Here is a 109501-nt window from a genome sequence, read left to right as displayed (position 1 = left end):
GAGGGTCTTGGCCCGGTTGATGCTGACGGCGCCGCTCGAGGACTGCATCCACGGCCGCGCGGTCACGTTGACGGCGAGCTTCTTCGAGCTGTTGTTGGAGACCGTGAGCGTCCCGACCGCGCCCGCCGCCGCCGGCTTCTCGATCACCATGGGGTTGACCCCGAGGCCGCCCGTCACGGCCTTCGCGGCGCTCGCCGGCGAGTCGTCCGCTCGGGCGATCACCGCCCCGCTCGCGACCGCCGTGGCCACCACGACGCCGGCGATCGCCCGCCGTCCGACCGAAGACATCTGATTAGACCCCCTGTTCACAGCACCACACCTAGCACGCTCCAACCCTCCGGCGACGCGAACGGAGCGGCAGAGGCTCGTACGCTGTTGCAAAGATGAGCCGGCGTGAGATCCGATCGTGGCTGATGGACATGGACGGCGTGCTCGTGCACGAGGAGCACCCGATCGCAGGCGCGGACCGCTTCATCACGCGCCTGCGCGAGACCGGCACGCCGTTCCTGGTGCTGACCAACAATTCGATCTATACGCGGCGCGACCTGTCCGCGCGCCTGCTGGCGAGCGGGCTCGACGTGCCGGAGGAGTCGATCTGGACGTCGGCGCTGGCGACGGCGCGGTTCCTCTCCGACCAGCGCCCGAACGGCTCGGCGTTCGTGATCGGCGAGGCCGGCCTGACGACCGCGCTGCACGAGGCCGGCTACACGCTCACAGAGCGCGCGCCGGACTACGTCGTGCTCGGCGAGACGCGGACGTACTCGTTCGAGCGCATCACGCTCGCGATCCGGCTGGTCGTCAACGGCGCGCGCTTCATCGCGACCAACCCGGACGCGACCGGCCCGAGCCCTGACGGCCCGCTTCCGGCCACGGGGTCGGTCGCACGGCTGATCTCGCACGCGACGGGAGTCCAACCGTACTTCGTCGGCAAGCCGAACCCGCTGATGATGCGGTCGGCGCTCAACGCGATCGACGCGCACTCCGAGACGACCGCGATGGTCGGCGACCGGATGGACACCGACGTCGTGTCGGGGCTCGAGGCCGGCCTGGAGACGATCCTCGTCCTCACGGGCCTGACGCAGCAGGCGGAGGCGGAGCGCTTTCCCTACCGCGCCTCGAGGATCGTCGAATCCGTGGCCGAGCTCGCCGACGAGCTGGGTGCATAGCGCTCACGCCGCGACCGGCGTCCCGGAGGCCGCCGTGGCCTGATCGTCGGGCTTGACGAACGCGAGCAGCGCGAGATAGGCGAGCGCGCCGGCGCCGCTGAGCAGCGTGGCGACGGCGAAGCCGACGCGGAACAGGACCGGGTCCACGCCGAAGTAGGCGCCGAGGCCTCCGGCGACGCCGCCGAGCTTGCAGTCGGTGGAGGAGCGCGTCAGGGTGCGGGTTTCGGTGTTCATGCCGCCCACTGTCGCGCGCCGCGGCAGCACGCGCCATTGGGGATGACCCTGGGCGAACCCTCGGGGTGGGGCTTCCCCTACGGCGCTCGGGCTCACGCCATCGCCGCAATGGGCATGGCGGTGCGCGCACACGCACTGCCGCCGCCAGATCCGCGTATTCTCGTGCTGAACGTCACGAGGAGGTTGGAAGGTCGTGAGGGTCCGAGACGCGATGACCGAGAACGTGCTCACGTTCGAGCCAGGGCGCACGCTGCGCGACGCGGCGCGCTTCATGACCGATCACACGGTCGGCGCCGTCGTGATCATCGACCCGGAGCAGCCCGGCCCGGGCATCGTGACCGAGCGCGACCTCGTGCGCTCACTCGGCAACGGCCAGGACCCCGACACCGAGCTCGTGGGCGATCACCTGACCGCCAACGCGGCGTTCGCCGACGCCGACTGGGACCTGCAGGAGGCGGCCGACGCGATGGCGCGCGGCGGCTTCAGGCACCTCGTCGTGGTCGTCGACGGCGCGCTGCAGGGCATCATCTCGATGCGCGACATCATGCGCGTCTGGCGTCCAGGCCCTTAGACGGGCGGCTATCGTCGCGGGAGTGCGCGTCGCGTTGCACACCCGCGTGAAGGCGGGAGCGGAGGAGGCCTACGACGCCGCGCACCGCGAGGTCCCCGCGGAGTTGACGGAGGCGATCCGCGCCGCCGGAGCCACGGAGTGGACGATCTGGCGCAGCGGCCGCGACCTCTTCCACGTCATCGAATGCGAGGAGTACGGCCGCCTGCTGTTCGAGCTCGCCGAGCTCCCGGTGAACGTGGCGTGGCAGGCGCGCATGGCCGAGCTGCTCGAGGTGGTCCACGACTACGGCGCCGCCGACGCGGCGCTCCCAGTCGTATGGCGACTGTGATCGACCTCGCATTCGCGGGCATCGCCGGGCAGGCCGAGCTCCTACGCCGCGGCGAGGTGTCCGCGCGCGAGCTCGCGCAGCTCTCGCTCGAGCGCATCGAGCGGCTCGACGGCGAGCTGAACGCGTTCGCCGCCGTCTATCCCGAGCGCGCGCTGCGCGAGGCCGACCGCGCCGACGCCCGCCGCCGTGCGGGCGAGGACGGGCCGCTGCTCGGCGTCCCGCTCGCGGTCAAGGACGAGATCGACCTGGCGGGCGAGGTGACCAGCCGCGGCACCGGGGCGTTCACCGCGAAGGCGGCCGCGGACGCCGAGATCGTGCGCCGGCTGGGCGCCGCGGGCATGGTCGTGGTCGGCAAGACGACGATGCCCGAGCTCGGGCTGTGGCCGTTCACGGAGTCGATCACCTGGGGCGTCACGCGCAACCCGTGGGACCTCGAGCGCACGCCGGGCGGCTCGAGCGGCGGCTCGGCGGCCGCCGTCGCCGCCGGGATCGTCCCCGTCGCGCTCGGCGCCGACGGGGCGGGCTCGATCCGGATCCCCGCCGCGTGCTGCGGCCTGTTCGGGCTCAAGCCCCAGACCGGCCGCGTCACGCGCAACCCCCATACCGACGGCGCGCACTGGGTCTGCTTCGGCCCGCTCACACGCTCGGTGCTCGACAGCGCGCTGGTCCTCGACGCCGCGACCGGCACGCCGGCCTTCTCCGCCGCCGCCGGGCGCGCGCCGGGCAGGCTGCGGATCGCCCGCTCGGACGCCTTCCCGCCCGGCACCTGCGGCACCCTCACCGCCGAGACCCGCGCCGCGCTCGACGACACCGAGGCGCTGCTGCGCGGCCTCGGGCACGAGGTCGTCCACCGCGCCGTCGACATGGGGCTGCGCGACATCCCCGTGATCGTCGGCCTGATGCTGCGCGGGATCCACGACCTCGTCGCCGAGACCGAGCGCCCCCAGCGGCTCGAGCGCCGGACCCGTGCGCTCGGGTGCCCGGGCGCGCTGATCTCAGACACCCTGCTCGAGCGCATGCAGGCCGCCGAGCAGCGGATCGCCGAGCGCGTGAACCGGATCTTCGACGACCACGACGTAGTGCTGACGCCGATGATGTCGCGCCCCGCGGTCCGCGCGGGGGTGATGGAGGGTCGCGGCGCGATCGCGACCTACAACTGGGAGACCGGCTGGGTCCCGTTCAACGTGCTGTGGAACTCGACCGGCCAGCCGGCCGCGTCCGTCCCGGCGGGCTTCACGGCCGACGGCCTGCCGCTCGCGGTCCAGCTCGTCGGCCGTGCGGACGACGAGGCGACGCTGCTCTCCCTCTCCGGCCAGATCGAGGCGGAGCGCCCGTGGGCGCACCGCCGGCCGCCGCTATAGCCGCGTGGCCTCGATCGCGCGGACGTCGCCGTCCTCGTCGACCAGCACGTTGACGTCGGCGTAGGCCTCGAGCGCGTCCTGGAGCGCGTCGGCCTGGCGCCCGCCGAGCTCGAGCAGGAGCGCGCCGCCGGGCCGCAGGAAGCGCGGCGCCTCGGCGATCGCGCGCCGGAGGATCGCCGTGCCGTCGTCGCCGCCGTCATAGGAGAGCGCCGTCTCGAACGTGAAGGTGTCGCGCTGCAGCAGCGGCAGGTCGGGCGTCGGGACGTACGGGACGACGCCGGTGATCACGTCGACCGGCTCGCTGAAGGGCTCGAAGAGGTCGCCGGCGTAGGCGTCCACCCCATTGCTGCGGGCGCAGGCGACCGATCGCTCGTCCAGGTCTGAGGCCACCACCCGCGCGCCGGCGCGCATGAGCGTCACCGCGACCGCTCCGCTGCCGGTGCAGACGTCGATCGCCGTCCCGCCGGCCGGGAGCCGCTCGACCGCGCGCCTGGCGAGCACCTCGGTCTGCCAGCGCGGGACATAGACGCCCGGGTCGACCTTGATCCAGAGCCCGCAGAACGGCGCGGTGCCTGTGATCCACGCCAGCGGCTCGCCCGTGAGGCGCCGCTCGAGCATCGCGTCCAGCCGCGCTTCGTCGCCGCCCGCGGCGGCAAGCAGCTCCTCCGCCTCCTCCTCCGCGGCGACGAATCCGTTGCGCATCAGCACCTCTGTCAGATCCATCCGGGTGATTGGAGCACGCGGACGTTCTGAGAGATGGAGGGGAAGTCTCATGAGGCGGCGCTCATAAGCTGGTGGGATTCCGGCGCTTCGGGCCGATGACTCGGCCAGATGCCGGATCCCACCGTCAGCGTCCTGGTTCCCGTGCACGACGGGGAGGCGTTCCTCGGCGAGGCGCTCGAGAGCGCGCTCGCCCAGGAGCACGCGCCGCTCGAGCTGATCGTCGTCGACGACGGCTCGGCCGACGCGAGCGCCGAGATCGCGGCCGCCTACGGCGCGCGCGTCATCCGCCAGGGGAACGCCGGCACCGCGGCGGCGGTCAATGCGGCGCGCGCGGCGGCGCGGGGCGAGCTGCTGGCGCTGCTGGACGCCGACGACCGCTGGCCGGCCGGCAAGCTCTCGCGCCAGATCGAGGCGCTGGGCGACGCCGGCCTGATCTACGGCGACATGACGGTGATCGACGGCGACGGGACCGTGCTGTGCGACTCGTGGCTCGAGCTCGTGTGGGAGGGCGAGCCGCCGTCCGGGCGCTCGTGCTTCGGCGCGCTGCTGACGGCCAATGCGGCGACGGCGTCCTCGATCGTGCTGCGCGCGGATCTCTCGCGCCGGCTCGGTCCGATCCCGCCGCACCTGCGCTGCGCCGACTGGTGGCTGGCGCTGTCGGCCGCCCGCGCCGGCGAGATCGCGTACCTGCCGGAGCCGCGCACCGGCTACCGCTCCCACGAGGGCAACATCGGGCTCGGCACCGAAGGTCCCGCGCTCGGGCGTGCGCACGTGCGGCGGGCGGCGACGCAGCGCTGCTTCCTCGGGGAGGTGCGAGCCGGGGAGGCGACGCCGCGCGAGCTGGCGCTCGCCTGGAATGCATTCGAGCGCAACGTCAGCGAGGCGCTGGCGCATCTCGGCAGCCCGTTCGAGAGCATCGTCCCGCTCGGGCCGGCCGAGCGCGAGCGCGCGTGGGCGGAGCTCGGCGCCCAGCACGAGGACCCGGCCGAGGCGCTCGCCGCGGCGGTCCGCGCGCTGGCCGCCAACCCGTGGGAGCCCGCGGCGCACGCGGCGCTGGAGGCGGCCTGGGAGCTGGTCGCATGAGCGTCCCGCACGTGACCGCGCTGATCACCGCCTACGACTGCGAGCGCTTCATCGGCGAGGCGGTCGACAGCGCGCTGGCGCAGGACTACGAGGGCCGCCTGGACGTGGTCGTGATCGACGACGGCTCGACCGACGGGACCGCGCGCGAGCTCGCGTCCCGCGACGTGCGCGTCATCCGCCAGGAGAACCGCGGCTACGTCGCGGCGACCCACCGCGCGATCGCCGAGGGCGAAGGCGAGCTGTTCGCGCTGCTCGACGCCGACGACGTCTGGCCGGCCGACAAGATCCGCCGCCAGGTCGCCGCGCTCGGGGACGCTGCGCTGCTGTACGGCGACATGACGGTGATCGACGCCGAGGGGAACGAGATCGACCCGTCGTGGCTCGGCGACGCGTCGCCGCCGAAGGATCTCGCGGGTTGGCTGTGCGGGAACGTCGCCACGTCCTCCTCGATCCTCATGCGCGCGGACATGGCGCGCCGCTGGTGCCCGATCCCTCGCGGACTCGCGTTCGCCGACTGGTACTTCGCGATCCGCGCGATGCGCGAGAGCCGCGTCGTCTACCTGCCCGAGCCGCGCACCTCCTACCGCTTCCACGGCGAGAACATGTCGCTCGGCAGCTCGGGCGAGCGGCACGCCCTGCAACTGCGCGAGGCGCTCAAGTTCCAGCGCTGGTGGCTGCGCCGGGCCGATCCCGAGCCCGGCCTGTGGGCGGCGTGGGAAGCGTTCGAGGCGTTCGCGACCAAGCTGCAGAGCGTCGCCGAGACACCATTCACGCAGCTCGTCCGCGTGACGGCCGAGGATCGAGACCTGGCCGAGGCGCTCGGCCGCCAGGCGCGGCAAGCGCTCGACGCGGGAAACGCGCACGAGGCGCTCGCCGCCGGCATCCGCGCCGCGGCCGCGGACCCCTGGTGCCGGGAGGCGCGAGAGACGGCTCGCCAGGCTGCGCTGGCTGTGGCTGGGTAGGGGGTTGAGCGGTTCGCGCGGTCGGCGCGCGTACTTCACGGCGCGCGGCAGGATCGGCGAACTGCGCTGGTAAGGGATGCGGGTCTCTCTGGCGCGCGCGATCACCGGCGTAGACTGGAACCGATGATGTTCGACCGGCGCTTCGACGGCTCGGATGCCGCGCGCCGGGAACCCGTCGCGCCGCGCAACGAGATCCGGCTCGGGCGCTCGACGCACCTCGCGTCCGGCACGCTCGCGTGCCCCGAGTGCGATGCGCCCGTCTTCCCCGGGGACGCGCCGCTGTCCCCCGCCGCTCCGCTCTCGTGCCCGTTCTGCGGAGGACGTGGCGCGGTGCGGGACTTCCTGTCGCTCGCCCCGCCCTCGCGCCCCGCGCGCGTCGTGGTGCGCGTGCGTCATCGATGAACCGGGAGGCGGTGATCGAGCAGCTGCGCGCGCTGCGGCCGCCGAACTGGGGTGGGACGAACTCGTTCCGCGACCTCTTCCTCGCCACGCGCGACGCCGGCACCGGCGCCGTGGAGCGTGCCGGGGGGCCGTACGAGACGGCCGAGGAGGCGGTCGCGCGGCTGCGCGGCGTCAACGCCGCCCGGATGCTGACGCTGCTCGAGCAGGCCTGGGTCGTGGAGGTCGACGTGCCGGCCGTCCGCCCTCGCCTGCGCGCCGTCAGCCGGCGCGATGCGGTGCGCCTCGGCCTGCGCGCCGTCTTGCCCAAGCCGAGCCTGTTCCTGGACTTCGCCGCCGAGACGAACGAGGGCGTGCCTGTCGCCGGCGACGAGCTGACGCTGGTCGCCGCGCTGTGCTGGCAGGAGAGGGACCTGCTCTCGATCAGCTGCTACGGCGGCCGGCGCGACACCCTGCTCTCGCCCGAGCGCCTGACCCCCGTCGGCCGGATCGCGTTCGGCGCCGCCGAGTCGTTCGACCGCGGCCCGATGACCGCGGACATGCTGGTCGGCGAGCGGCTCGTCGACACGCGCTTGAGCTCCACCGACCACTCGCCGCTCGCCCAGGCCCAGCGCGCCGAGGCGGACATGGCGGCGGTCGTGCTCCAGTACCTGCGCGCGCTCGCCGAGGACGAGGCCGTCGCGCTCACCCGCCACGAGGACGCGCCGGACGGCGACGGACCGCTGGGCGGACTCGGCGAGCCGCGCCGGCCGGCGATCCTCACGACCATCGCGGGCGCGCCGCGCGAGCGGGTCGCCGAGCCCGCCGGCATCGAAGAGCCGGCCCCAGACCCCTGGGCGCCGGGCCGCAGCGTCGGCTCGACGGTTCAGACGCGGACGGGCGTGATGTTCCGGATGATGATGCGCGCGTGGGAGTTCGACCCCGCGCTGCTCGCGGTGCGCGGCCCGGCGGACGATGCCGCCTGGGTGATCGTCGGCGAGCGCGTCGCCTACGGGGCGACCACCGACGACCAGGCGTTGGCCGACATCTGGGAGGCGCTCGCCGGCGCCCAGCGCCGCGATGTCAGCGCCACAGCGACGCCCGCCGCGTTCCGCGCCGCGGTCGCCGGGGGCGGCCTGGGGATGGGCGCGTTCGGCGCTGCGCTGCTGGCCGCGGTGTGCGAGCCGCTCGACGCGCGCGAGGCGATGCTGATCGCCCAGGACCCGCGAACCGAGTTCGCCTACGCCTGGCACTACACCAGTGCGGGCGCGTGGTACCTGCTCGCCGACCGCGGCCGCTGCGCCGCCGCGATGTGCTCGGTCCAGGAGCTCGGCCTGCTCGGTGAGATGACCGAGGCGGTCGATCGGGCCGAGTACGCGGGCTGATCGGCGGGTACCGCAACCTCGTGGAGGTCGACGACCAGGTCGTCGAATGGCGGCGCCACCTGCACCGCCACCCTGAGCCCAGCTTCGAGGAGCACGAGACCGCGCGCTTCGTCGCCGAGACGCTCGAAGGCCTTGGCGGGCTGAACGTCGAGCGCCCGACCGAGACGAGCGTGCTCGCGCGGCTCAGCACCGGCCGGCCCGGCCCGACGGTCGCGCTGCGCGCCGACATCGACGCGCTGCCGATCGCCGAGGAGAGCGGCGTCGAGTTCGCCTCCGAGCGGCCCGGCCTCATGCACGCCTGCGGGCACGACGGGCACACCGCGATGCTGCTCGGCGCGGCGCGGGAGCTGCTCGCGCAGGAGCTCCCCGGCGGCGAGATCCGCTTCCTGTTCCAGCACGCCGAAGAGCTTGCGCCGGGCGGCGCGCGCGACATGGTCGCGGCGGGCGTGATGGACGGCGTCGACCTCGTCTACGGCTGCCACCTGTGGACGCCGCTCGAGTACGGCAAGGTCGTCGCCCGGCCGGGACCGTTCATGGCCGCCGCGGACTTCTTCAAGCTCACCGTCACCGGCCGCGGCGGCCACGCCGGGCTGCCCCACACCGCCGACGACACGATCGCGGCGGCCGCCGCGATCGTCACCGGGCTCCAGCACATCGTCGCGAGACGGATCGACCCGCTGCAGCCCGCGGTCGTGACCGTCGGCAGCCTGCATGCGGGCGACGCGCCCAACGTGATCCCGGGCGAGGCCGTCCTCACCGGCACCACGCGCTCGTTCGACGCGGCCACGCGCGAGCAGCTCCCGCGCCTGATCGAGCAGGTCGCCACCTCGGTCGCCGCCGCTCACGGCACCAGCGCCGAGCTGGACTACCGCTTCGGCTACACGCCCGTCGTCAACGATCCCACCGCCACCGCGCTCGTCCAGGACGCGATCGGCGACCGGCTCGCCGACCTCAAGCCGATCATGGGCGGCGACGACTTCTCGGCCTTCCTCCAGCACGCCCCCGGCTGCTACGCGTTCATCGGCGCCGGCGGCGAGTTCCCGCACCACCACCCGCGCTTCCGGATCGACGAGCGGGCGCTCGCGCTCGGCACGCGGCTCCATGTCCAGGTCGCACTGCAAGCCCTCGGGGAGATGACATGAAGCTCACTACCTGCCGATCCACTACTTCGGGTCGATCGGCGAGATGTTCCACCGCGTCGAGGACGCCAAGCCCGGCTTCACGGCGCTCAAGGGCGACCAGCTGACGCCCGTCTGGTTCGCCTCGACGGTGCTGCTGACCGCGCTCGGCTTCTACATGTGGCCGCACACGTTCGGCTCGGCGCTGGCCGCCAAGGACGAGAACGTCTTCCGCCGCAACGCCGCGTTCATGCCGCTCTACCAGCTGCTGATCGCGTTCGTCTTCTTCGTCGGCTTCGCGGCGGTGCTGCAGGTGCCAAAGCTCGCCGACTCCGATCTCGCGCTGCTCTCGGTGGCCAAGGACGCGTTCCCGCAGTGGTTCGTCGTGGCACTCGTCGTCAATGTCGTCGTGACCTTGCTCGTGAGCGCGTTCACGCGCGGCGCGGCTGCCGCGCCGACCGGGCGCTTCCGCCGCGCTCCGGCGGCCGACCATGCCATTGTGGAGCGGTGATCGTCGGTGTCCTCGGACCCCTTGAAGTCGAGCAGGACGGCCGCCGCGTAACCGTCGGAGGCGGGCGGCTGCGCGCGCTGCTCGCACGCCTCGCCCTCGATGCCGGGCGCCCCGTGACCAGCGGCCGGCTGGTCGACGCGGTGTGGGAGCAGGATCTGCCGGCCGACCACGTGCACTCGCTGCAGTCGCTCGTCTCGCGCCTGCGCCGCACGCTCGGCGACGCCGACCTCGTCTCCCCCGCCCCGGGCGGCTACACGCTGCAGGCCGAGGTCGACGCCGACCGCTTCGAGCGGCTGGCCGGCGAGGGCGCCGCGGCGCTCGCCGCCGGCGATCCCGAGCACGCCGCGCGCTTGCTGCGCGAGGCGCTCGGGCTGTGGCGCGGGCCGGCCCTGGCCGACATGGCGGAATACCGCTTCGCGGCGGCCGCCGCCGCGCGCCTGGAGGACCTGCGGCTCACCGCGCTGGCCGGCCGCATCGACGCCGACCTCGCGCTCGGCCGCGGCGAGCGGCTCGTGCCCGAGCTGGAGGCGCTGAGCGCCGAGCATCCGCTGCACGAGCGGCTCGCGGCGCAGCTGATCTCCGCTCTCTACGCCGCCGGCCGCCAGGCCGACGCGCTGGCCGCCTACGAGCGCGTGCGCGCGCGGCTGGCCGACGAGCTGGGCGTGCCTCCCTCGCCCGAGCTGCAGGCCGCCCACCTCGCCGTCCTGCGCGGCGAGAGCGCCCCACGGGCCGCGGCGCGCACGAACCTCACCGCGCCGGTGACGAGCTTCGTCGGCCGCGAGCGCGAGATCGAGCAGATCGGCGCGCTGCTGGAGCGCAGCCGGCTCGTCACGCTGGTCGGGCCCGGCGGCGCCGGCAAGACGCGGCTGGCGCGCGAGGCGGTCGCCGGCTGGGTCGACCGGGTCGCCGACGGCGTCTGGATGGTGGAGCTCGCGCCGGTCACGGCCGAGGTCGAGGTCGTGCCCGCCGTGCTCGGCGCTCTCGGCCTGCGCGACGCCGCGATCGGCGACCGGCCGCTGGCCGCGCGCGACACCCTGGAGCGGCTGCTCGACGTGCTCGCCGACCGCGAGGCGATCCTCGTGCTCGACAACTGCGAGCACCTGATCGCCGCCGCCGCCGAGCTGGTCGACCGGCTGCTCGGCGAATGCCCCCGGCTACGGGTGTTGGCCACGAGCCGCGAGGCGCTCGCGATCGCCGGCGAGAGCCTCGCGCCGGTGCCGCCGCTGGGCCTGCCCGCGTCAGGCGCGAGCGCCGGGGAGGCGGTCGCGCATCCGGCGGTGCGGCTGTTCGAGGACCGCGCCGCCGCGGCGCTCCCGGGGTTCGCGGTCGATCAGGGCACCGTCGCCGCCGTCGTCGAGATCTGCCGCCGCCTCGACGGCCTGCCGCTCGCGCTCGAGCTCGCCGCCGCGCGCCTGCGCTCGCTCCCGCTCCCGGAGCTCGCCGCCCGGCTCGACGACCGCTTCCGGCTGCTCACCGGCGGGAGCCGCACCGCGCTCCCGCGCCACCGCACGCTGCGCGCCGTGGTCGACTGGAGCTGGGAGCTGCTGAGCGAGGACGAGCGCCGGCTCGCCCGCCGGCTCGCCGTCTTCCCGGCCGGCGCGACGGTCGAGAGCGCGACGGCCGTCGACGGCGCCGACGCGTTCGACGGCCTGGGCGCGCTCGTGGACCGCTCGCTGCTGCAGCTGGTCCCCGACACCGTGCCGGTCCGCTACCGGATGCTCGAGACCATCCGCGAGTACGGGCTGGAGCGGCTCGCGGAGGCGGGCGAGCTGGAGTCCGCGCGCGCGGCCCACGCGCGCTACTTCGCCGCCCTCGCCGAGACCGCCGAGCCGCACCTGCGCCGTCCCGGCCAGAAGGCCTGGTTCGCGCGCCTGCAGGCCGAGCGGGAGAACGTCCTCGCCGCGCTGCGCTTCATGGGCGACGGCGGCGACGCGCGCGGCGCGCTGCACCTGGCCGTCACCCTGCTCTGGTTCTGGCTGCTGTCGGGCAGCCAGACCGAGGCCGGCGCGTGGCTGGACTTCGCGCTCGCGGTCGAGGGCGAGCGCGACCCCGCCGATGACGTGATCGCCTCCAGCCTGCGGATGTTCGAGGGGATCATGGAGTCCGGGGACGCGGCCGAGCTGCGCCGCCGGGTGACCGAGATGGCCGACCGCGCCGACGGCATCGACGATCGCGAGCGCCCGCTGGTCGCGATCGCCAAGCCGGTGCTGGCGATGTTCTCCGGCGACGAGGAGCGCGGCCGCGCGAGCGAGGCGTCCGCCGCCGTGCACCCCGATCCGTGGGTCCGCGCCGCGCTGCACCTGCTGCGCGCCGGCCGGGCGGAGAACGAGGGCGACGTCGAGGCCATGGGCGCGGAGCTCGCCGCGGCGCGCGCGGGGTTCGCCGGCGTCGGCGACTCGTGGGGGCTCGCGATGGCGCTCTTCCTCGAGTCCGGGCGCCTGATGCTCGGTGGCGACCTCGAGCAGGCGCGGACGGCGCTCGCCGAGGCCCAGGACGCCCTCGAGGGGCTGGACCCCGGCACCGGCGCGGGCATGCTCGACGTGCGAATGGCCGACGCGCTGCTGCGGCTCGGCGACCTCGAGGGCGCTCGCGAGCGCGTGCGGCGCGCCCGCTCGCGGCGCGACCTCGGCAGCGACGACACCGCGTTCGTGCAGGCGGTCCAGGTCCGCGTGGCGTGGGTCGCGGGGGATTTGGAGGGCGCGCGGGCCGAGCTGGCCGACGCGCGCGAGCGGCTGGAGCGCCACGGTCCGCGGCTGCCCGAGCAGGGACACGGGCGCGCGCTGATCGACGCGCTGGCCGCGATGCTCGACGCCGAGGTGGGCGACCTGGAGGCCGCCGAGCGCGGGCTGGCGGCCGCCTATGCGGCCGCGGTCGCCACGCGGGACATGCCGATCGTCGCGGTCGCCGGCGTCGCCGCGGCGGCGGTCGCGCTGGCGTGCGGCCGGCCCGACGACGCCGCGGAGCTGTTGGGCGCCGCGGCGGCGGTGCGCGGCGCCGACGACTTCACCAGCCCTGAGGTGAGCCGGCTCTACGACGGCGCCCGGTCCGCCGCGTACGGGCGCGGCCGGGCCCTGTCGCGCGAGGAGGCGCTGGCGCGCCTGGAGGCCGCCGCGTCACGCCCGGCGCCGGTAGGCCCGTAGCGCGAGCGGGACGAGCACCACCAGCAGTCCGGCCATCCAGGCCAGCGTCCACAGCAGGTGGCTCTGGACCGGGCCGCCCAGCATCAGCCCGCGCAGCGTCCCGATCAGGTGCGTGAGCGGGTTGACGTCCGTGAAGGACCGCAGCCAGCCCGGCAGCGTGTCGACGGGGACGAACGTGCTGGTGCCGAACGTCAGCGGGAACATCACGAGCAGGACGATCCCCTGGACCGCGCCGGGCGTGCGGGCGAGCATGCCGACGAGCACCGACAGCCAGCTGAGGCAGAGCGCGAAGGCGATCGCGATCACGCAGGCGGCGAGCACCTCGGGCGCGTTGGTCGCGGCCCGGAAGCCGAGCACGTAGCCGAAGCCGAGCGTGACCGTGCACAGCAGCGCGTAGCGGACGACGTCGGCGAGCACGGCGCCGACGAGTGGCGCGGCGCGGGCGATCGGCAGGCTGCGGAAGCGGTCGAAGACGCCCTTCTCGATGTCCCCGTTGAGATTCACGCCGATCTGCGCGCCGCCGAACGCGATCGTCTGCGCGAGCACGCCGGGGAGCAGGTACTCCAGGTAGTCGTGCCGCGACCCGTGCGCGATCGCGCCGCCGAAGATGTAGGTGAACATCGCGAGGAAGATCATCGGCTGGAGCGTCACGTCGATCAGCGCCTCCGGGGTGCGCAGGACGCCGATCAGGTTGCGCTTGGCCAGCACGAGGCTGTGGCGCGCGAGCCGCAGCGGACCGCGGGCCGCGGTGGCGGTCTCCGCGAGCGGGCGGCGTTGCCCTTCAGTCGTCGCAAGCTCCTCCTCGCGGGCGACGATGCTCATGCCGCCTCCTGCAGGGCCGCGGTGCGGCCGGTCAGCGTGAAGAAGACCTCGTCGAGGCTGGGAAGGTGCAGCGAGAGCTCGGTGACGGCGATCCCCGCGGCGGCGATCCGCGCCACCGCCTCGCCGAGCACCTCGTCGCCGGGCACCGGCGCGCTCACGGCGCGGTTGTGGATCTCCGGTCGCGCACCCGCCAGCTCGCCCACGATCGCGGCGACGTCGTCGAGCCGGCTCGGATCGAGCGGCCGGATGGTCAGGGTCTGGCCGCCGACGACGTGCTTGAGACCGTCCGGCGTGTCGTGCGCGATCACCCGTCCGTGATCGATCACGGTGATCTCGTCGGCGAGCGCATCGGCCTCGTCGAGGTACTGCGTCGTCAGCAGGACGGTCGAGCCGTCGTGCACGAGGCTGCGCACGACGCCCCACATGTCCTCGCGCTTGGACGGGTCCAGGCCGGTCGTCGGCTCGTCGAGGAAGATCACCGACGGGCGGCCGACCAGGCCGGCCGCGAGGTCGAGCCGCCGGCGCATGCCGCCGGAGTAGGTCTTGGCGGGGCGGCTCGCCGCCTCGGCGAGGTCGAACCACTCGAGCAGCTCCTTCGCGCGGGCGCGCGCCTGGCGGCCGCCGAGGTCGAGCAGCTGTCCGATCATCACGAGGTTCTGCTCGCCGGTCAGCAGCTCGTCGACTGACGCGTACTGCCCCGTCAGCCCGATCGACTCGCGCACCCTCCCCGGCTCGCGCGCCACGTCATGGCCGTTGACGAGCGCGGTGCCCTCGTCGGCCTTGATCAGCGTGGCAAGGATGCGCACCGCGGTCGTCTTGCCGGCGCCATTGGGGCCGAGGACGCCGAGCACGCTGCCCTGGCGGGCGGCGAGATCGACCCCGTCGAGCGCCTGGGTGTCGCCGAAGCGCTTGCGCAGGCCCTCGGCTCGGATGGAGAAGCTCATGGCGCCAGCATCGGGATCGCCCCTCACAGCCCGCGCGCAGATCGCTCACACGTATGGTTCCGGCGTGTGAGGGACTTCTCGGTGCACGTGGGCGACGACGTCCTCGACGACCTGGCGCGCCGGCTGGCCGCGACGCGCTGGCCCGACGCCCCGCCCGGCGCCGGGTGGGAGCAGGGCGCCCCGGTCGACCACGTCCGCGGGCTCGTGGAGCGCTGGCGCGACGGCTTCGACTGGCGCGCGCAGGAGGCGGTCCTGAACTCGTTCGCCCAGTTCACCGCGCCGGTGAGCGGCATCGACCTGCACTTCATCGCCGAGGGCGAGGGCGTGCCGGTCCTGCTGCTGCACGGCTGGCCGAGCACGGTGTGGGAGTTCCACGAGCTGATCCCGGCGCTGCGATCGGACGCCCGTGTCGTCGTGCCGTCGCTGCCGGGCTACGGGTTCTCGTTCGCCCCGGGGCAGCGGCGCTTCGGCGTGGTCGACTGCGCCGAGGCGATCCACACGCTGATGACCGAGGTGCTCGGGCACGAGCGCTACCTCGTGGTCGGCGGCGACTGGGGCGCGAGCATCGCGGTCCGGCTCACGTACGCGCACCCCGAGGCCGTCGCCGGGCTGCACCTGTACATGATGCCGCTGCGGCGGCCGGAGACCTGGCCGGACTCGGAAGCCGAGTCGCGCGAGGCGCTGCGCCGCTGGTCGCGCGAGGAGGGCGCGTACATCCAGATCCAGGGCACGCGGCCCCAGACGCTCGCCTACGGACTGAGCGACTCGCCCGCCGGGCTGGCCGGCTGGCTGGCCGAGAAGTTCGAGGTCTGGACCGACGCCTCGCTCGATCCCGACGACGTGCTGACGATGATCACGATCTATTGGGTGACGGGCACGATCGGCGCCTCGTTCTGGCCGTACTACGCGCGGCTGTCCCAGCGCGAGTGGGTGCTGGACGACGTGGTCGCCGCGGGCGGCCGGATCGCCGCGCCGCTGACCTACCTCGACTTCCCGAAGGAGCTCGTCCACGTGCCCCGCGCCGTCGTGGAGCGCGTGTTCGACGTCGAGCGCTGGGAGGCGCCTCAGCGGGGCGGGCACTTCCCCGCGCTCGAGCAGACCGAGGTGCTGGCGGAGTCGGTGAGGCGGTTCGTCGGCTCGTCGCGGTGATCGCGCGCGGTCTCCGCGTCGCGGCTTCCCGCGGCCGGCGAACTGCGCGGGTAAGGGAGTGGGTCAACTTGCCTGCCCGGTTCGCGAGGCCGCGTGATCGATTCGGGCGGCCGTGGCGAGGGGTGCACGACGAAACTTCGAATAGTTCGAAGCTTCGTAGGCACCCCGGGTGCCATGTGCGCGGCGATGATCGATCGCGCGCGAAGCGACCGCGCCGGTGATCGAACGTGACCGTCAGGCCGCCGCGCGAGAAAGACCCGCATCCCGTACCCGCGCAGCTCGCCGATCCCGCCGGCCGGCCCGCGAGCCGCGGACCCTCCGCGCGCGCGCCTAGCCGATCGCGACGATCTTGAGCGTGCGAACGCCGCGAGGCGTGTCGAGCGTCCGCTCGTCCCCCACGCGGGCGCCGACGAGCGCCTTCCCGACCGGGGAGTCGATCGAGAGCTTGCCCTCGGCGGGCGCGGCCTCGGGGGCGGACACGAGCGTGTAGCTCTGCTTGCGACCCGAGCCGGTGTCCTCGACCTCGACCTTGCTGCCGAACCCGACGACGTCCGTCTGCGTCTCGACCTCGCGCACCTCGGCGGCGAGCAGCTGCTCGCGGATCCGGAGGATCTTCGTCTCGAGGTGCGCCTGGTCGTTCTTGGCGTCGTGGTACTCCGAGTTCTCCTTCAGGTCGCCCCATTCGCGGGCGGTCTTGATGCGCTCGGCGATCTCACGGCGCGCCACCGTCTCGAGCTGCTCGAGCTCGGCCTGCAGGGCGGCGAGCCCCTCTGCGGTCATGACAACTGGGTCGCTCAAGCCGAACACTCTAGTCCTCCGGCGCGAAGCAGCGACGCCATTCGCCGTGATCGCAGACGGTCATCAGGGCGTCGGCGACGCGGGCTCGGAGCATGAAGTCGCCGGTGTCGCACGTGAACGTCAGCGTCGACGCCGAGCGGGTCATGCCGATCGGCGGGCTGCCGCTGTCGGCCAGTATCCGCTCCAGCCGCTGCCACACGGTCGGGGGTTGCGGGGCGAGGATGGTGATGCGGTGCGTCGCGGGCTCCATGGACGCTCAGCCTACACGAACATACGTTCGCCTCAAGTGCCGAGGTCATGGTCCGAGCGGCCCGCCGCTCTGGTCCGCCACCTGCTGCCACCGAGCCGGGCCGCGCGTGCTCGTCGCGCGCCTTGACGAGGATCCAGCGCCGCGGCCCTGTCCGCGTGAGGACAGGCGGTGGAGCCTAGCCTCGGGGCCTCGTCGCCCGTTGGTGGATGCTTCCGCTCGCGGCGCTTGGGAATCGAGCGACGGTCGCGGTCACCATGCGGAATGACCGACAACATCCGAGAGGATCGCCGGGCGCTGTTCGGAAAGCTCCAGAGCCCGGAGACACAACCCGAGTTCTGGGATCGCGTCGCCGACGACGTCGACTGGACGGTCGAGGGGACCCACCCGCTCGCCGGGCGCTACCACAGCAAGCAGGACTTCCTCGAATCCACGTTCCAGCGGCTGTCCGGGGTGCTCGACGGCGGCGTGCGGCTGGAGGTGCAGCACCTGTACGTCGACGGCGACACGGCGATCGCGGAGCTGCTGTCGACCTCGACGACCAACGAGGGCGCGGCGTTCCGCAACCGCTACTGCTGGGTCTGCCGGTTCGAGCGCAATGCGATCGTCGAGGTCCGCGCGTACCTGGACTCGGAGATGGTCGCCTCCACGATCGAGCGCGACGCGCACGTCAGCGTGTGAGGTCGGGATGCACCTCGGCGCCGAGCGCGGTGCGCGCGAGGCGGTCGCCGAGCAGCGGCCCGAACTTCATCAGGTTGCCGCCCGTGAATGCGATCGCGCGGCCGTTGCGGGCGGCGCGCCAGCCGTCGCCGCCGGCGTCGAGCCAGGGCGCGTGGACGTTGACGCAGCGGACCTCCGCGACGGGCTCCGAGAGGCCCGGGAACAGCGCCGGCACCGTGCGCGCGTGGCGCTCGCGGACCGCGGCGGCGAACGCGTCCTCGTCCGCGATCTGAAGGTCGCCGTCGTGCAGGCCGAACGCCCACCGGCCCGTGCTCCCGAGCGGCACCCCGTAGCCCTCGGGCGAGATCAGGCAGGCGGCCGGGGCGGGCGCCTCGTACGTGAGCCGGACGTGGTGCGAGAAGCGCACGCCGAGCTCGATGCCCGCCGTCCCCGCGAGCGCGGGCGTCGCCGTCCCGGCGCAGATCAGCACCGCATCGCCGCGCAGCTCGGACCCGTCGGCGAGCGTCACCGTCCCGCCCGCGCCGGCTGAGACGACCTCCGCGCGCCGCACATCCACCCGCGCGGCGAGCGCCTGCAGCGCCCGCCGGATCCGCAGGCTGCCGGCGGCCGGATCGAGCAGTCCGCCCTCCCACGCCTGAGCGCAGAATGGGATCCGCTCCCCGATCTCGCGCGCGTCGAGCTCGAGGCGCTCCGCCCCCGCCTCGGCCATCGCCGCGGCGATCCCGTCCCGCGGGCTCGCGACCACGAGGCCCTCATCGCCCAGCAGCCGCCCGGCGCCCAGCTCCGCCTCCCAGCGGCGCCACCCGGCCGCGGCCTCCAGCGCGAGCGCGCACAGCCGCGCCTGCCCGTGCGCGACGCGGAAGATGCGGCCGAGCCCGAACGACTGCTCGCCGCCGGCGTCGCCGCGCTCGAGGACGATCACCTCCGCCCCGCGCCGCGTCAGCTCGTAGGCCGCCGCGAGGCCCGAGATGCCCGCGCCGACCACGATCACCGCCATCTCCCGCACGGTACCGTGGCGCCGTGACCGAGCTGCGCACCGAGCGCCTGCTGCTGCGCCCTTGGCGCGCCGCCGACCGGGAGCCCTTCGCGGCGCTGAACGCGGACGCCGAGGTGATGCGCCACTTCCCCGCGCCGCTCACACGCGAGCAGAGCGACGCGCTCGCCGACCGGATCGAGAGCGCCTTCGCCCAGGAAGGCTGGGGCCTGTGGGCGCTCGAGCTGCGCGACGGCGGCGAGTTCATCGGCTTCACCGGGCTCTCGCGCCCCGCGTTCGACGCCCACTTCACGCCGGCGATCGAGGTCGGCTGGCGCCTCGCGCGCGGCGTCTGGGGCCGCGGCTACGCGACCGAGGCGGCGCGCGCGGCCGCGGCCTTCGGGCTCGACACGCTGGCGGCCGGCGAGCTCGTCTCCTTCACCGCCACCGCCAACGCGCCCTCACGCGCGGTGATGGAGCGGCTCGGCATGACGCACGACCCCGCCGACGACTTCGACCATCCGAACGTGCCGGCGGGACACGCGCTCCGCCGGCACGTCCTCTACCGGCTCCGCGGCTGAGCCTGCGCGCTGATCGGCCTCGACGACGCCCGCACGCGGATGCCGGCGGCCCGGCCGCGGCGTCACGCGGACGGAGCGCTGACCCGCGTCAAGAGCATCACCCAGTTCGGCGTGTAGGTCGCGCCGTCGTCGAACGAGAACGACTGCTCCCAGCGCGCGGACGCTTCGGTGATCTCCGACCAGTCGAAGCGCATCAGGATCGGCACGCCGTCGAGCACGTCCTCGCACTCGAAGCGCGCGCGGTCCGGTGCGCTGAAGCGCCCCTCGACGGGCGGGTCCAGCCGCCCGGGCCGGCCGGTGGATGACCACCAGATGCGCCACAGGTCCGCCTCCGGGTCGTAGAGCCGCAGCGAGAACCCCTCGTAGCCGGCGGTGCGGAAGTGGTCGACGTTGCCGAAGCCGTCGAGCATCGCCCGCGCCTCCGAGGTCGCCTCGAACTCCTCCCACTCGGCGCAGCCGGGATCGAGGAGGTTGACGAGCCGGCGGTTGGCCACGTGCCAGGTGCCGGGCAGGAAGTTGAAGTCGGTGACGGGCATGGCGGCAAAGCTATCCGGGATTGCGGGCAGTTTCGGTCCTATTTGCCCGCGGGGACTACCGACCCGCCGGCGAGCCCCAGCCGCCGCGCCTGATCGATGTCCACGATCTCGCGCCCGAACGGCGTGAGCGAGACCGGGATCAGCTTGAAGTTCGCCAGCCCGAGCGGGATGCCGATGATGGTGATGCACATCGCGACGCCGGTGACCACGTGCCCGAGCGCCAGCCACCACCCGGCGAGGATGATCCAGATCACGTTGCCGATCAGCGAGCCGGCGCCCGCGCCCGGCCGCCGCACGAGCGTCCGCCCGAACGGCCACAGGCAGAACAGCGCGATCCGCGCCGACGCGATGCCGAATGGGATCGTGATGATCAGGATGAACATCACGAGCGCCACCACCGCATAGCCGAGGGCGAGCCAGAGGCCGCCGAAGACGAGCCAGATGAGGTTCAGCAGAAAGCGCACAAGTCGACGATACCCGCGCGCCCCTGCCACCCGACGACGATGCGGGTCAAAGCCCGACGCACAGCGGGATCCGGGCGCGCAGCGCGGTCCCCTCGCCCGCCGGCGATTCGATCGCGAGCGTGCCGCCGAGCACCGCCAGCCGCTCGCCCAGGCCGCGCAGGCCCGACCCCGCGGCCATCGAGGCGCCGCCGACGCCGTCATCGGCGACCGATATCACCAGCGCGCCGTCGGCCACCTCGACGAGCACCGACGCGCACGCGGCGTGCGCGTACTTGGCGACGTTCGTGAGGGCCTCGCAGACGAGGTAGTAGGCGGCGACCTCGACCGGCGCCGGCACCGCGCGGGCGACGTCGAAGACGAGCCGCACCGGCGCCGGGGCGCGCGTGCAGAGCGCGTGCAGCGCGGCTTCGAGCCCGTAGTCGGTCAGCACCGAGGGGTGCAGCCCGTGCGCGAGGTCGCGCAGCTCGGCGAGCGACGCGCGCAGCTCCGACTGCGCCGCCTCCAGCAGCTCGGCCTCGTCCGAGCCCGGCGCCAGCCGCAGCGCGAGCCGGCTCAGCTGGACCGAGAGCGAGACGAGCCGCTGCTGCGCGCCGTCGTGGAGGTCGCGCTCGAGCCGCCGGCGTTCCTCGCCGTGCAGGCGCGCCGCCTCCAGCGCGAGGGAGGTCGAAGAAGCCACGGCCCCAGGCTGCTCCGCGCGGGCCGGCGCTTCATCCCGGGATGACCCCGAATCGACCCCCTGAACGCCGCGCGCGAAGCGCGCGGAGGACCAGGGCAGGAACCGGGGAAGGTCCTCGAGGGTGATCGCCTGGGTCGGGCCGTAGAACGTCACACCCATAAGACCGCAGGCCCGGCCGAAACTCATCGGCCCGGGCGGAGAACCCGCTCAGACGGCGGTGACCGCGCGGGCGCGACCGGCGCCTTTGGCGGAATAGAGCGCCGAGTCGGCGCGCGCGAGCAGCTGCTCGGCCGTCTCCGCGCCGTCCCACACGGCGATCCCCGCCGACGCCGTCTGGCCGAGCGGCACGCTGAGCAGCAGCCGCTCGACGACCGTCCGCGCCGCCTCGTGATCGCTGTGCGGCAGCAGCACCGCGAACTCCTCGCCGCCGTAGCGCGCGAGCGTGTCGGTCGCGCGCAGCATCGGGCGCCACGCGGCGGCCGCCGCGGCGAGCAGGCGATCGCCGGCCTGATGGCCGTTGTCGTCGTTGAACGCCTTGAAGCGGTCGAGGTCGAGCATCGCCAGGCACAGGCTGCCGCCGTGGCGACGGGCGCGCGCGAGCTCGCGCTCGAGGTCCTCGTCCCACACGCGCCGGTTCGGCAGGCCGGTCAGCGGATCGGTCCGCGCCGTCGCCTCCAGGCTCCCGAGCAGCGCCGTGCGGTGGATCGTGACCGCCGCCTCGGCGGCCAGCAGCCGCAGCAGCTCCGCCTCGCGCGCGGACAGCGACTCGCGCGTCTCGGGCCAGCCGACGGCGAGCACGCCGTGGATGCGCCCGTCGCCGTGCACGGGGATCCACGCGCTCGAGCCGGCGCCGCTGATCTCGCGCCAGCGCGGCGTGATGCGCCGGTCGGCGTGGAGGTCGCCCGCGAACGCCGGCTCGCCCGTGCTGAAGACCGCCGCGGTGACCGTCGACGCGTCGAGCGGCAGGGTCATGCCGCGAACGGCGGCGCCGTCGGCCGCCGTCACCTCCAGCTCCTCGCCCGCCAGCTCCCACAGGATCACGCAGGACGCGCCCGTCACCTGGCGCACGGCTCGCACGAGCGTCGTGCGCGCGGCGTACATGTCGTTCTGGGCGGCGAGGTCGTGCGCGACGCCGGAGATCGCCGCCAGGTCCGCGGCCTGCTCGGCGGCGCGCCGCTCGGCCTCGCGGCGGTGCATGAACTGGCCGATGTGCGCGCCGATCGTCTCGAACGGCCGCAGCAACCCGGACTCCGGGTCGCGGTGCAGGCGCGAGAAGAGCTGGACGACGCCGACCGGCGCGCCGTCGGCGCGCAGCGGCAGCGCGACGCCCGAGCGCAGCTCGAGGGCGTCCGCCTCGCGCGCCCGCGTCAAGCCCCCGTCGGTCTGCAGGTCGGTGCACCACAGCGGCTCGCGCGACATCCATGCCTGGCCCGGCAGCCCGTCGCCGACCTCGAAGCTCTGCTCGCCGCCGGCGCGGCGGAACGCGCCGAGGTCGAGCCCGGGCCGGGTCCACTCGGCGGTCCGCCGCAGGCGCTCGTCGTCGCCCATCTGCCACAGCTCGGCGGTGTCCCATTCGAGGTCGCGGCACAGCACCTCGAGCAGCCGCGGCGCCGCCTCGTGCAGGCTGTGCGCGTCGCCCAGCAGCCGCACCACGGCCTGCTCGGCGGCGGCGTGCTGGCGCGTGCGCTGCTCGTCGGTGACGTCGCGCATGACGCCCACGAAGCCTGTTGGCAGGCCGTCCCAGCCGGAGATCGCCGACGCGCGCACCTCGGCCCAGCGGATCGCGCCCTCGCGCGTCACGAAGCGGTGCGAGAGCTGGACCGCGCCCTGCTCGCCGCGCAGCAGCGGCTGGAACGCGCCCAGATGGCAGGCCCGGTCGTCGGCGTGGACGTACTCGACCGCCGGGCGGCCGAGCGTCTCGGCGACGGCGTAGCCCGTGGCGGCGGTCCAGGCCGCGTTGAGGTACGTCCAGCGCCCGCGCTCGTCGGTCTCGAACACGCAGTCGGTCATGCTCTCGACGACGCGCCGGTGGCGCTCCTCGCTGACGCGCAGCAGCTCCTCGGTCTCGCGCCGCCCCGTCAGGTCGGTGGCGGTCACCACGGCGCCGAGCAGGCGCCCGTCCGGCGAGTGCACCGGGCCGCCGCTGCACAGCAGCGCGGCGCGCCCGCGCGGGCCGTCGACCAGGATCTCCACGCCGTCGATGCCCTCGCCGCGCAGTGCGCGCAGCAGCGGCGCCTCGTGCGGGCCCATCGGCGTCCCGTCGGGGTGCATGAGGCCGAACGCGCCGGCCCATTCGAGCGGGTGCATGTCGGTGTCGAAGCCGAGCCGGCCGTCGCCGAACCGCAGCAGCCGGCCGTCGGCGTCGCAGACGTAGACGGTGCCCGAGAGCCATTCGAGCAGCGAGGCGAGGAAGCCGCGCTGCTCGTCGAGCTCGCGCGTCGCGTCGAGCTTGGCCGTCACGTCGCGCACGATGCAGATCGCATGCGTGATGCCCTGCCCGGGCTCGTCGAAGGGCCCGAACAGCAGCGCGTAGTGCGCGTGGCCGCGCGTCCCATTCCACGCCACGTGCGTGGTCTCGCCGCGCAGCGCCGCGCGGACGGGCACGCTGAACTCCTCGGCGCGATCCGCCGGGAAGACGTCGGTGACGAGCTTGCCCACCAGCTCCTCGCGGCGCCGGCCATCGTGCTCGAGCGCGGAGCCCTCGACCAGCCGGAAGCGCAGATCGCGGTCGACCATCAGGATCGAGACGTCGGGCGCCCGCTCGACGATCGTCCGGTACAGCCGCTCGGACGCGCGCAGCCGGCGGAGCCGGCGCAGCAGCACCAGGACGCCGGTCGTCGCGAGCACGGCGACGACGGCGATCAGGGGCTCGAGCATCAGCCGACCGCCGGCGTGAGAGCGGCTCGGAGCGCGTCACAGGTGGCCGTGAAGGTCACTTCGAGGTCCTCGAGCTGCTCGGGGCGCGCGGCCGCGTCGCTCTCGAGCCGCGCCGCCCGCGCGGCGAGCGCGCCGGCGCCGATGTTCTGGCAGCTGCCCTTGAGCTTGTGCGCCGCGCGCCGGACGGCCTCGCCGTCGCCCCTTTCGGCGCTCGCGCGCAGCTCCCGCAGCAGCGGCGGGGTGCTGTCGACGAACAGCGCCATCAGCTGCTCGACGATCTCCGGATAGTCGTCGCGGAAGACGCGCACCCGCGCCTCGTCGACGAGCGCGTCCGACGCGTCCTGCGCCTGGGCGGGGGCCGCCTCGGCGCGTGACGCGCCGATCCAGCGCTCCAGCACGGCGTCGAGCTCCTCCGGGCGCAGCGGCTTGGAGAGGTAGTCGTCCATGCCGGCGGCCAGGCAGCGCTCGCGGTCGCCCTTCATGGCGTGCGCGGTCATCGCCACGACCGGCAGGTGCACGCCCGAGTCGCCCTCGCGGACGCGCAGCGCCGCGGTCGCCTCGTAGCCGTCCAGCTCCGGCATCTGGCAGTCCATGAACGCCAGCTCGTAGTCCTGGGCCGCGATCATCGCCAGACCCTCGCGCCCGTTCCGCGCGCACTCGACCGTGAAGCCGCGGTTGCTGAGCATCGCCTCGATCACGCGCTGGTTGACCGCGTTGTCCTCGACGACGAGGACGTGATGGGCACCCGGCTGCATCGCGGCCTCGGCCGGAGCGCCGGGCGCCGGCTTGACCGGGGCGAGCGTGCCCATCGCCTCCGCGACGGTCTCCAGCAGCCGCGCGCGCCGCACGGGCTTGGTCAGGTAGTGGTGCACCCCCGCTTCGCGCGCCGCGCCCCGGCGGTCGACGCTCGAGGTCAGCAGGATCAGCCGCGCCGCCCGCAGCGACGGCGCCATCGAGATCGCCCGCGCGAGCTCGATGCCGTCGATGCCCGGCATGTGCCCGTCGAGGATCACGACCTCGAACGGCTCGCCGGCGCGCGCCGCCTCGTGCATCGCCCGCAGCGCCTCGGCGCCGGACGCCGCGGTCTCGCAGCGGATGTCGCGGGCGCGCAGGTACGCCTCCACGATCGCCCGGTTGGTGGCGTTGTCGTCGACGACCAGCACGTGCAGCGCGGCCGGCAGCGAGTGGCGCGTGCGTCGCGCCGAGCGGCCGCCGGCCGGCGTGCCGAGCCGGGCGCTGAAGTGGAACGTGCTGCCGACGCCGGGCTCCGATACGCAGCCGATCTCGCCGTCCATCAGCTCGACGAGCTGGCGCGAGATCGTCAGCCCGAGGCCGGTGCCGCCGTAGCGGCGCGTGGTCGACGTGTCGGCCTGGGCGAAGGACTGGAACAGCCGCGGCAGCGCGGCGGCGGGGATGCCGATGCCGGTGTCGACCACCTCGAAGCGCACCACAGCGTCCTCGTCGGTGCTTCGTTGGACGCGCACGCGCACGGCGACCTCGCCGCGCTCGGTGAACTTGACGGCGTTGGAGACGAGGTTGGTGAGCACCTGGCGCAGCCGCCCGCGGTCGCCGCTGACCATCGCGGGGACGTCGTCGTCGATCCACGCCAGCAGCTCGAGGCCGTTGCCGTGCGCCTGCGGCGCGAGCATCTCGCAGACGTCCTCGACCGCCTCGCGCAGATCGAACTCATGGCGGTCGAGCTCCAGCTTGCCGGCCTCGATCTTGGAGAAGTCGAGGATGTCGTTGATGACCGTCAGCAGCGCCTCGCCGGAGCGCGCCGCGGTCTGCGCGTGATCGCGCTGCTCCGCCGTCAGCTCGCTCTCCAGCAGCAGCTCGGTCATGCCGATCACGCCATTGAGCGGCGTCCGGATCTCGTGGCTCATGTTGGCCAGGAACTCCGACTTCGAGCGCGAGGCGTCGACCGCGTCCGACAGCGCGCGCTTGCGGTCGCTGACGTCGGTGGCCATCGTCGCGGTCGCGTAGACGCTGCCGTCGACGGCCTTGAGCGGGAACTTGACCACGTGGAAGGTGTAGGCGCCCGTGTCGCGCTCGAACTCCTTGACGTCACCGCTGCGCAGCACCTCGACGTCGGTCACGCGATTGGCGTCGGCGACCGCCTCCGGGAACACCTCCGCGTCGGTGCGCCCGACGATCTGGTCCTGGGTCAGCCCCATCCGCCGCAGGCCCTCGGCGTTGACGAGCAGATAGCGCCCTTCTCGGTCCTTGACCGAGATCGAGGTGGTCGTATGGTCGAGGATCCCCTGCAGCCGGTCCGTCTGGACGCGCAGATCCTCCTCACGCGCGGCGAGCGCGCTCGCCATCGTGTTGAACGCGAAGCCGAGCTGGCGGATCTCGCCGAATCCGTCCTCGGGCACCCGCGCGTCGAGCCCGCCCGCGGCGAGGCGGCGGGCGGCGCCCGCGACGCGGCGGACCGGGTCGAGGATCATGCGGTTGAGCGCGAGCATCAGCCCCAGCAGCAGCAGGGCGGACACGAGCGAGCCGGCGGCGGCAAGGGTCAGGATGCGGTGGCGAAGATGCTGGCCGCGCCCGCGCCGCTCGTCCATGACGCTCGTCTGTGCGGCGTTGAACGCCGCGAACTGAGCCCGGATGGCGTCGAGGCGGCGCTTGCCGTCGCGGGTGACCTCCCGAAGGGCGGCGTCGCCGAGCCGGCCCGAGCGCAGGAGCGGCTCGGCGTAGTCGTTGACGTAGTCGGAAAGGCTGTCGCGCAGCGCCATGACGTGGCGGCGCTCCTCGGACGTGGACAGCAGGAGCAGCTGGTGGATGTGCGTGCTGAGGGAGGCGCGCGCGTCGTCGTAGGGCTGCAGGTAGGTCCGGTCGCGCGTGATCAGGTACCCGCGCAAGCCGGTCTCGAGGTCCACCGCCGAGCGCTCGAGCCGGCCCGACTCCTGCTGGATCTGGGTCGCGCGCCGGCTCGACTTCGATGTCGCGTCGAGCGAGCGCGTGGTCAGCAGCAGCGTCGCGAACATCCCCGCCACGACGAGCAGCACGGCGCTGAGCGCCAGCATCGTGGGCAGAGTCAAGCTTCGCGGTCGCGCGCGCACCACGCGAGTTGTAGTCCGAGGGAACATGGCTCGGTGCATGGAATCGGCCGAAACGTGCTCGGGTTGACATGATGCTCCTCATCGCCCGGTCAGCGATGCGACGTATCCACGCTGATGAAGATCCTGATTGTCGACGACGAGCCCGGCACGCGCCTCACGGTCGCGGTCGCCGTGGAGCGCCTCGGGCACGACGCGCTGCATGCCGCCGACGGCCGCAAAGGCTGGCAGCGCTTCGAGCAGGAGCGCCCCGAGGTCGTGATCACCGACTGGGCGACGCCGGGGGTCGACGGGACCGAGCTCGCTCGCCGGATCCGCTCCGGCGCCGAGGGCTCGTACACGTTCGTGATGATCCTCACCGGCAAGGCGGACGCAGGCGCGGCGCGCGACGCGATGCGGGCGGGCGCCGACGATGTGCTGGCCAAGCCGCTGGACCCGGCCGAGCTCGAGCGCAAGCTGATCGCCGCCGAGCGCGTCACGGCGATGCACCGGCGGATGCTCGAAGACGCGCGGCGCGACCCGGCGACCGGCGCGGGCAACCGCCTGCGGCTCGTCGAGGACCTCGCGGCGGTCTGCGCCCGCGTCGACCGCTACGGGCACGCCTACTGCCTGGCGCTGTTCGGCGTCGACGGCGACGCCGAGGCGCTGCGGGCCGCCGGGCGCGTGCTCGGTAAGGCGATCCGCTCCGGGGACGCCTTCTACCGCTCAGGCCCGCGCGAGCTCGCCGCGCTGCTGCCCGAGCAGGCGCTCGACACCGCCACGCTCGCCGCGGAGCGGCTGCGGCGGACCGCCGAGGACGCGATCCCGGGCGTCACGATCAGCGCCGGGCTTGTGATGACCGGCGCCGGCGAGAACACGGCCGAGGCGCTGCTGGCGGGCGCCGAGGCGGCGCTCGCGCGCGCCCGCGAGGAAGGAGGCGGCGCAACGGCGGGGCCCGCGGACGAGGGCGCCGGCCGGCTGCGCCTGCTGCTGGCCGACGACGACCCGGTGACCCGTCTGATGGTCGGCGCGATCGTCAAGCGCGAGAGCGGCTTCGAGCTGGTCGGCGAGGCCGAGGACGCGGGCAGCGCCGTCGAGCTCGCGATCCGGCGGCGGCCCGACGTCGTGCTGCTCGACGTCAACATGCCGGGCGGCGGCGGGCCGCGCGCGGCGGTGCAGATCCGCGAGGCGCTGCCGGACGTCCGGATCGTCGCGATCAGCGCCGACGACTCGCAGATGAACCAGTACGACATGATGCGCGCCGGCGCCGTCGGGTTCATCGCCAAGGGCGCCTCCGACGACGAGATCCTGCGCGTGATCAGGTCAAGCGCGCGGTGGTGAGTCGAGCGCCTCGTTGACGAGGCGGTCGGCGTCGGCGTTCTGGGCGCGCGGCACGGAGCGGATGCTCCACGAGCTGAACGCGCTCAGCGCCTGCAACGCCTGCGCGTGCAGCGGCTTCATGTCGGGGTGCTTGACCTTGTACTCGCCGTTGACCTGCTTGGCGACCAGCTCGGAGTCGTTGATCACCTCGACCTCCGTCGCCCCGAGCTCGCGCGCCCGGCGCAGCCCGAGCAGGAGCCCGCGGTACTCGGCGACGTTGTTGGTCGCGACGCCGAGGCGCTCGCTGACCTCGTCGTAGGAGCCGTCCTCCCCGCGGATCACCGCCGCGGCCGCGGCGGGACCGGGATTCCCGCGTGCGCCACCGTCCACGTGGACGGTGACCTTCACTCCACCGAGGAGAGCGGCGGGAAGTCGCCGGTGACGCGCATGCGGCGCCGGTCGCGCACCTCGCGCTGGCCGCCGCCGGTGGAGCCGGGCAGCCGGCGCTCCTTCTTGCGGCGGTCGACGATCACCGTCACGTTCGGGTCGTCGTCGTAGTAGTCCGCCAGCTTCTCGTAGAGCTCCGGCGCGAGGGGCTCTGGAACGACGCAATAGATCACGGGCGCGATCCTAACCAGTGCGGCCTGGGATTGAAGTCGGTCATGTGTTGAGTCCCAGATGCAGCGCGCCGCGCTCGTCCGCGGCGGCGTTGACCTCCTGCTCCTCGGGCGCGAGCTCGGCGAGCTCGTCGCCCTGGGCCTCGCGGCGCACGCCGCCGGCCTCGTCGGAGAGGTCGATCTCGAAGCGGTACCAGGACAGCTCCCACATCACGGTGATCGCGACCACGCTCGGACGGTCGGTGCGCGGGCGCACCGACACGGCGGGAGCGCCGAGCGAGCGGGCGACCCCGCCGACGGTGCGCGTGTGGTCGGACGCGTTGAAGACATCCAGCGCGCGCTGCATCTTCAGCTCCGCATTGGTCGGCACCGCGCGGATGTGGCGCGGCTCGCGCCGCGGCTCGGGACGGACGACGTGCTCCTCGGTGGAGAGGTCCGGCTCGAGCTCCTCGATGTCGCGCGACGCCCGCTCGCGCACGGGACGCTCCCGGCGGTTGCTGCGCAGGCGGTCGATGAACGAGCGCCCGCGCTCGCGGCGCGGCTGGTGCAGCGCGACGTCGTCGGCGCCCGACTCGCGGATCCACCCCTCGTGCTGGGCGCGCGCGGTGCAGAGATCGCACACCATGCGGCGCTCCCCGCCGGCCAGGAAGTGCTCGGCGTGCTCGCCCCGCAGCAGGGTCCTCCCGCACACGTCGCACGCGACGTCCAGCTGGTTGGTGTGGATGTCCCTGGTACGGGCCATGACGATCCGGCGAGGGTAGCAATGCACCCCCGCCGGATTCGCAGTGGGGCTTGCTACACCGCGACTTCCTCTTCCCTCGCTTTCTCGGCCACCTTCTGGGCCAGTTGCGCCGGGATCTCCTCGTAGCGCAGGAACTCGAGCGTGTACTCGCCCTGGCCGCCGGTGAGCGCGCGAAGGTCCGGCGCGTAGGAGAGCATCTCGCTCATCGGGACCTCGGCCTTGACCTCGGTCATACCGCCCACGGTGTCGGTCCCGATCGGACGCCCGCGGCGCGAAGAGAGATCGCCCATCACGTCGCCGACCGACTCGTCCGGCACCGACGCGGTGACGAGCATGATCGGCTCCAGCAGCACCGAGCCGGCCTCCTCGAGCGCCTGGCGCATGGCGAGCGAGCCGGCCAGCTTGAACGCCATCTCGGAGGAGTCGACGGTGTGGTAGGAGCCGTCGAAGACGGTCACCTTGACGCCCTTGACGGGATAGCCGGCGACCGAGCCCGCCTGCATCGCCTCGAGCACGCCCTTCTCGACCGCGGGGATGAAGCCCTGCGGGATCACGCCGCCCTTGATCGCGTTGACGAACTCGAAGTCGCCGTCGGCCAGCGGCTCGATCGAGATGTGGCAGTCGCCGAACTGGCCGCGGCCGCCGGTCTGCTTCTTGTGCCGGCCGTGCGCCTTGGCGGAGCCGCGGATCGTCTCCTGGTAGGGCACGCGCGGGGGCTTGAGCGCGACCTCGGCGCCGAAGCGCGACTTCATGCGGTCGACGATCACCTCGACGTGGATCTGCGACAGGCCGGCGACGATCTGCTCGCCGGTCTGGTCGTCGCGGTGCAGGTCGATCGTCGGGTCCTCCTCCTGCAGCCGCCGCAGAGCGGTGAACACCTTGTCCTCGTCGCCCTTGTTCTTGGGCTCGATCGCGAACGCCATGACCGGCGCGGGCAGCTTGACCGACGGCATGTGGATCGGCGTGTCGCGCGCGGCCAGCCAGTCGCCTGCGTGCGTCTCCTTGAGCTTGGCGACGGCGCCGATGTCACCCGGGCCGAAGGCGTCGACGTGCGTGACCTCCTTGCCGCGCGGGCTGAGCAGCTGGCCGACGCGCTCCTTGTTGTGCGCGCGCGTGTTGAGCACCTGCGTGTCGTGCGTCATGGTGCCCTGGTAGACGCGGAAGAGGTTGATGCGGCCCGCGAACGGGTCGGCGCGCGTCTTGAACACGTACGCGAACATCTCGCCGTCGGGATCGGGCTCGAGCACGTGGCCGTCGACGTCGACCGAGCCGCCGTGCTGGACCGGAGAGGGAAGGTCGTCGACGATCGCGTCCAGCAGCCGGTTCGCGCCGAGCCGGCTGGTCGCGACGCCGATCGCGACCGGGAAGATGTGCCCGTGGTCGGTGCCGTCCTCGAGCGCGGTGACGATCTCCTCGTGCGAGATGTCCTCGCCCTCCAGGTAGCGCTCCATCAGCGCCTCGGAGTTCTCCGCGACCTCGTCCATGAGCTTCTCGCGGTACTCCTGCGCCTGGTCGGCGAGGTCGTCCGGGATCGGGATCTCCTTGCAGGAGCCGTCGGTGTACTCATAGGCCTTCATGTCGACGAGGTCGATCAGCCCGCGCATCTCGTGCTCGGAGCCGATCGGGATCTCCGTCGCGACCACGTGCGGCCCGAACGCGGTCTTGAGCGACTCGAGCGTGCGGAAGAAGTCGGCCCGCTCGCGGTCGAGCATGTTCACGTACACCAGCCGGGCGACGCCGAGCTCGTCCGCGCGCTCCCACAGCCGGCGCGTCGAGACCTCGACGCCCATCACGCCGTTGATCACGAAGATCGCCGACTCGCACACGCGCAGCGCGCCGAGCGCGTCCGCGACGAAGCTGGGCTCTCCCGGCGTGTCGATCAGGTTGACCTTCACGTCGCGCCACTCGAACGAGGCGAGTGACGCGGAGATGGACATGCCGCGGGACTTCTCGTCCTCGTCGGCGTCAGAGACCGTCGTGCCGTCAGCCACCGAGCCGAGTCGAGTCGTCGCGTCTGCCTCGAACAGCAGAGCCTCGTGCAGCGACGTCTTCCCACTCCCTCGGTGGCCGACTAGGGCCACGTTGCGGATCCTGCTTGCGGCGTGGGGCATGCCTGGCGCTCCTCTCTCTCCGATGCCAGAGGAGCGAGGCTACCGTCAATCGCGCAGGTTGTCTCCCTGCAAGCGCGACTTGAGACGCAGAACGGCCTTGGTGTGCAACTGGGAGATGCGCGACTCGGTTACCCCGAGAACCTCGCCGATCTCGCGAAGCGTCAGGTTCTCGTAGTAGTACAGCGCGATCACGAGCTTCTCGCGCTCCGGGAGCGCGGCGATGGCGTCGGCCAGCCGGTCCTTGAGCTCGGACGCCGCGAGCATCTGCTGGGGGTCCGGTGCGTCGGGATCCTGCAGCGTGTCGAGCAGGCTGACCGAGTCGCCGGAGGAGTCCGAGACCGCCCACAGCTCATCGAGCGCGACCACCGTCGAGTTGGAGATCTTGACCAGGATGTCCTGGAACTCCTCCAGCGGCATGTCGAGCTCGCTCGCCATCTCCTCGTCGGTCGGCGTGCGGTGCAGCCGGTGCTCCAGCTTGGCGTGGATCTTCTCGATCTCGCGTGCCCGCGCACGGACCGACCGCGGCACCCAGTCCAGGGCCCGCAGCTCGTCGATGATCGCGCCTTTGATCCGCGTGATCGCGTACGTCTCGAACTTGATCTCGCGCTCGAGCTCGAAGCGCTCGATCGCGTTGATCAGCCCGATCAGCCCGTACGAGATGAGGTCGGCCTCCTCGACATGCGCGGGGAGACCGGACGACATTCGCCCGGCGACGTACTTGACCAGCGGTGAGTAGGCGACCACCAGTTGCTCGCGGGCCTTGTCGGAGCCGTCGGTCTTATACCGGCGCCAAAGGTCCTTGAGCTCGATCGCTTTTACGTTGGTCTCCAGGTCGGCCCCTCTCTATGCCCGCGGGTGGCTCCTCGCATAGGCCGCCCGCAGACGAGCGGACTCTACCCGAGTGTAGACCTGCGTAGTGGAGATCGATGCGTGACCCAATAGTTCCTGGATCGCTCTCAGGTCTGCGCCCCCTTCCAGCAGGTGCGTGGCGAAGGAGTGCCGGAGGGCGTGCGGATGCACGCCCGTCTGGGCGGCCGCGTGGCGCGCCCATACTCGCAGGCGGCGGCGGACGTCGGACGTGGAGAGCCGCCTGCCGTTCTTGCTGAGGAACAGGGCCGGCTCGTCGTCGGCGCTCTGGAGCGCGGGCCGCGCCCGCTCCAGATAGGCCGCGATGGCCTTCAGCGCGGGCTCGCCCGCCGGCACGAAGCGCGTCTTGGAGCCCTTGCCCTCGACGCGCAGCTGCTCGGCGTCGAAGTCGACGGCCGACACGTCGAGATCGACGATCTCCTCGGCCCTGAGGCCGCACGCGTAGGCCAGCTCGAAGAGTGCGCGGTCACGCTGCTCGAGCGGTGTGGCGACGGGGATGCGGTCGAGGATCGCCGCAACGTCCTGGGGCTTGAGGACCCTCGGGAGGTCATGCGGGCGCCGGGGCGCGGGCAGCAGGTCGGCGGGGTTGGCCTCGATCTCGCCGTGCTCGAGCAGCGTGCGAAAGAGGCTTCTGATCGAGGCGATCTTGCGCGCCATGGTGCGCGGCGCCGAGCCCTTCTGGGACAGGCGGGCGGCCCAGCGCCTGAGCGCCGGGTAATCGATCTGGGCGGGGCTGAGCCCGTTCGCCGTCGCCCACCCGGCGAGCTCGGCGGCGTCGGTGCCGTAGGCCCGGCGCGTGCGCTCGGCGGCGCCGCGGCGGCGCAGGTCGGCGTCGAACGTGCGCAGCGCGGCGCGCCACGGCTCCGAGACGGCCGCCGTACCCTGCGAAGGCGTGAGCGCGTTCTTCATCGATACCTCAACGGGTCAGGTCGCGACCCTGCGGCAGCTCGTGGCGGCCGGCGTGACGTCCTCGGATGCGCCGCCCCCGCGCCCGTGGCATCCGGTGCGCGGCGACCGCGACGCGAGCATGCTGTGGTACGCGGTGATGCGCAAGCAGATCAAGGGCGTGTACATCGGCACCCTCAGTGTTCGGCACCAGGACCATCACGCCTCCCTGCTGAAAGAGGGCTGGCAGGAGGTGCCCGTCGAGGAGATCGAGGCGTTCGGTCCGCGGGCGGATGATCCCGTGACGGGATGATCCGCTAACGTCCTGCGCGTGGATCTCCTGTTCGCGTTCAACCAGGCGAGCTTCGCGCTCGGCAACGAGATGGCCGCGCGGCTGGCCGAAGTCGGCATCTCGCCCCGGCAGTACTGCGTGCTCAGGACCGCGCGCGAGGAGGAGCTGACGCAGATCCGGCTCGCGGAGAAGTCGATGCTGGACAAGACGACGATGGTCGTCACGCTGGACGAGCTCGAGCGGGCCGGGCTGGCCGAGCGGCGGCCGTCGCCGGCGGACCGGCGCGCGCGGATCGTCGCGGTCACCGACAAGGGCGCCGCCGCGGTCGACGCGGGGAGACGGATCGTCGAAGAGCTCCAGGCGGAGCTGCTGGCGTCGGTGCCGCCGGAGCTGCGCCCGGCGTTCCTCGAGGGTCTGGAGGCGCTCGTCGGCGGGCCGCTGGCCTCGCCGTCGCACGTCGAGCGGGCGATGCGCCGCCCGCGTGAGCGAGCGCTCGTTCCGAACTAGATCGTCCCGAAATAGACGATCTGTTACGGTCCTACCGATGCACGAATCGGGAGGTACCGACATGACGTCTTCGCCCGCCAACCGCGCGGCCGCGCCCGACCCGCGCATGCGCGCGCTCGTCGTCCTGTGCGCCGGGATGCTGATGGTCATCCTCGACCAGACGATCGTCAACGTGGCGCTGCCGTCGATCCAGAGCGATCTCGGCTTCACCCAGTCGGGGCTGGCGTGGGTCGTCAACGCGTACCTGATCGCGTTCGGCGGGCTGCTGCTGCTCGCGGGCCGGCTGGGCGACCTGCTCGGCCGCAAGCGGCTGTTCATGGCCGGGATGGCCGTGTTCACGCTCGCGTCGCTCGCCTGCGGGCTGGCGGGGTCGCAGGGCATGCTGATCGCGGCGCGCTTCGTGCAGGGCGTCGGCGGCGCCCTCAGCTCCGCCGTGATCCTCGGGATGATCGTGACCATGTTCCCGCAGCCGGGCGAGCAGGCCAAGGCGATCGGGATCTACTCGTTCGTCGCCTCCGCCGGCGCCTCGATCGGGCTCCTCAGCGGCGGCGTGCTGACGCAGGCGTTGGACTGGCACTGGATCTTCTTCGTCAACGTGCCGATCGGCGTGGCGACGCTCGCCCTGGCCGTGCCGGTGGTGGCGGCCGATCGCGGCCTGGGGCTGCGCGAGGGGGCCGACGGCGCCGGTGCGGCGCTCGTGACGGGCGCGTTGATGCTCGGCGTGTACGCGATCGTCGGCGTCGCCGACCACGGCTGGGGCTCGGCGCAGACGCTCGGGCTGGGCGCGATCTCGCTCGCCCTGCTCGGCGCCTTCGTGTGGCGCGAGGCGACGGCGGCCACCCCGCTGCTCCCGCTGCGGATCTTCCGCTCGCGCAACGTGACGGGAGCCAACGCGGTCCAGACGCTGCTGGTCTCCGGCGCGCTGGGGATGTTCTTCCTGGCCGTGCTGTACCTGCAGCGGGTGCTCGGGTTCGACGCGCTGGAGACCGGCCTGGCGTTCCTTCCGGTCTCCGTGGTCATCGGGACGCTGTCACTGGGCTTCTCGGCGCGGCTGAACCTGCGCTTCGGCGCCAAGGCGGTGCTGGTGCCGGGCATGGCGCTGGTCGCGCTCGGGCTCGCCTGGCTCACGCAGGTGTCGGTCGACGGCGCCTACGTGGTCGACGTGCTCCCGGCGATGCTGCTGATGGGCGCCGGCGCCGGCATCTCGTTCCCGGCCCTGATGACGCTGGCGATGTCGGGCGCGACGGCGGAGGACTCGGGGCTCGCCTCCGGGCTGGTGAACACGACGCAACAGGTCGGCGGCGCGATCGGCATCTCGCTGCTCGTGACCTTCGCGACGTCGCGGACGGACTCGCTGCGGGCGGCCGGCGAGACCACGGCGAGCGCGCTGACCGGCGGCTACCGGCTCGCCTTCGCGATCTCCGCGGGACTGGCGCTGGCCGGCGCGCTGCTGGCGGCGACGGTGCTGCGGCGCGAGAGCGAGGCGCGGGCCGAGATCTCCGTGCCGGAGGCGGAGTTGCAGACGACGTAGACGGCGCGGGCAGGTGCCTAGGCGATGTAGACGGGTGCCCCCACGGGCACCTCGTCGTACAGCTCCTCGACGTCCGGGATGTGCATCCGGATGCATCCGTGGGAGGCGGCCGAGCCGATCGACGCGTCCTCCGACGTGCCGTGGATCCCCGCGCCGTCGTAGATGCCCATCCAGCGCGCCTTGATCGGGTTCGAGGGATCGTCGCCCGGGATGACCTTGCCGGCGAGATCGCCCGCCCAGTCCGACGTCGGCACGTGCCAGGCTGGATTGACCGCCTTGTTCTGGATGTTGTAGAGCCCCGCGGGCGTCTCCAGCCCCACCTGGCCGACCGCGATCCCGTACGTCTTGGCCCGCTTGAGGTGCTTGTAGAGCGTCAGCCTGAAGTGGCTGCGATCCACGATCAGGACCGCCGGGTACTTCTTCGCGAGCTCGGCGGTGGAGACCTTCGGCCGCACCACGGCCGTCTGGACGTCGACCTCCGTGTCGGCGCCCGGGCTGAGCAGCGTGCGCTGGAGGTCCTTCGCGAGCGTGTTGTACTTCACGCGGATGCCGGTCCGCGACGGCTTCGGATCCACGATGCCCTTCGAGAGGTCCACGTGGGCGTCGCGCGGCGCGCGGTCGATCGCCTTGCGTGCGCGCCGGACCAGCCGCTCAATTGCCGGCTGCGAGTAGCTGACGTCGGCGGCCAGCGTCGTGTCCAGCGACTCGTTGCGCAGGTTGCGCCAGCTGCGGGAGAGCAGGTTGCCCTGCTGCGAGCGCGCGAGCGCCTTCCCCACGGTGCCGCGGATGTCGATCCCGACTGCCGCCTGGCGAGGGGTCAGCGTGAACGTGCGCCCGTGGTAGGTCGCCTTCACCGGGCGATCCAGCGGCTCCAGCAGCGTCGCGCGCAGCTTGGCCTCCGCCTGCGCGCGCGTCATCCCGCCGATCGCCACGCCGTTGACGGTCACGCCCTCGGCGATGCGGTCGCGCTTGGACCGGTCATATGCGTAGGCGCCCCCGACGAGCCCCAGCGCGAGCAGCACCAGAACCGAGGTGAGGACGATCAGGCGCTTACGCATATGGCCGCTCAATGGTAGGAGAGTGAGAGGCGGACCGCCCAGTGTTGCAAGTCAGCTTTCGCGGTCGCGCCTCACGCTCGGCGACCAGCGCAGGAACTCCTCGACCTCGCGCTCATAGCGATATGGCGCGCCTGCGCTCTCGCGCAGTGGAGCAAGCCGCAGCGCCTCGGCGAACGCCTGCACCGTCTCGCGCGACGTCAGCCCGAAGCGGAAGCCCGCCGCCTTGAGCTTGCGGTTGTCCAGCCCGCGCCCGTAGCGGAGCTGGTGGCGGACCTCCTCGGGGAACCGCAGTCCCGTGAGTCCGAGCGCTGACGCGGCGGCCCCGGTCCCCCACGGCGGAAGCAGCGGGACGTAGGGCTTGCCGAGCAGGCTCGCGACCTCCGAGAGCACGAGCACGCCGTCCGGCGCGGCGTTGTGGATCCCCGGCAACTCGTGCGTGACCGCGTGCGCGAGGGCGCCGACGATGTCGTCCTCGTGGATGAACTGGTAGCGCGGATCGAAGCCGAGGATGCCCGGCACGGCGGGCAGCGAGAGCAGCGCGCCGTGCGAGGTCTCGAGGTCGGGGCCGAGCCCGTCGCAGAAGCGCAGCGTCGTGACGGCCACGCCCGGGTTGCGGCTCGCGAAGTCCTGGACGGCGTCGTCGGCCTCGACGATGTCGGACTCCAGCCTCGTCCGCGGCGGATGCGGACGGCGCATGTCCTCGGTGAAGAAGCTCGGATCGTCTCGCTCGCAGCCGTAGTAATGGGCCGACGACTTGAACACGACCTTCCGGACCGGCGAGTCCGGCCCGCCGCAGGCCGCGAGGATGTTCATCGTCCCGAGCACGTTCTGCTCGTGCGCCCCGCGCGCCGGGGCGGTGCCGGAGTCCACGATCAGCCGCGTGTCGACCACCGCGTCGATCTCCGCGGCACGCACGATCCGCCGCAGCAGCGCGTGCTGGCTGCCGACGCGGACGAACTCCGTGCGCTCGAGCGCGAGCGTCGGGTCCTCGGGCGAGACGCCGATGATCGCCTCGATCGCGGGGTCCTTCTCGAGCTCCTGCGCGAGCCGGCCGCCCCAGTAGCTGGAGAGGCCGGTGATGAGGACGCGCTTCACCCCAGCCACGGCGACCGCCGCCGCGCGAGCATCTCGTACAGCTCCTCCTGGATCCGGCCACGGACGTCCTCCGCGACCGTCTGCACCAGGCCCGTGTCCTCCCACGGCGCCTCGCCCCAGCGGTCGGTCGCGATCGGCTCGAGGAACCGGATGCGGAACTTCGCCGGCAGGTAGACGAGCGGCGCCAGCGGCGCGTAGATCAAGCCGGTCAGGCGCTTGAGCGGGAGGTGGGCGAAGATCGGCTGCGCCTCCTCGGCGCCGACGACCGCGATCGGGACGATCGGGGCCTTCGCCCGCATCGCCGCCTCCACGAACCCGCCGCGGCCGAAGCGCCGAAGGCGATAGCGGTCCTTGTAGAGCTTCTCGGTCCCCTTCGCGCCCTCCGGGAAGACGAGCACGAGCTGCTCCTCGTCGTAGAGCAGCCGGTGGACGTTGGCCGGGTGCGCCGGCACGCCGCCGATCTTGGGCACGAGCATGCTCAGCAGCGGATACCCCTTGAAGAAGTGCTCGACCGTCATATGCACCGGCCGTGGGCGGGGATGCTCCTCCTTGACCGCCTTGGCGATCATCGCCGCGTCGGGCGGCAGAGCGCCGGCATGGTTGGAGACGAGCAGCGCCCCGCCGGTGGACGGGACGTTCTCGATCCCCTCCACCTCGACGCGGAACCAGTAGTGGTAGAGGAACTCGTAGACCGTACGGTCCATGAGGCCCTCGATGCGCTCCGAGCGGCCCCAGTCGGTGACCTGGCGCTCCGGCTCGATCGCGGGCAGGTGCCTGCGGTGGTCGGCGGGGGCGGGAAGCTCCTTCAAGGTCAGCTACGGTAGCGGTGTGGCGGGGCTCAGAGAGCAGATCCTGGGCGTCACCGGCAACGCGATCGTCCGCGCGAAGCCGGATGCGACCTATGCGGACGGCGACGACGCGAGCTGGATGGATGTCGACTGGCCGTCGCTGACGCGGACGGTCGAGGTCGCCGGGCGGCCGGTGAGCGTGGTGGACACCAAGGGGGACGGCCCCCCACTTCTGCTGATCCACGGGCTCGGCGGCGTGTGGCAGAACTGGCTGCTCACGATCCCGGCGTTCATGGAGCGCTTCCGGGTGATCGCTCCCGATCTGCCGGGGTTCGGCGAGTCGCCCATGCCGGTGGGCCGGATCTCGATCCAGGGCTACGCGCGCCTGATCGACGAGCTGTGCACGGTGCTGGGCGTGGAGGCGCCGATCGTGGCCGGCAACTCGATGGGCGGCTTCATCGGCGCCGAGCTGGCGATCGCGTTCCCCACGCGGGTGCAGAAGCTCGTGCTCATCAGCGCCGCCGGCCTGTCGGTCGAGTACCTGGCCAAGGAGCCGCTGATGACGGTCGGGCGGCTGATGTCGGTGACGGCGACGCGCGCGGGCGCCCAGGCGGGGATCCTGATCCGGCGGCCGCGGATGCGGCGGCTGTTCCTGCAGCTGGTGGTCCGCTACCCCGAGAAGCTGTCGCTGCCGCTCGCGACGGAGCTCGTGCGCGGCGGCGCCTCGCCGGGCTTCGTCGGCGGCCTGGACGCCGTCCTGACCTACAAGATCCGCGAGCGGCTGTCGGAGATCGAGGTGCCGACGCTGATCGTCTGGGGCCGCAACGACATCCTGGTCCCGGTCAGCGATGCGGCGACGTTCCGGGAGCTGATCGGCTCCAACGCCCGCGCGGTGATCTTCGAGGACACGGGGCACCTCCCGATGCTCGAGCGGCCGTCGCGCTTCAACGCGCTGCTGGCGGACTTCATCGCCGGCGACGAGGTGCCCGAGGCCGGGGTTCCGGGCACCACCCCTGCGGCTGGAACGTGATCCCCACGCGGCGCGGGCTGCGGTCGTCGCCGCCCGCGCCGGCCCTCGACGCGCTGTCAGCCCGCCGTCGCGGGCTCGCGGGCCGGCTTCGGGCCGGTCACCGCGCCTTCGCTGGCGCTCGACACGAGCGCGGCGTACTTGCCCAGCACGCCCCGCGTCTCGATCGGGGGCGGCTCGTAGCCGGCCAGCCGGCTCTCGATCTCCTCGTCGGGCACGTCGAGGTCGATGCGGCGGTTGTCGACGTCGATCGTGATGCTGTCGCCCTCGCGGACCGCCGCGATCGGGCCGCCGTGGACCGCCTCGGGGGCGATGTGCCCCGCCATGAAGCCGCGCGTGGCGCCGGAGAAGCGGCCGTCGGTGAGCAGCGCGACCGAGTCGCCGAGCCCCTCCCCCACGATCGCCGCGGTGACGGCGAGCATCTCGCGCATGCCGGGGCCGCCGGCGGGGCCCTCGTTGCGGATCACGACGACGTCGCCGGGGTTGATCTGGCCGGAGGTGACGGCGGCCATCGCGGCCTCCTCGCCGTCGAACACGCGCGCGGGGCCGCGGTGGTGGCGGCGCTCGTGGCCGGAGAGCTTCACGACGCTGCCCCCGGGCGCGAGGTTGCCGCGCAGGATCGCGATCCCGCCGGTCTTCTTGATCGGGTTCTCGAGCGGGCGGATGACCTCCTGGCCGGGGGTCTCCTGCGCCTCCTGCGCGTGCTGGCCGATCGTCTTGCCGGTCACGGTCGGCGCGCCGGCGTGCAGGTGGCCGCCCTCGAGCAGCCGCTTGGCGAGCACGGCGGTGCCGCCGGCGGCGTGCAGGTCGGTCGCGACGAAGCGGCCGCCGGGCTTGAGGTCGCACAGGCTCGGGACGCTGTTGGCGACGCGGTCGAAGTCGTCGATGTCGAGCTCGACGCCGATCTCGCGCGCGACGGCCAGCAGGTGCAGCACGCCGTTGGTGCTGCCGCCGGACGCCGCGACCGCCATGATCGCGTTCTCGAGGCTGTCGCGCGTGATCAGGTCGCTCGGCTTCTGGCCGCGGCGGAGCACGTCCATCACGAGCTCGCCGGCGGCGAACGCGATCTCGGGCTTGGTCGCGTCCTGGGCAGGGACGAGGCTCGGGCCGATCGGGCTGATGCCCATCATCTCGAACGCCATCGCCATCGTGTTGGCGGTGAACTGGCCGCCGCAGGCGCCCGGGCCGGGGCTGGCCGCGGCCTCGATGTCGGCGAGCTCCTGGTCGGTGATCTTGCCCGCGGCGTTGGCGCCGACGGCCTCGAACACGTCCATCACCGTGATGTCCTTGCCCTTGTAGTGCCCGGGCGGGATCGAGCCGCCGTAGAGCATCACGCCGGGGACGTCCAGGCGCGCGAGCGCCATCACGGTGCCGGGGATCGTCTTGTCGCAGGCGCACAGGCAGATCACGGCGTCGAACAGGTGGCCGAGCGCGACCAGCTCGATGCTGTCGGCGACGACCTCGCGGCTGACGAGGCTCGTCTTCATGCCCTGCGTGCCCATCGTGATGCCGTCGGAGATCGCGACGGTGTTGAACTCCATCGGCGTCCCGCCGGCGGCCTTGATGCCATCCTTGACGTGCTTGGCGAGCGCGCGCAGGTGGAAGTTGCACGGCATCGTCTCGGTCCACGTGTTCGCTACGCCGATGATCGGCTTCGACAGCGCCTCGTCGTCGTAGCCGATGCCCTTGAGGTAGGCGCGTGCGGCGGCGCGGTCGCGCCCTTCGGTGAGGGCGCGGGAGCGATGCTTGAGGTCGAAGTGACCGTTCCCGGCGGCGGACATGCCGCCGATTCTATGCGGGCGCGCGCCCGGGCTCCGGGGGCGGGCTACGCCGCGCCGCTCTCGGCGCCGGACTGGCGGCGCGCGCGATCCAGCCGCTCGCGCTCCCAGCGGCCGAGGCGCCAGATGTCGCGGGAGACCTGGCGCGGGTCGATCTGGCGGCCGGGCAGGTGCATGTTGGCCGTGTTGATCAGGCGCCGCTCGTCGCCGTTGAGCGCCATCCACTTGGCGAGCACGTCGTCGGAGTCGGGGAGGCGCGCGGAACCGTACGGGCGGGTCTCGTCCGGGAACTCGACGCAGTACTCGTTCAGGAGGCGGCCAGTCTGCGGCAGGTACGCGACGATCGGCTTGTGCGGGTAGATCAGGTACGCATACGGGACGCCCTTGAGGTCGCGCCCGAGGCCTGAGGGCTTGCCGCCCGGCCCCTTGTTCTGGCCGCCCCAGACGCGGACGAAGCCCAGATCGCGGTACATCGCCCACTCCTCCTCGTTCACGCACGACTTCAGCAGCTCGCGTGCGCGCTGCTCGGCGCGGCGCTCGCGCCCGGGGTCGTAGGCGACGGAGTCGCCGTGGGCGCGGGCCTCGCGGCGGGCGCGGCGGCGCTCGGCGCGGCGCTCGAACCAGGGGATCGAGACCTCCCACAGGAGCGCGATGATCACGATCGCGGTGGCGCAGAGGGCGACGGTCACCGCGCGGCTCCTGCGTGCGGCGCACGGGCGTCTCGGTTCAGCGCTCCAGCGAGGGGGTGGGCGCGGTTCAGCGCCCGGGCGAGGGGGTGGGCGCGGTTCAGCGCCCGGGCGAGGGGGTGGGCGCGGTTCAGCGCCCGGGCGAGGGGGTGCGCACGGTTCGGCGCGCGGGCGAAGCGATCGGCGCGGTTCAGCGCGTGCGTCAACGGGCGCCGCCGGCCGCACGCGGGAAGAAGATGACGCGACCCGTCTCGCGTGGGATCTCCTCGAACGCGGTGACCATCTCCGCCTCCCGCCGGCCGGTCGTGGATGTGACCGGGACGGCGGCCCACATGCCCTGCGCGAGCTGCCGGCGGAACTCCTCCACCAGGCGCTCCTCGTCCTCCGCGACCTCGATGTCACCCTCGGCGATCAACTGCTCGCCGTATCCCGGACGCATGCGAAGGAACTTCATCTGCGCGATTATGTCACGCAGCGCTGGGCGGCCTCGACACTTAGCGCGCCAACTGGGCACTTGCAGGGGATTGCCGCGCGCGGGCCGTCAAGTCGAATACGTCCACTGGGCCGGCGCCCCGGCCGAGGCCGCGCAGGCCCGCGCGGACGGCCTCGCTGGCGATCGCGCGCGCGGCGCGAGCCGCCTCCAACGGCGTGTAGCCGAGCGCGAGGTGCGCGGCGAGCGCCGACGAGTGCGTACAGCCCGATCCGTGCGCCGCGCCGTCGGCGTGCCGCTCGCCGGGCAACGGCTCCAGGGCCTCGCCGTCGAAGAACACGTCGGTCGCCTCCGCGCGGTGGCCCCCAGTCACGACGACGTTCGCCGGGCCGAGGCGGTGAAGGGCGCGGGCGAGGTCCTCGGCGTCGGCTGCGAGGCGCCGGCCCGCCTCTTCCGCGCGCCCCTCCCCGACCGCGGCCAGCACGCGCGCCTCCGGCAGGTTCGGCGTGATCACCGCGGCGAGCGGGAGGAGGAGCTCGACCATCGCGCGGCGAGCGGCGTCGTCGAGCAGGACGGCGCCGGACTCGGCGACCATCACGGGGTCGATGACGACCGGGGCGCCGTCGAGCAGCTCGAGCGCTTCGCGGACTGCGGCCACGGTCTCGGCGGTCCCGAGCATGCCGATCTTGACCGCGTCGACCCCGATGTCCTCGGCGACCGTCCGGACCTGCTCGACGATGAACTCGCCGGGGACCGGGTGCACGCCGGTGACGCCGGTGGTGCTCTGCGCGGTCAGAGCGGTGATCGCCGTCATCCCGTGCACGCCGCAGCGCGCGAAGGCCTTCAGGTCGGCCTGGATCCCGGCGCCGCCGCCGGAGTCCGAGCCGGCGATCGAGAGCACGGCGGGAACGGGTCTGGGCATCACGATGAGGGTAGGCGCTGTCAGTGCTCCTCCGGGCCCGGCCCGAGGATCTCGTGCGGCTTCAGCGTCCTCCAGTGCCGCGGACGGAATCACGCCGCGCGCTCCCAGCGGCCGGCGAAGCCGCGCCGGACGAGGCCGAGGCGCTCGAGCTCGCCGAGCCCGACGAGCGCGGCGCGCGCTTCGGCGGGTGTCGTGGCGAGCTCGCTCAGCGTCCCGCGGCCGTCCTCGACGGCGGCCAGGACGGCGGTCAGGTCGGGGGCGAGGTCGGGCGGCGGCACCGGCTGGGGCGGGTCGAACGGCGCGCCCGTCGTCGCCGCGAGCAGCTCGAGCACCTCGCCGGCGTCGCAGACCAGCGGCGCTCCCGCCTGGATCAGCTGGTGGACGCCCGTCGAGAGGCGGCTGGTGACCACGCCGGGGACGGCCGCCACGCCGCGGCCCAGCTCGGCGGCGAAGTCCGCCGTCGTGAGCGAACCGGAGCGGTCGGTCGCCTGGACGACGACGGTGAGCTGGGCGAGCGCGGCGATGATCCGGTTGCGGGCCACGAAGCACCAGCGGTGGGCACGGGCGCCGGGCGGCAGCTCGGACACGACGGCGCCGCGCGACGCGACCGCCGCGTGCAGGCGCCAGCCGCTCGCGGGATACGGGACGTCGGCGCTGCCTGCGAGGACGCCGATCGCCGGGCCTGGGCCGCTCAGGGCGCCGGCGTGGGCGGCGGAGTCGATCCCCAGCGCGAGGCCGGAGACGACCGGCACGCCGGCGATCGAGAGGCCGCGGCCGAGGGCGCGCGCGACGTCCAGGCCGTAGGCCGACGCGCGCCGCGCCCCGACCACCGCGACGCGGTCAGAAGGGGCGAGCACGCCCGGATCGCCGAGCACGTGCAGGACGGCGGGCGGATCCGCGAGGTCGCGAAGCGGCTTCGGGTAGGTGTCGCGGCAGCCGCACACGGTGACCAGCCCGGCGGCGAGCGCGGCGGCCCGCGCGCTCGGCGGATCGAATCCGGCGTACGCGCGTCTGATCTCGGCGGCCGCGCCGATCTCGAGCAGCTCGTCGTCGGGCAGCGCGAGGACGCGGGCGGGCGCGCTGCGGCGCTTGAACTCGACCTGCAGCCGGCCGGCGATCGCGGCGATCAGCCACGCGCGGCGGAGGCAGTCGTCGCAGGCGGTCATGCGCGCGTTGCGAGGGTCATACCGCCTCCGCGAGCGGTGGGGCGTCGTCGAGGCGGAGTGAGGCGGCGATGTTGATGTGGTCGGCGCCGACCGTGTCGCGGGACTCGAGGTCGGCGACCGTGCGGGCGACGCGCAGGATGCGCGTGTGGCCGCGGGCGCTGAGGGTGTGGCGGTCGTAGAGCTCGGCGAGCAGGCGCATGGCGCTTGGCGCGACCTGGCCGACTTCGCGGATCTGGCGCGAGGTGAGCTGGGCGTTGCAGCTCTCCGGATGGCCGCGCAGGCGGCGTGTCTGGCGCTCACGGGCGGCGACGATCCGCTCCATGACCTCGGCCGAGCGGGGCGCGATCTGCTGACGCAGCGCCTCGGCGGGCGGGCGCTCGACGCGCATCAGGATGTCGATCCGGTCCAGCAGCGGGCCGGAGAGGCGGCGGCGGTGGCGGAACAGGTCCGCCGGGGTGCACTGGCAGCGCGTGCCGCCGAGACCACACGGGCACGGGTTGGACGCCGCCACGAGCATGAAGCGCGTCGGGAATGCCATCACCTGCTGGCCGCGCATGATCGTGACGTGGCCGTCCTCCAGCGGCTGGCGGAGCGCCTCGAGGCTCGGCCGGGCGAACTCCGACAGCTCGTCGAGTAGGTGCCTGACAACCCTGAGTTCGGCCTGGAGTGGACGACTACGGCATCACATGAGACTTGACGGCTACATCCGCGTTTCCCGCGTTGGCGGGCGAGAGGGCGACTCGTTCATTTCGCCGGACGTACAGCGTGAGCAGATCGCAAGCTGGGCCAAGCTGCGAGGCGTCGAGATCGCCGCTTGGCAGACCGACCTCGATCAGAGCGGTGGCAAGCTCAGCCGCCCTGGCCTTGACGCGATCATGAGTCGCGTTCGCTCAGGCGAGACGGGCGGCATCGTGGTGGCGAAGCTCGACCGTCTCTCACGGGCGGGCGTGGCCGACGCGCTCAACCTCGTCGAGGAGATCAGCGACCACGGCGGCCAGGTCGCAGCCGTCGATCTCGGGATTGACCCCACGACGCCATTTGGGGAGTTCGGGCTGACGATCATGCTCGCCCTCGCGCGGATGGAGCGTCGTCGAATCACGGAGAACTGGGCCTATGCACGCGCGCGCGCGAACAAGCGCGGCGTCTACCAGGCGCGAGCCCCGTTCGGATACGACAAGGGCGAGGATGGCCGTCTGGTGCCGAACGAGGACGCCGCCCACGTCCGCGAGATCTACGCCAGGCGCTCGCGCGGGACGACGTGGCAGGACATCGCGCGCTGGCTCAACGACGAGGGCGTAAAGCCGCCGGACAGCAAGCAGTGGGTTCGAGGCACTGTCAAGGATCTGGCCGCCAACAAGGCGTACCTCGGGATCGCTTACCACGGCGAGTACGTCAACGAATCCGCGCATGAGCCCCTGGTGACCAGGGCGCTGTTCGAGGCCGCCAAGGGCAAGGCGTTCAACCCGACGCAAGGCAAGCAGCCGAACCTCCTCTCCGGGATCATGCGCTGCGCGGGATGCTCGTACTGCCTCTCGCCTGGCATGACCGGGAGCCCCGGCAAGCGGACGCGGCAATACTGGTGCAAGAAGAAGCACGGGTCGGGAACGTGTCCGACTGGCGGATCCATCCGCGCCGAACCTCTTGAGTCATGGGTCGTCGAGCAGTTCTTCTCATACATCGACACTCCGGTCTTCGAGGGCGCCGAGCAACAGGGCGACTACGACGCGCTGAGCCAGCGACTCGAACAGGCGCAAGCCAGACTGGACGAACTGGCTCAGGACGTAGAGGCCCGCGAGGTCATGGGCCGGGAGACCTGGCTGAGCGCGATCCGATCTCACAAAGATGCGGTCGCTCTCGCCGAGCGAGCCTGCGACGACTGCCGCCGAAAGGCTGCGGGCGTGTCTGTCCCTGTTGCCGACCTCCGCGAGTACTGGTCGAAGCTCTCGACTGACGAACAGCGGACGATCCTCAGGCAGACCATCGACGCGATCATGGTCCGCAACGTCGGGCGCGGAAACGTCGTGCCCGTGGAGGAACGAGTGCGGATCCTCTGGCGGGGACAGGCGCCTGCCGATCTGCCTCGGCAGGGGCAGAAGGCATCAATCCGCGAGTTCGTTTTCGCGCCGGACTTCGCGCCAGACGACATCGGGGTGCCGCTCGCGTAGAACCGCGAGGAACGCGCGTGCGGCGGCTCGACTAGCCTCGTGTCGCCGGGCGTCGCGGATGAGTTCGTCTGTCTCGTTGCTGTTCATGACAGACGTAATCGAGCCCCGCACGACGATCTCAGGATGTTTGCTCGAAACGGTTAGACCGAACGCTTCTGCCCCAGGCTTGACGCAAGCCCGGGGGTCATCCGCGCGCTGAAACGGTCACCTACATGGGACCCGCTCGCGGCGACCGGGACTCCTATCGATCCTCCGGTTTGTCGCGACGGGGGAGATGGAGACGACCCGTGTCGAGTTGGGACGGGGCCAGACCGGCCACCATACGCGTCAGACGGCGCGTATAGGCGTCCGTAGCCGTCTCGGCGACGGCAGAACATCGGGAAGGGCTCGGCGGAGTTCGTGTCTCGCGCGGGTTGAGGGGTCGGGCCCGGTTCGAACGGCGACCTCGCGCTACAGCCCTTTCAGACCGGCCGCAAGCTTGCTCGCGCAGGACGGGTCGTTGCTGACGACCTTGACGCCGACATCGCCGGCCGGGTTGGTCGCCACGGTGTCGCCTGCCCCCGAATACAAGTTCACAGTGTTCTTGCCGATCAGGACGACCGCGACTTCGCACCCGTTCGGATCGGTGTAGCTGATCCCGTTGTCGGAGGTGAGTTGCAGTGCATCGATCACGTCCTGCTCCGAATGCGCCGGGGCGTTGCGGACCGTGCCGCTGGTGTCGCCGCCGGCGCTGCTGCTCTCTCCTCCTCCGCCGCAGCCAGCGAGCGCCAGTGCCAACAGGGCCGCCAACGCGGCCGCAGCTCGGTTCCTCCGTCCGTGAATCGTTCCCGCCTCCGTTCGTGTTCGGCGAACGTATGTTGCGCGTTGCGGGCCGGTCAAGACGACATCCGTCGACCCCTCGCGAGTAGACGCGCCTTCGCGGCCCACCTTCTGGGGTGCGCAGCTGGCGCCCGCGTGTGTTGCGAGCTCCGCCGGAAAGCCCACGAGCACAGGCGGTCTGCTCTGCACGGCGCGGTGAGGGGCCGGCCGCGCTCGGTGATCAGGTTGGATCGGTCCGCTGATTGTCCTCGTCGCGCGTGAGGACCCGGTCGTCGAAGCGATGGACCGCGAGGTCGAGCTCGGCTCCGAGCGCGTCAACCTCGTGGAACGGCATCGAGGTTGCGATCACCACCTGCTGCTCGCGCTGTCGGGAGGCTGCCACCCGGCGGAACAGTGCGCGCAGACTGTCAATCTCGATCTCGTGCTGACCTGGCTCGTCCATGACCAGCAGCCCCGGGTGATTCGTCGCGTGCTGCCTTGCGACCTCCAGCAGCCCCACGGTGTACGCCCATACAAGTCGGACAGTGTCGCTCGCCGATGAGTCGGAGTCGAGGTCGAAGCCTTCGCGCTCCGGTAGGTAGGTGTCAGGATCCACCTCGACGCCAGCGAACGACCCGTAACCGTATTGGTCCAGCTGCTCGCGGACCCTGAGCGCAAGTGCTGACAGCTTGTCCTCGTCGCCCTCGCTGCGGCGGCCGGCCTTGAGTCCCTCCAGCTCGCCGCGAATCTTCCGGAGCTCCTCAGCTATCTCGGCCAACGTCTGCTCCAGAGCGCTGAAACTCTCGTCGACCTCCTCGAGTGCCTCGAGCCGATCTGTGACGCGCACCTGGCGCGCGACGACCGCGCGCGACGGAGCCTGCGCCTGCTGTGTCAGCGCGCTCTTAAGCGTTCGCACGTCGCGACGAGCGTCCAACAGCGCCTGACGTACGGCGGTGGCTCGCTCGCGCGACGCGCGGAGCACCTCGCTGGCGTCCGCCCGTATCGCCTGCACCGTATGGCGCTCGGAGTCGATCAGCTCCAAGTTGGCTTCGAGCGTCAGCACCGGACCGCCGATGCCGGCTCCGTGCAGCGTGGCGGGCAGGGCCTGCTGGCAGGTTGGGCAGTGTGGCTCGGGGCTCGAGAGCGGCTGCAGCGCACCCATGCCTCGAAGGCGCAGGGCGTCGGAGTACCGCTGGCGATCGGTGGTGAGCGCCGCCAGCCGCTCCTCGAGTGCATCCTGGTCGGCCTCCTGATTGCGTAGATCCTGCGCCGCTTGGAGCGACAACGCCGAGAGCCGGGCGAGTCGATCTTCGGCGTCGCGCAAATCGGAAGTCGCTTGCCCGACCACGTCGGCCGCGCGCGGCACCTCCTCGTTCTCGAGCTGGGCGAGCTCCTGACGCAGCGTACGGAGCAGCTGGCCCAGCGGCACCCACTGCTCGTCATGGAGCAGTCGCACGGTTGGCGGAGAGGCAGGAGGCCATTCGACGGTCGCCGTGGGCGACACGTCCTGGAGCCGGCCGCCCAGTGTGTCGAGGCGGCCCACGAAAGCTCCGACCGCGCTGCGCCACCGGTTGGTGAGCGCGGCGTCTCGGGCGAGGAGCTCCTCGCGTCGGCGGGCGCGCTCGTAGGCGTCCAGTTGCAACAGGAACTCGACTGCACGGCGACCGGGGTCACGGATACGCAGGTAGCGTGGGATGGCGCCGAAGATGCTGGCCCAGCCCCGGGACTGCTCGACGAATAGCAGCGGCCAGAAGCTCTGCATGTAGAGGGGCACCGAGTCGCCGGTCCAGGTGGTGACCCGAGGCAGCTGCCACCCCAGGAATCGCGTGAGCTGCGTGTGCCATCCGGCCTCGTTTTGTGCCGCGCCAGGCACGCGCGTGTAGCGCTCGCGGACCGGCACGTCTGCCTGCGGGTCGGTGAGCTTGCCCGCCTCCCAGGTGCGAACCAGGTCCCGCTTGAAGCGCTCGTGCTTGAGGTAGCGCTGGGCGGTCAGCCGCTTGCCATCGGCGTTCTCGAGCTCGAGCATGACGTAGCTGCTGAGCACTGGAAGCTCGGTCCCGTCGGCGTCGGCGACCAGCTCGTAGGCGGCTGGCTTAAGAGGCATGGGGTCGCCGGGTCCGACCATGCCCTCAAGGCCAAGGGCGTAGATGACCGACATGAGGGCGGTGGTCTTGCCCCGGTTGTTGTGGGCCGAGACGACGTTGACTCCCTCTTCGAAGTCGATGCGCGTCGAGAAGCGTCCGCGCTCGGTCTCAACAACCAAGGCCGATGCGATCAGCTTGATCCTCATGCGGCTGTCGGCTCGCGCCGGAGAAGCCCCGAGACGGCGGCTTGCGTCAGAGGCGTGCCTATGATCGCAAGCCGCTGCTTCTCGTCCGATAGCAGCGAGGGGTCCTCGTCCAGATGGGCGACGAGCGCCCTGCCGGCGTCGTTGAGACGCCAGAGCTTGCGGTCAAAGGTGAGCAGCTCCAGTCCGCCGGCGAGCGCCACGGCGCGGTCCAACGCCGGCTCATACCTCACCGCCGGTTGCTCGGCGGCGAGCTCGCCTGCCAGGAACAGGCCAAGCTGCTCCGCGCCACGCGTACTACGCAGCGCCCAGTTCAGCACATGCAGCTGTTGCAGCGACGCGGCCTGGGCTCGGCAGGCTCGGACCAGCAGCAGCACGTACGGCACCCGCCAGACGGGGCGACCGTCGGCGGGCACGGGCCGAGGCCGCTGCTGGTAGGTGAAGGGCGCGCGGAGGAGCTCGTCGACTTCTTGGTTGCTTAGCGGTGGCATCTCAACTGGCGGACGTGGGGAAGTCCATCGGGCAACGTCGTAGCCAATCCGCGACGCCTCCGTGCGAGAGCCGATCCGCTTCATCGCCCTTTCGCAGCCCGGGCACCTCGCGCCGCAACCGGCTCTCGTAACGCTCGCGGACCGTGTTGACGTAGGTCGGCTGCACGCTCGCTCCCGTGAAGCTCTCGAGCTGCACCGCCCGCTCCTCGGCGTCGCGCTCGCGCAAGAACAGCTCGTATGTGGGGGCATGGTTAATCCTGAGGTGGTCCTCGAGGTTCGCCGCATCCACGGCCGCATGCTGCATGAATTCCCGGAGGCCCTGCCTGACCTGCTCAGAGCGGCTTGGCAGGAGCCGTTCGATCTTCTGCTCCAAATTGCGCAGAAGATCGGGCCGCTCCTCTGCCAGGCGCTCAAGCTCCTCGGGCTGCACGTCCGCCGGCGGCGCCTTGACTACTCCAACGCCCTCCTCCTCGAGCAGCCGCCGCTCGGCAGTGAAGTGGATCTCGGCTGTCTGGACATCGACACGAAAATCGCGGTCGAGGAACTCGAGATCGAGCAAGCGCATCTCCTGCTCCTTCTTGCGGCAGTGCTTGGTGACCGCCTTCGAGTCGTGGGTCGGCGTCAGGAGGATCCATCGGCTGACCACCACTCCGTTGAGATGCGCTGCAACCTCGGTCGGTCTGTCTTTCCACTTCCTGAGGTCCCGGTTGATCTTGCGGATCTGGGCCTCGGCGCGCTTCAGCGTCTCCTCGGCTTCGGGCGCGTAGCACTGGTAGGCGCAACGACTGCCGTCTGTTGAGTAGCCCTCCATGCCCAGATCGCCGGCGTCGGTATCGGGCATGCGCGCGTAGGAATTGACGTGTCGGCGGATCAACAACTGGAGGCAGTAGCTCTCCCACTCCTTGCCTCCCCATTGGTATGGCGCGCGTTGATCCATGTGCGGGAACGCTACGCGACCGATCGGCGACCCTCCAGCGACGGTGCCGGTTGCGACGCGATGTCGTCGCGGTTTCGCCCAAATGGCGACGAGAACTCGGATGCCCTGCGGCCTGGGCGAGCAACTCCGGAGAACTCAGCACGGCACGCGAGCGGGCTGCCCGGATGACTCTCCAGGCCCCGGTTCCGCTCGTCAGAGCACAGACTCAGCCCCGCGCATGAGCCGCACGCTCACGCCACCGTGTACGTCTTCATGACCTCGTCGCCGTAGTGGTTGGGGAACTCCGTCGACGGGCCGGCACGCCCACCCCGTTCGCCTGACCCGTGTTCGTCGGCGCGATTCGTCTTGGCGAGAGGTCGGCCGCCTGATCCGACGACCGGCCGCCCACCGCGGCGGAGTTAGCCGGTCGTCACCCGGTAGGGCCCCTTGGGCGACCTTCGCCCCCCGGTGGATCTCGCTACTGTCCGCGCGTGGCTGACTGGACCGTCTCGACCAACATGATCTCGTGGGTGCCGGCCCACCACGACCAGTTCGGGTGGCCGTGGGACGGTCAGGAGGCTGAGGTCATCCGGACCATGAAGCCGGGCGACCTGATCGTGCCCAAGTTCGCCCAAGCTCCAGTCTGGGGCGGAGCCTCGGGCCAGGAGGACTACATACGAGGCATTTGTGAAGTCTGGGGTGACGACTTCGACGTCTGGCGCGCCGAGTACGAGGAGAAGGTCGCCTGGGGTGACGGCGCGGTGCCGTTTGTCATGCGGGTCAAGGCCCATCTCGATGACGACGATCGCTTCCCAAGCATCGATCCCTGGGCCATGGTTGAAGTCGAGCTCGAGTGGCTCGAGCACCCGATCTCGACGTCGGAGTTCTTGAAACTGCGCGCCGTGCCCGTTGAGCTCGCAGGCCAGTTCAAGGCGATGGCGGCGCCCAACCGGCACATCCAGCCACTCCCCGACGGCGCCGGCGCGAAGGTGCTCGAGGCAGGTGGGGTCGCCGAACGCGGCGCGCAGTACCTGCGCCAGGAAACCCTGGTGCGCGCCGGCGCACCAGTGGACGCGGCGGCGCTGCTCGCCGAGGCGGGCCTTGATCCCGTAGTTGGAGACCGCGCGTTTTTGGTGACGGACAGCGGCATGCCGGGCCTGCACGTCTGCAAGTCAGCCGGCAATTTGACGCCCGACGGTGAAGCGATCGCAGTGGCGCCTGGCGATCTGCGTGGGCTGCTCGAGGAGGCACAGAGCAAGGCCACCAAGTCCGACTACTTCCGCCCCGCCCGGGCGCTGCATGGCGCGAAGGAGCTGCAGGAATTCATGGCGAGCGGCGACGCGGTGCGCGAGGTGGAGGAGTTCGCTCATTTTCACGATCGCTACGTGATCCTGCCTCGCAAGGTCACCGAGGCGCTCGAGATCCGCAAGCGGCCCGCGCCGTCGCCATCGCAGCCTCTTTCTGGCCCGGACGTAACCGAGCAGTGGCCGGAGGAGGATGGAGACGATCCCGAACAGATCGATCTCGAGAAGCTGCAGGGACTTACGGTCGAAGCGGTGCAGGCGCAGCTGCCTGATGGCATGGTGCTGCCCACCAGCGTTCTCGCCGAGGCCGTAACCGCGCTGCGCTCTGGCAAGCACCTCTTGCTATCCGGCCCGCCGGGCACCGGTAAGTCCACAGTGGCGAGTGCGCTCTGTCGCGCGGTGGTCGAGAGCCGCTATCGCGTTACCACGGCCACCGCCGACTGGACCACCTTCGACACGGTCGGCGGCTACCTCCCGCAAGAAGGAGGGGCGCTGCTCTTCGAGCCCGGCCTGGTGCTGCGCTCGTTCGAGAACGGCTCCTGGCTCGTGATCGACGAGCTGAACCGAGCCGACATCGACAAGGCGTTCGGCCCGCTGTTCACGCTGCTCGCCGGCGCTGGCATGGACGGCAAGGAAACCGTGCTCTTGCCGTATCGCCAGGCCGGCAAGAACGTGGACATCGGTTGGGCACAAACGGTGTCGGAGGCCAAGACGCGCTACGCGATCACGCCCGCCTGGCGCCTACTCGGCACCATGAACGTGTCCGATAAAGCCAGCCTCTTCCAGCTGAGCTTTGCCTTTCTTCGGCGGTTCGCGGTGATCGACGTGCCGCTGCCGGAGCCTCAGGCCTATCGGGCTCTATTCGCCACCCGAGTCGCCGAGCTCCCGCAACCCGAGCGCGACGCGATCGTCGATGCCGCGATGGCGATCGCCCACGGCCCAGTGCCGCTCGGTCCGGCCATCCTGCTCGACGTAGCCGCGTTCACCGAACGCGCCCTCACGACCACATCGTCGGGGAGCGCGCCCTACACCGACGCTGTTGAGGCGTTCCTCACCGCCGTGCGTCTGTACGCCGTTCCGCAGTACGAAGGGGCGCCACCGGCGGACGTTGAGAGGTTCACGGCGTTGCTGCAGGGTGTCTGGCCTACCCCGTCTGAGACGGCGTGGTCTGCGTTGAAGACTGCGCTGTCGACAGTGGCGCTGGCGGGAGCATGAGCGTCACGGAGGCCGGGATCGGCGTCGAATCCCACGCCTTCTCGCCAGATGACTATCAAGCCATGCTCGCCGAGGTTCGCGAGCACCTACCGCTCTTCCTTGCTCCAGCGGCCAGCGAGCGCCACGATCCGGTTGGCGACGTGGAGGGGCTAACCGGCCTGCATCCTGAGGACCTGCGGCGGGTGATCGCAACGCACCTCTGCCTTTCGGAAGCGGTGTCCGCGTTCATCGGGACGCTTCCGCAGGGACTACGCCGGCCGGTCATGTCGTCTGTCCGGCCTCGCGAAGTCACGCAGGCGGTTCGTGGTCCCGTCGACTGGTCGGCGACGGTGAGAGCTCGTGCCGGCTCCGGCGCAGACCCGACGCTCTTCGTCGTGCGTCCGGGCCGTCGTATCTTCGACACCCCGGAGAATCGCGCGGTGGCCTGGGCTCTGCGCGAGCTCGAGGTAGCAGCGCTGAGGGCTCTTCGCCTGGTGGCGGGTGCCGGGCCAAGCGGGACCGAGGTCGGGTGGCAGGCGCGGCTGAGCGAAGTGCTCTTCACCGTGCGTCGTGCCTGGCGGGTGGAGTGGCTGCGTGAGGTGACGCCCCAGCGTCCGGACGCCCGCACGCTGCAACGGCTCGCCGCGACGCGATCGGCGTTTTACCGCGTCCATGTGGGACGGGTTGTGCGAACGCTGCTGGCCGCGCAGCAGCCCAGCGCACAAGCGCTGGTGAAGACTCTCTGCGAGCGCTATTTCGTGCCGGACAAGGCGTGGCGCCTATTCGAGGTGATGGTGGCGCTTCGCCTTGCCCGCGCCTTTGCTCATGCCGCTGGCGGTCCTCGACTCGCTCGCTTGCTGGTCGGGGCGGATGGGACCGATCCCTACGCGCGCTACCAGTTGCACGACGGCGACCAGGTCCAGCTGGTCTACCAAGGCTGGCCGGCCGCCCCGGGAGCGTCCCGCCGCTGGATGGTCGCCAAGCGCCACGGCTTCCATCCGGGATTCTCGCAGCCGGATCTGACGATCCGGCGAACAGGCGCGCAGGCAGATTGCATCGTGCTCGAGCTCAAGGCCACCCGCTCGCCGAGCTACCTTGGCGCTGGACTGTCGCAGCTGCTGGGTTATCTGTCGGATCGCGCTGACCTGTTCGGCCCGACCCCAGCCGGCTGGCTCGTAGCGCCGGCTTCCGACGCTTTCCGGGACGCGGCTCCTGTCCCAGGCGATCCACTGTGGGTCGTCAGCGCCGACGAGGTAGCGTCGGCCGCCGTCGCACGCCTCGGCGCGGCGTAGACGTTTACACGGCCGCTGAGCGGCCGCCGGCGCGGACGGGTCTCGATCGGCACCGGGGTACGTCGCATTGCGCAAATTGCGAAGCGGGCCCTCCAGAGCGCGTGTAGCCGCCGGACGACATGCGAACATATGTTCGACCATGACGAGCAAAGGCAGCCCATGCAGCAGCTTCCACCGGACGCTCGCCGGCGGCGACCTGCGGCTGATCCGCGAGGCCGTTGCGGAGCTGCCGCGTATCGGCGTGAGGGACGCGGCGGCGATCCTGCTGGTCATCCAGCGAGCGGAGCCGAGACCTACCAGCGGGCCGCCGTTCGCTGGATCGCCAAGCTCTGCTCGGCGCGCTCGCGGATCACGCTTGCGGACGTGAGCCGGGCGTCGGCGGCGCTCGACGCTATGCCTGAACAGCCGGAGGCGGCAAAGGCTGTCCTGACCGAGGTATGCGAGCGTGCCGGCTTGGTCGATGTCATCCGGGTCTTCAAGCACTGAGCTACGGACGCGCAGAAGCCCTCGCCGTAGCCCCACGGCCGCTGACTGCGGTTGACAGCCGTCACGAGATCTTGCAGCCCACGGGCGTTGAGGATTGGCGGCATCTCCTCGTACGTGTTCCCGGCGGGCGCGCGGACGCACGTCGTCGAGTAGGAGGTCGCGGAACTTCTCGAGCTCCTCGCAGTGCGTGGCGGCGTTCGGATGCGTGCCCGCGTGGGCGACAAGGAGTCCTCGCTGTCGGTGCCGTACCACGGGCGCCTTGTCTTTCGCCGGTTACGGATCGCGTGTCGCACGCGGCCGGGCAAGGCCAAGTTCCGCACGAGTTGGATGACGGCCAGGCGAGCGGGCACGACCGCCCGCCTAGTGTCAGGGCCTCGCGGCGGAACAGCTCCCACGCGAGGTTCCAGTGGAGGCCGCCGATTGCAGTGCGCGTCACAGAGGAAATCGGTCCGCCGCGTTGCGAAGGGCTTCAAGCGGGCCTGGTGACAGTTACGGTCCGCGAGTGCACCTGATCGACGTGCTGTTGCACGGCGGAGGCGTCGAGAAGGTCCTCGTGGACGGTCTCCGTCCAGCCGTCCCCGATGGTACGCGCCGGCGGGAGGCCCAATTCGTCGCGCCACCACGCGATCACTCCCCGTTCGATATCACGGGCGTGGTCACCGCGTTCGCAGGTCCAGACACGAAGCGTCTGCCAGCCGGCGCGCCGGTGTTGCTCCAGCCTCGTGGAGGTCTGGTTGGCGATGCCGACCTTCAGCGCGCCGTCGTCGGCGCGCAGTAGATACACGACGGCCGGCTCGGCCGGGTTGAAGCCGTAGGTGGCGCACGCCGGGCAGCCCTGCCCGGAGCCGACATTGCGCGCGAACGGGGTGAAGCGATGCCCGCACGTCAGGCACTCGGCGGGCGTCCTGAGGCTCGAGGCGATGACCGCGCTAGTCCAGCGCAGCCCGACCTTCGAGGCGCGCCGATCCCACTCGGCCTTGTCGACAGGCGCGTTGTGCGCGCACATCGGGCAGCTCTGGCCGGCAGCGACGTTGCCCGGCTGGACGCGCCACTCATGCCCGCAGGTCTGGCAGGCCACCAGAGGCCGACTTGCGTGCGATATGACCGGTTCGCGCCAGCGCAGGCCGACCTTCGCGGCCCGCGCGTCCCAGACCGTCTGCGGGACCGGGGCGCGACCCGCGCACTTCGCGCAGCCGGCGCCCTTGCGGAGGTTGCCGGGCCACCAGCCGCCACTCGTAGCCGCACACGAGGCACGTCGCTGGCACCTGCCGGTGGGCTGCGGTCACCGGCTCGGCCAGCCGGATTGACTTCGCGGCTGCGAGCGCCCGGTACTGCTCAGCGGTCAGCGACCCGCGCGCACACGCCGAGCACCCGGCGCCACGCGCGACCCCGGACGGGATGCGCGTGAACGTCCTCCGACACGTCAGGCACTCTCACAGCGCCGGGACCGCGCTCGCCGTCACCGCCTCAAGCCAACGCAGGCCAACCTTCGCGGCGCGCTCGTCCCACTGCTCCTGGGTGACGCGCAACGTCCTCGCGCAGGCCGGGCAGCCGTGGCCGTTGGCGACGTTGTGCGGCTTCGGCGACCATTCATGCCCGCAGCGGTCGCAGCGCGCCGGAGTGTTTCGCGAGCCGCTGGTCGGCGTCTGAACGAACGTGACGTCCATCGCACCGGCGCGCTCCTGCCATTGCGCACCGAGGCGCCGCTTGTGCTGGCCTTCGGCCTGCCGACAGACCGGGCAGCCGTGACCGGCGGTGACGTTGCTGGGCCAAGTGCTCCATTCGTGGTCGCAAGCGCGACAGACAGCTCTCGTCTTGGTCGTGGCGTTGGCAACTGCCTCGCACCAGCGCAGGCCGACCTTCGCGGCGCGCTGGACCCACTCCTGTTTACTGATGCGGCCCATGTCCGGGGCGAGGATAGGCCGCGCACCTGGCGCACCAGCACGGAGAGCCCGCGAGTTGTGTCATTCGCAGATGCGCTCGTCCGCCGCCGCGACGGCTCGCTCAGCGGGCAGACGAGGCGAGCGCTGGCAGGTCACGTCCAGCAGCGTGTCCGGAGTTGCTGCACCACACCGCGACGGACTGCCGCAGCGCATGCGCGTGGCGTCAGCGCGTCCAGCGGAACGCGTCGCCGAGCGCGTTGGTGCAGGTGATCGTGCGCGTCCGCGTCGTGCAGCGGTAGCTCGCGAGCTTCTGAAAGCCCGCGGTGTTGGTGCCGTGCCAGTACGCGCGGCGGGGGCGCTTGCCTTTGCGGACCGTGTAGGCGAGGTCGGAGATCATCAGCGCCGGGCAGGTGCCGTCGTTGGAGTACGCGGTCCCGCGCACGTCGAGCTCGTGCAGGCACCGGCTCGGCAACTTGCGCCACCGGCGCGTCCAGGTGCGCGTGTAGGGCTTGTCCATCAGCACGCCCGGTTCGTGCTGCTCGATCCGCGCGGACACGTAACGCCAGGTCCTGCCGGACCGGAACTGTGCCATGCACAGCGCCGACGGCGGGCTGTCACCGTCGAGACCGGCGGGAAAGAACTCCTCGCGCGGGCACAGCGCCCACTTGACCGACGCGCGCTTGAACGCGGGGTACTTGGAGGCGAGCAGATCCTTGAACGCGGCCGTCGCGTTGCCGCGGGTCAGCTCGAACGGCTCATACCCGGCGAAGTAGCCGCTCTGGCTCCAGCGCGCCGACGCTTCGACGCTGGCGCAGCGCAGCTCGTCCAGGCCGACCAGCGCCGGATGCTGGAAGGCCACGTCGAACCCGTCCGGCGCCGGGGTGATCGTCCCGGTGGCGGTGCCCTCGTAGTCCTTGCGTCTGAAACCAACGCTCGCGTCCACTGTCCGTGTCGAGTTGCCGTTGGCGTCGGTGTCCGAGTACGCGTCGTAGCGGAACGCGGCGCTGATGATCGTCGGCGCGTCCGCGGTCGGGTCGCAGCTCGCGTTGAGATGCAGCTCGACATAGGGGAGCGTGTTCGCCCACGTCGGCGCGTCGTAGATCGCCAGGTGCACCCCCAACGCCCCCGTCTGGTCGTCGTAGCTGACGGTGATCGCCTGCGGGTACTCAGCCTGCTGGGTGATCGGCGGCTGCGGGTTCAGCGACTGCGGTTGCTGCGGCCGCTCGTAGTGCAGCGTCACGGTGCGGGTGGCGGCGTCGGCGGCGGCCGCGGGCACGGCGAGCAAGCCCGCGGCCACGGCGGCGCACGCCACCCGCCGGATGGCCGTGCCTGTGCGCGTTACTGATGCCAGCCTCCTCACAGGGGGCGCGACTCTAGCCGCCGCGGCTGCGCTTCGGCTGCGTCTGGCCGCATGTTCGGTCGCGCGGCCGCAACGTGGCCAGTACGGCGCCGCGGTCGATGACGAGTGTGACCCGCACCGGGATGGTGCTGCTGATCGCGCTGCTGGGCTTCACCGCGACCGCGCAAGCGGAGCTGCGGACCGGCGGCGCGCCGAACAAGTTCCCGATACCGGAGCAGTCCTCCCCACGCGCCCGCAGCTCGAGCGAGTCGATCTGCGCTACGACACGACCGCCGGGGCGTTGCAGGCCACGATCAGCTTCTACGACCCGCTCGCTGACCCCACCACCACCAGCGCGCTGCGTCCCTGGGCGTTCTCGGTCTCGGTCGGCGACTACCTCAACGGGATCTGCACCGGCGACTCAGTCGGGCCGCGGCCCACGCACGTGGCGATCACCGGCTCGCTCGCTGACCCCGCGCACGCGGCGCTTGACTCCTACTTCGACTTCGGCGGCACGTTCGCCGACGCGCCCGTCGCCGGAACGCTCAGCCCCGACCGCACGCAGCTCACGCTCGCCGTCACCGACCCGCGGCTGAGCGGGCTGAACCCGATCTGCGCCGACGCGGGCGTGCAGGACACCCGCCAATCGAAGTCCGACTTCTCCCGGACCTTCGCGTTCCTCCTCGACGGTTACGACGCCGCCGACGGCGCGCTTAGCCGCGAGGTCGCGCGGTACGTGTCCTCGCAGGCCCGCACCGTCGCGGCCGCCTGCGCCACGTCTACGGCGACTTCAGCGCGCCCGTGTCCTGCCGCGAGCTGTACCAGAGCACGTTCTCCTGCAAGGCCAGCGGCCCGCTCACACGCGTCCGCGGCGGCGCCAACCTGCGCGTGAGCGGCCACATGACCTTCGACGCCAAGACCGCGCGCAAGCTCGACGGAGGCCAGCACGGCTGGCAGGCGGACATGCGCGCCACGCTTTCCTGGAAGCGCTGCCCGCCGGACGCGCGCCCGAAGTCGCTGCGCGGCAAGCCGTGCCACATCACCACCCGCTGGACCAGCACCAAGCCGCTGCCCGACGCCCTTGGCGTTTAGCGACGCGCCCTGCATGTCGGACGACACCGAAGTCCTCGACGCGCCCGGCTTCCCCACACCCCGGTCGCAGCCCCGGATCAGCCGTCCGGTCACGATGCGAACCCTGATCCTTGCGTGTGTGCTCAGCGCGTTGCTGACGCTGGGCGCCTCAGCAGGGGTATCCGCCCTGCTGATCCGACAGGGACCTCCCGGCGCGCAGGGAGCGACGGGGCCGCGAGGCGCGGTTGGTCCGTCCGGAGTCGGTGAGCCGGGACCCCCCGGGCCGCGGGGCCCGGGAGGACAACGCGGCCGTGAAGGCCCTGCAGGGCCGCGCGGCGAAGTGGACGAGGAATCCGTCTTCACTGCAATCGAAAGCGATCCAGCGCGCGCGAGGCAAGCGATCGACGACGGCGGCCCGTCAACGTCCGACCTTTGCGACGCGATCTTCTACCAACGCGACTACGGACCGCTGCGATCCATCTGGTACGACGCGTGCTGAGCGACTAGGCAGCCTGAAGATCGGGAGCCAGCGCGAGTCAGCCCGACACGGAGCTACAGAACGACTGCGCCATACGCATGGGTGCGGTCGCCGTGGGGCGGTGACGCGTGACCGGCCGAAATCGCCACACGTGCGTACCGCGGGTACAGTCCACGGCCGTCGCTGACCCCAAGTTAAGGAGCAGGGATGCCTGCCAGGATCACCCTCGCCCTCGCTGTGCTCTCGCTAGTGGTTTGCGAGGAGGCCTCGGCGGCGTCCGGACTAACGACGCGCCGCGCGAACCAGATCGTCCGGTCGCACCTGACCGATCTCGGCTACTACGCGCCGGAGTCCTACTGCCACCCCGAGGCGCCGTTCTCAAAAAGCGGACGCACCCGGCACCAACGTCTGACTTGCACGTTCCTCGCGTTCTTTAGCCGCGAAGAGTGGCTAGCCGACGACACGCACACCGACTGCAGCGGCGACTACCGGGTGAGCTGGTCTCGCCGCAAGCCGGGCTTCAAGCTCCGGTTCCTCGGCGGCCCAGACCAGCGCTGCACTTTCGGCGTCTGAAGACAACGCTGCGCAGCGGCCATCCGCGCCCGGCATGCCCCGGATGCTCCCACGGCCGCGACGACGGCGGGACGGGCGGCGCTTCACTTTTGACCCCCACAGGTGTCAACGGCCATCGGTTTCTCCCCGGTGGCGGCCATCGGATCTCCCCGCTGGCGGACATGTCTTCTCCCCGCTGGTGGCCATCGGGTCTCCCCAGCGCGTCGTCGACGCGGAGCCGAGCCCGTAGGGCGAGGCGGAGCGGCGATGACGCGCTGCGCGCGTGTCAGGTGAGGGGCCTCACCCCTGTTGCGGCGGTCGCCTGCGCCAGTCGGTAGGAGTCTGTCCCGTCAGTGATGAGCACATGCGCGTGATGAAGCAGCCGGTCGACGGTGGCGGTGGCGAGGGTCTTGGGCATCAGCTCGTCAAAGCCGGCCGGGTGGATGTTGCTGGTGAGCGCGATCGAGCGTTTCTCGTAGGCGGCGTCGACGACGCGGAAGAGCGCTTGGGCGGCGTCGGGGGCGACGGGCAGCATCCCGATGTCATCGATGACGATCAGATCGGCGCGGATCAGGCGGGCGATCGCCTTGGAGACGCTGTCGTCGGCGCGGTGACGTCGCAGCATCACCGCCAACGATTCGAGGGTGTGCCAGGCGACCGTCTTGCCACGATCGATCGCGAGGTGCCCGAGCGCTTCGACCAGGTGGCTCTTGCCGGTCCCGGAAGGGCCGCAGACGCAGAGCGCCTCCGCGCGCTCAAGCCATTCCAGCGTCCTGAGCGCCTGCTGGGTGGGCTTCGGGATCGGTGAGGCCTCTGGGTCCCAGGCGTCGAAGGTCTTGCCAGCCGGCAGGCCGGATTGGCGGCGGCGCATCCGGATCGTGGCCTCGTCGCGGCCCTTGGCCTCCTCGGCCAGCAGGACCCTGAGAACCTCGCCGGGCTCCCAGCGCTGCGCGGTCGCGGTCGCGATCACCTCGGGCGCGGCCCTGCGGACGTAGGGCATCCGCAACCGGCGCAGCAACCGATCGACCTCGGCGGGCAACGCGGGTGGCTCGGGGGTCTTGACCGTCATGCGCCGAAGCCCTCCCAAGCGCGCGTGGAACGCTGCAGCGACTGCTGCTCGGACGCGCGCGGGAACGCGATCACCTGAGCGCCTTGATGGTGCGCGAGGATCGCGGCGAGGTCGCCGTCCCCGAAGCGCTCGGCCTGCGCGGCGACCGCGAGCGCTTCCTCGACAGCCTCGGGGCCGTGCAGCTTGGCCAGCGCGACGGCCTCGGCGAGCTTGCGCCGCAGCTTGGTCGTCCCGGCCGCAGCAGCGACGATCAGCCAGCCTCCGCTCCTGGCCCGATCCGCAGGAACGCTCGCTCCTCCGCCGAGCGGGCGCGGGGCTTGCGTTCCAGAGCCCCGGCCGGGCGCGGCGGGTAGTGCTCGTCCTGGATGCTCGGCTGGCCCGGCGTGGTCAACGCATGGCGGGCGACCTCGCGCGGCCCGTCGGGCGCGTCGGCGTGGACGACAACCAGCTCTGACCCATCGATGCGCGCCCAGACACGCTCGTCGCGCAGCGCGGAAGGGACGGAGTAGATGGCACCACCGACCGAGATCGTCGATTGCCAGGACACCCGGCGCGTCTGCCCGAAACAGATCGTGTGCGCGACCGCCGGCAACGGGTGCAGCCGCGCGCGCTCCTCAGCGAGCATCACCGCCGGCGCCCGTCGCGTGACCCGGTGCTCGCGCGCGTTCACGCGATCACTGAACTCCGCGCAGGCCTGCTCGAGCTCGGCGAAGCTCGCGTAGCTGGCGCGCAGGTTGTGATCGGTCGGGACCAGATCAGCCTTCGCGATCCGGACCGTCGCCTCCGAGCCGCCCTTGCTCTGCGGATCCGCGGGCACACATGTCTCGATCGAGAGCCCGTAGTGGCGGGCGACCGCGACGATCTGCGGGTTGCGGACCGCGATCCCAGCCACGTGATCGACCGACACGGTCTTCTCGTTGTCGGTCAACGCGTAGCTCGGCGCGCCGCCGAACGCTCGCAGCGCCCGGTCAAAGGCCATCACCACCGACGCCAGGGTCTTGTCGCGCAGCGCGATCACCACCCGGAACCGGCTCCAGGCCAGCCACGCGCAGAACAACGTCGTCGCGCGCCCGTCGATCTCGGGCCCGGTCCCGTAGTCCCACTGCATCCACAACCCGGGCTCGGTGATCCACGGCCTCGTGCGCCGCCCGTGGCCCGCCCGCCAACGCCGCTTGGCCTCCGCGACCGCCCGACGCGTGGTCCGCTCCGAGCCCTCATAGCCCATCGCGACCAACTTCCGATGCGCAACGTCAGCGCGGATCCGGCCGCGCGATCGACGCACCCACTCCTCGGCCTTCTCCGCGAACGCGTCCACCCGCGGCCGCGGCCTCACCGGCACCGGCAACCCGCCGCCCGCGGCGTCACGGGCGCGCACCCAATGCCCGACCGTCTTGTGATCACAGCCGGCCAACTCCGCCGCCGCGCGCAGCGAGCCGGTCGCGTCAAAGGCCTCCAAGATCTCCATCACTTCCTCCGGGGTCTTCAAGCCCGCCCTCCAGGCGGCCCCGACAACACGAGACGCTGGACGTTGCAGGCCACTCAGGACGAAACAGCGGGGAGATCCGATGGCCACCCATGGGGAGATCCGATGGCCGCCTACGGGGAGATTCTCATGGCCGCCGTCACACAGGTCGTTCGACGGTTCCGCCCGGCACGACGGCATGTCGCTCGCGCGCTTGGCGGTGGTGGTCGGCCGTCCCTTCCGCGGCGGTCACCGCACGGGGGTCACGGGCCGGAGCTATATCGCACTGATGTTGCTCTGCGAGCCGTCGCAGTTGGCCTCGGCGTGACCGTTCCAAAGCACGAACCCAGGGCAACCTCGCGCCGCGGGACTCGGGATCGCATCTTGAAGCGGATGACGCTCGCCAAGCGCGCGCAGCGCACATGCGTGTACCGGTTGTAGCCGGGATCCGTGCCGGTCGCGCGTTCGGTGATCCGGCACCGCCACGTCGACCGTCCTCGTCGTAGACCTTGCGCTTCTGGCTGGTGAATAGCCACCCGGCCGCGACTCGTTTGCCGCGCAGCTCGCGCTCGGACCCCTGGTGCTCTACGTCGTCGCCTGGAGAGATAACGAACCGGGCCTGGAGCGCATGAGCAAGTTCGAGCCGTCCCTCCTCACGCTGTGGCGCCTCGCTCGATGACAGGGCAGCGGGTCCCACAACGCTCAATGTCCTCGTGCCTGCGGGCCTTGACCCCCGCAAGTGTGGAGGACTTGCCCAGCGTGGGGCCGCCGCGACGGCGGAAGCGCTCAGTGATAGGCGCTCCTCGCGATGCGCGTGCTTGATCTCCTGTCGGAACCTCCATGCCTGCTGCGCGAGCGAGGGGATCACCTGCAAGACGAGGAGGCACCCGCACACGATCAGAAGCCACGACTGGCCTCCGACGGTCGCGGCCTCCTGGTCATGGACGCTCATCCAGGTTCGAGGATGATTGCTCGATCTCGCAACTTCGTGCACCAGCCGGGGCAAAGGAAGCTGTCTCGGCACCGGGCTAACTCAGCTGCAAGGACGCCTTGCTACAGCCTATGCAGAGCCAAAAGTGGCTGCTCCGCGATCTGGAACGTGCATGGATTCACGGGCGACTATCCGGCGCGCGCTGGCGTTTGCTTGTCGGTACCTTCCGGGACGATGGACGACGCATCGTCGGTACCCATCGACCAGCTACTTGCCGAGTTGCTTGGCCTGCTCGGCAAGACCGTCTCCGTGGGCATCGCCACGACCGGCGACACGCCCGTCATGCTCGCCAACCTCTACGGCCCGCTGTTAGCCGGAGCCGACCTCTCCGAGGGCACGACCGATGCGATCTTCGTGCAGGTGGGCAACGCGGGCTCGGGCTTCATCGTTGCGCCGGAAACGTACGCGGGAGCCGGGTGGAGCGGTAGTCGCACGGACACGCTCGTCATCCGACTGGGCGCTGTGAGCCTTTGGATCAGCGTGGAGCCCGAGGATATGCCGGGCCTCCGAGAACGAACCTAGTGCTCTGACGGGTCCCACTTCGGGGGCGGCCAGTGTTCGTCGGGAACTCGGATCCCGTCCCTCGTGTTCGGACGCGGCCCGTACGTTTGCCATCCCCCATCGGCTACGGCTTCGACAGGCCGACGCTCACGCCGATGGCGGGCTCCTCAATCTCCTGACCGGAGTAGACGCGGCCGTTCGTATCAGTGATCCAGACACCTTTGGACTGCTTTCCCATGACCCCTCCCTGGTCCACGACCACGCGAATCTAGGGAGCCCGGACCCTGGGACGAACCGCGGGAAGTCCAGGAACGACGAAGGCCCCGCCGGAGCGGGGCTTCGCTGAAGCTCTGAGCGTCCTCGCGGACGTTCTCCCGGCCTCCTAGGCGTGCGTCCCTAGCCGATCCTCGTCTTGGCGTCGATGGAGCTAAGCGACGACTGGACGTTCTCAATCTGCTGCGTCAGGGTCTGCACTTTGTCGGCCAGGAAGCCGAGGAAGTGCGCGCTGGCTTCGGCGTACATCACGGCCTTCACGGCGTCGTCAGACTGCTCGTTCGCCTCGTAGAGGACGCGGTAGGCGTGGTCATACTGATCGTTCTGCTGCGGGGCCGACATGCTTCAGCCCGTCTTGAGCGAGTAGGCCCGCTGGCGACGCTCGCCCTCGTAGGTGAGCTTGCCGTCGTCCACCATGCGCTTCAACTTCACGGACAGCGGGTTGCCGGTCACGCCGATGGCCGCCCCGATGTCGAGCGCACGCGCGGGTTGATTCGCGCCAAGGAAGTCGATGATGCGGTCGTCGCTGATCTGCGAGGCCGTGACGCCGCCACTCGAAGCCGCCACACGACGCGCGCGAGGTGTCGCGGGGGTGATGGCGACCTTGCCCTCAAGCACTTCGATGGCCGCGCGGTTGCGGGCGATCACCTGCTGTCCCTCGCGCAGACTTGCCTCAAGCTCGGCGATTTGGTCCCGCGTCGGCTGTTGGCCCTTCTCAATCGCCGCGATCTCGTCTTCGAGCGCCTTGATCGCGGGGTGACGCGTGGGCGTCCTTGGTTGAGGCATGTATCTCCTTCGGTCGTAGACGCAGACGTGGAGTCCGTGCGAGAGAGTACACGCATATCAGGGATGACGAGAGGGCTAAAGCGGTACATGTCTATCGACCGTCTCGCGTTGAGCCCGGCTAGCACCGCTTAAGTCGGCAGAGCCGACTGATCGCGATTGCCGTAGCTCGGCATCCGTCCAACAAACTCTCGGTAGTCGAACGACTACCGAGGAGTAGTCGAAATCGTGGTCGTCCGACCCTTGTGGACCATGCCCTCCAGCGTCATAGTGGTCGCCATGCACACACAGCCGACCATCGACTCCGAGCAGGGCGCGTGATGACCGTAGATCAATGGCTACGCGAGTGGCGGTACGCCGACCACTCCCGACGCGGGACGCTCGTGCTTGACGCACCCGATGACCTCGACCACATGACCTACTGGCAGTCGCTCTCTCACGCCTGGGTGGACTCCGACCGCCAGCCCCTAAAGGCGGAGCACTGGCGTTCCCTCTTCAAAGCCGATCGTCCCGGCAGGGAGAACCTCATGACGGCAGAGGAGCAGGCGAAGCTAGCTTCATTGCCCGATCGCGTGACGGTGTATCGAGGGTTCAGCGGTTGCACTCCGGATTATCGGATCCTCAACGGCGTTTCCGGGCTTAGCTGGACTCTTGACCGACAGTGCGCCGACTGGTTCGCTCGTCGCTTCGCGAGATGCGGGCGCACCATCGCTGCCACTGTGACGGTCGGTAAGGTGCGTCGCGAACGCGCCGTGGCCCTCTTTGATGCGCGAGGCGAAGACGAAGTACTTGTCTTCCCGAGGTACGTCTATGACCGGAAGGCCGAATGGGCCGACGCGCACGGTGTGCCCTACAGCGAGACAGCAGGTCTAGCCATCGCAGCCTAGTTTTGCTCGTCAGCGATCTCGCGCGCGGAGAGCTCCATCACTCGACGGGGGCTCTTCTGCGTTCGACGGCGGTACCTCTCCAGCGGCTCGCCTGACGGCCGATTAGAAACTATCAGCCGCCCTCAGCGGCTCAAGTCAACCGGCAGCACGAAAGGACAGCATGAACATCGCGGAACAAGCCGAGGTCCACATCGAGGCCCTGCACGAGCTTGGCTACAGCGTGAAGCTGTGGCCGCTTGAGGGCACGGACCCCGATCTCCTGTGCGGATACGAGGGCTACTCCGACGCGGACAACGATGACCTGGACCAGCATGCGGGCAGATGAGTCTAGATGGGCGTAGTTGAGTCCGTCGTTACTGGCGTGGGCGCGGTGACCTACCGGGCTCCCACCACGGATGTGGAGCGGAACGCAGCCTCCCGCCGCGTGGCCGACCCAAAGGCCCGTGTGGCGTGAACAGGGTTCAGGAGCACCGAGTCGGTAATTGCGGTGGGCCAGCTTCAAGAGGCGACGGCATAGCTCGCCCAGGTCGAGCGCGAGCAGGAGGCCCGACTAGCGAAGCGGGCAGACAAGCTGGCGGCAGAGGCGGCACACGAGGCAGGACACGGCATGACGAAGCCCGCGTGAATCGGCGCTAGCAGTCCGACTTGCTCAAGAGGTATCCAAAGATCGTGTCGGGGAGCGACGCGTCTTGTTGAAGCTCACCGGCATGGAGTTGCGTCGCGCGTCGGCTGCTGAGCGGTGCCGTGGAAGCACCGGCCGGTTCGACCGATCTCCACGGCGTAGTCCCGGCCAGCGGCGGGCGCGGAGTACAGGCGGCACGAGTAGAACGGCCCGTGATCCTGCGAGCATTCCGCGTCCTTGACGCGAGAGGAGGTCTTGACGGCGACGAGCTGGATCGTGCCGACATCGAACGCGGCGGCCTGACGCGCCTGGTTGCGGCCCCATGATGTCTCGAATATCGCCCACGCCGCTCCGAACCGATGATCAGGCACAAAACGGCGACTAGGAAGATGCGTATCGCGCGACCGTAGCCGCTCAGGGGGTCTCGATACAGCCGAACATTCGCTTGCTACCGAGGGGTCGGCGCTCCAAGACGGATATCGTGTTGCCAGCACCAGTCGCACCATGACGCGGCGCCGAACGTCGGCTCAGGACGCATGGTAACTGGCTGCCCCTTGATGTGCGGGCAGTCTCGAAGCGAGTGCTCCTTATCAAGGACGGGAGAACGAGCCATGCCGTCTCGTGAGACGTAGACCTTGATCGCCTGATGCTTATCCGGATCCGGGTAACGCGGCACGTAGTGAGCCATAGCGGAAGTCTAGACCAGTGCGTGTACGGAGAGTCAGCCCACGAAGTCGCGTGTCTTCCACGTTGTAGCCATGCTTAGAAGCTGGTCGTCGTCCACGATCATCCGCGTGGGCCAGTGTGCCAGACCGAGCACGGGCCAAATCTGCACGGCCGCGAAGGGCCAGATCCCGCCCTTCACGATGTCAACCTCATGCGCGTGGGAGTGGCCAGCCACATGGAAGATCGGGCGAGTGACGGACACGGTGGATGCGTAGCCATCGACGCTTCCCTTCGAGTCGGTCAACGTGAGCGTGCTCTGATGATGGAAGGCGTGACGCCAGCCTCTGTAGGCGCTGAGCCACACGTGTGTCTTCGGAGGCGGCCTGCGCTTCAGCGTGGTCAATGCGCGGTAGTGCTCGACATCGATGGCCTTGGCTCCTGCGTTCGCCAGCCCGAGGGCGAGCGCGGTCTTCACGGCCCACGCCGCAAGGATGCGTTGAGTCGGAGCATCGAGCACGCGCCGGTTGCCCTCCAGCAGCGGGATCAGATGCGGCTTCGCTAGGTTCTCCAGGTCGTTCATCCACCCGTTGTTGCATTCACGGCACACCTTCTTGGCGGCGAGGTCGAGCGTGTCCGTCGTCCACTCGCGCAGGACCGGACCGCGCACGCCCTGCCTGATCGTGTGCGTGACGCCGCCCTGGGCCGGATCTCCGAGGTACGGCATGAGCCACAGCGGCAGGACGTGTTCCTTGGTCACGATGTTGCCTGCGGCCCTGGACATCGGCTCACCGCAGTAGGCGCATGGCTTGCCGCTGGGACGCGTCTGGTCGGGGCTAGTCGTCATCGCGCTGCCTCTCGGCTTGTCCTGTCCTTTGGTTAGGCGGCTTCGTCCAAGAGCACGCCTGAGTCCGTTGCGCCCTCACCCAACGTTGCGTGGCGCATCGGCACCACGGTGCCATCAGGCATCGGAGCCGCGATGCTGGACAGGTAGCGGTCACAGCCCGAGCACACAATGTGCGCGAGGCCGAGCACCATCGGATGGAGATAGGGACCAGAAACGGACGGCTGCCCGTCATGGCCGCAGTAAGGGCACTGCATCGAGTGGACTCCTCTCGGTAGCCACGGAGTGATGTAGGTGTGTGCGGGTCAGGTGACCCGGCTTGCCTTCAGGATGAGCACGAACTCAACCCTCAAGCAAGTCTCAAGTGCCTTCCGCATTCGCAAAGAGCAACGGAAAGATGGCCAGGCGGCGGCATCACACGCGCAAACACGCTGCATCGGGGCCGGTCCCGCCCCGCTCCCGGGGCTCCTGGCTGGAAAGACGGTGGTCGCGATCCATTGGCCGAAGCTAGCACCGGGTGCAAATCCGCATTTTGCCGCATACCATTTGGGCCGGACGGATTGAAAGCCCTGCAAATGGCGACCTTTCCTCAAGGTTAGGCCGGACCGTGGATCCTGATCGCGCACTAGCTGCGGGCTCTTCCGCGCCGGTAATCGGCGTGGACCACACGCCCTTCGTGGACGCCTACGCGCCGGAGAGCCGCGCCGACGCCGAGCGCTTCGGCAAGTTCTGCGCCGTCGTCGGCATCTGCTCACGGTGCCCGAGCCGTGCGTGATTGCGGCGGCCTCGAATCAAAGACAGGTGATGACGCCTCGCTTGACTGAGGCACGAGGCTCGCGCGCCGCAATCCGCAGTCCGAGCCTGCTCTTGCGTTGTCATCAGGCACCCCCGGCGATACCCGCGCGCTGCAAAGGTCACTTAGGGGACCCAATTCGCCAGCGCCGGGACTCCTACGGGTCCTCCGGTTTGTTGGCGCTCGCGTCTATCTGGCCGAGGGTTGTAAGCGCTGTCGGTTCCGATCCGTCCGGTTGTTTCGGTCGATTGGGTGCGAGCACGTACAGCAATCGACCGTTTGCTGTATGATTACGGACGGAAAGTGGCCCCGCGCGACTGACATCGCCGGGGCCATGGCATCGAACACAGGAGGTTCGAATGCGCGTCCTAGCGTACCTGCGCGTGTCCACGGAAGAGCAGCGATCTAGCGGCGCCGGGCTTGAAGCTCAGCGCGCGACCATTGCGGCCGAGTGCGGGCGCCGTGGCTGGAGCGTGGTCCGCGTCGTCGAGGACGCAGGGTTCTCCGCGAAGGATCTGAAGCGCCCCGGCGTGCAGGCCGCCCTCGACGCGCTCAAGCGCAAGGAGGCCGACGCGCTCGTCGTGAGCAAGCTCGACCGCCTCTCACGCTCGATGCTCGACTTCACAGGCGTCATGGCCACGGCTCAGAAGCAGAACTGGGCGCTCGTCGCCCTGGACTGCGCGGTGGATACCACGACGCCCGCCGGTGAGGCGATGGCCCACGTCCTCGCCACGTTCGCGCAGTTCGAGCGGCGGCTGATCGGACAGCGAACGCGCGACGCCCTCGCCGTCAAGAAGGCACAAGGTGTGCGGCTCGGCCGCCCGCGCCAGCTTGCTGACGAGGTGGTGGCCCGAATCGTGATGCAGCGCGAGCAAGGATCGACGCTGAAGGCGATTGCCGACTCGCTCAACGACGACGGTGTACCGACCGCGCAAGGGGGCGCTCAGTGGTACCCGTCGAGCGTGCGCGCGGTGCTGGGATCGGCCGAGCGCGAGCAGGCACCGCGACCGTCCCGGCAAGGTTGAACCGGCGCCAACGTGCGTACAGGACTACACCAATGGGTGGCGCCAGTTGAAAGCGTTGCTCCAACGAGATAGAAGTCGCGCCCGCTTCAGATGACTGAAGCATCAGGGTCACCTACGCGACAAGGACACGGATGGACTTGAACGATCCCGAGCGCCCGGACGGCGCGCAGGAGGCCACGGCAACGGGCGGCCAGCAACCCCCGGGGTGGTACCCAGATCCGGTCGAAGGTGTCGAACGACCACGCTGGTGGAATGGGTCCGAGTGGACGAGGAACTGCCGAGAACCCGATCAACCAGACGTTCGCAGACACTGGGCGCCGCCCGCAGGTCCACGATTGCCGCGGGACGGAACCGCAACTGAACCAACGGACCACCGTCGAGAGCCGGATAATGGTCATCCGGACCGTGGTGGGCTGTGGTCCAGCCCCTCTCCCATGATCCACGCGAGGTGGTCTCGGGCACCGCGTCGCTCGAAGGCAATTGCGGCAACGCTCACCGGCTTGGTAGTAGCGGCCATCGCCTTCGCGGCGGCGAACCGCGGCGGTCTAAGCCCGTCCAGCAGTTGTTCCTCCTGGAACTCCGCATCGGCCGGTGACCGTTTGAACCTGCTGCGCTCGACTGGTGTCGAAGACGGCGATATCGTTGATGGACTCTGCCAGGTTGACTCCTCCAGCAGCCTCAACGAGGTCATCGACGCCGTGTGCGCGAAACGCTACTGCGGCGAAGATGCTGATCCGAGGCTGCCCGGCGTTCTGACCGCCGACGCGCTCGAACAGGAGGTCGCGGACTACGTGCACGAACGCGGCGGGGAATTCGAGTCGCTCGAATGTCCGAAGGACGCCGCTGTCGGCCCCGGCGACAGCACGCGATGTCATCTCGTCGGGTCCAGCGGGGACGAAGCCGACATCGTGCTAACCGTGACAGGCGACACCGAGAACCTGCACGTCGAGGTGGACGCAGGGTAGCCACAGGGGCGCCTCCGAGCCCGTTGCGCTCGCCATTGCTCTGCTTCATCGGTCGTTACCGCTCGCCGTCCTTGACGGAGTACAGCGTCACCTCCGTGGTCTCGGTCGCGGCGGCGCCCGGCGGCGGGGATTGCCGGACCACGACCCAGTTGCGGTCCCAGACCAACATCCTGCCCTGCCCGGTGGCATCGCGTTCGCGCAGGTTGTACAGGCCGACCGCCTGCATCCGGTCCTGGGCGGCCTGATGGTCCATCCCGACCACGTCCGGCACCGTGATCGCCGTGACCGTCGGACGCGGCTTGCGTCGCTTCTTCTTGGGCTTCGGCGTCGGCTCCGGCGTCGGCTCCTCGGTCCTGGTCGGCTCCGGCGTCGCGGTCTCGGCGGCGTCGCTCGTGCCGCTGGCCGAGCTGGCGGTAGCGGAGCAGGTGCGGTCCACGATCAGCTTGACCTTGCCGGAGCTTGTTGTTCCGGCGGGCGGGTCGGTCTCACACACCGTCCAGTTGGACTCGTTCAGGACCCCGAACGTCCCGCCGCCGATCTCCTCGGTGTCGTAGCCGGTCTCCTTCATCGTGCTCTTGGCTACGTCGAGGCGTTTGCCGACCACGTCCGGGACCGGCCCGCTGGCCCCGCCGCACCCGGCCAGCACGAGCACCGCACCAAGCATCGCACCGGCGTGACTGAATCGCATGTCCGTTGGTCCTTCAGGTAGGGGTCGGTGGCGTGTACGTCGCCGCTCCGCATTCAGGGCAGTAGGCGCTCAGCAAGCCCGGCTTGCCGCAGCCCGCGCACGTGCGCGATTGCGCGGCGCCGCAGTGCGAGCAGAAGTTCCCGGCCGTCAGCTCACCGCAGCTCGCGCACGTTCGCGCGGCGGCCGGGTCGTTCCCCGGCGCGGCGGCGAGCCGCCCGGACTCGGCGCCGCCGACAGGCCCGGCCGCGACAGCGGCCCGCTGGGTGCGGTAGTACCAGACGCCCACGGCCGCTCCGATCACGACCAGCGCGACGGAGACGTACCAATACTGCACGGCGATCCCGATCAGCAGGATCACCGCGAACGCGGTGCCGCAGCCGCTGAAGCAGCCGCGGTTGTTCTGGGTGACGTAGACGTTCTGCTGCACGCCGGGCGGCTAGCCGTCCGCTGCTGGACTGCTGAGCTGCTCTGCCCGCTGCGACTGGTTGGAGGGCCGGAAGTCGTGGCCGCAGTTGTCGCACTTCACGAGTCCGCGCTTGACGCTCTTGCCGCACACCGGGCAGTCACGGCTGCGACGGCCGCGGGTCATCAGCCACACCAGCGACAGCGCGACGAACCCGATGAACCACAACACGAAGATCAGCGCGACGCCGATGCCGGTGCCCGCCGCGCAGGCGTCCTGGGCGGTCTGGTTGGAGATCACGCCGTCGCCGGTCTGCGACGCGCAGTCGTTGCCTGCGATTCCGGCGATTATCCAGACGGCGAAGATCACCGTCCAGATGATCAACGCCCAGCTTGTTTTGCGACGCGGCATAGTCACTTCCCCCTCAGTGGTGGCCCTTGGCAGAGGGATGCCTACAGAAAAATGAGAGGTCAGGCAACCCCCCGGTTAAGACGAGTCCGGCGACAGGCGTTCTGGTGTCGCGCCGGGCGCGGCCCGGCCAGCGTACTGCTCGTCAGTGCCCTGACAGGGCCGCTCGCGACTGGTCGTGCGCCTCCACCTCGCGCGGCGCTGCGGCACACGCACGGTGTCTTGCACCGCCGCCGCGACCGGCCCGACATCTCCACCAGCAGCCGCCCGTGGACGACCCCGCGCTGGCTGACGTGACCTGCGCGTCGAGCACAGCGGAGGCGCCTCGACGCCGCACTGGACGCGCGCATTAGCGTGCTCGATTAGCTCGCCCGCCCATGCCGCGCGGCCTACGCCCCCGGCGTCAGCAGCCGCCGTAGTAGTAGATGTCGTTGAGCGTGCCCGCGTCGGACTGCAGGAACTGGCTGCACAGATCGCTCGTGGTGGGGCCGCCGTCGTTGGCGACCTGACGCAGCCGGTCCGGGTCACCCTCGATGGCCGTGAACACCGACTCCTCGTCGGCCTGCCCTGATGGCCCTGTCGGTCCGGTCCGACCGCGCGGGCCGCGGTCACCGCGCGGACCTGGCGCGCCGACGCCGACCGGCCCCTCGGGGCCGCGCGCCCCCGCCTCCGCACGCGCTCCGGCTGGCCCGGCCGGACCGCGGCCGATCACCGCCGCGGCGATCAGCATCGCGACCGCGCACGACACCACCGCCGTCAGCGCGCACGCCGCGATCAGGCCACGCAGCGTGACCGGCCGCTGTAGGCGCGACGGCGCGGGCGGATGGTCAGGCGCGGGATCGAGGACTTCCGTGTCACCGGTCATGCAGAGCACGCTATCCCACGCCGGGGCCCTCGACTGGACAAGTGTTCGACTGGTGAGGTCCCCACGCCTGGTTACGGTCGCCTCTCATAAGCCCGCGGGCTAGGGACTCGATCACCCTCGAAGGCTCTGACGTGACGATGAAGGTCACCGTCGTCGGCGTGCTGGACCCGATGGTCGCGGGCGAGTACGACGAGCCGGAGTCCGGCAGGCGGTTCGTCGGCGTCAGGCTGCTCCGCAACGTCAGCGATGGCACCTACGACGACGGTCCGGGCAACGGCGCCGCGATCATCACGGCGCGCGACGAGCAGGCGGACTCGACGATCACCACTTGGCGGGCAGGTGCGAGTCGCAGTCGGGCATCAAGATCTCCCCCGGCTCCAAGCGCCGCCTGTGCGTCCCGTTCGAGGTTCCCGCCAACCGGAAGGTCAAGACCTTCCAGTTCACGCTGGACTCCGGTTCGGCGACAACACCGGCGAGTGGCGGCTGAGCTAATCCGGTCGGCTGGGTCCAGAAGGCCGTACACCGGGACGCAGCGCAACAGCCGCACGGACTTCAGCTTCCGCATCGCCAGCGCGACCCTCAGCGACGACGGCAACGTCACGATCACCAAGACGCTGCGCCGCGGCGTGCTGCGCGTGACCACCAGCCACTACAAGGCCGAGCGCGTGTACGCGATGAAGGGCGAGCGCACCAACGACGACTACTGGAACTACTGCGTCAACGAGGGCAAGAAGGTGTGGATGCACAACGGGAACGCGTACTGCATCCGGCCCGGGTTCACGTACCGCTCGGTCCGGCTTCGCCGCTGACATGCCGACCGGCAGGCGCCTCACGGCAGAGCGTTCGCGGTCGCGTCGCCTGCTAGCCAGCTAGCCGGGAACGCTCTGCTGGCCATCCACTCGTCGAACGCCGCAGACGAAGGTCCGGCTCCCAGAGCAGCCCGTGCCCGAGGATCGCTTCGGAGGCAGCTGCTTGCTGATCTCGAAATCCGCTCCCGCACCTGGTCGTCGAGTTCCGCCCTCCGCGAAGCCGCGACATGCAACGCCCGCGTCGGAGGGCACACGAGCTCGCCGCTCGGTAAGGTCCGCGCCGTTCAGAGACACGGGAGCGAGCACGGATGCGGAAGTTCATCTCGACAGCAGTTGCCTTCGCGGTGGTCACAGCCGTGGCGGCCTCGGGAGCTCCGGCTCACGCCGCCCGCCGATGCGCGAAAGTGGACACCGCGTATCTCAAGGCTCGCGACGTGCGGATTACCGGCGACTGGACCTGTGCTACTGCCCGCGTGCTGCTGCGGCGCTACTTCAACAAGGTGGTCGAGACCGCGCAGATCGAAGGCGGCTGCGCGCAACGCCGCGACCCCCGGTATGGGGACGGCGGCGGCTGCCAGATCGGCCCCTACCGCTGCTACGCGACGCCCAACGGGAAGCGGATCGCGGGCTCCTGCGAGACCGCGACGCGTGTCGTGAAATTCAGCGAGTTCGATCGCGGCCCAAACGCCTGACTGTCACATAGCTCGGTCGACCAATTCTCATCGAGATCGAGCGCGGACCTCAGAGGTAGGGCGCAAGCGCCGGGATCACGCGCTCGCGGATCAACGTCTCGGCCGCGCGGAGACGGTCGGATGCCCACCACCTCGCAAACCGTCCCTCGGCAATAGCAACGCCGAGCGTCGCATCGTGCTCGTGTACGACAGGAGTCAGCGGGTTTGTGGGTTCGGCGATGTAGCTCATCAGTTGCTCGCCGTCCTTTACGGGTCCGGGCGGGACGAACGTGAAGCTGTGTAGCGGCCGAGCGAAACGGACGCTCACATGGATCCGCTCGATGTTGGCGACCGCGATGTTCAACGCCCGGTGCTTGTCAATCCGGTCAAGCTCGTGAATGAAGGCGAGGAGTTCCCACTCCCCTCCGTGGTACGGCTGCATCGTCTGGATGAGATCCTTCGCGCGCGGATCCACTCCTTGGAGCTTTCGTTGCGCTTGTCGCCCGTAGGCCGTCGCGTCGTCAAAGACGGGGAACTCGGAGGTTCCCGCGACGGCGTCTGGAAGCGGCGGAGGGGTGAATGCCGTCGCGAGCTCGAAAGCGAGATGGTCTAGCGCGGACCGCATGTTATGGACGCAGTCGCCGATCAGGACGCTCAGTTCCGGGGGCGGCTGAGTCGGGATGCGGGCATGCAGGGCGTACTCGCCGGTGTCGCCCACGGGCGCTCCAACGATCGTGCACGCGTTCGCCTTACGCCACCCTTCGATGGCTGAATCCGCAGCGGCAAGGTGATCCCGCGCGCGGTCGAGTTTAAGCACATAGCTCGATGTGGCTTGCGTCATCCCCTAGCTCCTGGGACGTTCGACCCTAGCCAGGAAGCGAGGATGCCGGAGTGTACGCGCGGGCGCACGGAGCGCCTACGTGACCGGAGCGCGGCCCGCTGTCGAGGGCGCGGACCGGAACGGTCCAAAGGGGCCACGCGAGCCCCGCCGTCGGCGTCAGTTGCGCTCGTCGATGGCGGCGACGGCGGCGTCGAAGACCTCCGGCCACACGAGGATCACGTCCCTCACGAGCCCAAAGCATGGGGGCTACCGAGCCAACCAGACTTCCGCATCGTCGTCGTCTGACCGGCGCCGCGTTGCTAGCCCTTCCAGCGTAATGCGTCGCCGAGCCCGTTGGTGCACGTGACGATACGAGCGCGCGTCGTGCAGCGGTAGCTGGCGAGCGTCTGGAACCCAGCGGTGTTGGTGCCGTGCCAGTACGCCCGGCGCGGCTTGCGGCCCTTGCGAACGTCGTAGGCGAGGTCGGAGATCATCAGCGCCGGGCAGGTACCGTCGTTTGAGTACGCAGTCCCACGCAGGTGAAGCTGGCGCAGGCACTTGGCCGGGAGCTTGCGCCACTTGCGCGTCCACTCGCGCGTGTAGGGCTTGGGCTCGAACACGGCGCCATCCTGGCCTTCCTCGATCCGTCCACTGACGTAGCGCCAGGTGCGGCCGTGCCGGAACTGCGCCATGCAGATCGCGGCGGGCAGCCCGTCGTCGTACTCGCCGTCGTCGTCGTTGTCGGCCAGCGGGAAGAACTCCTCGCGCGGGCACAGCGCCCACGCCCTCGCCGCGTCCGACCACGCCGACCCGTACTTGGCGGCCAGCAGCGTCTTGAACGCCGCGGTGGCGTTGGCCTTGGTCAGCTCGAATGGCTCGTACCCGGCGAAGTAGCCGCTGGCGTCCCAGGTCTGGGAGTAGGAGATCCGCGCGCAGCGCAAGTCGTTCAGGCCTACGAGCGCGGGATGCTGGAAGCCAACATCGAACCCGTCGCCTGTCGGGCTGATCGCGCCGTCGGACGCGCCCTCGTAGCCGTTGCGCGTGAACGTCGCGCGGGCGTCCACCTCACTGGACGGGCTGCCGTTCTCGTCGGTGCCGTCGTAACGGTCATAGCGGAAGCTGGCCGCGATCACGCTCGGCGCGTCAGCGGTCAGGTCGCAGCTCGCGCTCAGGTCGAGCTGCAGTGACGGCAGCCGGTGCAACCACGTTGGCGCGTCAAAGATCGCTAGGTGCACGGCGAGCGTGCCCGCCTGGTTGTCGTAACTGACGGTGATCGCCTGCGGGAACTCCGCCTGCTGGGTGATCGGCGGCTGCGGGTTCAGCGACTGCGGCTGCTGCGGGCGCTCGTAGTGCAGCGTGACCGTGCGGACCGCGGCGTCGGCGGCGGCCGCGGGCAAGGTGAGCGCGGTCGCGACGGCGACCGCGCACGCCATCAATCGAGTGGCCCGTCCTGAGCGCGCTGGTGATCCCTTCATCCTCAAGGGAGCAGCACTGTAGCCGCGGCGGCGGCGGCGCGGGGGCGTCTGGCCGCATGTTCGCTCGCGGAGCGGCAGCGTGGCCAGTACCGTGCCGCGGTCGATGACGCGTGTGACCCGCACCGGGATGGTGCTGCTGATCGCGCTGCTGGGTCTTACCGGAATCGCGCGAGCGGACATCCGGACCGGCAGCGCCCCGGATAAGTACCCGACGCCGGAGGACTCCTCGGCCACGCACCCGGTGATGGATCGCACTTCCATCCGCTACGACGACCAGGCCGGGTCCTTGCAGGTCACGCTGAACCTGCTCGACGGGCTCGCCGACCCCGCCGTCACCAGCGCGCTGCGCCCGTGGAAGTTCGGCGTCGAGTTCGGCGACTACCTCAACGGCTCCTGCTTTGGCGATGGGCCGACCTGGCTGTGGATCGCTGGTTCGCTCGGCGACGACACCGCGGCGGTGCTCGACAACTTCTTCGATTTCAACGACACCGTCCCCGACATCCCGGTCACCAAGACCTTCAGCGCCGACCGCCGCCAGGTCACGCTCGCCGTCACCGCCCCGCGGCTGGTCGGGCTGAACCTCATCTGCGCCGAAGCCCGCGTGTTTGACACGCGCGCCAGCTCGCTGGATTCCTCGGACACGTTGGCGTTCCTGCTCGACGGCTTCGACGCCGCCGACGGCGCCATCGCGCGCGAAGTCGCAGACCACATCAGCATCGAGGCCGCCGACCTCGCGGTCCGCCTTCGCCCCGGTCACCGCCGGGAGAACGTGAAGGTGAGCTGCCGGGAGCTGTGGGCGACCGAGTTCTCCTGCAAGGCGGCCGGGTCGCTGCCCGCCGCGCGCGGCGGGGTCCGGCTCACGCTGCGCGGCCGGATGAGCTTCGACGCGCGCGGCGCGCGCAAGCTCGGCGCGCACCAGTCCGGCTGGCTTGCGGACGTGCGCGCCACGCTCTCCTGGAAGCGCTGCCCGCCGGACGCGCGCCCGAAGTCGCTCCGCGGCAAGCCGTGCCATATCACCACCCGCTGGAACGGCACCAAGCCGCTGTCCGACGCCCTTGGCGTTTAGCGACGCGCCCTGCATGTCGGACGACACCGAAGTCGTAGACGCACCCGGCTCTCCCACGCCCCGGTCGCCGTCCCGGATCGGCCGTCCGGTCACGATGCGAACCCTGGTCCTTGCGTGTGTGCTCAGCGCGTTGATGACGTTGGGCGCCTCAGTGGGGGTCTCCGCCCTGCTCATCCGACAGGGACCATCCGGCGCGCGGGGAGCGACGGGGCCGCGAGGTTCGGTAGGTCCCGTCGGAGTCGGCGAGCCGGGACCGTCAGGACCGCCGGGACCGCGGGGGCAGCGCGGCCGTGAAGGGCCGCCAGGAGCGCCGGGAGAAGCGGACGAGGAAGCCGTGTTCACGGCAATCGAAGGCGACCCGGAGCGCGCGAGGCAAGCGGTCAACGACGGTGGGCCGTCAACGTCCGAACTCTGCGACGCGATCTTCTACCAACGCGATTACGAGCCGCTGCGATCCATCTGGTACGACGCCTGCTGAGGCTGACGCTGAGCGCGGCAGCTTTGCGGGCAACGAGAGGCCCGGCGCAGTGCCGGGCCTTCTTGTCCTAGGGTGTCGCTACGGGCACTGCTGTGGGGTGCTTGGCAGTTCCGCCGCTCGTGTCGGACCCGATCACGTACAGCAGCACCAGCAGGGCGATCAGCACGCCAACTACGACGAGCAGTAGTCGCGTTATCCGATGACCAGCCATGTACTCGTTCCCTCGGTAGTGGCGGTGCACGTAGCGGCTCAATCGCATTCGGGAAGCCGTGCTCCCAGGAGTCTCACGCGATCCCTCGTGTCGCGGCTAGTCGCCATTCGGTCCCGGGTAGACGACCTTCTGGCAGACACGGGACACCTGGTTGTCGGTAGAGATGTACCCGAAGCGGTCCACGTTGAGCGAGTTGATCTCCGTCTGAATCTCGGGTAGGCAGTCCTTGATGGTGCCCACCTTCCGGTCCGTCGAGCGCGTGCCCGACTGGAGCGTCGTCACGTCATCCTTCAGCGTGGCGATGTCGCCCTTGAGCGCAGTCACCTCGGACTGCCCGGCGGTATTGGCCCTCGCGTCGGCCTTTTGCGCGAGAGCCTTCGCCGCCTTCACCTGCGACTGAAGAGCGCGGATGGCATCGGCCTGCTGCGAGTTGGTAGAGGATAGGCCGCTGGCGGTCACGACCAACGCGATCGCGAGGCCGACCACCGCCACCACCAATACAGCGATGAGAGCGCGTACCGCCTTCATCGGCTATCGCAGGCGGCCGTTGACGCAGTTGAAGCCGTACTTGCGGTACTGGCTCTTGTAGCGCACGGCGCAGAACTGCCCGCGCTGGAGGCACTTCGACTTGCCCCCGATCTTCGCTTTCGTGCACGCCATGTGAGCGATGGCGTCGCTCCGGTCGGCGCTGTACTTCGACGTGCCGCGACCGACCGACGACGCGACCGCACCGCTTGTGCTGGCACAGATCGCCTGAAGGTAAAGATCATGCGCCGTGACCCCGGTGTTGTTGAACATGATCCCGCCGACGAACGTGCCGTACGCCTTGACGAAGCCCACGTCAGCGATGGACGACACGAACCCGGTGCCGATGACAACCTTCCCCGCCGGGCACTGCGCCATCCACGAGACCGGGGTGACGCCGTTCGGCCCGAGGTCGATGTGCTGCGACTCGACGGTGACAACGCCCGCGAGTCCCGGGGCGCCGGGAGCACCAGCGGGACCGGCAGGACCAGCAGGCCCCGGTGCGCCCTGCATCCCAGCGCGCGCGTCCCGGCCGAGGTCGGCCTTGGCCACCGAGCCGTTCTTGATGTCCTTACCGGTGATCGTGCCGTCCTTGATCTGCGCGCTGGTGATCTTCGACGCGGCTACGGCGCTGCCGCTCATCGCAAGGACGACCGCGACGACGCCGAGGATGTTGCCCGGCCTGAGGAACTTGCTCATGCCAGGTCCGTCCACACGTTGCACGCAACCGGCGCGCGCGCCGGAATCCTTCTCGTCCGCATCCTTGCCTCCTGTTCGACCAGCGTTGGTGACGGCCGGGAGCTATACCGGACGACAAGGTCCGGATCCACTCACGAGCCCCTACTCCTAGCCAGGCCGCACGTTTCAGGCATTGCTCATGTCTGTGCGCGAACACGTGCGCCCCCGGACGATCCCTGGCGGGCCGCAGAGACGAGCTAAGACCTCGATGAACGACGGGCTGGCGGCCGAGCACGAGATCGGCCAGCATCCGCGTGGTCGTGGACGGCACCCTCGCGGGCTGCGGACATGGATGTGCGGTCTTCGGATCCCAGCTAGTAGAAGACGTAACGGAACTTCGTCCCGTTGCAGAAGCGCCGCAGCTTGGTGCCGAGCGACGAGCCGTGGCTGCGGTTCTCGTGGCTGGGGACGTAATCGACATCGGCCATCCAGCCGCGTGGATTGCTGCCGCGCACGAGGCCCTTGCCGCGCCCGCGCGCGACCGCTGGCGGGTACTCGTCGCGGTCATCGCCCGCACGCGTCGGCACACCCTCCAGCAGCCGACTGCGACGCGCGTCCGCGCCCGGGCGGTTGAGCACGAGCACCGAAGGCCAGCCCGCCTTGATCGCCGCCAGCGCGTGCTTACGAATGTTGGGGTACCTCGTCGCAGAGAAGCTGATCGACTGCACGCGGGTCGGCTTGCTGCAACTCGGCTTGGACGGGGCGGGCGTCGGCGTGGGCGCCGGAGCCGAGCCGCCGTCGTCGTCGTCGCCCGGGTTCAGGCACGGGCACGGCAGCGACTCGCAATAGATCCCGTCGCCGTCGCCGTCGCGCGTATCGGCGGCACGCTGCGCGGCCGCCTGATTCGGGTAGTCAGCGCAGGTGGCCGACGCGCGCGCGACCGGGGCATCGAGCGGCCGTGCGCTCGCGGTCGGCGCGAGCACGCCCAGGCTGATGACCACACCGATGACGAATCGCGCAACCACATTCCCCTCCGTAGGATCGTTCAACCTCTCGTGAGCGCGCGACTCTAGTTGCCGAACCGGACGACGGCCAGGCTCTACTCGACCCCGCTTTGATCACTGGCGGGATCGCGTGTCTAGACTCCCGCAGCGACGGTCAACGGGGAGTCCGCTATCGGCGGCTCAGGTCCTCGCGGTTCGCCCTACGATTGAACCCGAGGGCCGCCTAGGTTGGTGGCCTTCGGGTTACATCCTGATCTTGTCGCTCTCAGGACGGCGCTCCCGGTCTTTGACCACGTCCTCTCTCATCAGGAGTTCGAGTATTGCCTCTGCGGGCGTCACGACCGCGACGCCCGCATTGATCTCCGTCACGATGTCCTCGCGCCCGGCGGCCTTCTTGGCGATGTCGTAGTGCGCCGACACCAGTCCCAAGAAGCCGAACACCGTGAATGGCCGGACGATGGTCATCGTTTCACCCGGCTTTCGGAGGTTGGGCACCTCGACGGCGGTGCTTGCGTCTGGCGATGTCCATAGGACAGGGGAGCCGCTATGTCCTCCCCAGGATCGGCACTCGGCGAGGTAGCCGCCAATGCGCTCGGTGTAGCCGCCCTGCCGCCTGACCAGAATCGGCTCGGCAGGCATTCGCGAGATGTGGCCGAACCGGGCGATGGGAAGGTTCCGTGCCTGCCCCGCATGCTGCGCGAACAGACCGAGAAACGCGACTTCGTGCCCGACCTCAACGGGCGCCCCGCCTAGCTGCCCCAGGACCTGTTCCCACGGCGAACGGCGGCCCCAGAAGCGGTGCTCCGCATCCACGAACTGAGTGGTTGGCACGAAGCTCATCCGCAGATCGACCTCCGGCCGCACGAATGCGAGCAGGGCGACATCTGCGGTGTCGTGGCTGTACCAGTCCTCGCGTGAGGTCGGGATGTCCTCGTACCCGTCCCCCGAAGATCGGTTGACGCGGATGTACAGCGGATCGGCCCCCGCCTCCTCGATGTTGTGGCGGGCAGTCGCCACGTAGCCCATGCCGACCTCCTCGCCAACCCGCAGCACGCCGTCGCGGGGCTCCAGCACGCTGACGAAGAAGCCTGTCGCTCTGGGCTGCGGGTGTACGGGGCCGTCGTCGCCCTGATGGTCCGTGCACAAGAAGGCGACGGAGGCGATCTGGCTTTCATGGATCTTCATGGCCGCGAGATGGTCCCACGGCACTCGGACCTATGGGAACACGCGTTCGTGACCAGCCAAGGGCGACCGCTGTCCCGCTTCCGCCGAGCCTGGCCAACCGCAACCTGATGATGGTCAGGGCAGCCGCAGCCGAGCTTCTCCGTATCGAGACTTCGACGTGCGCTTTGATCGCGCGCTCGACCTTGCTCGCAGCGTCCTCGATGCCCCACAGCGCGCGCTCGATGTCCTCCAACCTCATGTCGGTGGTCTCGCCGCGCATCAGGTTCACCATCAACTGGCCGAGGCGCTGATCGCGGTTGCGCCGCAGCCTCCAGACCTCCTTCAGGAGGCCGAGCACGTCGGGAATACGCTCGATAGGCCGGCCATCGGGCCGGAACGCCGGGCGTTTCAGCGCACGGTGATGGGGCGGTGGAGAGTGTCCTTGGCGAGGATGAGCGTGAGCACGTAGCGGCCGGGCCTCAGGCGCGTGTGTGTGCGGAATTCGAGCGTGCGCTTGCCGATCCGGTGACCGATGGCGAGCGCGCGTCCTCGGCGCGAGAGCCGTGCTCGGACCGCGCGGGAGTTGCCCGCGATCCGGCAGGTGAGCTTGCGACCATTCGGCGTGCAGCGGATGCGCCCGATCTGCGGGGGCTTGCCTGCCGGGCCTCGGGCACCCGTGGCGCCTTGCGGACCCGGGGCACCCGTCGCGCCAAGCGGACCCGGAGCACCAGTGGTGCCTTGTGGACCTTGAGCGCCGGTCGCGCCCCCGGGACCGGCCGCCCCCTGGGGACCCGCTGGGCCAGGCGCGCCGCTGGGACCTGCCGGTCCGGCGGGTCCAGGTGTGCCCGACGGCTCATCCTGCACGTAGAAGCGCGTGCGCGTTTCGATGGTGTCGCCGTGCGCGTCGGTGGCCGTCCAGAGCGCGTCCCAGCGGCCAGGCGTAAGGCCCCTGATGAATCCACCCTCGTCGCGATCGACGACACCCCAGAGCTGCTCCCCCGTGGCAAGCTTGGTGAGCGTGACCCCCACGGTCGGGGCCGCCACACCGGGGATCATTCCGCCCCCGGTCTCCGCAAAAAAGCGAAACGAGCTGCCGTAGATCGACTCGCCGGAGATCGGCGCGGTGTCCGTGACACGAGCGACGTCGAGCGTGATGCGTCCTCCGCTGGTCTCGTCAACCTGGACGGGCGGCGGGCCATCAGTGGTCACATACGTGCCACCGGCATCGCAGATCGCAATGCCGGGGTTTGTGTAGATCACACTGTCCGCCTCGCAGACGCCGGTCGCCGCGCCGTCGGCGTTGGCGTGGAAGCTCAGCCGACCGACCCGCAGGCGTGTGAGCACGCGCCCGCTCGCTCCGCCGCGGTGGAGTTCGATCGCGTCGCCCGCGTCAAGCGAGGGCAACGCGGCATCCAGGCGACCCCCGGATTGGCCCACGGGCAGCGAGAGGCCGTCTCGCTGGCGTGTCAGCGTGTAGCCGCCGGCGGTCAGCCCCGAACACGTCACCATGGCGATGACCAGGTCGCCGTCGCAGGTGACCGGAGTCGCCGCGCCAGGGAGGTTCGCCGGCAAGGCGATCGCGACGAAACCATCAAGCACGTTCGCCGCGCTCATGACCTCCCGCATCGGCTCGATTTCGACGGCGTCGTCGGCCGTGATCGGCGCCAGGTCAGCGGGCACCGCGCCCGACGTCGAGAGGTCTATGGTGGTCGTCGTGTTGCCGCGGGTGACCCGCGCCACGCACGTCCCGCATCCCTGGAAGCTAAGCCCATTGGCGGCAATCGCGACGACAGTGCCGAGAGATGTCGCGCCGGGTTGCGGTGCGCCCGCGGTCCCAATTGCGAACGCGTTGTCCGACTCGCCACCGGGGTCGGCGACCGCCACGCGCAGCTGGTCGCCGTCGGCAAGGACGTGACGCGCGAGATCGACAGACCAACTCCCATCCGCAGAGTCGACGTGGCCGGACGCTGTCTCGATCGCTCGTCCAGCGCGCTGCAACGTCACCGCGACCGTCGAGCCGACGCGCCCCGCGCCGACGTCACCCGATATGCGCCCCGCGTGCAACCTCATGCGGTACAGGGCGATGTCAACACCATCGCTGGGAGGCGACGTCGGATGACCCTCGTACGGCGAGATCTGCGTGCACGACACCGAATGGCCAGCGTCGGCCGGCCCAGGGCGGTAATACCAGTCGTGCGGATCGAGCCCCGCGATCGTCTGGCCATCCCGCTGCCACTCGTACGTCGGCCCTCCCGGTCCGGGCTCCAGGTTCGAGTAGCAATCGAGAAACGACTCGTAGCGCTCGATGTGCGGCTTCTGCATCGGCGGCGGATCGGCCGCCGCGGGCCGAGGCGCAGAGAGCAACACGAGCGCCGTGCAGGCGAGCGCCCCCGCCGAGAGAGAATTCCGGACCGCCGACATGGCGTCGCATTGAACAGCATGGCCTCCGCAACACCCCCACTCGGACGACTAGTCCTGAGTCTTGCGCGAGCGTCTCTAGAGCGCCGGGGTCGTGGATCTCGGCGGTGAACTCGATGAGACTCCGCTCTGCGACCGCTCGGCGGGTTGACTGTGCCTGGATGACGCATGAAGGTGGGTGCAGTCCCAGCACGAGTCGTCACCAAGCAGCCTCATTTGCTGCCATCCGCGCTGCTCGACTTCGCGGACCGAGATATCGCCGCGCGGCTTGGAGCGCGCCATCAGCGATACTCGGCTACGTGACCCGCGAAGACATGATCGCACGGTCTCCCAAACCGAGCGGGGAGACCGTCACGCTGGTGCGCCGACCCACGAAGATCGCGCTCAGGAACGCCGAAACTGGCGAGGAGATTGTGATTCGCCGCTGCCCCGACTGCTCGACGGCGATACAGCACCCGAGGGACATCTGGGCCGAGTGCCCCGTCTGCTCTCTCGTGAGCTACGGCTAGAGCGCCACTTCGCCGACCCCCGCATGCTGCCCGTAGCGCGCGCCGGGCCAGCGATCCATGGGACCCGATCCTGGCGGCTGGGACTCCGACAGGCCCTCCGGTTTGTCGCGGGCTCGTGGCGGCGTCGGCACGAGCCGCCGCCGACGGCGCAATGTCGGGCGACTGGACATTCGTTGAGCAGACAGGACCTCCGTATAGATAACGAATCCGAACTGGAGATACGCTCGCTCGCCGAACCACCAAAGCGGGAGGGCAAAATGCGCAAGCGCAGTACACCCGGGATCATCCTCGGAATCATCGCGGTCATGCTGGCCTGCACTGGCTCGGCCGTCGCCGGGAGCCTGATCACCGGCAAACAGGTGAAGGACAGTTCCCTCACCGGCCAAGACATCAAGAACCACTCGCTCGGAGCGGCCGAGTTCTCCAACAGCGCACTGTCGGCGCTCGCAGGCGACAAGGGTCCCGCAGGTCCGCAAGGTCCCGCAGGTCCGCAGGGTCCCGCCGGTCCCGCCGGTCCCGCCGGTCCGAGCGTCCAGGCGTCGCCGCCGCAGACCACGAAGCTCACGCGCGTGCAGACGACGTACACCAGCCTGCCCGACGACTTCTCGGGCGGAGCGGCCACCTGTCCCTCCGGCTCGCGCATCGTGTCGGGCGGCTACCTACACGACATCGCCGGTCAGGGCGAGGTGTTCGCCAACGGCGGGGCGCAGGACGGCACCTCATGGATCGTCGGCGCGTTCAACTACGGCACTACGAGCGGCACGCTGACCGTGTTCGCCTACTGCTCGCAGGCGGGTGTCGCCGTCGCCTCCTCGGTCCAGTCGCGTCACGCAGCGGCCATGCGTGAGGTAGCCAAGCTGGCGAAGGTCAAGCACCCCCACTAGGGAACTGCTGAAGTCACGAACGCCTCGAAGAAGACAGGGCCCGCCGGATGGCGGGCCTTCTCCGGTTCGCGACCGATCGAGCGTGCTAGCTGGGCCGGTGGTGTCCGGGCGCCACGCGGATCCCTACGAGCGGGTCACGATCAGCGCAAGCAGGTCGGCAACGATGAAAGCGAACAGCGCGGCTTGCCAGATGAGCCAGCCCTCCCATTCGAGCGGGTGCCGCTTCGGGCGGTGGCTCCTCCGATTGAGATCGCCGAGACCCAGCGCGAGTGCGTGGTCCGTGACGCGCTCGGAGAAGTTACCCGCGCGGTCGTCGAGCAACCGGAGGGCATACATCGCCGTCGCGCAGGCGAGCACGCCAGCGAGCGCGACGGACGTGGCGACGGTCCAGCCCACGTGGGCATCCGTGAGGACGCCCAGTAGGAACGCTTGGACGACGAGCGTGAGGGTTGGTGCTTGCCACATGAACCCATCGATGGCCAGCCGACGACCCTCCAGCAACATCAACGCCCGTTCACGCTGTTCGCCCGTCATGGCGCGAGCGTACGGATGCCGCCGTATGCGACGGTCTCAGTCCCGCGATGGCTCTGATTCCCCGCGATGAGTCACGATCGTCGCCGCACGATGTAGAACTCCGCGGCGATGGCATACGACGGGGCGCGCGTGAGGGCCTGCGTTCTCGCCGGTGGCCACGCGTAGGCGGTCGGACGGTTCCAGTCGTGCTCGATCCTCAAGTGCGAGACCGAGAGGGCCGAAACCTGGTCTGACAATCGGCGCGCGTCGTGCGCCTCACGCGAAGACGGGGTCGGATGCTTGTTGAACATGATGGCTGCTCTACAACGGAGCATCGAAATGCAATGCCCTTTGACATCGGGGTTTCTGAACGGCGCCGTCTAAGGCGTTGGCTCGTTACCGGGGTTTCCATAGCCGCTGCCCTCTGCTTAGCTGGCTGCGGCGAGGCAACGGAAGGCGGCGCGACTCAGGCGAACTGCAATGGCACGAACGGCAACGCGGCGGTTGCGGCCTGTCACCCAGGCGATCAGGCGATCCAGGACGCCTGTCCCGATAACAGCAACGGCGAGGACTACGCCAGTCCGACCGACGCCTGTCTAGAAGCCGTACGCACCTCCGGCTGATCCGAGTAACTCGAACTGCGGCGCAACGCTTCCACGTCCGCGCCAGCCACCAGCACCTCGACCGCGAAGTGAATCTCGACGGCGCCGGAATCAGCGTCGAGGAAAAGGGCACAACCGCCGAGGGCGACGAGATCCTGCCCGCGCGGGGCGAGGTCGCGCACCAGCCCGCGCTAGGAGCGAAGGCACGCCCCGATGACCTTGGGAACGAACGCGCCGCTCGGCCCGTCGTCCCGCGGGCGGCCTGTCCAGCAGACCGCACCTGCGTCGCGGTAGATCTCCAGACGCATGTCGAACCGGGCGTCCGGCAGCAGCGAAATGTCCATCTTGCCGTGGCACGTGAAGCTGTTCGTGTTCGTGAACGGGTGGCGGCACGACAGCGACGTGCCCTGCTTGCCTGATGACGGCGGCGCTTTCGCGTGGAGTTGCGCGAGCACCGAACTCTCGAGCGCGTCCCGCTGCACTGTGGGGCCGAACGGCAGCACGACGATCAGCGCGATCAGGACCCCGATGACAAGCACGGCAAGCGCGCTCGCTACCGCCCCGCGCGGCAGGGTGCGCGGCTCAGGTATCAGCGGGCTGTCGTCGCGTTCGAGTTCGGCGAGGACGTGACGGCTCCGGCCGCAGCGAGGGCAAACGCTTCGCGACGACGGCAAGCCCTCGCCGCACGCGACGCAGCGCGCCGCCGTCCACGCCGTGCTCTCGCCCACCGCGCGAGAGTACCGGTTCGGTTTCGCGCTCGCTGATCGTTCGCCTCGACCTTCGCGGGGTTTGCCGCCGCGGTCAATGGTCAGCGTGGCCACGCAGGTCGCGCCCCGCGTCTAGCTGACATCTAGCGGCGGGGGTTGGGCGGGTTGATGCTCGCGACGGGCGCCCGCCGCAGCGTCGCCTTGGAGAGCCGCTGAGCGACCGCGGACAGCGTGCACGTCACCGGCGCGCTGGCGGACGCCTGCGCGGGCGTGTAGAGCGTCGCGGTGACGGTGCGCCCGTCGGCGGCCAGCCGCGCGCCGGAGCCGGAGCCGACGCCGACGTTGCGGGTCTTGGTGCGGTAGGTCTGCGTGCAGTTGAGTTGACGGCGAGCGGCGCGCCGGACGCGAGCTGCGTGAGCAGCGCGCGCGGGGCGTGTGCGTCGAAGCGGACGGTCAGCTCGCTCCAGTCGCCGGAGAGCCCCTCGCACAGGTGCGCGAGCTACTCGACGCCTCCGATGAGCGCCTGAACGAGCTGCGGGAAGGGCATCGCCTGATCGTGCTGCGCGACGGCGCCGGGCGGATGCTGGTTCCTGCCTTCCAGTTCGACGACGGCGACACGCCGCTCGCGCCGCTCATCGAAGCCTTCTGGACACTCGCCGCGGCGACCGTGCGTGAGTGGACCGCCGCGTTCTGGTGCGTGGCCGCCGACGACGCGCTCGATGGCGTGTCGCCCGCGGTGTCGCGCGCGCCGGGCGCGACCCTCAGCGGCTCGCACGAGTCGCACGTCAGGAGGGCGCGCTTAGCCGCCTGACCCTCGACGCATGGCGGCGCCGCGGAGCGCTCGTCGAACGCGCCGGACACTGAGGCAGGAGCACCTCTGTCGGTCGTGCAGCGCCATCGTCGGACGCGGCTACTCGTGGGCGAACGGGTGATAGGGGTGCCAGTCATCACGCGGCACCACCGGCGCCCATCCCGCCGCCACGTCTTTCCAGCAGCGGAAGAGGTTCTTGAGCCTTTGCTCAGGGGCCATCGTGATCGGGTCCGGAAGGACCTTCGCCTCCCACCACCAGGACACGCCCCACCCCGGCTGCGTACCCGGAGCGACCCGGCCGTGCTCGTCTCGGACAACACCCGACACCAGGACGAAATTCTGCAGCACCTGCCAGATCCTTGCGGCTCCTAGCATCGGCCCGTGCCGACCGAGCCACCCGACGACGTGTGGCCAGACGAGCTTCACTCGTGACGACCCGCGCTAGGAGCCGTCCTGGACCGACACGCAGGCGAGTGACCGGCTCGACGGCATCCCTGGGCGCGCTCGACCGCACGGAGAAAGGCCGGGGCGCAGCACCGCCGGGGCGAAGCCACTGGCCTCGACGACGTGTAGCCCTCTTGCGAGTCGGAATGTCGCGTGGATCGTCGCCGCCCGTCTGGAGCCGTCGAATCCCGCAGCGCGCCGCCGGGAGCGGAGGGTGCTCTCGAAGTTGCGGTGCGTTGGACGCCTGAGCGATTGACCGTCGCGCAAGGCAGTGAATACAGTCCGCCGATGCCACTGGATGACGGCAAGGTCGGAAGCTGGCGGGAGGAGCGTGACGCCCGCAAGGGGCGCGATCCGCTCGCTTCCGCAGTGCCCGACGTTGGTAGCCGCACCGCTGCGGATGGACCTGACAATGCGGCGAGCGAGCGAAGCGCCGCAGAGCGAGCCGGATGCAACGGCATCCTCGCGATGCTGTTTGCGCCGCCGCTGCTGCTCGTGTCGTTGTTCTTTCCTTGGTACAGCTTCGATGGTGGCGTCGGGGACAGCGTCCGAATCTCGGCATGGGAGGCGTTCCAATGGATCGACTTGTGGATGGCCGGGGTCGCCCTCGCCGCGCTCTCGCTGGTCGTCTACGCGGTGATCGCAGCGGTCCAGGCCGCGCGCAGTACTCCCGACAACGCGGAACCGGACCCCATTGCTGAGCGGCGGCTTGAGGAGCGGGTGACGAGGATCTCCAACCTCGGACGATTACTGGCGCTGGTAACGCTCACCACCGTCATCTGGAAGATCGTCGCGCCCGATACCGCCGAAGGCGGATTCCTGTTTGGCGGCCACGCGCTCATCAACGCCACCCCGGCATGGGGCGCGTTCGTGGGCGCATTCGCCACAGCGTCATTGCTGTACGCGTTCATGTCCTTCGAGTGGCTCATCGAAGTGTCTGCGGGAGACCGCATCAGCGCTTGACCAGCCGCGGTAGCGCAAACGTCAACGCAACGATGAGGAACATGGTCAGCCAGACGGGCCGTCGGGCATCGGTCCAGGTCACGGGTTCACGCTCCTTCTCGCTCCGTGCCTTGGCGCTGCGTGAGGGCGTCCGTCGCCTCCCAGAGGTCGCCCAGGGCTTGGAGCGCCTTTCGACGGGCGCCTCCAAGTCGATGGCGCTCTGCCGCGATGACGGCTCCGAGCCGGACGCGTGCGTGGGCGGGATTTGCGTCCACGTTCGGTGGCCGATGCACGTCCTTGAACACGCCCTTGCTCGCGCGCTGGCCCTGTAGGGCTCCCACGAACCGCTGAATTTCGGGGCGCCCGACGGTGTTCGACCAGCTCTTGGCCTGGACGTAGATGAGATCGAGGCCGAGCTTGTCCTCGCGGATCACGCCGTCGACGCCTCCGTCGCCGCTCCTGCCGAGACGTTCGGCTGCGTCCTCACGCGAGCCGCCATAGCCCATCGCCTGGAGGACGTCGAGCACGACCTGCTCGAAGAATTCGTCGGATTGCTCGCTGAGCGATCCAGAACCTCGCTCACGAGCGCGGCGCGGAGCTCGCGGTACGCCGACGCAGCGCGCTCCTCGGGCGTGGCGACGTCGGCGACCGCGAGTTCGGCCTGCACGCTCTCCTGGAGACCCGAGCCGCTGGGTGATGCGTTGCGCGAGACGAAATCCCGAAACTCCGGAAGCGGGTTAGCGTGGACTTGTCGACGCGATCGGGATAGTCGCGTAGGACCTGTCGCCCTCGATCGTTGATGCGGTAGACCGACCGGCGTGGCCGATCGAGCAGACCGGCGCGGTACAGGTAGGTGAGAGCCCACCCGACACGGTTCCGGAGCGTCGTGTCGCGGCCGCTCGGCAGGCGTTCTTCGACGTCCTCGTCGCTCAGCTGGTACTCGCTGATCATGCTCTGGCGGATCGACGCGGCGGTCCAGTCGCTGCCATCTTCCGTGAGCTCGAGCACCGGACGCATGAGCGTTTGGTAATCCGGGACCGGCACGTCGCGAAACCCTATCCGGCGTTTCGGCGCGCGTCGGCCTAGATCATGCGCGCTGACACCCGTCCTCACGTTCAAGCCTCGGGTTCGTACCTCGCGCTCGGGTGGCCCCGACGTGCGGAGAGCACGCTGTGGGATCCGTGGGATCCCGCTCGCGCCACGCGCATCAGTCGCAGGGTCTCAGTCGTGTGGCCCGCGAAGAGGTCTGAGACGGCCCAGAACGTGTTGATGCGATCGCGGGGCGCTAGTCGACGAGCCGTGTGACTTCAAAGTCCGCGAAGCTGCCGTGCCCTTGGAGTGCCCCCTGGACGAGCCTCACGGCGTCCCGGTCTGTCGCGGCCCATGTGCCCACGGTCGTGTTTGGCTGCGGCGTGCGGGTCGGGAACAGGTGATCGCCCTGGATGCGCTGAATCGACGGCCCGAGCGCGGCGGCGGCCTCCGGAGAGAGCTCGCCGGTGAAGCGCACGACGTGGCGCGCCATGCCGCGCAGACGATCATCGTCGTCCTGCTCGCTCACGGCGTGCACGATACGACTCGGTTGGCGACCGGCCGCGCCGTTACGCTCGCGGACGTGAGCAAGCCCTCGTCCGCCGAGCTTTACGCGCACCTCCAGGGCCTCGTCGGCGAGACGATCCTGACGGTGACCCGCTTCGAGAACACGATCCTCAACGTCGACGACACGTTCGCGTACGTGTTCACGGACCGCACGGACGAGGAGAAGTATCCGGACGGCGACAAGGTCCCGATCCAATGGGTGGAACAGGGAGCCGAGACGCTGTACTCGGACGGAGTCGTCGTGCTGGACGAGCTCCCGGGCAAGTTCCGGAGCGCATTCATCGGCGCGGTGCTCCTGACGCTGCCCAACACGGTCGGCCGTACGGATCCGGCGCGCGTCGAGCTCACCGCGAGCGAGAGCGAGACCGCGCTGCCCCAGCTGGACGTCGATCGCGTCTACAGCTGGGAGGAGCTCGCGGACGTCTTCGGCTTCAAGGCGGGCTACTTCTCGGTCGCAGGCGGCATGGTGCCGAGCACCGCAACGGGGTCGCTGCTGCTGATCACGCACCCCGAGGGCGGCAAGAGCTTCAATTACGGCGATTATTGGGACGGCGAGCGCCTGATCTACACCGGGAAGGGCAAGGTCGGCGATCAGCAGCGCACCGGCCAGAATCTCGACGTCGCCGAGAATCGCCGACCGCTGTTCGTGTTCGAGGGCGCCGGGCCCAGGCAGCTGCGTTTTCTCGGACGGGCACGCAAGATCGAGGAACGAACCGCGCGCGCCCCCGACGACAAGGGCGACATGCGCGACGTGTTCCGGTTCCGGCTCGAATTCGGCGACGGCACCGCCCCAGCCCGCCGCCCACCTTCGGGCACGTCGTCGCGAACTCGACGACCGAAGCCTCGACCGTTCGACCCTGACCGCCCGCCGCCGCGCCCGCCCGAGTCACGCGGTGAGAGCGCGAACCCAGAGGAGACCGCCGCGAAGCAGGAGCAAGCGAACACCGGCCATCACGCGATCCTCGTCTCGCTCTACCGCAACCTTGCGGCGTTGGGTTGCACCGACATCGAAGACAAGCATGGCGCGATCGACCTGTGGGCGACGCGCCCGGACGGTGTGCGTGTGATCTTTGAGGCCAAGACGATCACCAGCACCAACGAGGTCGAGCGAACCCGTGCTGGACTTGCTCAGCTGTACGAGTACCGGCTTCTGGACGGGGCGCCGGAAGACGAGCTATGTCTCGTCGTCAACCGCGCGCTGACCGTGCGGCGCCTGAATCTGCTCGACGAGCTCGGCGTGGCTGTGCTCGAGGTGTCCGGCTCCGACCTCGCGGCGGGCAACGATCTCGGCACTCGGCTCATTGACCAACTGACGGCGTAGCGGTGCACGCCTCACGTCTTGCGAGCCCTGGCACTCGAAGATTCCACTTTGTCCACCGAACGCTTGCGTCAAGTGGACAATACGAGTAGATTGTGGCTCTGGTACGTCGATTTCTGACCGATAGGACTCGTAGCCCTGAACCCGCTTCCCGCCAGCGATGCCCGAGTCGCCATCGCCTACATCCGCACATCGAGCGCCGAGCAGGGCAAGGCGTACGGCCCTGACGCGCAGCGTGCCGCCATTCGCGCGTTCGCCACGCGCGAGGCCCTGACCGTCGCCGCAGAGTTCCACGAGGACATCTCGGGCACCGTCGCGGCCGAGGAACGACCTGGACTTCAGGACGCGCTCGCCTCCGCGTACCAGCATGGCGCCGCCTCAATCGTCGTCGCCGAGCGCTCCCGCTTGGCGCGCGAGGAGTACGTCGCCTACGGCGCGCTGCGGCTGCTGCGGTCGGCCGGTCTGCGGGTGCTGTACGCCGATGGCTCGAACGGCGACGACGAAGGCGCGCTTTTGCTCGATGGCATCGGCCATGTCATCGCCGCGCACGAGCGCCGGCGCATCGTCGCGCGACTCAAGGCCGGGCGTGACGCCAAGGCCGAGCGTCACGGCGCGAAGGCTCGTGCTCAGGGAGGCAAGCTGCCCCACGGGTACCGCCGCACCCGCAATGGCCTCGTGGAGATCGACCCCGACGCGGCAGCCGAGGTTCGACGCATCTTCGAGCTTGTCCGTTCCGGCTCGACCATTCGCGCGACGGCCGAGACGATGACCGCCGAAACGGGACGGCTGTGGGCGCGCAACGTCGTTGACCGGATCGTGCGGCGCGAGGTCTATAAGCAAACCGAGCCGGCGCGCATTATCGACGCGCGGGTTTGGAACGCGACTCAGGCGGCGCTTGCCTCGCGTCGCCGCCGGGCTGCCTAGTCCGACGCGCGTAGCCACGTTGCGACACGCGGACGATGTACCAACGGCCGTTCTTGCGTGCCGGTCGCTGGTCGGAGCCGACGATTGCCCCCGCTCGAAGCAAGTTCCTCAGCGGCAAGCCCGGCCGATGTGTTAATCCGCGAGCAGACCAGCCTCGTCGAGCCACGTTGCAGCCTCAACAGCCGTCGCCTCGGCCTTGCCGCGCTGCCGCAGCTTCTCCTGGATGAACGATGAGTAGGCGTCCATGAGGCGGGGGGGCGGCCGTGGCCGTTCGTGGGCTGGACGGCGAAAACGATTGGGAGCGCGGTCCTGCGGTCGCCGTCACGATGGGACATGGCGGTAACCAGACCGCGCTCCGCCGCGCTTAGCGTCGCCTCGGCTCTTCGAATCCGAGGTCGTGCAGCTTTCGCACGAGGTCGTCTCCTGCGGCCCGCGAGGAGATCGAGATGCGCTTGGATTCCGGCGCGTTCTGTCCCTTATCCAGCCTCATGATGGCTGCGCGCGGGTTCGACTCCGGCTTCCAGCCCGCGTCGCCAACCTTGGTCTTGCCTTCCGCCATGCGGCCCTCCTAAGGGCTCGTGTGAACGATGCCCTACAGCTAGATACGCCACATCGAAGTTGCGGGTGAAGCCGAGAACGCGCCAACTTAGCCACGCTGAGACCGGCGAACAGCCGGTGGTCGTCATCCGCCAGTGCCCTGAACGCACGGCCCAAATCATGCACGATGCCGGCGTCCACGCCGAATGCCCCGTGTGCTGCCACGTCTCGTTCGGCTAGCGGTTCCACCCGGACACGACCTGGCCGAGCGACTGAGCCACCCCGGCCCGGTCAGTCGAGCAGTTCAGCGGCATCGAGCGCGACTTTGTCGCCAGCCGTGATGGCGACCTCCAGCACGATCTCGCAGTCGCAGAACCCGCCGCGCGCGCTGAAGTAGGCGAGGCTCGACGCGATCGCGTCCCCGCGGAGCCCCATCGCGCGCATGATCGCCTGCGCCTTGGTCGTGGTGGCGTCGCAGCTCCACGTCCCGGCTCGGCCGTCGTCGACGAGGTCGATGCCTTCGCGCCCGCTGAGGCGGTCAAGGAACTCCGGGAATCGGGGATGGTCGATGGAGAGAATCGCAGTCATGTTGCCGATGCCGGTCGCTCTATTGCGGTGACCACCCGACCGATTCGCAGATGTCTTGCTTCTGCGAGTCCCACGAGCCGAAGTCACGCGAAAGGATGTCGCAGTACGCGCGCGCAGCATCGCCGCATAGCTCGTTCCCGAATCCGTTCACGATGCAGCCGTCGTAGTCGATCGGCGTGCCGCGCACGGTGGTCGGCAGAGGCTCGGGCGTGTCGATCGGTTCGGGCGTCGACTCCGGCTCGGAGTTGGTCGCCACGGGGGACGGATCGGCGTCCATCACGCTGTGGAACACGAAGCCGCCGACTAGGGCGATGATCGCAAGCGCGACGGCGTAGTCGCGCAGAACGCGTCTCAAGTGACCGACCCCAATCCGACGAATCTCATCGTTCGGGATGGTCGGCGCCGTTTGACGTGCCTGTAGCGGATGCGTCACCGCTGGTCCGCTGGCGAACACACGACCACAAACGGCCCGCATGAATGCGGGCCGTCGAAGGGTGGGATGGACGCCGACGTTCAGCCTGCGCTGACGAGCGACCACACGTTGGCGTCGTCCTTCGCGATGGCGCCGTCGCGGTTGAGCGCCTGGATCACGCCGCGCGCCTGTGCCGCGTCGACAGGCCGGTCGCCGACGCGATGTCGGCGATCGCCTTCGGGCCGGTCGCGAGCGTGTCGCGCAACGGTCACGGTTGGACGGCCGGCCGGGTGCGCGAGGCGTGCGCTTGGATGTCGGAGGCGGCTCGACCGATGCCTCGCCGTCGATGGCGCGCAGGATGCCGGCCAGGTGCGCCTCCTGCGCCTCCAGGGGAGCGAGGGCGGCGCGGCCCGTGTCGAGCTGGGCGCGCACGCCGGTCAGGGCGGCGTCGATCTGCGCGCGCACGGCCGTCATGTCGACGATCGGCGCCGCGTCATCGATGGTCGGGGCGGGGGCGTTGCGGGACATGCGGAACTCCGTTCGGTTGGGGGTCGCGATCGGCGCGTGTGCGCCGTGCACGACGACTCTCGGAGCCCGCACGGCGAGGCCGCAAGAGGCCCGCGCAGGCTTTGGACGATCAGCCAGAGGACGCGACGGTTCGGTCGTACGAGGAGGCCAACCGACCCTGCGCCGTAGTCGATCCCCGACGTGATGCTCGACCATCGAGGGGGTTGGCCGGCGCGCGACCGCACCAGAATCAATTACCAATGCGAATCGCGCTCGTCCTTGCCATCAGCGTGCTCGCTGCCGGTGTGCTGTGGCTCGCGGGCGAGCAGCACAGGCGCAACTGCATGTCGACCGGCAACACACGCTGCTCGGCGCTGCCCTGGGATGCCGGCATGACACCACGATCGTCGACGTCGACGACCACGAGGCCCACGTTGACGGAGCAGGGCTGCGTACAACTGACGATCCGGAACGCGACGGCCGTGACCACCGACCAGATTCAGCCGATGCCGCCCGAGTGCAGGTGATCGTGCCGTGTCCTTCCAAGAGGAGCTTCCCGGTGGTCACCTCTCTGCTGGCGGTGACCCGGCGCGACAAGGGTTGCGATCAAACACGCCCTCATGAGCGCCTACGCGACTGCCGATCTGAGCCGGAAAACCGACAAAACTTCAACCGGAGCAACACCATGAAAAAGTTCCTGGCAGTGACCATCGTCGTCCTCGCTGCGCTCCCGCTGGCGAGCTCAGCCCAGGCCTCCACGCCGGGCCAGCGCAACGCCTTGCGCAGCGCCCAGTCGTACCTGGCCTCGTCGGCGTTCTCCAAGTCCGGCCTCGTCGAGCAGCTCAAGTACGAGGACTTCTCCAGCTCGGAGGCCCGCTGGGCCGTCGCCCACGTCCGGGTCAGCTGGAACGCAGAGGCGGTCGAGTCGGCCAAGTCGTACCTGCGGTCGGGATCGTTCTCCCGTCAGGGCCTCATCGACCAGCTGGAGTACGAGGGCTTCACCCCGTCCCAGGCCGCGTACGGCGTCAGGAAGGCGTACCACTAGGCATACCCTCGGGTCTCAGCGCCGCCACGCTGAGACCCCGAACCTTGCGCCGATGAGGCTTCGGCAATCCGCGGACCGCCGCCTCAGCGGGTGGGATGGTGATGCCAGACTCGCTGTTCCCAAACTGGTCACTTGACCTTAGTCAGGGGACGGGTCAATCCCTTGCGCCTATTGCCGGACAGAGCCCGCGCGCCTCGCTGCGACCAAAGCGGCGCCGCGAGTTCGGAAAATCGGAATGACATGTCGCACGGACGAACCGGCGCGAGGCAGCCGGTCACGCCCGGTGAGGCCGATGGCTACTTCTCCGCTGTACCCCCGGCCGTGATGTCTGCTTCGTCGAAGCTCCGTTTAAGGGGCCACACGTCAGCATTCCCTGACAGCACGGACTCGGCCTTGTCGAACCCGATGTGGGGGAACAGCTTCGTCCACACCGTGGCGACCTGTGGATATTTCGGCTTCCGCCGGATGAGGGTCTTCGGCGTCCTCGCCGCGCCGGCGTGGGTTCGGTAGTGCACGTATCCCTGGGCGTCGCGGTAGGTCACGATCGCCGCCAGGTCCGGCAGGTCGCCATGCGATGCACCGACCTCGACCGGCCCCACCAAGCTCCCGACGTACACTCGCTGCTGAGGGAGGATGAAACCGTCGCCGAGGACTCCCTCGCAGGCCTTGCCGGCGCCGTGCAGGACATACCTCGCGCCTCGCGCAACGCCGCGACCGGTGTTGATCACCGAGAGCCCCAGCATCCCGGAGACAGGGTCCGCGAGAACCTGAGGTTCGAGCTGCGGTCTCTCGGCAGCCTCGATCGTTCGTCGCCCTTGTCGCGTGGTTGCCCACGCCGCGCCTGCGGCGATCGCGGTGAAGATCGCGCCAGCGGCTCCGGCGATCGCTTGCACGTCGTCTGGAGACCAGTGCGAGTAGAACGCCACGTGCCGATCGTAGGTGGCGCCGCGGCGACAAGCGCCTCGCACGCCTAACGGTCAGGCAGGCACGCCGGGCAGATGTACGTCACGAACGTCCGCGACGGCTCCTCGGCGGACTCCGTGGCTTCACGAGCCAGCCCGCTTCGAGGGCGGCCTTCTCGCTCTTGACCACCACGCCGCCGCATCTCGTCGCGACGTCGCAGACGACAGCACCATCCTCGAGTGGGGGCATCGCCCGCACGGTACGGCGCACGTCGGACAACAATGCTCGCGCGTGGAACCGCACACGCGCGGAAACGAATGGGTCGTGCCAGCGACCAAACGACGATCGACGCCGACGATCGGCGCATCGCGTTCCTCCACCCGATCATGCGGTTGCAGGATGGCGCCGGCCTACGGACGCGCGACGATCGCGACCATGACCGATATCGACGACGCCGCTGCAGCCGCCCTGCGCGTGCACGAGCGCCACCCCGAGCTGTCGGTCGACGTCCTGGTCGGCGCTGCCGTGGGCGCGCTGGAGATCGCCGTGGCGGCTGAGGACCTCGACGTCGTGATCGAGCGCATCGCGCTCGAGTTCGCTGCCTCGTCAAGCGTGAGCCCCTGAGCGCGCCCGCCGCCCCCAATGCCCCCAGCGCAAGCGCCGGCCCTTGCGGAGGGGCGCCGTCGTCACGGATACTCATCCGCGGGAATGCCCGCATCGAACCAAAGCCCCCGGACCAGGTACCTCCTGATCTGGATGGACGCGATCGACGCCGAGGTCGCGCGTTTCTCCTGCTCGTCCGTGCTACGGATTCCCACCACGGGGATCAAGCGCGCCGGGTGCCACGCCGTTGGTCGCGATTCGTCGTCGAATTGAGGACACCATCGACGCCCCGCGCGAATCATGGCTTGAGTCCCCCGCGGTCTTGCCGGCCGAGTCCTTGAACTGCACCTCGGTGTACGTGCTGACACGCCCCTTGGGCGCTCCAAGCGGAGTCACGAGCGCGTGCCCGAACTCAGAGACGGCGCGCATCACCGCCCTTGATCCATACGACGATCCATAACCATTCGGCAATGACCGCACACGACTGGGCCGCTGAACAGTCGGGTCGCCGTGTCAGCGCAGGGTCGCCGTGTCAGCGCAGCGCCATCGTCCGTGTCGGCCGCCTCACCGGAAATGGCGCGGGCGCTCCAGCACGCCCGGTGGCCTCTTCCGAGGAGGCTCGTGCTCGTGCGCGCGGCGAACGAGTTGCAAGGTCGCGGCGCGGCTGCCGACTACCAGGACATGAGCGACGTGGGCGCGTTGAAGCTGACGCTACGCGAAGGCGAAGCCGTGCGGGTCGGCGACGTACGTGTCGTCTATCGGCGCAGGCGCAGCGGCGGCATCGCGGTGGTCATCGAGGCGCCGCGCGATCAGAAGATCACCCGCGAGGATCGCGACCCCGGCGCTCTGCGTCCATCCCGACGCCGTCCGTACACCGCAAGCTAAAGGACGGCGCAGCCGCTCTCCGCCACGCCTGCACGCGTACGGAAGGTTCGGGCGTCGCGAATCCACGTACGACGTGCCACGGCTGGGGCATCATCGAACGAGGATCGGTAGGTTGCGGGCTCTGGCTTTGCACGCCGCGCGTGTATCCCGCACGAACTGTCGCTGCGTGTTGTGCGCGTTGTGCTCGATGTTGAGAGGAAGGTCAAGCCTCCCGATGATCTCTTGCTCCGGGATCCACGGCTGCTCGTCTTCCAGGATCGTGACCAAGGCGTTGACGGCCATCCACTCCCGCAGGATCGTCTCGCCGGCGGAGAAGGTCAGGCGATTGCCGCTGCCGACGCGTCGTAGCTCGATCCCGAGCTGAGGCGCCAGCAGACACCCGAGCGTGAGCCGCAGGGTTGAACCCTCCGCGTTGCCCGTGTAGTGGTAACGGATCCGCTTGCGGAGGTTTTGCGTGCTCGGCGGTCGCCCATTGCCCGGCGGGGCCTTCGGTGAGATGCCGACGTAGAGCAGTCGCATCCCGTCGCGCTCGTACGAGCGGCTCGGATCGATCCCCGGCGGTGCCTCGCGGAAGAACCACCCGTAGACGCCTGGGCGATCCGGTACGCGCGACGGGCGGCCCAAAACATCGGCTGCCGTGAAGATCGGGGCGTGTTCCCAAAACGCATCGGCCATCAACGAACCAAAACGGGACGATAGACCGCGGCGGCGGCGACTGTCGTGGTGCCTCGGGCTGAGAAGAGGCTCACCCACGGTGAGCAGGCCCCACACGGCGCGATTCGTTTCGCCCCCGGCCCCCCAGGTGCCACCGGGTAAACGGCGGCGCAGGGCAATCCGACCCTGCGCCGCGCATCCTGATGCTTTCCTGTAGTGTCGGCCGTCGTGTACTTCGCCCTGACTCGACCGCGCGCTTAGGCAGTGGTAGAGCAACTCGTGGACTGGCCGGTCGAGGCCCGCAGGCACGCGGAGGTTTGCGCGGCGTGCCACATAGCGGCCTGGTTCTCGGCGACATCGTCGGGCTCGTGGCCTGCGCCGCCGTCGCAGTGGTAGTGCATCTCGGCTGAGCGCATGATCGAGTCGGCCTCGAACCCGTGCGCCTCTGCTAGATGCAGCAGGTCCGCGATCAGGTCGGTGATGCCTGCCTCTTCCTCGAAGATCTCGAAGCTCTCGAACTGCCGAAGCGCCTTGTCGGCGTTATTTGCCCTGGAACGGATGAATGCCGCGTAGACCCTGCTGTCGAGTTCCACTGTCGTCCTTTCTGCGTATGTGGTGACTCGATACCTAGTCGGCCGCTGGGAAGCGCGCTGATGGACTGAGCGGCGATTCGCCTCCGGGTGTCGCCGTCAACCTCGGCGCTTCGCGGCCACAAGGCGACCCTCCCCCCGTCCAACACGCTCGTAGAAACGCTCGCCTACCTCTAGAGCGGTGTGTCGCCGCCCACGTCAACAGTCCTCGAACGTCGTCCCAGCGTCCTTGCCGCGCGTCACCTGACGGATCCGCGTTGTGCTGACGCCAAAGTGCCGCGCGAGCGTCTCATCGGTCATGCCGTCGCGCCACAGGACACGAACCGTCCTGATGTCCTCCGCCGACAACTTGGTCGCCCGACCGCGCCGGACGACGATTCTCCGCGAGACAGCTTCGAGGTGGGCTGGGTTGATGCAGCTTCTGTTCCCGCACGTCCAGGTGATCTCCTCGCCGGCCGGGATAGGGCCGACGTGTTCCTCGTAGAAGACCCGGTGCGCCATGCGCAATCCCTCGCCGGGCACATGCATGATTCCGTAGCGGCCCTCGGATAGCGCGCGCTGCCATAGCCAGCAGCCCCGGTTGGGATCGACCCAGTACGGCGGGGTCTGGAGACGAGCGTTGTGGCCGTGCACGAACCTGCGGTTCGGCTTCGCCTCCTCCCCACACCCGCATGCGCAGCCCATGCCCATTACGGGCCGGTCGCGGTCCCTTTATGGATTCGTCCAGAGGGAGATTCGGCGACAGAGCGTGGTTCCGGGGCCGACCGGCCGTCAACTTGCCGTGGCAGATTGGGTGGTGGCGGCGACTTGATAGTCCGGTCGCCACCACGCACCGCGTCCCTCCAGCGTCCACGGAAAGTTGTCCGGGTAGCTCACTTGCGTCCCAACACAGAACAGCGAGAGAAGAAGAAGAAGAAGAAGAAGAGAGGAAGAATAAGAGAGGAAGAAGGACTGGATCCCTCAGCGGACTCAAGGTTGGGACGCAAGTGGTCCACCCCGCACAAGCCGCACGACTCCCAGGCGGCCCCTGAGATCGCGAGCGCTGTGCCGACTACGTACGACATGCATGATTCCCAGCCAGCCGTAGCCGAGAACGAATCGCCCGGGTCGAGCCAGACCGCACGAGAAGCGGTGCGAAACGCGATCAAGAGCTACGCCGACCGCTACGGGGTAGCTCGCCCGTCTCAACGGACACTCTCGGAAGCGACAGGTCTGTCTCTGCGAGCAGTCCAGTACGCCATCGGCGACCTGGAGCGCGAAGGCTCGATGACGGTCATCCGGCGGCATCGGCGAGCGAACGTTTACGTGATCGGACTGGATCTCAAAGCCGACCCCTACTGGCCATTGGCGCTCCGGCTCTCGCTGCAATTCGCGCACCTGCGCGCCGCGATGGACCCCAGGAAGCGCACGTATCTGGACGACGCATACTCGGCCGACTGGCTCGAAACCACGTATTGCTGGGTATTCGAGCGTGCGCCCACCGGCGACATCTCCCGGTTAGAACGCGCCATCGCCTGGGCGTTCACGCATACGGACTGGTGGCTAGGCAGGCCATGCGATCTCGTTCCGGAGCTACTCGACGCTGCTCTCGCACAGACGGCCGCCGGCATTCCGGAGCGCGACTGATCGGCACCCTTGTCGGACACTCCCTGAGACTCGCGTACCGCCCCCTGCGGCCCTCGGAGGCATCCGCTCGACCGATCGATCTTTCGGATCCCTCAGGCGCAACGCGGGCCGAGCACGCTCCGTCCCTCGTGAACGACGACCCCGGAGCCCGACGAACGTCGTGCGGGGGAATATTGCCTGGCACGCTGCCGGCGGACTAGCGCATATTGTGCAGGATCACGTTGTGCGCGTACTGCGCCTTCTCCTCGCCCCGGAACTCGACCTCGTACTCCTTGCCGCCCGCCGAGATCGCGAGCGTGCTGCTGGAGGCGAACTTGCCGAACATCGACTTGTCGGAGACGAAGCTGACCGTGTGCACCCGGCTGTAGGGCACCGAGGTCAGGGCGATCTTCTTCCCGACGAACGAGTTGTCCTGAATGATCACGCGCCGGTCGGTCAGCCCGAGGAAGCCGGTGCCCGAGCCCTTGCCGTCGAAGACCGCGAGCACGGTCTCGCCTTCAAGCAGATTCGCCCTGATCTTCTCAAGCTGCTCCGGCTTATCCACAGGGATGTTCTCGGTGGCCATGCAGGACTCCTTTCCGTTGCGGGTGTGGCCGCGAGATCCTTGCCGGAGGTAAGACAGCCGTCAAGCCAAGGCGAACTCGTCCGACTCGGAGAGCGCTACGGGGTCGCCACGGGCACGGGCGACGGGTGCGTGTCCTTGCTCCCGGTCGCGTTGCTCAGACCCAGGTACCCGAGGACCGAGAGGGCGATCAGCACGCCGAGCACGACAAGCACCACGCGGGTCATCCGATGGCTAGCCATGCCGCGACCGCCGCTCCAGGCGCTCGTCCACGCGGCTCCCCGTCAGGCCCGGCACGAGCCCGATGATGAACGCGCAGACGATCCCCGGCAGGTCGAGCGCGACGGCGAGCAGGATCGGACGAGCGGTCACCAGCGCCGCCGCCAGCATCGAGATCAGGAAGATCCTCATCTGTCGAGATCTTCTCATGTAGCGACGGCCCGGTGTCGCATCGCGGTGTGATGAGCGAGGCGACGGTGGGACTGCTCTTTTTGCCTCGACGCGATAGCGACGCTCAGGCGGGCGTGTGGGTGTCCGGACGGCCGCTAACCGCGCAACGGAGCAGTCGCCGGCCGCGCGGCAGGACCGCGTCGCTCAGTCTCGGTCGATGATTTCCTCGAAGCCGCCGAACGGACGCATGGCGAGCTCGCCTAGCGCCGCGGAAAGCTCGTCAGACGAGATTGAGGGACGTCCGTGGCAGTGCTTGAACTTCCGAACGGTGGTTACGGAGGCGTTGCACGGGCAGGCATCGTTGCGGCCCGCTTTGCGAGCAACGTCGCTGCGAAGGGGCACACTGGCGGCGGCGTATCGCATGAACATGCGATCGAGCGGTCGATCAGGGATGTCGCGTTCCCGGTACATGAGCCGCGCGGCACGATCGTATGCCCAGTAGCCGAGCAACAGAGCTTCGTTGATCCACGTAACGACCGGAGTGGTGCTGAAGTGCGTTGCCGTCAAGTCGCCATGCCCAACCGGAGTCACTCGACCTCGCATCGCGTCTGACGAGCCGTGCACCAAGAGATTCGCCTGTGCGACGAGGTGTTCGTAGTGGTCGCGAAGCTCACCGGGCTGCAGCTCCGGAAAGAACGGCTCGGGATCTTCGGAGGCTGACCACCGCTTAACGCGAGACCACACGCTCTCCCCGGTCCAAGAACTGCCATATCGCTTCCGAAGGTCATTGCGCTCGTTCCTATCGCGGAAAGGCTCGACGTCGTCCCGCAGCCGCAGCGCTTCGCCTGCGCCAGCCGTTTCGCGTCGGACGCGTAGATGGAATGAGCGGTGCGCTTGGAGACTGGGCAGTGCGTGTTCTCGGTTCTCCGCAACCCAGTACAGATCCAGCATCGCCTCAAAAAGGGGCCGGCACAGCATCAGAGCGACGTCTGACTCCCCGTGTCGCAACGCCTGAAGCACGTTGCGGAACACGCTGCGCATCCGGTACCACACCGTGAGCAATACGATGTCGCCTCCGCGCTGGTTCTTGGGCTGTGACCGGCCCATCCAGTGCTGGTGGACGTCGCGGTCCGCCAGCAAGAACAGCGCATGGCAAGGGCCGAGCCGCTCCCCAAGCGGGTTGAACAACGAACGGTTCTCCAGCACAACCCGGTCGAACGGGAAAAGCTGGGTCCATTGCGGAAACGGCATCGCGAGGATCGGTGCGGACGAGCTCGTGTCTGTCTTGGTCGCGGGCCACCCTCTACACGAGCGGCTCGCGTCTCGGAGACGATACGCGGCGGTGCGGTCCCTCGTCGCGCAGAGCGGCAGCGGCGTCGCGCTCCTCACCGATCGCTCGACGTCATCAGCGAAAGGCAACTGCGGGTCCGCGCGAGTCGCGCTCATCGGGAACTGTGGGTCCGCCAGCACGAGTCGCCGAGGCGTCCGCCGACCACAGTGCAAGATCCAGCTATGACACCTCCACTGGCGCCACCCTCTCACGTTGGCGTTGGTCCCGCCTCGGCGGCACGCGATAACGCGTAGATCCGTGAACCCGCCCTGGGGGCGTGCCGTGGCGGCGCCGCGGTGAGGGGCCGTAACGACCGCGCCCGCCCGCGCGTTGGACAGATAAGCGATGGGCACGCGCCGCCCCGGCGCAGTAGCTTGGTCGACGCCCACGTCCACGACGCCGCCACCTGACCGCGCCGGCGCGGGACGCTCCGACCGACCCAGGACTCACCATGCCCGCCGCCACCGAAGCCGCCGAAGCCGCCGCACGCGCCGCGACCCAGCTCGGGGACCTGCCCTATCTCTCGTCCGAGCAAGCCGACGCCGCGCTCACGCTGGCCGGCGTGCGCACCGCGCGCGACGCCGCGGCGGCCGGGCGCACCCTCGTCGTCAGGCGCCCCGCGGACCTCGTCCCCGCGCTGGCGGGCGTTGGTCGCCCCCATTTCATCGTGATCGGCGCGGTCGCCACCGGCGTCGTGCTCTGGAAGGCCGTGCCCGCCTTCCAGCGTCGCCGCCAACGCGCCGCCGGACCGGGCGAGGACCACGCCGACCGCGACACCCCGCCCGAGGCCTAGGGCGCCGGCGCGGCGCACCGGCCGCGTGACGGCGGCCGGGACGCGTGCGATCGTGTCGGCGATGCAGGAGTGGCCGCCCGCGGCGGGCGAGGAGCTCCCAGACCCCGACGACCGCACCGCGGCCTGGTGCGACGGCGAGCCGGTCTTTCACCGCTGGTGGCGCTGGACTATGCAGCACGAACGCCCGATGAGCGTCGCCAAGGCCAACCGGCTCTGCATCGCTACGCCCAGGCCGTGCCCGGTCGCGAAGCGATCCAGACGCTCACCGAGCTTGGGCCGCTGGTCGAGCTCGGCGCCGGCGAGGGCTACTGGGCGCGGATCCTGCTCAACCACGGCGCCACCGTCGACGCGTTCGACATCGAGCCCGTCGGGGTCCCGGGCATCGAGGTCATCGACCGCTACCCCGGCCGGCCCCGTGTTCGCCTGCTGGCCCTACCGGCCCGGCTACACGCCCGAGCTGCTCGCCCGCGCACGCGACCGCACGATCGCACTGATCACCGCCGGCATCGATAACACCCTCGTCGACCGGCTCGGCGAACGCCTTTGAGCGGGGTGGAGGCCGCAGCAGCGGATCGCGATCCCGGCCTGGCCCTACGCGGCGACGACCTCACCATCTGGACCCCACGCACGAGCTGACCGCGCGCCTGTGCAGCCGGACCAGCCGGAGGAGGTTCAGCCGTCGGCGGTGAACTCCGGCGGGACGGGGTGCCGCTCGCCGGTCTTGTGATCGCGCCACACGAAGGTCCCGTCGGCGCGCGCCAGCAGCAGGTCGCCCGCGCCGTTGTCGGCGACCCATGCCTCACGCTCGTCGATCAGGCCCTCCGCGCGCAGCGCCAGCGTGCCGCGCGCGATGTTGGTCGCCGCGGTGCGCCGCAGCGTCAACCGATCGCGGTCGTCGAAGACCCCGATCAGCTCCCACTCCGGTCGCCCGGGTAGTCGGGCACCAGCAGCTCACCGCCATTGCCGGCCAGCAGCGGCGCCGTCAAGCTCGCGGGCAGCGCGAACCCAAGCTCGCGCTCGGCGGCCGCGATGCGCTCCGGTCCGGTCGGCGTCGGCATGTCCCCAACGGTAAGCCGCGCACGCCGTGGACCCGCGCGTGAGCATCACCGGGGCTGCCATGGCGCGCGTCGATCCGCGCCGACGCGCGGGTGACCTAGCCTTGGCGCGATGCCCGAGCTCATCCACGTCGCCCAGGCCCGGGTCCTCTCGCCGCAGCACACAGGGTCGTTGACCATGCCCGACGGCCTGGCGGAGAGGCAGCAGTGGGTGCTGCGCAACATGCTCGAAGCACCGGGGGCGTTGTCGCACTGGGGCGCGGCGATGCTCACCTCCAGGCGGATCCGCTGGTGCTCAGCGACGGCGGCCTGATCCGGCTCTTGTTCTGCCGGATGAAACGTCAACATGGTTCTCCGGCCCGGCGCACGGTGACTGCTTGGAGAGTCAAGGGCGATGACGAACGCGATCTTCGTGCTGGACTTCACTGACGTCACCGTCGACGAGATCGACGGTTCAACGCCGCCGCCGAGTTCGCTGGTCCACGGGGAGTCCGGCGCCGGAGATCGCAGCAGTCGGAGATGGCTACGCCCTCGCGCTGCTGGGAACTCCGCGCAACGACGCCGAGCCTCGATCCTGATGGTCCGTCACCTGCGGCGAACGCGACCGTCCCCGCAGGTCCTCGCGCGGGTTAGGGTTGCGCGAGCATGCCACGGTCGTTTGAGCGACGTGACCTGGAGGACGACGGATTCGAGGGCTGGCTGACGTGGGCCGAGCTGCGCGCGGCACGCTGCTCGCCGGTGCCGCGCAGTCCGGGGACATACCTGGTCTACCGGACCAGCTCGGACCCGCCCGTGTTCGTGCCCGTCGGCACGGGCGGGCGCTGGAAGGGAAAGGATTCGAACGTCGCGATCGACACGCTGGCCGCCAAATGGGTCGACGGCGCGCACACGGTCTACCTCGGCAAGAGCGATCCGCCCCTACGCTCGCGCGTCAGCGCGTACGCCCGTTTCGGCGACGGCAAGGCCGCGGCCCACCAGGGCGGCCGGGTACATCTGGCAGCTCGCCGACGTCGACGAGCTGCTCGTCGCCTGGCGACCGCTCGGTGGCGTGGAGCCGGCCGAGACCGATCCCACCCCGGCCGTGACGGTCGAACGTGCGCTGCTCGCCGGATTCGAGGCGCTGTACGACGGGCGCCTGCCGTTCGCGAACCTGCGCCACTGACGCGCCAACGCCCCGGGTCCGTGCGGACCGGCCGCGTCGGTTCGGGCCGCGCGTGCGGTGCGCACGCACGAGCGCGATCAGGCGCCGGCGTCGTCGACGCGTTCGTTGGTGCGGTCGCGCGCCTCGGTGATGGTCTTGCAGGTCAACAGCAGGTCGATCGCGGCCCAGACGCGCGCGGATTGGCGGATCTTGGGCCCGTTCTTTACTGTGTGCGGCGGGATGATCGGTGGGCCAAGCGTGTAGAGGTAGTGCGGGTTCTCGAAGTCGTAGGCGGCGGTGAACCCGGGGATGAAGTCACGTGGGCGCTGGGTGACCTCGACGGCGTCGACGTGCCGGATCTGTTGCAGGCGCCCGTCGAAGCGGAAGCCGAGGTAGTTGGGCGGCTCTCTCGGCCAGCCTCCGCCCGTGCCGCCGACTGGGTGGAAGTAGCGGTTGTGCTCGCGGACGATCGCGCGTGGCGAGATCGGCGACCAGCCGGGCGGGTCGTCGGAGCCGAGCGCGACGACGTAGACCATGTTGTTCTGCTGGTCTTGCATGTTCACGAGTCCTCTGAGGTAACGGCCGAGCTCGCGCAGCAGCCGGGCCTGGTTGCTCGCGCCGCCCGAGATCGCGACGGTGATGCGCGTGAGCTGCTCCCACGAGCGATACAGCACCGGCACCAGCGCGCCATCTGCACCGGCGACCGCGGCCGGGTGCTTGCCAGCGGCGAACGCCGGTGAGCCCTCGGCCACGATCAGCAACGCGCCGGCCAGGCCCGGGGTCAGCGAGGGCGCGTACTTTTCGAGCTGTGTCTTGGTCGGGATCTCCCAGCCGCGCTTGGCCTCGATGATCACGTGCACCGCCGAGGTGCGGATCTCGACGTCGGTGTAGCCGCTGCCCGTGACGTGCTCCTGCAGGCGGATGTCCACGTGCCCGCCGACCTTGTCGAGCCCGAGCTCTGCGGCGACCTCGTCGAGGATCGCCGAGACCAGCCGCGGCGCGTTGGCCAGGCCCCAGCCGAGCGCGTAGGTGAGGTCGTTCTCCTTCTCGCCCAGCAGGTCGAACACCGTCCGCACCGGCCGGCCATGCAAGAGCAGCTCGGGCACGCCGGCGGACGCTACCGAGACCCGCGGGCTGCCGCGCCGACGTGAATCGCGACCCCCGGGCCGGGCGGTACGGTGGCGCGATGGCACACGCGAGCGATTCGACCGCCCAGTCCGACGCCGAGCCGCTGATCCTCACGGC

122 protein-coding genes and 2 pseudogenes (2 of these 124 running past the window's edge) are annotated in these 109501 nt (G+C 70.2%); 50 read left to right on the top strand and 74 right to left on the bottom strand.

Translation table 11 applies throughout. The features are described 5' to 3' along the window. On the bottom strand, nucleotides 1–288 hold the start of the coding sequence (locus tag H958_RS0129055; protein ID WP_028061235.1) for a hypothetical protein. 501 nt of this gene lie to the left of the window's left edge; only the first 288 of its 789 coding nucleotides appear in the window; the start codon lies at nucleotides 286–288; its stop codon lies beyond the left edge, outside the window. A gap of 95 nt (nucleotides 289–383) precedes the next feature. Between H958_RS0129055 and H958_RS0129050 the strand changes: the two genes are divergently transcribed. Beyond that, nucleotides 384–1166, top strand: coding sequence for an HAD-IIA family hydrolase (locus tag H958_RS0129050; protein WP_028061234.1), 783 nt, complete (start codon nucleotides 384–386; stop codon nucleotides 1164–1166). Nucleotides 1167–1169: 3 nt separating this feature from the next. Here H958_RS0129050 and H958_RS47915 read toward each other — a convergent pair whose 3' ends face one another. Next, nucleotides 1170–1400, bottom strand: a complete 231-nt coding sequence (locus H958_RS47915; protein ID WP_081686415.1) for a PspC domain-containing protein — start codon at nucleotides 1398–1400, stop codon at nucleotides 1170–1172. 193 nt (nucleotides 1401–1593) lie between these two features. Here H958_RS47915 and H958_RS0129040 point away from each other — a divergent pair, with 193 nt between their 5' ends. The 3 genes from H958_RS0129040 to H958_RS0129030 are packed head-to-tail and all read left to right on the top strand — an operon-like array spanning nucleotide 1594 to nucleotide 3660. Continuing rightward, complete coding sequence (locus tag H958_RS0129040) at nucleotides 1594–1971, top strand: CBS domain-containing protein (RefSeq protein WP_028061233.1); 378 nt, start codon at nucleotides 1594–1596, stop codon at nucleotides 1969–1971. Between the two features lie 22 nt (nucleotides 1972–1993). Then, nucleotides 1994–2299, top strand: coding sequence for an L-rhamnose mutarotase (locus H958_RS0129035; RefSeq protein WP_028061232.1), 306 nt, complete (start codon nucleotides 1994–1996; stop codon nucleotides 2297–2299). Then, complete coding sequence (locus H958_RS0129030; protein WP_037411556.1) at nucleotides 2287–3660, top strand: amidase; 1374 nt, start codon at nucleotides 2287–2289, stop codon at nucleotides 3658–3660. The genes H958_RS0129035 and H958_RS0129030 overlap by 13 nt, the downstream gene beginning before the upstream one ends. On the opposite strand, the gene H958_RS41095 is transcribed toward H958_RS0129030, so the two are convergent. Continuing rightward, on the bottom strand, nucleotides 3655–4383 hold the full coding sequence (locus H958_RS41095) for a N5-glutamine methyltransferase family protein (RefSeq protein WP_037411555.1): 729 nt from the start codon (nucleotides 4381–4383) through the stop codon (nucleotides 3655–3657). The two genes, H958_RS0129030 and H958_RS41095, sit on opposite strands and share 6 nt — an antisense overlap. 108 nt (nucleotides 4384–4491) lie before the next feature. Between H958_RS41095 and H958_RS44280 the strand changes: the two genes are divergently transcribed. The 7 genes from H958_RS44280 (at nucleotide 4492) to H958_RS0128990 (ending at nucleotide 12960) form a co-directional block, all read left to right on the top strand. Continuing rightward, nucleotides 4492–5466 (top strand): glycosyltransferase, encoded by a 975-nt coding sequence (locus H958_RS44280; RefSeq protein ID WP_051324931.1) that lies wholly within the window; start codon nucleotides 4492–4494, stop codon nucleotides 5464–5466. Next, complete coding sequence (locus tag H958_RS44275) at nucleotides 5463–6428, top strand: glycosyltransferase (RefSeq protein WP_028061230.1); 966 nt, start codon at nucleotides 5463–5465, stop codon at nucleotides 6426–6428. The genes H958_RS44280 and H958_RS44275 overlap by 4 nt, the downstream gene beginning before the upstream one ends. Nucleotides 6429–6551: 123 nt before the next feature. Further along, a complete protein-coding gene (locus tag H958_RS0129010) occupies nucleotides 6552–6830 on the top strand; it encodes a hypothetical protein (RefSeq protein ID WP_028061229.1) in 279 nt (92 codons plus the stop codon). Continuing rightward, nucleotides 6827–8191 carry a hypothetical protein gene (locus H958_RS0129005; protein WP_028061228.1) on the top strand — a complete coding sequence of 455 codons (1365 nt, stop codon included), beginning with the start codon at nucleotides 6827–6829 and terminating at the stop codon, nucleotides 8189–8191. Before H958_RS0129010 ends, H958_RS0129005 begins: the two co-directional genes overlap by 4 nt. A gap of 20 nt (nucleotides 8192–8211) precedes the next feature. After that, nucleotides 8212–9333 carry an amidohydrolase gene (locus tag H958_RS0129000; protein WP_231379395.1) on the top strand — a complete coding sequence of 374 codons (1122 nt, stop codon included), beginning with the start codon at nucleotides 8212–8214 and terminating at the stop codon, nucleotides 9331–9333. 43 nt (nucleotides 9334–9376) lie between these two features. Further along, nucleotides 9377–9820: a hypothetical protein gene (locus tag H958_RS47910; RefSeq protein WP_028061226.1), complete on the top strand. Its 444-nt coding sequence runs from the start codon at nucleotides 9377–9379 to the stop codon at nucleotides 9818–9820. After that, a complete protein-coding gene (locus H958_RS0128990) occupies nucleotides 9817–12960 on the top strand; it encodes a BTAD domain-containing putative transcriptional regulator (RefSeq protein ID WP_028061225.1) in 3144 nt (1047 codons plus the stop codon). Before H958_RS47910 ends, H958_RS0128990 begins: the two co-directional genes overlap by 4 nt. Here the strand turns inward: H958_RS0128990 and H958_RS0128985 are convergent. After that, on the bottom strand, nucleotides 12934–13782 hold the full coding sequence (locus H958_RS0128985) for an ABC transporter permease (RefSeq protein ID WP_028061224.1): 849 nt from the start codon (nucleotides 13780–13782) through the stop codon (nucleotides 12934–12936). The two genes, H958_RS0128990 and H958_RS0128985, sit on opposite strands and share 27 nt — an antisense overlap. Next, nucleotides 13779–14726: a daunorubicin resistance protein DrrA family ABC transporter ATP-binding protein gene (locus tag H958_RS0128980; protein ID WP_028061223.1), complete on the bottom strand. Its 948-nt coding sequence runs from the start codon at nucleotides 14724–14726 to the stop codon at nucleotides 13779–13781. The genes H958_RS0128985 and H958_RS0128980 overlap by 4 nt, the downstream gene beginning before the upstream one ends. A gap of 66 nt (nucleotides 14727–14792) precedes the next feature. Here H958_RS0128980 and H958_RS0128975 point away from each other — a divergent pair, with 66 nt between their 5' ends. Continuing rightward, a complete protein-coding gene (locus tag H958_RS0128975; RefSeq protein WP_028061222.1) occupies nucleotides 14793–15875 on the top strand; it encodes an epoxide hydrolase family protein in 1083 nt (360 codons plus the stop codon). Nucleotides 15876–16205: 330 nt separating this feature from the next. Here H958_RS0128975 and greA read toward each other — a convergent pair whose 3' ends face one another. Continuing rightward, nucleotides 16206–16673, bottom strand: coding sequence for a transcription elongation factor GreA (gene greA, locus H958_RS0128970; RefSeq protein ID WP_028061221.1), 468 nt, complete (start codon nucleotides 16671–16673; stop codon nucleotides 16206–16208). Nucleotides 16674–16683: 10 nt separating this feature from the next. Next, the gene (locus tag H958_RS0128965; protein ID WP_028061220.1) at nucleotides 16684–16923 is read right to left on the bottom strand and encodes a hypothetical protein; all 240 of its coding nucleotides are present in this window, start codon (nucleotides 16921–16923) and stop codon (nucleotides 16684–16686) included. A gap of 261 nt (nucleotides 16924–17184) precedes the next feature. Here H958_RS0128965 and H958_RS0128960 point away from each other — a divergent pair, with 261 nt between their 5' ends. Then, nucleotides 17185–17601 (top strand): nuclear transport factor 2 family protein, encoded by a 417-nt coding sequence (locus H958_RS0128960; RefSeq protein ID WP_028061219.1) that lies wholly within the window; start codon nucleotides 17185–17187, stop codon nucleotides 17599–17601. Here the strand turns inward: H958_RS0128960 and H958_RS47020 are convergent. After that, nucleotides 17591–18598 carry an NAD(P)/FAD-dependent oxidoreductase gene (locus H958_RS47020; RefSeq protein ID WP_037411552.1) on the bottom strand — a complete coding sequence of 336 codons (1008 nt, stop codon included), beginning with the start codon at nucleotides 18596–18598 and terminating at the stop codon, nucleotides 17591–17593. The genes H958_RS0128960 and H958_RS47020 overlap by 11 nt on opposite strands. A 32-nt stretch (nucleotides 18599–18630) precedes the next feature. On the opposite strand from H958_RS47020, the gene H958_RS47015 reads away from it, so the two are divergent. Next, on the top strand, nucleotides 18631–19155 hold the full coding sequence (locus H958_RS47015) for a GNAT family N-acetyltransferase (protein ID WP_156028398.1): 525 nt from the start codon (nucleotides 18631–18633) through the stop codon (nucleotides 19153–19155). 62 nt (nucleotides 19156–19217) lie between these two features. Here H958_RS47015 and H958_RS0128945 read toward each other — a convergent pair whose 3' ends face one another. The 5 genes from H958_RS0128945 to H958_RS44265 all read right to left on the bottom strand — a co-directional run bounded on the left by H958_RS0128945 (nucleotide 19218) and on the right by H958_RS44265 (nucleotide 26734). Further along, entirely contained in the window at nucleotides 19218–19691 is a 474-nt protein-coding gene (locus tag H958_RS0128945; protein ID WP_037411551.1) for a hypothetical protein, read from the bottom strand. 38 nt (nucleotides 19692–19729) lie between these two features. Then, nucleotides 19730–20155, bottom strand: a complete 426-nt coding sequence (locus H958_RS41080) for a YccF domain-containing protein (protein WP_051324929.1) — start codon at nucleotides 20153–20155, stop codon at nucleotides 19730–19732. 46 nt (nucleotides 20156–20201) lie between these two features. Next, nucleotides 20202–20831, bottom strand: a complete 630-nt coding sequence (locus H958_RS41075) for a sensor histidine kinase (protein ID WP_196807609.1) — start codon at nucleotides 20829–20831, stop codon at nucleotides 20202–20204. 207 nt (nucleotides 20832–21038) lie between these two features. Then, nucleotides 21039–23708 (bottom strand): diguanylate cyclase domain-containing protein, encoded by a 2670-nt coding sequence (locus H958_RS44270; protein ID WP_051324927.1) that lies wholly within the window; start codon nucleotides 23706–23708, stop codon nucleotides 21039–21041. Further along, nucleotides 23708–26734: a response regulator gene (locus H958_RS44265; protein WP_051324926.1), complete on the bottom strand. Its 3027-nt coding sequence runs from the start codon at nucleotides 26732–26734 to the stop codon at nucleotides 23708–23710. The genes H958_RS44270 and H958_RS44265 overlap by 1 nt, the downstream gene beginning before the upstream one ends. Nucleotides 26735–26884: 150 nt before the next feature. Between H958_RS44265 and H958_RS44260 the strand changes: the two genes are divergently transcribed. Continuing rightward, on the top strand, nucleotides 26885–28087 hold the full coding sequence (locus tag H958_RS44260; protein WP_051324925.1) for a response regulator: 1203 nt from the start codon (nucleotides 26885–26887) through the stop codon (nucleotides 28085–28087). Here the strand turns inward: H958_RS44260 and H958_RS0128915 are convergent. Genes H958_RS0128915 through H958_RS0128890 form a run of 6 tightly spaced genes read right to left on the bottom strand, consistent with a single transcriptional unit; the run spans nucleotide 28070 to nucleotide 33312 of the window. Then, a complete protein-coding gene (locus H958_RS0128915; RefSeq protein WP_028061215.1) occupies nucleotides 28070–28474 on the bottom strand; it encodes a ribonuclease HI family protein in 405 nt (134 codons plus the stop codon). The two genes, H958_RS44260 and H958_RS0128915, sit on opposite strands and share 18 nt — an antisense overlap. Then, nucleotides 28471–28686, bottom strand: a complete 216-nt coding sequence (locus H958_RS0128910; RefSeq protein ID WP_028061214.1) for a hypothetical protein — start codon at nucleotides 28684–28686, stop codon at nucleotides 28471–28473. Before H958_RS0128910 ends, H958_RS0128915 begins: the two co-directional genes overlap by 4 nt. Nucleotides 28687–28726: 40 nt before the next feature. Further along, nucleotides 28727–29425 (bottom strand): hypothetical protein, encoded by a 699-nt coding sequence (locus H958_RS0128905; protein ID WP_028061213.1) that lies wholly within the window; start codon nucleotides 29423–29425, stop codon nucleotides 28727–28729. 53 nt (nucleotides 29426–29478) lie between these two features. Continuing rightward, a complete protein-coding gene (gene fusA / locus H958_RS0128900) occupies nucleotides 29479–31536 on the bottom strand; it encodes an elongation factor G (RefSeq protein WP_028061212.1) in 2058 nt (685 codons plus the stop codon). A 45-nt stretch (nucleotides 31537–31581) separates the two neighbouring features. After that, complete coding sequence (whiG, locus tag H958_RS0128895; RefSeq protein WP_081686359.1) at nucleotides 31582–32367, bottom strand: RNA polymerase sigma factor WhiG; 786 nt, start codon at nucleotides 32365–32367, stop codon at nucleotides 31582–31584. Between the two features lie 12 nt (nucleotides 32368–32379). Next, nucleotides 32380–33312 carry a tyrosine recombinase XerC gene (locus H958_RS0128890; RefSeq protein WP_028061210.1) on the bottom strand — a complete coding sequence of 311 codons (933 nt, stop codon included), beginning with the start codon at nucleotides 33310–33312 and terminating at the stop codon, nucleotides 32380–32382. Here H958_RS0128890 and H958_RS0128885 point away from each other — a divergent pair. The 3 genes from H958_RS0128885 (at nucleotide 33296) to H958_RS0128875 (ending at nucleotide 35618) form a co-directional block, all read left to right on the top strand. Next, complete coding sequence (locus H958_RS0128885) at nucleotides 33296–33601, top strand: hypothetical protein (RefSeq protein WP_028061209.1); 306 nt, start codon at nucleotides 33296–33298, stop codon at nucleotides 33599–33601. The genes H958_RS0128890 and H958_RS0128885 overlap by 17 nt on opposite strands. 18 nt (nucleotides 33602–33619) lie before the next feature. Next, on the top strand, nucleotides 33620–34087 hold the full coding sequence (locus tag H958_RS0128880) for a MarR family winged helix-turn-helix transcriptional regulator (protein ID WP_231379394.1): 468 nt from the start codon (nucleotides 33620–33622) through the stop codon (nucleotides 34085–34087). Between the two features lie 61 nt (nucleotides 34088–34148). After that, nucleotides 34149–35618, top strand: a complete 1470-nt coding sequence (locus H958_RS0128875; RefSeq protein ID WP_196807608.1) for a DHA2 family efflux MFS transporter permease subunit — start codon at nucleotides 34149–34151, stop codon at nucleotides 35616–35618. A gap of 17 nt (nucleotides 35619–35635) precedes the next feature. On the opposite strand, the gene H958_RS44255 is transcribed toward H958_RS0128875, so the two are convergent. The 3 genes from H958_RS44255 to H958_RS41045 are packed head-to-tail and all read right to left on the bottom strand — an operon-like array spanning nucleotide 35636 to nucleotide 38580. Next, nucleotides 35636–36676 (bottom strand): L,D-transpeptidase family protein, encoded by a 1041-nt coding sequence (locus tag H958_RS44255; protein WP_051324924.1) that lies wholly within the window; start codon nucleotides 36674–36676, stop codon nucleotides 35636–35638. 51 nt (nucleotides 36677–36727) lie between these two features. After that, complete coding sequence (locus H958_RS41050) at nucleotides 36728–37771, bottom strand: NAD-dependent epimerase/dehydratase family protein (RefSeq protein WP_051324923.1); 1044 nt, start codon at nucleotides 37769–37771, stop codon at nucleotides 36728–36730. Continuing rightward, nucleotides 37768–38580 (bottom strand): lysophospholipid acyltransferase family protein, encoded by an 813-nt coding sequence (locus H958_RS41045; protein ID WP_051324922.1) that lies wholly within the window; start codon nucleotides 38578–38580, stop codon nucleotides 37768–37770. Before H958_RS41045 ends, H958_RS41050 begins: the two co-directional genes overlap by 4 nt. 19 nt (nucleotides 38581–38599) lie before the next feature. On the opposite strand from H958_RS41045, the gene H958_RS0128855 reads away from it, so the two are divergent. Continuing rightward, entirely contained in the window at nucleotides 38600–39589 is a 990-nt protein-coding gene (locus H958_RS0128855) for an alpha/beta fold hydrolase (RefSeq protein WP_028061206.1), read from the top strand. A gap of 56 nt (nucleotides 39590–39645) precedes the next feature. Here the strand turns inward: H958_RS0128855 and ilvD are convergent, their stop codons facing one another. The 6 genes from ilvD to H958_RS0128825 all read right to left on the bottom strand — a co-directional run bounded on the left by ilvD (nucleotide 39646) and on the right by H958_RS0128825 (nucleotide 45193). Beyond that, nucleotides 39646–41367 (bottom strand): dihydroxy-acid dehydratase, encoded by a 1722-nt coding sequence (gene ilvD / locus H958_RS0128850; protein ID WP_028061205.1) that lies wholly within the window; start codon nucleotides 41365–41367, stop codon nucleotides 39646–39648. 44 nt (nucleotides 41368–41411) lie between these two features. Continuing rightward, nucleotides 41412–42053 carry a hypothetical protein gene (locus tag H958_RS41040; protein ID WP_028061204.1) on the bottom strand — a complete coding sequence of 214 codons (642 nt, stop codon included), beginning with the start codon at nucleotides 42051–42053 and terminating at the stop codon, nucleotides 41412–41414. Nucleotides 42054–42252: 199 nt separating this feature from the next. After that, on the bottom strand, nucleotides 42253–42504 hold the full coding sequence (locus H958_RS0128840; protein ID WP_028061203.1) for a hypothetical protein: 252 nt from the start codon (nucleotides 42502–42504) through the stop codon (nucleotides 42253–42255). Nucleotides 42505–42544: 40 nt separating this feature from the next. Next, complete coding sequence (thiD, locus tag H958_RS0128835; protein WP_028061202.1) at nucleotides 42545–43402, bottom strand: bifunctional hydroxymethylpyrimidine kinase/phosphomethylpyrimidine kinase; 858 nt, start codon at nucleotides 43400–43402, stop codon at nucleotides 42545–42547. Nucleotides 43403–43491: 89 nt separating this feature from the next. Then, complete coding sequence (locus H958_RS41035; protein WP_051324921.1) at nucleotides 43492–44568, bottom strand: DNA-processing protein DprA; 1077 nt, start codon at nucleotides 44566–44568, stop codon at nucleotides 43492–43494. A gap of 16 nt (nucleotides 44569–44584) precedes the next feature. Continuing rightward, nucleotides 44585–45193 (bottom strand): ATP-binding protein, encoded by a 609-nt coding sequence (locus tag H958_RS0128825; protein WP_255325470.1) that lies wholly within the window; start codon nucleotides 45191–45193, stop codon nucleotides 44585–44587. 61 nt (nucleotides 45194–45254) lie between these two features. Here H958_RS0128825 and H958_RS0128820 point away from each other — a divergent pair, with 61 nt between their 5' ends. Beyond that, nucleotides 45255–46733 carry a recombinase family protein gene (locus H958_RS0128820; RefSeq protein WP_028061200.1) on the top strand — a complete coding sequence of 493 codons (1479 nt, stop codon included), beginning with the start codon at nucleotides 45255–45257 and terminating at the stop codon, nucleotides 46731–46733. 450 nt (nucleotides 46734–47183) lie between these two features. Here H958_RS0128820 and H958_RS0128815 read toward each other — a convergent pair whose 3' ends face one another. From H958_RS0128815 to H958_RS0128800, 4 genes are all read right to left on the bottom strand, one after another. Then, the gene (locus tag H958_RS0128815; protein WP_028061199.1) at nucleotides 47184–47522 is read right to left on the bottom strand and encodes a hypothetical protein; all 339 of its coding nucleotides are present in this window, start codon (nucleotides 47520–47522) and stop codon (nucleotides 47184–47186) included. A gap of 250 nt (nucleotides 47523–47772) precedes the next feature. Continuing rightward, nucleotides 47773–49821, bottom strand: coding sequence for an SMC family protein (locus H958_RS0128810; protein WP_028061198.1), 2049 nt, complete (start codon nucleotides 49819–49821; stop codon nucleotides 47773–47775). Continuing rightward, the gene (locus H958_RS0128805) at nucleotides 49818–50195 is read right to left on the bottom strand and encodes a hypothetical protein (protein ID WP_156028372.1); all 378 of its coding nucleotides are present in this window, start codon (nucleotides 50193–50195) and stop codon (nucleotides 49818–49820) included. The genes H958_RS0128810 and H958_RS0128805 overlap by 4 nt, the downstream gene beginning before the upstream one ends. Nucleotides 50196–50310: 115 nt before the next feature. Next, nucleotides 50311–51246, bottom strand: a complete 936-nt coding sequence (locus tag H958_RS0128800; RefSeq protein WP_028061196.1) for a hypothetical protein — start codon at nucleotides 51244–51246, stop codon at nucleotides 50311–50313. A gap of 470 nt (nucleotides 51247–51716) precedes the next feature. Here H958_RS0128800 and H958_RS0128795 point away from each other — a divergent pair, with 470 nt between their 5' ends. Together H958_RS0128795 and H958_RS0128790 are read left to right on the top strand one after the other, a co-directional pair. Beyond that, nucleotides 51717–53744, top strand: a complete 2028-nt coding sequence (locus H958_RS0128795; protein WP_028061195.1) for an AAA family ATPase — start codon at nucleotides 51717–51719, stop codon at nucleotides 53742–53744. Beyond that, nucleotides 53741–55015 (top strand): hypothetical protein, encoded by a 1275-nt coding sequence (locus H958_RS0128790; RefSeq protein WP_028061194.1) that lies wholly within the window; start codon nucleotides 53741–53743, stop codon nucleotides 55013–55015. Before H958_RS0128795 ends, H958_RS0128790 begins: the two co-directional genes overlap by 4 nt. A 293-nt stretch (nucleotides 55016–55308) precedes the next feature. Here H958_RS0128790 and H958_RS47010 read toward each other — a convergent pair whose 3' ends face one another. The 4 genes from H958_RS47010 to H958_RS0128770 form a co-directional block, all read right to left on the bottom strand. After that, the gene (locus tag H958_RS47010) at nucleotides 55309–55605 is read right to left on the bottom strand and encodes a hypothetical protein (RefSeq protein ID WP_156028371.1); all 297 of its coding nucleotides are present in this window, start codon (nucleotides 55603–55605) and stop codon (nucleotides 55309–55311) included. A 365-nt stretch (nucleotides 55606–55970) separates the two neighbouring features. Then, nucleotides 55971–56579 carry a GIY-YIG nuclease family protein gene (locus H958_RS0128780; RefSeq protein WP_028061193.1) on the bottom strand — a complete coding sequence of 203 codons (609 nt, stop codon included), beginning with the start codon at nucleotides 56577–56579 and terminating at the stop codon, nucleotides 55971–55973. 355 nt (nucleotides 56580–56934) lie between these two features. Continuing rightward, complete coding sequence (locus tag H958_RS47005) at nucleotides 56935–57405, bottom strand: zinc-ribbon domain-containing protein (protein ID WP_156028370.1); 471 nt, start codon at nucleotides 57403–57405, stop codon at nucleotides 56935–56937. A gap of 202 nt (nucleotides 57406–57607) precedes the next feature. Then, entirely contained in the window at nucleotides 57608–58681 is a 1074-nt protein-coding gene (locus H958_RS0128770) for a hypothetical protein (RefSeq protein WP_156028369.1), read from the bottom strand. Between the two features lie 22 nt (nucleotides 58682–58703). Between H958_RS0128770 and H958_RS47000 the strand changes: the two genes are divergently transcribed. The 3 genes from H958_RS47000 (at nucleotide 58704) to H958_RS0128750 (ending at nucleotide 60845) form a co-directional block, all read left to right on the top strand. Further along, nucleotides 58704–59615 (top strand): hypothetical protein, encoded by a 912-nt coding sequence (locus tag H958_RS47000; RefSeq protein WP_156028368.1) that lies wholly within the window; start codon nucleotides 58704–58706, stop codon nucleotides 59613–59615. 8 nt (nucleotides 59616–59623) lie between these two features. After that, nucleotides 59624–59815: a hypothetical protein gene (locus tag H958_RS0128755; RefSeq protein WP_028061188.1), complete on the top strand. Its 192-nt coding sequence runs from the start codon at nucleotides 59624–59626 to the stop codon at nucleotides 59813–59815. Between the two features lie 664 nt (nucleotides 59816–60479). Continuing rightward, nucleotides 60480–60845: a hypothetical protein gene (locus H958_RS0128750; protein ID WP_028061187.1), complete on the top strand. Its 366-nt coding sequence runs from the start codon at nucleotides 60480–60482 to the stop codon at nucleotides 60843–60845. A 265-nt stretch (nucleotides 60846–61110) separates the two neighbouring features. On the opposite strand, the gene istB is transcribed toward H958_RS0128750, so the two are convergent. Together istB and istA are read right to left on the bottom strand one after the other, a co-directional pair. Beyond that, nucleotides 61111–61893: an IS21-like element helper ATPase IstB gene (gene istB / locus H958_RS0128745; RefSeq protein ID WP_028061186.1), complete on the bottom strand. Its 783-nt coding sequence runs from the start codon at nucleotides 61891–61893 to the stop codon at nucleotides 61111–61113. Next, a pseudogene (istA, locus tag H958_RS41030) lies at nucleotides 61890–63379 on the bottom strand (IS21 family transposase). Before istA ends, istB begins: the two are co-directional and overlap by 4 nt. Nucleotides 63380–64520: 1141 nt before the next feature. Here istA and H958_RS0128730 point away from each other — a divergent pair. Next, entirely contained in the window at nucleotides 64521–64868 is a 348-nt protein-coding gene (locus tag H958_RS0128730; protein ID WP_028061185.1) for a hypothetical protein, read from the top strand. Between the two features lie 375 nt (nucleotides 64869–65243). Here the strand turns inward: H958_RS0128730 and H958_RS0128720 are convergent, their stop codons facing one another. Together H958_RS0128720 and H958_RS0128715 are read right to left on the bottom strand one after the other, a co-directional pair. After that, nucleotides 65244–65462 (bottom strand): hypothetical protein, encoded by a 219-nt coding sequence (locus tag H958_RS0128720; RefSeq protein ID WP_028061184.1) that lies wholly within the window; start codon nucleotides 65460–65462, stop codon nucleotides 65244–65246. A gap of 3 nt (nucleotides 65463–65465) precedes the next feature. Then, on the bottom strand, nucleotides 65466–65906 hold the full coding sequence (locus tag H958_RS0128715) for a hypothetical protein (protein ID WP_156028367.1): 441 nt from the start codon (nucleotides 65904–65906) through the stop codon (nucleotides 65466–65468). A 317-nt stretch (nucleotides 65907–66223) separates the two neighbouring features. Between H958_RS0128715 and H958_RS44250 the strand changes: the two genes are divergently transcribed. Together H958_RS44250 and H958_RS46995 are read left to right on the top strand one after the other, a co-directional pair. Then, a complete protein-coding gene (locus tag H958_RS44250) occupies nucleotides 66224–66790 on the top strand; it encodes a hypothetical protein (protein WP_051324920.1) in 567 nt (188 codons plus the stop codon). Between the two features lie 160 nt (nucleotides 66791–66950). Next, on the top strand, nucleotides 66951–67115 hold the full coding sequence (locus H958_RS46995) for a hypothetical protein (RefSeq protein ID WP_156028366.1): 165 nt from the start codon (nucleotides 66951–66953) through the stop codon (nucleotides 67113–67115). 1018 nt (nucleotides 67116–68133) lie between these two features. On the opposite strand, the gene H958_RS0128690 is transcribed toward H958_RS46995, so the two are convergent. Then, on the bottom strand, nucleotides 68134–68859 hold the full coding sequence (locus H958_RS0128690; protein WP_028061180.1) for a hypothetical protein: 726 nt from the start codon (nucleotides 68857–68859) through the stop codon (nucleotides 68134–68136). A 1212-nt stretch (nucleotides 68860–70071) separates the two neighbouring features. Between H958_RS0128690 and H958_RS0128675 the strand changes: the two genes are divergently transcribed. The 3 genes and pseudogenes from H958_RS0128675 to H958_RS48555 all read left to right on the top strand — a co-directional run bounded on the left by H958_RS0128675 (nucleotide 70072) and on the right by H958_RS48555 (nucleotide 71702). Then, the gene (locus H958_RS0128675; protein ID WP_028061179.1) at nucleotides 70072–70737 is read left to right on the top strand and encodes a recombinase family protein; all 666 of its coding nucleotides are present in this window, start codon (nucleotides 70072–70074) and stop codon (nucleotides 70735–70737) included. A gap of 131 nt (nucleotides 70738–70868) precedes the next feature. Further along, a pseudogene (locus H958_RS49265) lies at nucleotides 70869–71024 on the top strand (DUF2510 domain-containing protein); the annotation flags it as partial. A 312-nt stretch (nucleotides 71025–71336) separates the two neighbouring features. Continuing rightward, entirely contained in the window at nucleotides 71337–71702 is a 366-nt protein-coding gene (locus H958_RS48555; RefSeq protein WP_028061178.1) for a DUF4333 domain-containing protein, read from the top strand. Between the two features lie 55 nt (nucleotides 71703–71757). On the opposite strand, the gene H958_RS46990 is transcribed toward H958_RS48555, so the two are convergent. The 4 genes from H958_RS46990 to H958_RS44245 all read right to left on the bottom strand — a co-directional run bounded on the left by H958_RS46990 (nucleotide 71758) and on the right by H958_RS44245 (nucleotide 74066). Further along, the gene (locus tag H958_RS46990; protein WP_156028365.1) at nucleotides 71758–72390 is read right to left on the bottom strand and encodes a PASTA domain-containing protein; all 633 of its coding nucleotides are present in this window, start codon (nucleotides 72388–72390) and stop codon (nucleotides 71758–71760) included. A gap of 13 nt (nucleotides 72391–72403) precedes the next feature. After that, complete coding sequence (locus tag H958_RS0128660) at nucleotides 72404–72817, bottom strand: hypothetical protein (RefSeq protein ID WP_028061176.1); 414 nt, start codon at nucleotides 72815–72817, stop codon at nucleotides 72404–72406. 9 nt (nucleotides 72818–72826) lie between these two features. Beyond that, the gene (locus tag H958_RS0128655; protein ID WP_156028364.1) at nucleotides 72827–73204 is read right to left on the bottom strand and encodes a hypothetical protein; all 378 of its coding nucleotides are present in this window, start codon (nucleotides 73202–73204) and stop codon (nucleotides 72827–72829) included. A gap of 400 nt (nucleotides 73205–73604) precedes the next feature. Further along, nucleotides 73605–74066, bottom strand: coding sequence for a hypothetical protein (locus tag H958_RS44245; RefSeq protein WP_028061174.1), 462 nt, complete (start codon nucleotides 74064–74066; stop codon nucleotides 73605–73607). Between the two features lie 328 nt (nucleotides 74067–74394). Here H958_RS44245 and H958_RS46985 point away from each other — a divergent pair, with 328 nt between their 5' ends. The 3 genes from H958_RS46985 to H958_RS46980 all read left to right on the top strand — a co-directional run bounded on the left by H958_RS46985 (nucleotide 74395) and on the right by H958_RS46980 (nucleotide 75567). Continuing rightward, nucleotides 74395–74553, top strand: a complete 159-nt coding sequence (locus H958_RS46985) for a hypothetical protein (protein WP_156028363.1) — start codon at nucleotides 74395–74397, stop codon at nucleotides 74551–74553. Then, nucleotides 74543–74875, top strand: a complete 333-nt coding sequence (locus tag H958_RS0128640) for a hypothetical protein (RefSeq protein WP_028061173.1) — start codon at nucleotides 74543–74545, stop codon at nucleotides 74873–74875. The genes H958_RS46985 and H958_RS0128640 overlap by 11 nt, the downstream gene beginning before the upstream one ends. Nucleotides 74876–75183: 308 nt before the next feature. Further along, on the top strand, nucleotides 75184–75567 hold the full coding sequence (locus H958_RS46980; RefSeq protein WP_156028362.1) for a hypothetical protein: 384 nt from the start codon (nucleotides 75184–75186) through the stop codon (nucleotides 75565–75567). A gap of 49 nt (nucleotides 75568–75616) precedes the next feature. Here H958_RS46980 and H958_RS0128630 read toward each other — a convergent pair whose 3' ends face one another. Together H958_RS0128630 and H958_RS0128625 are read right to left on the bottom strand one after the other, a co-directional pair. Next, complete coding sequence (locus H958_RS0128630; protein ID WP_156028361.1) at nucleotides 75617–76387, bottom strand: hypothetical protein; 771 nt, start codon at nucleotides 76385–76387, stop codon at nucleotides 75617–75619. A gap of 299 nt (nucleotides 76388–76686) precedes the next feature. Further along, nucleotides 76687–77799: a hypothetical protein gene (locus tag H958_RS0128625; protein ID WP_028061170.1), complete on the bottom strand. Its 1113-nt coding sequence runs from the start codon at nucleotides 77797–77799 to the stop codon at nucleotides 76687–76689. Nucleotides 77800–77944: 145 nt separating this feature from the next. On the opposite strand from H958_RS0128625, the gene H958_RS0128620 reads away from it, so the two are divergent. Then, complete coding sequence (locus H958_RS0128620) at nucleotides 77945–78907, top strand: hypothetical protein (RefSeq protein WP_156028360.1); 963 nt, start codon at nucleotides 77945–77947, stop codon at nucleotides 78905–78907. A 334-nt stretch (nucleotides 78908–79241) separates the two neighbouring features. Beyond that, a complete protein-coding gene (locus tag H958_RS46975) occupies nucleotides 79242–79385 on the top strand; it encodes a hypothetical protein (RefSeq protein WP_156028359.1) in 144 nt (47 codons plus the stop codon). A 307-nt stretch (nucleotides 79386–79692) separates the two neighbouring features. Here the strand turns inward: H958_RS46975 and H958_RS0128610 are convergent, their stop codons facing one another. The 6 genes from H958_RS0128610 to H958_RS0128585 all read right to left on the bottom strand — a co-directional run bounded on the left by H958_RS0128610 (nucleotide 79693) and on the right by H958_RS0128585 (nucleotide 85388). After that, a complete protein-coding gene (locus H958_RS0128610; RefSeq protein WP_028061168.1) occupies nucleotides 79693–80124 on the bottom strand; it encodes a hypothetical protein in 432 nt (143 codons plus the stop codon). A gap of 3 nt (nucleotides 80125–80127) precedes the next feature. After that, nucleotides 80128–80820, bottom strand: coding sequence for a hypothetical protein (locus tag H958_RS0128605; protein WP_028061167.1), 693 nt, complete (start codon nucleotides 80818–80820; stop codon nucleotides 80128–80130). A gap of 353 nt (nucleotides 80821–81173) precedes the next feature. Next, complete coding sequence (locus H958_RS44240) at nucleotides 81174–81824, bottom strand: NucA/NucB deoxyribonuclease domain-containing protein (RefSeq protein WP_156028358.1); 651 nt, start codon at nucleotides 81822–81824, stop codon at nucleotides 81174–81176. Between the two features lie 222 nt (nucleotides 81825–82046). Further along, nucleotides 82047–82988, bottom strand: a complete 942-nt coding sequence (locus H958_RS0128595; protein WP_028061166.1) for a serine protease family protein — start codon at nucleotides 82986–82988, stop codon at nucleotides 82047–82049. After that, nucleotides 82975–83325 (bottom strand): hypothetical protein, encoded by a 351-nt coding sequence (locus tag H958_RS0128590; RefSeq protein WP_028061165.1) that lies wholly within the window; start codon nucleotides 83323–83325, stop codon nucleotides 82975–82977. The genes H958_RS0128595 and H958_RS0128590 overlap by 14 nt, the downstream gene beginning before the upstream one ends. A 50-nt stretch (nucleotides 83326–83375) precedes the next feature. Then, entirely contained in the window at nucleotides 83376–85388 is a 2013-nt protein-coding gene (locus H958_RS0128585; protein WP_028061164.1) for a collagen-like protein, read from the bottom strand. Between the two features lie 679 nt (nucleotides 85389–86067). Here H958_RS0128585 and H958_RS47905 point away from each other — a divergent pair. Further along, complete coding sequence (locus H958_RS47905) at nucleotides 86068–86778, top strand: hypothetical protein (protein ID WP_196807605.1); 711 nt, start codon at nucleotides 86068–86070, stop codon at nucleotides 86776–86778. A 123-nt stretch (nucleotides 86779–86901) separates the two neighbouring features. Here the strand turns inward: H958_RS47905 and H958_RS0128570 are convergent, their stop codons facing one another. The 4 genes from H958_RS0128570 to H958_RS0128550 form a co-directional block, all read right to left on the bottom strand. After that, nucleotides 86902–87312 carry a hypothetical protein gene (locus H958_RS0128570; protein ID WP_028061162.1) on the bottom strand — a complete coding sequence of 137 codons (411 nt, stop codon included), beginning with the start codon at nucleotides 87310–87312 and terminating at the stop codon, nucleotides 86902–86904. A 550-nt stretch (nucleotides 87313–87862) separates the two neighbouring features. Further along, nucleotides 87863–88075 carry a hypothetical protein gene (locus H958_RS0128560; protein WP_028061160.1) on the bottom strand — a complete coding sequence of 71 codons (213 nt, stop codon included), beginning with the start codon at nucleotides 88073–88075 and terminating at the stop codon, nucleotides 87863–87865. A gap of 9 nt (nucleotides 88076–88084) precedes the next feature. Further along, complete coding sequence (locus H958_RS46965) at nucleotides 88085–88621, bottom strand: hypothetical protein (protein ID WP_156028355.1); 537 nt, start codon at nucleotides 88619–88621, stop codon at nucleotides 88085–88087. Nucleotides 88622–88743: 122 nt separating this feature from the next. Beyond that, a complete protein-coding gene (locus H958_RS0128550; protein ID WP_028061158.1) occupies nucleotides 88744–89088 on the bottom strand; it encodes a hypothetical protein in 345 nt (114 codons plus the stop codon). Nucleotides 89089–89090: 2 nt separating this feature from the next. On the opposite strand from H958_RS0128550, the gene H958_RS0128545 reads away from it, so the two are divergent. Beyond that, nucleotides 89091–89411, top strand: a complete 321-nt coding sequence (locus H958_RS0128545; protein WP_028061157.1) for a hypothetical protein — start codon at nucleotides 89091–89093, stop codon at nucleotides 89409–89411. Between the two features lie 99 nt (nucleotides 89412–89510). Here the strand turns inward: H958_RS0128545 and H958_RS0128540 are convergent, their stop codons facing one another. Further along, nucleotides 89511–89759 carry a hypothetical protein gene (locus H958_RS0128540; RefSeq protein WP_156028354.1) on the bottom strand — a complete coding sequence of 83 codons (249 nt, stop codon included), beginning with the start codon at nucleotides 89757–89759 and terminating at the stop codon, nucleotides 89511–89513. A gap of 384 nt (nucleotides 89760–90143) precedes the next feature. Between H958_RS0128540 and H958_RS0128535 the strand changes: the two genes are divergently transcribed. Beyond that, nucleotides 90144–90818, top strand: coding sequence for a hypothetical protein (locus H958_RS0128535; RefSeq protein WP_156028353.1), 675 nt, complete (start codon nucleotides 90144–90146; stop codon nucleotides 90816–90818). Between the two features lie 86 nt (nucleotides 90819–90904). Here the strand turns inward: H958_RS0128535 and H958_RS47900 are convergent, their stop codons facing one another. Both H958_RS47900 and H958_RS49260 read right to left on the bottom strand, forming a co-directional pair. Further along, a complete protein-coding gene (locus H958_RS47900; RefSeq protein ID WP_255325469.1) occupies nucleotides 90905–91495 on the bottom strand; it encodes a restriction endonuclease in 591 nt (196 codons plus the stop codon). After that, nucleotides 91377–91814 (bottom strand): winged helix-turn-helix domain-containing protein, encoded by a 438-nt coding sequence (locus H958_RS49260; RefSeq protein WP_407641170.1) that lies wholly within the window; start codon nucleotides 91812–91814, stop codon nucleotides 91377–91379. The genes H958_RS47900 and H958_RS49260 overlap by 119 nt, the downstream gene beginning before the upstream one ends. Before the next feature lie 316 nt (nucleotides 91815–92130). On the opposite strand from H958_RS49260, the gene H958_RS0128520 reads away from it, so the two are divergent. Beyond that, the gene (locus H958_RS0128520; protein WP_156028352.1) at nucleotides 92131–93714 is read left to right on the top strand and encodes a hypothetical protein; all 1584 of its coding nucleotides are present in this window, start codon (nucleotides 92131–92133) and stop codon (nucleotides 93712–93714) included. Nucleotides 93715–93834: 120 nt separating this feature from the next. Continuing rightward, nucleotides 93835–94635: a recombinase family protein gene (locus tag H958_RS45540; protein ID WP_081686353.1), complete on the top strand. Its 801-nt coding sequence runs from the start codon at nucleotides 93835–93837 to the stop codon at nucleotides 94633–94635. Between the two features lie 364 nt (nucleotides 94636–94999). Here H958_RS45540 and H958_RS0128505 read toward each other — a convergent pair whose 3' ends face one another. The 3 genes from H958_RS0128505 to H958_RS46955 all read right to left on the bottom strand — a co-directional run bounded on the left by H958_RS0128505 (nucleotide 95000) and on the right by H958_RS46955 (nucleotide 96700). Beyond that, on the bottom strand, nucleotides 95000–95194 hold the full coding sequence (locus H958_RS0128505) for a hypothetical protein (RefSeq protein WP_028061151.1): 195 nt from the start codon (nucleotides 95192–95194) through the stop codon (nucleotides 95000–95002). 269 nt (nucleotides 95195–95463) lie between these two features. Continuing rightward, nucleotides 95464–95760 (bottom strand): DUF2695 domain-containing protein, encoded by a 297-nt coding sequence (locus tag H958_RS41000; protein ID WP_037411545.1) that lies wholly within the window; start codon nucleotides 95758–95760, stop codon nucleotides 95464–95466. 19 nt (nucleotides 95761–95779) lie between these two features. After that, on the bottom strand, nucleotides 95780–96700 hold the full coding sequence (locus H958_RS46955) for a hypothetical protein (RefSeq protein WP_156028351.1): 921 nt from the start codon (nucleotides 96698–96700) through the stop codon (nucleotides 95780–95782). 239 nt (nucleotides 96701–96939) lie between these two features. On the opposite strand from H958_RS46955, the gene H958_RS0128485 reads away from it, so the two are divergent. Together H958_RS0128485 and H958_RS0128480 are read left to right on the top strand one after the other, a co-directional pair. Continuing rightward, a complete protein-coding gene (locus tag H958_RS0128485; protein WP_028061149.1) occupies nucleotides 96940–97206 on the top strand; it encodes a hypothetical protein in 267 nt (88 codons plus the stop codon). Between the two features lie 176 nt (nucleotides 97207–97382). After that, on the top strand, nucleotides 97383–97724 hold the full coding sequence (locus H958_RS0128480) for an Ltp family lipoprotein (protein ID WP_196807603.1): 342 nt from the start codon (nucleotides 97383–97385) through the stop codon (nucleotides 97722–97724). Between the two features lie 296 nt (nucleotides 97725–98020). Here H958_RS0128480 and H958_RS0128475 read toward each other — a convergent pair whose 3' ends face one another. Beyond that, a complete protein-coding gene (locus tag H958_RS0128475) occupies nucleotides 98021–98650 on the bottom strand; it encodes a hypothetical protein (RefSeq protein ID WP_028061147.1) in 630 nt (209 codons plus the stop codon). Between the two features lie 412 nt (nucleotides 98651–99062). Here H958_RS0128475 and H958_RS0128470 point away from each other — a divergent pair, with 412 nt between their 5' ends. Continuing rightward, nucleotides 99063–99251 carry a hypothetical protein gene (locus tag H958_RS0128470; protein ID WP_156028350.1) on the top strand — a complete coding sequence of 63 codons (189 nt, stop codon included), beginning with the start codon at nucleotides 99063–99065 and terminating at the stop codon, nucleotides 99249–99251. Between the two features lie 600 nt (nucleotides 99252–99851). Then, complete coding sequence (locus tag H958_RS40995) at nucleotides 99852–100115, top strand: carbon storage regulator (RefSeq protein WP_037411543.1); 264 nt, start codon at nucleotides 99852–99854, stop codon at nucleotides 100113–100115. Between the two features lie 90 nt (nucleotides 100116–100205). Here the strand turns inward: H958_RS40995 and H958_RS0128455 are convergent, their stop codons facing one another. The 3 genes from H958_RS0128455 to H958_RS44220 form a co-directional block, all read right to left on the bottom strand. Further along, the gene (locus H958_RS0128455; RefSeq protein WP_037411540.1) at nucleotides 100206–100790 is read right to left on the bottom strand and encodes a GIY-YIG nuclease family protein; all 585 of its coding nucleotides are present in this window, start codon (nucleotides 100788–100790) and stop codon (nucleotides 100206–100208) included. Nucleotides 100791–101026: 236 nt separating this feature from the next. Beyond that, nucleotides 101027–101362, bottom strand: coding sequence for a hypothetical protein (locus tag H958_RS0128450; RefSeq protein WP_028061144.1), 336 nt, complete (start codon nucleotides 101360–101362; stop codon nucleotides 101027–101029). A 195-nt stretch (nucleotides 101363–101557) separates the two neighbouring features. After that, the gene (locus tag H958_RS44220; RefSeq protein ID WP_196807602.1) at nucleotides 101558–101992 is read right to left on the bottom strand and encodes an HNH endonuclease; all 435 of its coding nucleotides are present in this window, start codon (nucleotides 101990–101992) and stop codon (nucleotides 101558–101560) included. Between the two features lie 429 nt (nucleotides 101993–102421). On the opposite strand from H958_RS44220, the gene H958_RS0128440 reads away from it, so the two are divergent. Continuing rightward, nucleotides 102422–102985, top strand: a complete 564-nt coding sequence (locus H958_RS0128440) for a helix-turn-helix domain-containing protein (RefSeq protein ID WP_156028348.1) — start codon at nucleotides 102422–102424, stop codon at nucleotides 102983–102985. A 196-nt stretch (nucleotides 102986–103181) separates the two neighbouring features. Here H958_RS0128440 and H958_RS0128435 read toward each other — a convergent pair whose 3' ends face one another. The 4 genes from H958_RS0128435 to H958_RS0128420 form a co-directional block, all read right to left on the bottom strand. Next, on the bottom strand, nucleotides 103182–103550 hold the full coding sequence (locus H958_RS0128435) for a PH domain-containing protein (RefSeq protein WP_037411539.1): 369 nt from the start codon (nucleotides 103548–103550) through the stop codon (nucleotides 103182–103184). Between the two features lie 95 nt (nucleotides 103551–103645). Further along, the gene (locus H958_RS46950) at nucleotides 103646–103789 is read right to left on the bottom strand and encodes a hypothetical protein (RefSeq protein ID WP_156028347.1); all 144 of its coding nucleotides are present in this window, start codon (nucleotides 103787–103789) and stop codon (nucleotides 103646–103648) included. After that, nucleotides 103782–103958, bottom strand: coding sequence for a hypothetical protein (locus H958_RS46945; RefSeq protein WP_156028346.1), 177 nt, complete (start codon nucleotides 103956–103958; stop codon nucleotides 103782–103784). The genes H958_RS46950 and H958_RS46945 overlap by 8 nt, the downstream gene beginning before the upstream one ends. A 183-nt stretch (nucleotides 103959–104141) precedes the next feature. Next, the gene (locus H958_RS0128420) at nucleotides 104142–105188 is read right to left on the bottom strand and encodes a DUF5677 domain-containing protein (protein ID WP_196807601.1); all 1047 of its coding nucleotides are present in this window, start codon (nucleotides 105186–105188) and stop codon (nucleotides 104142–104144) included. A gap of 530 nt (nucleotides 105189–105718) precedes the next feature. Here H958_RS0128420 and H958_RS0128415 point away from each other — a divergent pair. Both H958_RS0128415 and H958_RS46940 read left to right on the top strand, forming a co-directional pair. Further along, nucleotides 105719–106060, top strand: a complete 342-nt coding sequence (locus H958_RS0128415; RefSeq protein WP_028061140.1) for a hypothetical protein — start codon at nucleotides 105719–105721, stop codon at nucleotides 106058–106060. Between the two features lie 234 nt (nucleotides 106061–106294). Further along, on the top strand, nucleotides 106295–106573 hold the full coding sequence (locus H958_RS46940) for a hypothetical protein (protein ID WP_156028344.1): 279 nt from the start codon (nucleotides 106295–106297) through the stop codon (nucleotides 106571–106573). Between the two features lie 159 nt (nucleotides 106574–106732). Here H958_RS46940 and H958_RS0128400 read toward each other — a convergent pair whose 3' ends face one another. Beyond that, the gene (locus H958_RS0128400) at nucleotides 106733–106942 is read right to left on the bottom strand and encodes a hypothetical protein (protein WP_028061138.1); all 210 of its coding nucleotides are present in this window, start codon (nucleotides 106940–106942) and stop codon (nucleotides 106733–106735) included. Nucleotides 106943–106968: 26 nt separating this feature from the next. Further along, nucleotides 106969–107118 carry an SMI1/KNR4 family protein gene (locus H958_RS46935; protein WP_156028343.1) on the bottom strand — a complete coding sequence of 50 codons (150 nt, stop codon included), beginning with the start codon at nucleotides 107116–107118 and terminating at the stop codon, nucleotides 106969–106971. Nucleotides 107119–107227: 109 nt separating this feature from the next. Here H958_RS46935 and H958_RS0128390 point away from each other — a divergent pair, with 109 nt between their 5' ends. Next, nucleotides 107228–107428, top strand: a complete 201-nt coding sequence (locus H958_RS0128390) for a hypothetical protein (RefSeq protein WP_028061137.1) — start codon at nucleotides 107228–107230, stop codon at nucleotides 107426–107428. A gap of 926 nt (nucleotides 107429–108354) precedes the next feature. Here H958_RS0128390 and H958_RS0128375 read toward each other — a convergent pair. After that, nucleotides 108355–109362, bottom strand: a complete 1008-nt coding sequence (locus H958_RS0128375) for a hypothetical protein (RefSeq protein WP_028061136.1) — start codon at nucleotides 109360–109362, stop codon at nucleotides 108355–108357. Between the two features lie 80 nt (nucleotides 109363–109442). On the opposite strand from H958_RS0128375, the gene H958_RS0128370 reads away from it, so the two are divergent. Continuing rightward, nucleotides 109443–109501, top strand: partial view of a hypothetical protein gene (locus tag H958_RS0128370; protein WP_028061135.1) — the 5' end (the start) only. 415 nt of this gene lie beyond the right edge of the window; 59 of the gene's 474 nt are visible here — the first part of the coding sequence; the start codon lies at nucleotides 109443–109445; its stop codon lies beyond the right edge, outside the window.

This window comes from Candidatus Solirubrobacter pratensis, assembly GCF_000425945.1.
Taxonomy (GTDB): domain Bacteria; phylum Actinomycetota; class Thermoleophilia; order Solirubrobacterales; family Solirubrobacteraceae; genus Solirubrobacter; species Solirubrobacter pratensis.
This window is presented reverse-complemented; position numbering and strand designations above follow the sequence as displayed.

Bases quoted from the DNA above. Each gene is read 5' to 3' on its own strand.
- H958_RS0129050 (WP_028061234.1), top strand. From the start codon at position 384: ATGAGCCGGCGTGAGATCCGATCGTGGCTGATGGACATGGACGGCGTG.
- H958_RS47915 (WP_081686415.1), bottom strand. From the start codon at position 1,400: ATGAACACCGAAACCCGCACCCTGACGCGCTCCTCCACCGACTGCAAG.
- H958_RS0129030 (WP_037411556.1), top strand. From the start codon at position 2,287: ATGGCGACTGTGATCGACCTCGCATTCGCGGGCATCGCCGGGCAGGCC.
- H958_RS41095 (WP_037411555.1), bottom strand. From the start codon at position 4,383: ATGGATCTGACAGAGGTGCTGATGCGCAACGGATTCGTCGCCGCGGAG.
- H958_RS44280 (WP_051324931.1), top strand. From the start codon at position 4,492: ATGCCGGATCCCACCGTCAGCGTCCTGGTTCCCGTGCACGACGGGGAG.
- H958_RS44275 (WP_028061230.1), top strand. From the start codon at position 5,463: ATGAGCGTCCCGCACGTGACCGCGCTGATCACCGCCTACGACTGCGAG.
- H958_RS0129010 (WP_028061229.1), top strand. From the start codon at position 6,552: ATGATGTTCGACCGGCGCTTCGACGGCTCGGATGCCGCGCGCCGGGAA.
- H958_RS0129005 (WP_028061228.1), top strand. From the start codon at position 6,827: ATGAACCGGGAGGCGGTGATCGAGCAGCTGCGCGCGCTGCGGCCGCCG.
- H958_RS47910 (WP_028061226.1), top strand. From the start codon at position 9,377: ATGTTCCACCGCGTCGAGGACGCCAAGCCCGGCTTCACGGCGCTCAAG.
- H958_RS0128985 (WP_028061224.1), bottom strand. From the start codon at position 13,782: ATGAGCATCGTCGCCCGCGAGGAGGAGCTTGCGACGACTGAAGGGCAA.
- H958_RS0128980 (WP_028061223.1), bottom strand. From the start codon at position 14,726: ATGAGCTTCTCCATCCGAGCCGAGGGCCTGCGCAAGCGCTTCGGCGAC.
- H958_RS0128965 (WP_028061220.1), bottom strand. From the start codon at position 16,923: ATGGAGCCCGCGACGCACCGCATCACCATCCTCGCCCCGCAACCCCCG.
- H958_RS0128960 (WP_028061219.1), top strand. From the start codon at position 17,185: ATGACCGACAACATCCGAGAGGATCGCCGGGCGCTGTTCGGAAAGCTC.
- H958_RS47020 (WP_037411552.1), bottom strand. From the start codon at position 18,598: ATGGCGGTGATCGTGGTCGGCGCGGGCATCTCGGGCCTCGCGGCGGCC.
- H958_RS0128945 (WP_037411551.1), bottom strand. From the start codon at position 19,691: ATGCCCGTCACCGACTTCAACTTCCTGCCCGGCACCTGGCACGTGGCC.
- H958_RS44270 (WP_051324927.1), bottom strand. From the start codon at position 23,708: ATGCTCGAGCCCCTGATCGCCGTCGTCGCCGTGCTCGCGACGACCGGC.
- H958_RS44265 (WP_051324926.1), bottom strand. From the start codon at position 26,734: ATGCTGGCGCTCAGCGCCGTGCTGCTCGTCGTGGCGGGGATGTTCGCG.
- H958_RS44260 (WP_051324925.1), top strand. From the start codon at position 26,885: ATGAAGATCCTGATTGTCGACGACGAGCCCGGCACGCGCCTCACGGTC.
- H958_RS0128905 (WP_028061213.1), bottom strand. From the start codon at position 29,425: ATGGCCCGTACCAGGGACATCCACACCAACCAGCTGGACGTCGCGTGC.
- fusA (WP_028061212.1), bottom strand. From the start codon at position 31,536: ATGCCCCACGCCGCAAGCAGGATCCGCAACGTGGCCCTAGTCGGCCAC.
- H958_RS0128890 (WP_028061210.1), bottom strand. From the start codon at position 33,312: ATGAAGAACGCGCTCACGCCTTCGCAGGGTACGGCGGCCGTCTCGGAG.
- H958_RS0128875 (WP_196807608.1), top strand. From the start codon at position 34,149: ATGACGTCTTCGCCCGCCAACCGCGCGGCCGCGCCCGACCCGCGCATG.
- H958_RS44255 (WP_051324924.1), bottom strand. From the start codon at position 36,676: ATGCGTAAGCGCCTGATCGTCCTCACCTCGGTTCTGGTGCTGCTCGCG.
- ilvD (WP_028061205.1), bottom strand. From the start codon at position 41,367: ATGTCCGCCGCCGGGAACGGTCACTTCGACCTCAAGCATCGCTCCCGC.
- H958_RS0128840 (WP_028061203.1), bottom strand. From the start codon at position 42,504: ATGAAGTTCCTTCGCATGCGTCCGGGATACGGCGAGCAGTTGATCGCC.
- thiD (WP_028061202.1), bottom strand. From the start codon at position 43,402: ATGCCCAGACCCGTTCCCGCCGTGCTCTCGATCGCCGGCTCGGACTCC.
- H958_RS41035 (WP_051324921.1), bottom strand. From the start codon at position 44,568: ATGACCGCCTGCGACGACTGCCTCCGCCGCGCGTGGCTGATCGCCGCG.
- H958_RS0128820 (WP_028061200.1), top strand. From the start codon at position 45,255: ATGAGACTTGACGGCTACATCCGCGTTTCCCGCGTTGGCGGGCGAGAG.
- H958_RS0128810 (WP_028061198.1), bottom strand. From the start codon at position 49,821: ATGAGGATCAAGCTGATCGCATCGGCCTTGGTTGTTGAGACCGAGCGC.
- H958_RS0128800 (WP_028061196.1), bottom strand. From the start codon at position 51,246: ATGGATCAACGCGCGCCATACCAATGGGGAGGCAAGGAGTGGGAGAGC.
- H958_RS0128790 (WP_028061194.1), top strand. From the start codon at position 53,741: ATGAGCGTCACGGAGGCCGGGATCGGCGTCGAATCCCACGCCTTCTCG.
- H958_RS47010 (WP_156028371.1), bottom strand. From the start codon at position 55,605: ATGCCGCCAATCCTCAACGCCCGTGGGCTGCAAGATCTCGTGACGGCT.
- H958_RS47005 (WP_156028370.1), bottom strand. From the start codon at position 57,405: ATGGGCCGCATCAGTAAACAGGAGTGGGTCCAGCGCGCCGCGAAGGTC.
- H958_RS47000 (WP_156028368.1), top strand. From the start codon at position 58,704: ATGGCCGTGCCTGTGCGCGTTACTGATGCCAGCCTCCTCACAGGGGGC.
- H958_RS0128755 (WP_028061188.1), top strand. From the start codon at position 59,624: ATGACCTTCGACGCCAAGACCGCGCGCAAGCTCGACGGAGGCCAGCAC.
- H958_RS0128750 (WP_028061187.1), top strand. From the start codon at position 60,480: ATGCCTGCCAGGATCACCCTCGCCCTCGCTGTGCTCTCGCTAGTGGTT.
- istB (WP_028061186.1), bottom strand. From the start codon at position 61,893: ATGACGGTCAAGACCCCCGAGCCACCCGCGTTGCCCGCCGAGGTCGAT.
- H958_RS0128730 (WP_028061185.1), top strand. From the start codon at position 64,521: ATGGACGACGCATCGTCGGTACCCATCGACCAGCTACTTGCCGAGTTG.
- H958_RS0128720 (WP_028061184.1), bottom strand. From the start codon at position 65,462: ATGTCGGCCCCGCAGCAGAACGATCAGTATGACCACGCCTACCGCGTC.
- H958_RS0128715 (WP_156028367.1), bottom strand. From the start codon at position 65,906: ATGCCTCAACCAAGGACGCCCACGCGTCACCCCGCGATCAAGGCGCTC.
- H958_RS44250 (WP_051324920.1), top strand. From the start codon at position 66,224: ATGACCGTAGATCAATGGCTACGCGAGTGGCGGTACGCCGACCACTCC.
- H958_RS46995 (WP_156028366.1), top strand. From the start codon at position 66,951: ATGAACATCGCGGAACAAGCCGAGGTCCACATCGAGGCCCTGCACGAG.
- H958_RS0128690 (WP_028061180.1), bottom strand. From the start codon at position 68,859: ATGTCCAGGGCCGCAGGCAACATCGTGACCAAGGAACACGTCCTGCCG.
- H958_RS0128675 (WP_028061179.1), top strand. From the start codon at position 70,072: ATGCGCGTCCTAGCGTACCTGCGCGTGTCCACGGAAGAGCAGCGATCT.
- H958_RS46990 (WP_156028365.1), bottom strand. From the start codon at position 72,390: ATGCGATTCAGTCACGCCGGTGCGATGCTTGGTGCGGTGCTCGTGCTG.
- H958_RS0128655 (WP_156028364.1), bottom strand. From the start codon at position 73,204: ATGCCGCGTCGCAAAACAAGCTGGGCGTTGATCATCTGGACGGTGATC.
- H958_RS44245 (WP_028061174.1), bottom strand. From the start codon at position 74,066: ATGACCGGTGACACGGAAGTCCTCGATCCCGCGCCTGACCATCCGCCC.
- H958_RS46980 (WP_156028362.1), top strand. From the start codon at position 75,184: ATGCGGAAGTTCATCTCGACAGCAGTTGCCTTCGCGGTGGTCACAGCC.
- H958_RS0128630 (WP_156028361.1), bottom strand. From the start codon at position 76,387: ATGACGCAAGCCACATCGAGCTATGTGCTTAAACTCGACCGCGCGCGG.
- H958_RS0128625 (WP_028061170.1), bottom strand. From the start codon at position 77,799: ATGGCGTGCGCGGTCGCCGTCGCGACCGCGCTCACCTTGCCCGCGGCC.
- H958_RS0128620 (WP_156028360.1), top strand. From the start codon at position 77,945: ATGACGCGTGTGACCCGCACCGGGATGGTGCTGCTGATCGCGCTGCTG.
- H958_RS0128610 (WP_028061168.1), bottom strand. From the start codon at position 80,124: ATGAAGGCGGTACGCGCTCTCATCGCTGTATTGGTGGTGGCGGTGGTC.
- H958_RS0128605 (WP_028061167.1), bottom strand. From the start codon at position 80,820: ATGAGCAAGTTCCTCAGGCCGGGCAACATCCTCGGCGTCGTCGCGGTC.
- H958_RS0128595 (WP_028061166.1), bottom strand. From the start codon at position 82,988: ATGAAGATCCATGAAAGCCAGATCGCCTCCGTCGCCTTCTTGTGCACG.
- H958_RS0128585 (WP_028061164.1), bottom strand. From the start codon at position 85,388: ATGTCGGCGGTCCGGAATTCTCTCTCGGCGGGGGCGCTCGCCTGCACG.
- H958_RS0128570 (WP_028061162.1), bottom strand. From the start codon at position 87,312: ATGACGGGCGAACAGCGTGAACGGGCGTTGATGTTGCTGGAGGGTCGT.
- H958_RS0128535 (WP_156028353.1), top strand. From the start codon at position 90,144: ATGCCACTGGATGACGGCAAGGTCGGAAGCTGGCGGGAGGAGCGTGAC.
- H958_RS49260 (WP_407641170.1), bottom strand. From the start codon at position 91,814: ATGCGTCCGGTGCTCGAGCTCACGGAAGATGGCAGCGACTGGACCGCC.
- H958_RS0128505 (WP_028061151.1), bottom strand. From the start codon at position 95,194: ATGGCGGAAGGCAAGACCAAGGTTGGCGACGCGGGCTGGAAGCCGGAG.
- H958_RS41000 (WP_037411545.1), bottom strand. From the start codon at position 95,760: ATGACTGCGATTCTCTCCATCGACCATCCCCGATTCCCGGAGTTCCTT.
- H958_RS46955 (WP_156028351.1), bottom strand. From the start codon at position 96,700: ATGTCCCGCAACGCCCCCGCCCCGACCATCGATGACGCGGCGCCGATC.
- H958_RS0128485 (WP_028061149.1), top strand. From the start codon at position 96,940: ATGCGAATCGCGCTCGTCCTTGCCATCAGCGTGCTCGCTGCCGGTGTG.
- H958_RS0128470 (WP_156028350.1), top strand. From the start codon at position 99,063: ATGACCGATATCGACGACGCCGCTGCAGCCGCCCTGCGCGTGCACGAG.
- H958_RS0128455 (WP_037411540.1), bottom strand. From the start codon at position 100,790: ATGGCCGATGCGTTTTGGGAACACGCCCCGATCTTCACGGCAGCCGAT.
- H958_RS0128440 (WP_156028348.1), top strand. From the start codon at position 102,422: ATGCATGATTCCCAGCCAGCCGTAGCCGAGAACGAATCGCCCGGGTCG.
- H958_RS0128435 (WP_037411539.1), bottom strand. From the start codon at position 103,550: ATGGCCACCGAGAACATCCCTGTGGATAAGCCGGAGCAGCTTGAGAAG.
- H958_RS46950 (WP_156028347.1), bottom strand. From the start codon at position 103,789: ATGGCTAGCCATCGGATGACCCGCGTGGTGCTTGTCGTGCTCGGCGTG.
- H958_RS46945 (WP_156028346.1), bottom strand. From the start codon at position 103,958: ATGAGGATCTTCCTGATCTCGATGCTGGCGGCGGCGCTGGTGACCGCT.
- H958_RS0128420 (WP_196807601.1), bottom strand. From the start codon at position 105,188: ATGCCGTTTCCGCAATGGACCCAGCTTTTCCCGTTCGACCGGGTTGTG.
- H958_RS0128415 (WP_028061140.1), top strand. From the start codon at position 105,719: ATGCCCGCCGCCACCGAAGCCGCCGAAGCCGCCGCACGCGCCGCGACC.
- H958_RS46935 (WP_156028343.1), bottom strand. From the start codon at position 107,118: ATGCCGACGCCGACCGGACCGGAGCGCATCGCGGCCGCCGAGCGCGAG.
- H958_RS0128390 (WP_028061137.1), top strand. From the start codon at position 107,228: ATGCCCGAGCTCATCCACGTCGCCCAGGCCCGGGTCCTCTCGCCGCAG.